This window comes from Pseudomonas sp. AGC41 (genome assembly GCF_057334555.1).
Genome location: NZ_JBHFJB010000022.1, coordinates 182,268 through 263,282 on the forward strand (window position 1 = coordinate 182,268; position 81,015 = coordinate 263,282).

The window sequence follows — 81,015 nt, forward strand, 5'->3', positions numbered from 1 at the left end:
ACGGTTTTGCAGATAGTTCTGTACATAGGGGTGATCGGTGGGGATCATTTTTTCGAAGGCCGCATTGAGCTTAAGACTGTCTATAGCTGAAACCCGCGGTGGGTATGATCCGAGAACGGGCCCTGGAGCTTTTCGTCAGCAAGGGATTCGGACAGGTCAGCATGCGTGAACTGGCTCGCCACGTGGGTATCGCCCCTGGCTCGCTGTACAACCATTTCCCCAGCAAACAAGCCCTGTTGTTCGACCTGATCGAAGAGTTCTACGAAGAACTCCTCATGCTGGTTCAGCCCGTGCGGCAACGAACGGCTGGCACCTGCCCACTGTCGGACCTGATTGCCGCCCACTTACACCTGCACCGTGAGCGGCCCCTGCATTTTCGACTGGCATTACAGGGTTTTGCCTACCTCGACACCGCTCAGAAGCAACGCATCACCCTCAAACGCGTCAGCTATGAACACGCGTTTCTGCGCGCGGTATTCAGCGATACCTTAAGTGCACAAGAAACAGCTTCAGCGTCGGGCATGTCATCACGCGTTTTCTCAACTGCCTGCCGGGTTGGCTCGAGGGACACCCGTTGGCTGATGAGGTTAATACCCACCTGATCGAGCGGCTGATCAAAGGGGCTGTGCAAGAGTGCTCGGCACAGCCTCAGATCAGCGCCCCGCCTGGCACTCATCCCAAACACCACGCATCAGTTCCTTCAGCATCAGCGCCTCGCCCCAGCGATCCGTTATATCGTGCCCATCATGCCCCGTGATCGCATAGGGTGACCGCCTTCAGGGCTCCTTTCGAATGGAACGGCCAAGAATTGATGATCATGAGCCGCGCCATCGACGAGACCGGATATGTTCAGCCGATGCTGGAACAGCTGATCGATGAACGCGGCAAGGTCTCCTTCTACCACAACAACTCGGTGCAACCGTGGCGCGTGTCCAGCAGTGGGGAGGTGACCAATGGACGGGCTTAAAGGTGGTTCGTTATTCATAGGTTTGCTTTGCGCCTGTGCGCTGACCCATGCCTCAGCACAATCCCAATACGGTTTGGGCACTCAGGCTACCGAAGCGCAGATCGCCAGTTGGAACATCGATGTGGCGCCCGACGGCAATGCTTTGCCTCCAGGGCGCGGGACGGTGGCGGACGGGGAAAAGGTCTACATGAACAGCTGCGTCAGTTGCCATGGCGTGAAGCTCGAAGGCGGCGTCGGTCCTGCGTTGGCGGGAGGCGAAGGAACCCTGACGACTGACAAACCGCTCAAGACAGTCGGCAGCTATTGGCCCTATGCAACGACACTTTTCGACTACATCCGCAGAGCCATGCCCTTCCAGGCGCCACAGTCATTGTCCAACGAACAAGTCTATGCAGTGACCGGACTGGCAAGTCGGGGCCGACGTCCGCTACGTATCGTCGGTCTACGCCAACACCGCCAATACCATGTGGGTGCCTTCGTACACCGTCTACGCCCTGTCCATGACCCACGACCTGGGACAAGCATGTGCAGCTCAGCGCGCGTCTACGTAACCTGACCGACGAGGTCTACGCCCGTTTCATCCACCAGAACAACACCCAATATTACCTGGGGGAGCCGCGCAGCCTGGAGGTCGCTATGCAGTGGAATTATTGACGAGCCAAGTGCCATAGCGCTGCAGCACTATGGTCGAATATGACCCAATTAGCTGGCCGTTCTACACGCGAACGGCCCGCTAGCAGCGCTTACATATCGCCGCTATATTTATACGGGACTACTTGTGGAATCAATCAGTCTTCCGACCAGCCATCACAACCGATAGCCTCGTTCTTTTTCAAGACGGTTGAGAATTTTGAGGTTCATCGCGACCGCGAAGCCGACCTGTTCCCGGCATCGCACGCTCTGGGCCTTGGTATTGTCACCTGGTCGCCCCTGGCGGCGGCATGCTGACGGGCAAGTACCGCCAAGGGAAGAAAGGTCGTGCCGAAGATTCGGGCGGCCGGGTGTTCCAGCCGGAGAATTCGGCCCAGCGTACGCAAATCCTCGACACCGTTATTGCCATCGCGGACGAGATCGGCACCAGTGCGGGTCAGGTCGCCATCGCCTGGGCAGCCACCCACGGGGCGGTGCCGATCATCGGGCCACGCTCAATGACCCAGCTCACCGACAACCTCGGCGCGCTGTCGCTCGATCTTTCCGCAGAGCACACCAGCCGCCTCGATGCAGCTAACCTCCTGACGCCCTCAGCGCCAGCGCGGACGGTCATCCCCCTGGGCCCTGATCGTGGCATAATCCGAGTCCCCAGGCTGGACGCTTGAGTCAGCAGCCAGGGCCGTCTGTCTGGCCCCGTAAAAAACTGATCCCGGTAACAAGCGCGCCCCTCCAAAACTGGAGCGGCGTATGGAACAGGCTGGACAACGGTCAGTTCTACAGCCTGAATCAAACCGAACCTGGGACGCGCCTTAGATGCTTTATCTGATGTAGCTACCGCCATTCACGTCCAACGTCGCACCATTGAGTGAAGCTTGAGAAGGCCGCAATGTGAACGCCACCAACTCGGCAATCTCAGATGGGTTGGCCATGCGCCCGACCGGTATATCAGATACCGCCGCCGCTTCACCATGTTGAGCTACAAATTGCTCCGCCATGTCTGTGCGTACCCAGCCCGGCGCAATCGCCACAGCGACAATGCCCTCGCCCGCCACGCTACGCGCCAGCGACTTGGTGAGGTTGATCAGCGCCGCTTTACTCGTACCGTATGGCAGTGCATCAGCGGCATAGCCGCGCTGAGCTGCCCGGCTCGCCATATTTATAATCCGCCCGCCACCGTTGGTACGAAAATGTATGACCGCCTCACGAGCCAGGTCGGCGGCAGCAAAAAAGTTCACCTGAAACTCTCGGCGCCATGCGACTCGCCACTCCGAGGAGGGCGCTTCAAGTGGAGTCTCAGTGCGAATGCCAGCGTTATTGATAAGGCCATGAATTCGGCCTCCGGCCAATTCCAAGGCAGCTTTCCACAGATCCTCTGGCCCGGTTTCCTTACTCAGATCTCCCTGAACGATCCAGCCTTTACCGCCGATAAGGCCCAACAGGCGCCGCGCTCCCTGCTCATCGCGGCTGTAATGGATTAGCGGACGAGCACCTTCCGAGGCAAGTCGCTCTACGATTGCTGCGCCAATACCGCCAGAGCCACCTGTAACCAGGATGGTTTGTCCGGCGAGGGGACGTGTAGCGTCACTCATCTGTGCTTACCTTCGCTCGAATTAAATCGGGACATGCCCTCTGACCGCAGAGACAGAAGGCATGCCTGGATGGGCTTTATTTCTTCTCAGCGTTGGCTTCGATCGAAGCTTTGTCCACCAGCTTCTGGATGTCGCCAGTTTCACGCCGCTGCGTCAGGTAAATATTCAGCACTTGCAGATCTGCCGGTGAGATATCTCTACGCACGCCGAATGAAACACCCTGCTTGGCCAATGCTGGTTTAGGCAAAATTTCCCGTGTCCAATCCGGGTTGGCCAGGGCGAAAAGGTGATTGGTATCGCTGGCGTCTACCAATACGTCAGCACGCTTGGACATCACAGCCAAACGGGCTTCATCCATGCCCGGTAGACGCATGATTTTGCCGTTACGCACAATTGAAGAAATAGCCTTGTCTTGCGCAGTACCAGACATCACGGCAAACGTCACTTCAGGCTTGTCGAGGGCACTGACATCGTCCTTGGCGTCAGCAAACTTGGGGTTGTCCTTGTTCACCAGCAGCGACACTTGATAGTCGGTAGCGGGTACTGTGAAAGCGACTGCCAATGCCCGCTCCGGAGTCTGATTGAGCGCCATGGCCAGATCCCATTTGTTGCTCTGCAACCCAGCGACCAGATTGTCCCAGTTGGTATCAACAAAGGTCACCTTGACCTTCAGGACCTTCTCGCCAAAGTCGCGACACAGATCGACGAAATAGCCGCTGTACTCTCCAGAACTGGCGTTGCGCATGACATAGGGGGCGGCCACGGCAGCACCACAGCGAAGCACTCCTGCCTTTTGCACATCTTGCCAGATGGAGCCTTCGGCCGCCTGTGCAGCGGACTGAGCCATCAAGGCGCCGCACAGACCGGCGCCAACAAACAGAGCTTTGACGGAACTAGGGATTAACCGAACCATTTTGACCTCACTGATAATCGTTGTTTTTGGCAGTAAAGGTGGGACGCTTAGCTGCATGCGACTTTGTGTGCATGTCTGTATTCAGAATAAAAATTAAGCGGAGGCCTGTCAACAACCCTCCCAATGATCTTTTGTAATCGACAAGATGTTCGTTACTTAATTTATCGCATAGAGGCTTTGATCCTTGGCTGGCAACGGATATTGCGTGAATAAAATAGAACCTTAAGGCCAGAAGAATCAAATTTAACTCACGCTATATTTCAGCTCATGGAACCCTGTGGGTCAGCGAAAGGTTGGGCTCTCGCCCTCGCCTCTGGTGCTGGTTAACGCTGATCCGCAGCAGTCCCGGCTCATCAAAACGTTGAGCCGGAACTGCCATTGAGCCTTAAGTGCGGAAACGCCGGACCAACGAATCCAGCTCACCGGACAGGCTCGCTAGGCTTTCAGAATCCAGACGTGCGGACTGAGCAAGTTCAGCAACCAATTGCGCATCCCCATGAATCTGGCTCATGTGCTGCTGGATTTCCTCTGCTACCTGATGCTGCTGTTCGGCAGCCGTGGCGATCTGGGTATTCATGTCGCGAATGATGTCTACCGACTCGCGAATAAGCCCAAAGCTGTCCCGCGCCCTACCGATTCGGCTGACCGATTGCACTGAGACTTCCAGGCTAGCGTGCATTTGCTCGGCCACTTGAGCCGTGCGACCGGCCAGGTTTCCTAGCAAGCCATCAATTTCTGAGGTGGAGTCAGCAGTACGTTTGGCTAGGGCACGGACTTCGTCGGCAACCACGGCAAACCCTCGACCTTGGTCACCAGCCCGTGCGGCTTCGATGGCAGCGTTCAGAGCAAGCAAGTTAGTCTGCTCGGCAATTGAGCGTATGGTTCCAAGAATCGATTGGATGGAATTGCTGTCACGCTCCAATTGCTGAATCGACAACGCCGATTGCTCGATCTCCTGACTGAGCAGACCGACACTCTGCACAGCGGCATCGATTTGCTGCTGGCCCTCACGAGCCTGCTGCTGACCGTTATCGGCCGATTGGGCAGCTAGCCCGCACGAACGGGCCACCTCGTTAGCGGTGGTGACCATTTCATGGAATGCGGTGGAAACCGTATCCACGGCTTGGCGCTGCCGGCTAGCTGCTTGCGCCATATCGCCTGACACACGAGTCGAGTTGGTCGAGGTGCTAAGAATTTTGCCTGCGGCCATGCCAATCTGCTGGATCAGGCTGCGGATCGTGCCGAGGAACTGGTTAAACCAACTGGCCAAATGCGCGGTTTCGTCACGCCCGCGTACTTCCAGGTCGCGAGTCAGGTCTCCTTCACCCTGGGCGATATCCTCCAGGCCGCTGGTGACACTGTTGATCGGGCGCACGATGAGTTTGGCAAAGCTGACGCCGACCGCGGCAAACACGAGGGCAAGAACGAGCGCTAGCGTACCAATCAGCCAGGTCAGGCGGGTGGTGGTCTGCATCACCTCACCCTGCTGGATCAGGCCGATGAACGTCCAACCCAGTCGCGCGTCGGGATAGACATTGGCCATGTAGCGTTCGCCATTGATCGAGACCTCGACCAATCCCTTACCGGCTCTGGCCAGTTCCGCAAAGCCCGCACCAAAGCTCTCTAGTTGTTTGAAGTTGTGGCTGGCATCGCGCGGATCGACCATCACGTTGCCGTTGTTTTCCATCAGAATCAAGTAACCACTTTCGCCGAGTTTGATTTGCTTGACGATCTCGGTGAGGCCTTTTAATGAAACATCAATATTGACCACTCCCCCCAAGTTGCCGAGCTGGTTGGCCACCGTGCGCACGGTGCTGACAAGCACCGCGTCGTCGCCGGCCCAGTAGTATGGAGCGGTGCGCTGGGTCTTTCCAGGATTGGCCATTGCCTCCTGATACCAGGGCCGTTGGCGCGGGTCGTAATTGGACAGTATTTGCCCTGCAGGCCAGGAGACATGGCCCCCATCGTTGACGCCATATGAGATGTATGCGTAATGGGGGTGGGTCTTACCCAGACGGTCGAACAACTCGGTCACACGCTGGTCCTGATCACCTAACTTCACGATTTGGGTATGGGTTTCCTGATACTTGTTCAGGTTGCTGCCGGTACCGGTCACCTCGGATTGCGTCGCCAGAAAGTCGACGTTCTGAGCGATCCCCTGGAAAAAAATGCTCATCGCATTACTGACCTGATGGATTTCCCGACTGCTGCTGTCCAGGAAATTTTCCCTGGCTTTGTCACGTAAATTGAAGATGACCAGAATAGCCACCAGGATAATGGGCAAGCTAGCAATCATAGCGAAGGCCCAAGTCAACTTTTGCTTGATATTCATTGATGCTCTCTGGGTTTTTATTCTTGCAGAACGATGCGATTACCTAAGGAATGCAAGCCCTAGCTCTCGAAGAGGCAGGCTTGATTCGCTAAAACCGGCGCAAAAAAAGGCCGCCAGTGTGGTAGCGGCCAGGTCTTAAGCCAAAGCTTTAGACGAAGGGTTCCTGGTGAGGAGCCCGCTAACAAAAAAGGCTAGCGGGTAAACCGTAGAACTCTACGGGTGCGAGCAACAGCGCCATCTCAAATCCCGTCTGACCAGTGATGACGTTGTCACTCGAACTAGGTGCCAGCCTTGCTATTGCTCGGGAAGGCGAAATGCGCAGCTTCATGGCCGGTGCGTTTCGGCCAGAGCGGGGTAACCGGATTAGCCAAGCACCGAACCGATCACTTCATCCAGAATGGCAATACCCGCTTCAACTTCTTCAGCACTGATGATGCATGGAGGGACCACATGAATGCGGTTCTCGACTACAAACGGCAACAGACCACGCTCCATCAACTTTACTTTGAGCACCTGCATCGTTTGTGCAGGCAGCGGTGCGCGACTTTCTTTATCGCTAACAAACTCCAGAGCCCAGAACACACCAGCACCACGTACCTCACCGATCGATGCATGACGTTGCTGTAGGTCACGCAGACGCGGCCCTAGGCAATTGGTGCCGATGTCCGAAGCGTTTTCTACAACCCCTTCCTTACGCATCGCATCAATCGCGGCGACAATCGAGGCCATGGCAAGCGGGTGCCCAGAGTAGGTCAGGCCCCCAGGGAAGTAGCGCGTTTCGAAATAAGCACACAGCGGCTCGGAGATAACTACGCCGCCGACTGGGACATACCCAGAGTTCACACCCTTGGCGAACGTGATGAGATCAGGCACAACACTATAATGCTCCAGGGCGAACCACTTGCCCGTCCTACCAAAACCGGACATTACTTCATCCAGGATGAGCAATATGCCGAATTCATTCGCTAGTTCGCGAACACCCTGCATATAGGAAGCGGATGGCATCAGAATACCGGCCGTGCCAGGCAGACTTTCGAGAAGGATTGCTGCGATTGAACTCGAACCTTCGCTCTCGATCACTCGGCGCAGATGCCGAAGCGCACGTTCTGTCTCTTCGACCTCAGTCTGCGCGTTGAACTCGCTGCGATAGAGATAAGGCGTGAAGAAGTGAACGTGGCCACGTGCGTACTCATTCGGCACGCGACGTGGGTCACCCGTAGCAACAATCGCGGAACCGGTATTGCCGTGATAGGAGCGGTAGGATGACAACACCTTATCGCGCCCGGTGAAGAGTCGGGCCATACGGATCGCGTTTTCATTGGCATCGGCACCACCGTTCGTGAAAAAAACTTTCTTAAAGCCTTCAGGTGCCTGCTCGATGATGCGCTTGGCGGCCTCGCCTCGCATAAGGTTTGCAGTCGATGGTGCAACGGTGGTCAGAGTGGCCGCTTGCTCCTGAATCGCCGCGATGACTGCCGGGTGCTGGTGACCGAGGTTGGTATTGACGAGCTGACTGGAGAAATCCAGGTAACGATTGCCTTCATAGTCCCATACCGTTGAGCCCTCGCCACCTGCGATAACTAAAGGGTTGAGTGCTCCCTGAATCGACCACGAGTGGAACACGAACTCGCGATCAAGAGCCTTCACAGATTGATTGGTAATCGGCATATTAATCAACGACCTCTTCAAAAAATAAACTAAAAAGAAAAGTACTGTTGCAGGCTCCCGATTTATTGCGGGAGCATTCGAGGCACTGGGATGGCCACAACGCCTCGCCGTACTGAGCGGTGAACTGCTCAGTCATGGCGGTACGCACCCAGCCAGGGCAATCGCCACCACGTGCCCCCTCTCCCGCCACACTAAGGGCCAAAAGCTCTTGAGTACGAACGTCTGCGCCATCTCAGCTTTCCGTCAGAACAGTTGATGACGCAGACATTCGAACAAGGTGCCCGCCTTAGCTATTGCTAGGGAAAGCAAACTGCGCAGCTTCGTGGCTTTTGCGTTGCGGCCAGCGCTGAGTGATGGCTTTCTTACGAGTGTAGAAACGCACACCGTCAGGACCGTAGGCGTGCAGATCACCGAACAGAGAACGCTTCCAGCCGCCGAAGCTGTGGTAGCTCACTGGTACCGGTAGCGGCACGTTGACACCGACCATGCCCACCTCGATCTCGTCACAGAACAGACGCGCCGACTCGCCATCACGGGTGAAGATGCAGGTGCCGTTGCCATACTCATGGTCGTTGATCAGTTGGATCGCTTCTTCCAGGCTGTTGACGCGGACAACGCACAGGACCGGGCCAAAAATCTCTTCCTTGTAGATGCGCATCTCTGGGGTGACGCGGTCGAACAAGGTACCGCCGACAAAGTAGCCATCTTCGTTACCCGCGACTTTGAAGCCACGGCCATCAACCACCACCGTGGCACCAGCAGCCACGCCGTCATCGATGTAACCCAACACCTTGTCGCGTGCCGCGGCGGTCACTAACGGACCCATGTCTAGGCCGCAGGTGGTACCGGCACCGATCTTCAGCGCCCTGATTTGCGGTTCCAGTTTCGAGATCAGCGCATCGGCAACCTGATCACCTACACAGACGGCGACGGAAATCGCCATGCAACGCTCGCCGCACGAGCCGTAGGCGGCCCCCATCAGTGCGCTAACAGCATTGTCCAGATCAGCATCTGGCATCAGCACGGCGTGGTTTTTCGCGCCGCCGAGAGCCTGAACGCGCTTCCCACGCTTAGTGCCTTCGGCATAGATGTACTCGGCGATCGGCGTAGAACCGACGAAGCTCAGTGCCTTGACCTCAGGCGCCTCGATCAATGCATCCACTGCCTCCTTGTCGCCGTGCACGACATTCAGCACGCCTTTGGGCAGGCCAGCTTCGTACAGCAATTCAGCAATCAGCAACGTGGAGCTAGGGTCGCGCTCGGACGGTTTGAGGATGAAGCAGTTACCGCAGGCAATGGCCAGTGGATACATCCACAGCGGCACCATCGCGGGGAAGTTGAAAGGGGTGATGCCGGCCACGACGCCAATCGGCTGAAGATCACTCCAGGCATCGATATTCGGGCCGACGTTGCGGCTGTATTCACCCTTGAGAATCTCTGGAGCAGCAGAGGCAAACTCAACGTTTTCGATACCACGCTTGAGTTCACCCACGGCGTCCTCGATGGTCTTGCCATGCTCTTCGCTGATCAACTGGGCGATGCGCTGCTCATTCGCTTCGAGCAACTGCTTGAAGCGGAACATCACCTGCGCGCGCTTTGCTGGCGGAGTGTTGCGCCATGCTGGGAACGCGGCTTTAGCTGCGTCGATGGCTTTTTGAACAGTGGCGCGGTTCGCCAAGCCCAACTTATTGGTCACTTGGCCAGTAGCTGGGTTAAATACGTCAGCGGTGCGGCCATCGTCAGCGAAGTGCTCACCATTGATCCAATGCTTAATAGTTACCATTTTCTTTCCTCTAGCTTGGTTACAAGCTGTCTATCTATTGAATGAAGGAGCTGCCCCCGTCGCACGGGGGAATGCTGATCAGTTGATTCCTTGCAAGGCTTCGCCGACTGCATCGAACATCCGATCCAGTTCCTGGGGTTTGGTATTAAACGTGGGCCCGAACTGGAGGGTGTCACCGCCGAAACGGACGTAGAAACCTGCTTTCCAGAGCGCCATACCCGCTTCGAAAGGGCGGATAATCGGATCCCCGTCACGCGGAGCGATCTGCAACGCACCAGCGAGCCCGCAATTGCGGATATCGACGATATGCTTCGCGCCCTTGAGGCCGTGAATGGCCTTCTCAAGATGTGGTGCCAGGTCCGCAGACTGCTGGATCAGGTTCTCCTTATCCAGCAGTTCCAATGTCGCTAGAGCGGCGGCGCAAGCCACCGGATGGGCGGAATAGGTATAACCATGAGTGAACTCGACAGCATGCTCAGGAGACGCCTGGTACATGAAGGTGTTATAGATCTCGCTCGTGGCAATCACGGCCCCCATCGGAATGGCACCGTTTGTAATCTGTTTGGCTACGTTCATCAGGTCCGGTGTAACACCGAAGTATTCGGCACCGGTCATGGTGCCCATGCGCCCAAAAGCGGTAATGACTTCATCGAAGATCAGCAGAATGTGGTGCTGGTCGCAGATTTCACGCAGGCGTTGCAAATAGCCTTGCGGTGGAACGATGACACCAGCCGAGCCGGACATCGGCTCAATAATGACCGCGGCGATATTCGAGGCGTCGTGCAGTTCGATGAGTTTCAATAGCTCGTCGGCCAGTGCCACCCCGCCGGTCTCGGCAGCGCCTTTGGTAAAGGCAAGTTCTGGCTGCAAGGTGTGCGGCAGGTGGTCGACGTCCATCAGTTGCCCGAACATCTTGCGATTGCCGCCGATCCCTCCCAATGCGGTGCCCGCGACGTTCACGCCGTGGTAGCCGCGGGCCCGACCGATCAGCTTGGTTTTCTGCGGTTGTCCTTTCAGGCGCCAGTAGGCACGCGCCATCTTGATGGAGGTGTCTGCGCTTTCAGAACCGGAGCCTGTGAAGAACACATGATTGAGATTGCCGGGGGTCAGGCTGGCAATCTTTTCCGACAACTTGAAGGACAGCGGGTGGCCATATTGGAAGGCTGGTGCATAGTCCAGGGTGACCAATTGCTTGGCCACGGCATCGGCGATTTCCTTGCGCGAATGGCCGGCGCCGCAGGTCCACAGACCGGAAAGGCCGTCGAAAACTTCGCGGCCGTGCTCATCCATCAAGCGATTGCCTTGGGCTGCGACAATGAACCGTGGATCTTTCTGGAAATTGCGGTTCGATGAAAACGGCATCCAGTGGGAGTCCAATTTGAGGCCACTGGCCAAAGAGGCTTTTGTTTGCAAGGCCTGGTTCATGACGCTGATCCTGGGAGGGTGGATGTCGCGTAGCTTGTGCTGGAAGGTCATATACGATAAATCTATATTTTCTCGTATTCAGTTATCGGAAAACTCACCAATGACGAAAAAAGTCCCCCTCCATCAAGTCAGTGATTTCGATCTGAGGTTGTTACGCGTGTTCAAGACCGTCACCGAATGCGGGAGCTTCTCTGCGGCAGAAAGTGCTCTAGGGATCACTCGATCCGCCATCAGCCTGCACATGGGGGATCTGGAGAAACGCCTTGGCATGCGTTTGTGCCAGCGCGGGCGCGCCGGATTCGCGCTGACGGATGAAGGCCGAGAGGTCTTGCGAGCAAGTGAGACCGTTCTAGCGGCCATTGAGGGGTTTCGCAGCGAGGTCAACCAGATGCACCAGAACCTACGCGGAGACCTCAACGTCGCCATCGTCAACAATTTGGTGACGCAACCGAAAATGCGCATCACCCACGCTCTCAAAGCAGTACGAGCCGAAGGCACCGGGGTCCGCATCAACCTCAGCATGAGCACTCCTGGCGAAATCGAGCGCGGACTACTGGACGGTCGGCTGCACGTAGGGGCAGTACCACTGATCACGCCGCTATCAGGCCTGGACTACAGTCTGCTCTACGAGGAACGATCAAATCTGTATTGCAGTCATGAACACCCCCTGTTCTCCAGTGCAGAACAGGTGAGTGATAAAGACCTTATGCTTGCTGACGCCGTCGTGCCCACCTACAGGATGACTGCGGAAGCCATCGGCCTACACCAACTGCTGAACGTAGCAGCGTCCGCGACCGACAGAGAGGGCATCGCATTCTTGATCCTGACGGGAAGCTACATAGGATTCCTTCCCGATCACTACGCCGCAACTTGGGTGGAGAAAGGGCTTATGGCAGCGCTTGATCCTGCCAGATTGTATTTTGACTCAAAGCTGGCTATCGCTACCCGCAAAGGGCGCCGACAGAACCTGATCCTTGAACGCTTTCTCAACGAACTACACATCAACAACACCGCAGCCTAGATCCCTCCTCCCCTCTGCTTCGCGCGCCTACTCTCCTGACCTCCACCCTGCTCCGCCCTCTGAATGTGCTGTTGATCACACAGGAGGGTGGGCGGACATCCGTTCGTAAAAAAAACTGTATGCAGTGTTGACAGAACTGCCAGGCTGGCAATAGCCTGAATACATTGCTGCACACAAGGCGGCACTCCTAAAAACATCATTGTTCTTCTTTGCTTGCTCTTCTGCCTACAACAACAAATTACGGAGAGATTCAAAATGGCTCGTTTACTTTCCCGCAACGCCTGTAGTGGTGTCGCCGGCCTCGCGGCAGCTATAGCCCTTTTCATGCAGCCCTGCGCTCAAGCGGAAACTCAAACCTGGCAAAACGTTCAGCAAGCCGGCGTATTACGCTGCGGCGCGGCAGTTGCCGCACCCTACGTGATGCGCGACCCATCAACTGGGCACTACAGTGGTTTCTTCGTTGATCTGTGCCGCGACTTCGCTGAAAACGTACTCAAGGTTAAGGCACAGTTCATCGACACCAGCTGGGATAACCAGGTAGCGGGCCTGCAGAGCGGGAAATGGGATATGGCCATGGCGTTGAACCAGACGCCGGAGAGAGCCAAGGCCGTAGCATTTTCGGTGCCGGCTACCGACTATCAGATTTCTTTGCTGACTAATCAGAAGAACCCGAAATTCAATGGGGCCGGCAGCAACCTCGCCGACTATGACAAGCCTGGCGTGACCATCGCCGTGATCTCCGGCACGGCTGCCGACAAAGCTGTTTCGGGCGCCATCAAGAACGCAACCCTCATGCGCTTGCCCGGCTCCGATGAAACCCGTATGGCCTTAATGTCGCGTCGAGCTGATGTGCTCGCTGACGCCAACGACACCAACCACTTGTTCGCACTGGCCAACGAATGGACCAAGGAAGTATTACCGGTCCCAGCGCTTGCCAAACAAGGTGTGTCCTTTGCCCTTGCGCGCGAAATACCCTTTGAAGATCTCGCACAACTGGATGCGTACCTGACTCAGCGCCGTGAGGCGGGTGAGATCGACAAGTTGGTGGATAAAGCTTCCGCCCAGATCATTGCGGGCAACAAAGCCCGGTAACTCCCGCTGACATGCAGGGGCTCCTACTCAGAGAGCCCTTGCGGAGACGATTGTCATGAATACTCCTTATTTGGTAGCAGCCCAGTCACAGGCTTCGCTTACCCCGAATTCCGCTGACAGCGGGGATTTCATCCAGCTGCGCGACGTGCGAAAGTCCTATGGTGAGCAACTGGTGGTAATGGACCAGATGAACCTGGACATGCGCGCCGACGACCGCCTAGTGATCATCGGCCCGTCCGGCAGCGGAAAAAGCTCGCTGCTGCGGGTCCTGATGGGACTGGAGAGCATTCAGGGTGGAACGATCCACTTTCAGGGCAAACCCTACATCGACGGAAGCCGCAAACAGGGTAAACCGCTGGACGAAACCCTGCACAAACAAATCGGCATGGTGTTCCAGCATTACACCTTGTTCCCGCACCTTTCAGTGCTGGGCAACCTGATCCTCGCCCCGGTCAAAGTGCATGGGCTGAGTAAAGCTGAGGCAACCGAAAAGGCCCGCGCCTATCTGGCACGACTTGGTCTGGAAAGCAAACTGCACGCCTATCCAAGCCAACTATCAGGGGGACAGAAGCAACGCGTTGCAATTGCCCGCGCCTTGATGCTGGAACCGCGACTGATGTTGTTTGATGAAGTCACCTCGGCCCTCGACCCTGAGATGGTCATCGAAGTGCAGAACGTGATGTTGAAGCTGGCAGAGCAAAAGATGGCGATGATCATCGTCACCCATGACATGCACTTCGCCCGCCACATCGCCACCCGAGTGGTGTTCTGTGCCAACGGCAAAGTGGTCGAACAAGGCCACCCCGATCAGCTCTTCACCAGCCCACGCGAACCGCGTACCCGCGAGTTCCTGGAAAAGGTCCTGCACCTGGATTGAGGGCTAGACAATGAACTACCAATTTGATTTTCACTTTCTAAGCGGCAGCTTTCCGGCCTTGTTAGACGGGCTCAAGGTCACACTTCAATTGGCCCTAGTGTCCAACCTTATCGGTCTGGTGCTCGGCTTCCTGTTGTGCCTTATGACCTTGAACCGTTGGTTCTTCATTCGCTGGCCAGCGCAGCTGTTCATCGAGTTCTTCCGCTGCACCCCGGCGCTGTTGCAGATCGTCTGGTTCTTCTACTGCGTGCCGATGCTGTTCGACGTGTTCATCGACCCAATTGCCATGGGCTTCTTGGCACTGGGTCTAAACCTCACCGCGTTCAACGCTGAAGCTTATCGCGCAGGTGTTCAAGCAGTGCCCCGCGAACACTTGGACGCTTGTGAGGCTCTAGGTCTGAGGTCATGGCAACGGACTTTGTACGTGATCTTGCCGCAGGCCGTACGAACTGCCCTTCCAGTATTGATTACCAACGGTATTGGCACTCTGCAGCAGAGCGCACTGGTGGCAATTGTCGCCGTCGCCGACCTGATGTACGTGGGCAAGAGCTTGGCCACTGAGGCTTACCGCCCCTTGGAAACTTACACCCTGATCGCCCTGATCTACTTCGCCATGTCCCTGCCGATCGGGCAGTTGGTGCAGTGGTTCGAACGGCGCCAGGAAATGGCCGGCCAGCGGTGAGGAGATAGTCATGCCACTCGATTTCTCAGTTGTTCTGAACTACTGGCCGGTATTGCTTAAAGGCTTGGCCCTGACTCTCGCGTTCACGTGTGTCTGCGCCCTGCTGGGCAGCCTGCTCGGTTTTGTAATCAGCATGTTGCGTCAAGTCAAAACCCCATTGGTGCGCCTGCCGCTGACCTTGTACGTGGAGTTCTTTCGCGGCACTCCACTGCTGATCCAACTGTTCTGGGTGTTCTTTTGCTTCCCAGTGGTGTTTGGACTGGACATCCCGCCGTATGCCTCGGTGCTGATCGCACTGACCCTTTACATGGGTGCGATCACTAGCGAGACCTTCCGCGGCGCGCTCAAATCCATCGCCAGCGAGCAACATGACGCCTGCACCGCTTTGGGTCTGACCTCTAAGGTCAAGGTGCTCTATGTGATCTTCCCCCAAGCCCTGCTGCGCGCAGTGCCACCGCTGCTTTCTAACGTAGTCAGTTTGTTCAAAGAGAGCGCACTGATCTCCTCGGTCGGAGTCGCGGACCTAATGTTCGTGGGCCAAAACATTTCCAACAGCACCGCCCGCCCTGTCGAGTTCCTCTCGGCGGTAGCGGTCATCTACTTCCTCGTAGCCTTCCCGCTGACACGATTGGTCGGTGTGGTCGAAGGGCGCCTACTGCGCCGCTACGCCTACTGACTTAACTGATCTCAAACCACCCCGGAGACTCATCATGAAACTGAACGGTATTCTGCCTGCCCTCGTCACCCCATTTGACGCCGCTGGCAAAGTCGATCACGACACCCTTGCCTCGATCCTGGAACATCAACTGGCCGCTGGCGTCAGCGGTTTCGTACCACTGGGTTCGACCGGTGAATACTACGCATTGGCTAACGATGAGCGCCGTCAGGTCCTGGCTACCGTCAAAGAAGTAGTCGGCGATCGCGGCACCCTGATTGCAGGCGCCAACGGCTCTTGCACCCGTGAAGTGTTGGAACAGATCAAGCAAACCGTCGACGCAGGCTACACCAACCTGTTGATCGCCCCACCTTATTACGCCCTGCCGTCTCAGGAAGAGCTGCTGGCCCACTACAACACTATTCTCGAAGCATTCCCCGAGATCAACGTGGTGCTCTACAACTACCCAATTCGCACTAACGTCGAAGTGGGCATGGATGTGATCGCCGCGCTCCATGAGCACCCACGCGTCATCGGCATCAAGGAAAGCAGCGGCAACCTGTTGCGAGCCATCGAAATCGCCGAGAAATACAAAGGCATCCAGCTTTCCTGCGGCTCCGACGACCAAGCTCTGGACTTCTACCTGTGGGGCGCCGATAGCTGGATCTGCGGTCCAGCCAACATCTTCCCGGAGAAGGTCGTAGCCTTCCACAAAGCCTTCACCAGCGGCGACATCCGCGGCGCCCAGCAGATTATGCGCAGCTTGTTCCCGGCCATGGCTAACCTGGAAAGCGGCAAGTTCGTGCAAAAGGTCAAGTACGGCGCTGAGCTGGCCGGCTTCAAGGTCGGCAACGCTCGTGCACCACTGCTGCCTCTGACCGTTGAAGAGAAGACCGAATTCCGTAAGGTATTTGAATCTTCGCAGGCCTAACTCGGTAGCTCTTCGGAGTACCTTGTAGTGGGAGGCACGACGCTATGACTCTGCCCTCCCACACCTGCTCCTAATCCCGCCGACCTATTTATTGAGCATTGCATCCATGAACAACCCGCAAGCGTCATCGCAACAGGCTGTAGTCATCGGCGGCGGTATCGTCGGCGTTTGCTGCGCGCTGTACCTGCAGCGCGACGGCCACCGGGTCACCCTCATCGACCCAGCCGCCCCCGGTGACAGTACCGCCAAGTGGAGCTGCGGCCAGATGGCAGTAAGCGAAGTAATCCCTCTCTCCAAGCCCGGCATCTTAATGAAGATCCCAGGCTGGTTGCTCGATCAGAAAGGCCCCTTGGCCCTGCGCCCTAGCGCGCTGCCGGGGATCCTGCCTTGGTTCATGCGCTTCCTCGCCTGTGCACGCCCTTCGAAGATCAATGAGATCGCGAAGGATATGGCCCGCCTGACCCAGCATGTGTATGAAGACTATGCTCCACTCCTCGACGCCTGCCCGGACAAAACCTTGCTCGGCGATCGGCCAGTCCTGGAGGTGTTCGACTCCTCTGCAGGACTGGCCCACGAGCGGCCGCATCTGGAGTTACGCAAGCAACTCGGTTTCCGCTCCGAAGAGTTGGACGGTGCAGCAATTGGCGATCTGGAGCCGGCCTTAGCCGGAAAATTCCAGCATGGCCTGATGTTCCCTGACTGGCGTGCGGTGAATGACACCGAAGGTTTCATCGCCGCTCTAACTGAAAGCTTTATTGCCCAAGGTGGTGTACGTCTGCGCCAGCTGGTGGTGAAGATCAATGAGAACCACGATCAAGCTACTGGCGTGACGCTGGACGATGGCAGCCGGATACCCGCCAGTGTGCTGGTAGTCGCAGCTGGCACCGGCGCCAGATCCTTCTTCGACACGCTCGGCGTGAACATCCCGCTCGCCGGCATTGCCGGTTACCAAGCGGTACTCCCGCAGCCTGGCGTAGAGATCCGCCACTCAGTGATCTATGCAGACGGTGGCTTTTGCTTCGCACCGATGACCCGTGGTCTACAGATTGGCGGCACCATCGAGTTCGCCGCGCCCAATTCCGAACCGAATTTCAAACGGGCCGAAATCATCATGGAAAAGGCCCGCCGCGTGTTGCCGCAACTGAATACCCAGGGCATGGAATTTGGGGTCGGTTATCGCCCGTTTCTGCCAGACACCAAACCTGTAATCGACCGCTCACCACGACTGAAGAACGCCATCCTGGCATTCGGTCATGGCCAACTTGGTCTCACCCTTGGCGCCACAACCGGCCGCTTGGTAAGTGACCTCGCTGCTCAACGCACCCCTACTCAGAATCTCTCTGCATTCAGTGCCCGACGCTTTGCCGTCCTTGGAGGAAACGCATGAACCGCTACGACCAGTTTTATATCAACGGCCAATGGGTCACCCCAGTCAATGGTGGTTCGTTTCAATCCTTCGACCCCAGTGACGAAAGCCTGATCGCCAACGTTGCATCCGGTTGCGCCGAAGATGTCGATCTGGCTGTCAAAGCAGCACGCGCAGCCTTCGATGAAGGTCCTTGGTCGCGTCTCAGCGGTGCCGAGCGTGGCGCCTACCTGCGCAAGATCGCAGACGGCATTCGGGCACGTCAAGAAGAGTTGGCGACCATTGAAGTACGCGATAACGGCAAGCCATTCCCGGAGGCAATGTGGGACATCGGCGACACTGCTGGTTGCTTCGATTTCTACGCCAATATGGCCGAGGAGCTGGATGCAAAGCGCGAGAAACCAGTAACGCTGTCCGACGATCGCTTCAGCTCGCTAGCACGCAAGGAGCCAATCGGAGTAGCTGGGGCCATCGTGCCTTGGAACTACCCGATGCTGATGGCCTCGTGGAAAATCGCGCCAGCCTTGGCGGCAGGCTGCTGCATTATCCTCAAGCCTGCCGAGCAGACATCGCTGACCGCGCTAGAGTTGGCACGCATTGCCGATGAGGCCGGCTTGCCAGCCGGTGTGTTGAACATCGTCACTGGCCCAGGCACTACGGTTGGCGCAGCTCTAACCGCGCATCCCGGTGTGGACAAACTGGCCTTCACCGGCAGCGTCCCGGTAGGCAGCCGCATCATGCAAGCGGCCGCTCAAGACATCAAGAACGTCACCCTGGAATTGGGCGGGAAGTCGCCTTTCGTCATCTTCGCCGACAGCGATCTCGAAGCAGCCGTCGAGTGGATCATGTTCGGGATTTTCTGGAACAAAGGCGAAGTCTGCTCTGCAACATCGCGAGTGTTGGTAGAGCGCTCGGCGTATGAACCTTTACTGGCTCGCCTGGCGGAAGAAGCAAGCAAGATCAAGATTGGCAACGGTATGGAAGAAGGCGTTCTGCTCGGCCCACTGGTCAACCGTAATCAATACGACGGAACTCTGCGAGCCATTTCCCGCGGCCTGGAAGAAGGCGCGCGCCTGGTATCGGGTGGTGAGCGCCCGGCACATCTGGACAAAGGTTTCTATCTGCAGCCGACTGTGTTCGCCGACGTACCGGAAGACAGCTGGATCTGGAATGAAGAAATCTTCGGCCCTGTGGTCTGTATCCGTCCCTTCGATACCGAAGAAGAAGCTGTAAAATCGGCTAATAACTCGCGCTTTGGCTTAGGTGCCGCAGTCATGTCCAAGGACCTGAAGCGATGCGAGCGCGTGGCGCGTCAGTTCCGAGCGGGAATTGTCTGGATCAACTGCTCCCAACCGACCTTCACCGAGGCCCCGTGGGGCGGTTACAAGCAAAGCGGTATCGGTCGTGAGCTGGGTGAATGGGGTCTGAACAACTACCTCGAAACCAAGCAGATCACCACCTATAACAGCGATCAGCCTTGGGGCTGGTACATTAAGTGAGGTAGCGCCATGCGTTGGAAACAGACCCTGCAACTGGCGGAAGTGCACTGCGAAGGCGAGATCGGCAAGGTCATAACCGGTGGCGTCCTTGGCATTCCAGGCACCACCATGCTAGACAAGATGAACTACATCAACGAGGTCGACGACAGTCTTCGTCGCTTGGTGACTTTGGAGCCCCGCGGCTGTCTGCAGATGTCGGTCAATTTGCTACTACCGCCCACCCGCCCCGAAGCTCATGCTGGTTTCATCGTGCTTCAAGCGGATAAAGCGCACCCCATGTCAGGCAGTAACTGCATCTGCGTCGTGACCGCTCTGCTTGAGCTGGGCATGGTGCAGATGCAGGAACCAGAGACCACCGTGGTGCTGGACACCCCGGCAGGTCTAGTCACCGCCCGGGCCAAGTGCGTGGACGGTCGTTGCCTGAGCGTATCACTCGACATGTTGCCGTCATTTGTCGAACACCTGGATCTGGTTATTGAGACTGAAGCTTTCGGTAAAATTAAGGTCGATGTGGCTTTTGGTGGTGTTTACTACGCGCTGATCGACGTGGATCAGACCGGGATAAGCATCGCCCCAGAAAACGCTCGGGCGTTGGCTGATGCAGGTGTAGCACTCAAGGATGTAATCAATCGCCAGTTGAATATCCAGCATCCGCTGCTGCCTTCTGTCAACGAAGTGGCATACGTGATGTTTCGTAACCGAATAGATGAGCGCACCTATCAGACGTGTACCACCCTGCCCCCAGGCCGAGTGGACCGTTCACCTTGCGGTACGGGTAGTTCGGCCAATCTCGCTACTTTGGCTGCACGTGGCCTTGTTCAGGCCGGTGATAGCTTGGTGTCGCGCTCGACCATTGGCGGACAATTCCAAGTCGAGTTACTCGGGACTACTGAGGTGGCTGGGCGAGCGGCGGTGCTGCCACGGGTCACCGGTCGAGCATGGCTGTATGGGCTTCAGCAGTTGGGAGTGGATCCGGATGACCCACTAGCCGCGGGCTTCATGCTGAGCGATACCTGGGGAGAAGGTCTAAAGCAGTGACCTTAAATGGGCCGCGCTCAGAAGTAATCTGAGCACGGCCCTTCTCCGGGCAGGTTTGAATTTAGGTTCTTCTATGCAAAAGAAAAAAACGCCAATTACCGTGACCTGTTACATCGAAAGGAATTTAAGACATGCGCTTTCGTTGACATCGGAACCTGGGGGTTACACCTCCTTTGAATGGGGGTTAAACACCAGGAAACGGCATCCAAGGAAGCGCCTCTAGTGTCTCGGTCTAATGGACACGTGGTCGGTAACGATTACGATATAAAAAAGTATTGTCCTGTATGATAGGGGCCAGACCAACCGAGACCTGATGATGGCAACTGATAATGAAATTGAAGGCGGCCCTCGTCGCCATGGCGGCCGCTACATCTACGAAGAGTTGCGCAAGCAGATTCTAACTCTCAAGCTCAAGCCAGGCGTGCAATTGGATGAAGTATCCCTTGCGGCGCAGTTCGGCCTTTCTCGCTCCCCTGTTCGCGACGCACTGGCACGGCTCATCACTGAAGGCCTGGTAGTCATCCTGCCCAATCGCACGACGCTGGTTACGCCTTTTGAGATCGAGGAGTTCCCCAACTATGTCGCTGCCTTGGACCTGATGCAGCGAGTCGTCACTCGTTTGGCAGCCACTCAGCATCGCCCAGAAGATCTCGAAGCTATCCGCCAGGCGGATGCGGCTTATTTAAACGCTGTCACTAGCGGAGACTTTCAAGTCATGTCCGAGCTCAACAAAGCTTTCCACATGGCCATCGCGCGGGCAGGACGTAATCCGTACTTCATCAACTATTATGAGCGTCTGCTGGGCGAAGGGCAGCGTTTGCTACATCTGCATTTTGACTATATCGTAAGTTCAGCGAGTGCTAATCGCTTAGGTCGCGATCACGACGATATTATTCAAGCCATCGCGGCCCGCGATGGCGATGCAGCCGAGGCAGCAGCGCATCAACATACCATGCTATTCCAACGCCGCTTTTTGGACTACATGCAGCAGAACCTCACCGCTCACATATCCGTAACCTAATTCAGCGGTGATCATCACAGCGTGGCTCAACATCGTAGCCTCTCTGGCATCGACGTAGCCACGCAGATAGCTGAGTATGACCCCAGCTTCATCGACACTCCTTTCCCTACCCTTCCTAACAAGCCTTAGAAATACACTAGCCCCGGCGAAAGCCGACTTTTGTAATTACGCGCAAACTGCCTTAGTAAGTGATAGGTACTGAACATTCTTCTGTTGCTTTAATCAAGGCGATCAAAATTCCATTGTTGACTCAGATTCTTGGGCTGATCTCTCGGCGCTCAGTTGCAGCGCGCTTGAACTCTCAAAATGGCCCGCCATTTAGGAGGGCCATTTGAGATTTTTTACTTGGAGGAGACTTCTGCAACGGTGGCTGCATTAATAGCCTTGTCAATTTCACCAGCTTCACGGAGTTGAGTAATAAAAATGTTCAGAACTTGAAGATCCGCAGGTGAAACATCTCGCCGCAACCCGAATGAAACGCCTTGTTTGGCTAAAGGTGGATCAAGCTTAATTTCTCTTGCCCAATCTTTGTTAGCGGCTGCAAACATGCGATTAGTGTCACTTGAGTCCGCGATAATATCCCCCCGTCGGGTTATGACCGCGAGCCTTGTTTCGTCAAGCCCTGGCAATCGCAAGATCGTGGCCTTCTTGACTACCGCGCTAATGGCCTTTTCTTGGGACGTCCCCGCCATCACGACGATATTAACACCCTCTTTATCGTAATCCTGAATCCTATTGCCCGCTGCAGCAAACTTCGGATTGTCTTTATTGATAAGTAATGTCGTTTGGTCATCTGCAGCGGGAGCGGAAAATGCAATGGCCATAGCTCTTTCTGGCGTTTCGTTGAGGCCCATTGCCAAATCCCACTTTTTGCTTTGCAGGCCGGCAATCAAGTTGTCCCAGTTTGTGTCCACAAACTCAACTTTTACTTTTAAGATTTTCTCACCGAAATTCCTGCACAAGTCTGAGAAAAAACCACTGTATTCCGAGGTCATAGGATCCCGCATCACATAGGGTGCAGCGACCGCAGCACCACATCTCAGGACACCAGCGCTTTGCACATTTTTCCATAGCTGTTCTTCAGCAGCGTTGCTGAAGGAATGAACCATAACCGCACTGCACGTTACTGAAAGCACAACCGCATTGCGAATAGAGCGAGCAAAATACCGAGCCATTTTTTTGTACCTTTTTAAAAGAGTTTATTGTAATAGGCAGAGCAATATTTTCTATCCATGTATAACACCTCTCTCAGGAGGCTACATAGTCCAATGCACAGCAGCACCACTACAGCGTAATAGCATTACAACAGCAAACTACTTATCAAGCTAAACACCACTCCTTCGAAGGGCATTGGCACGAAAGCACGAAGATACCCCTATGTAACGAAACCTCACTTCTGCGCTGGATCATTACACCCGCGCCACAGAAAGCCACCCATCAGACAATGGCTGGTTATAAGACAGGGCAAAGCAAAGCAGATGGTCGCGCTAGATCAAGCGCAGCGGCACTTGTACCGCTACGCTGATCAGTTAGCGCCTTGGTTTACTCAGCCCTTATTCTCAATATCGAATTTCAGGGTTACGTCAGCCCTTGGGCATTAGCCCAATTTGCGGCGTCATTTAGAGTTTCCGAGAATGCGTCAAAGATTAGATCGACGTCCTGCTCGCTGCTTATCAAAGGAGGGCAAAATGCAATCGTATCGTAGATCGCTCGGATTATTAAACCGTGCTGATGCGCTTGTTTGAAGATAAAAGCGCCCAACGTTCCAGTATTATCAAATGGTTTCTTGGTAGCCTTATTGGATACAAGTTCGATACCACCCATAAGTCCTACACCGCGTACGTCACCGACCAGCGGATGGTTAACGTATGAGCGCAGCCGTTGATGGAAATGGTTCGACAAGTCCTTTACGTGGGAAACGAGGTTTCGCTCTTCAATAATTCTTATGTTTTCTAGTGCGACAGCGGTAGCAACCGGATGCCCCGAAGTTGTCAACCCATGTACGAATGAGCCTAGCTTAGAGCTTTGAGACACCAAGACATCATTTATTTCGCTAGAAACAACAACAGCGGCCAATGGTTGATACGAGGAAGTTAACTGCTTGGAAAGCACCATGATATCAGGACTAATACCATAATAATCCGCACCAAACATAGTACCCAATCGCCCAAAGCCGGTGATAATCTCGTCAAGCACAAGAAAAATGTCGTATTGACGGCAAATTTTCTGAATAGCTGCCCAATAACCTTCTGGCGGCGGTATTACGCCCCCAGCGGCAATTACTGGCTCCGCAAAAAATGCGGCGATAGTGTCCGCACCCTCCGAAAGAATATACGCTTCGAACTCGTCGGCCATACGTGCGGAAAATTCGATTTCCGTCTCACCCAGTTTGCCGAATCGATAATAATTCGGACAGGTTAAATGATGAACGGGGATTGCCGGAAGGTCGAAATCTCGATGAATTGATGGAATGCCAGTAAGGCTTCCAGTCGCAACAGTAGCTCCATGATAAGCCTGGTGTCGAGAAACAAGTTTCTTTTTCCGAGGTTTTCCAAGTGCATTGTTGACATACCACAGAATTTTTATTGCAGTATCGTTGGCTTCGGATCCTGAATTAGTAAAGAATACATGATTCAGTTCGCCAGGTGCCAGCTCAGCCAGCCGAGAAGCAAGCTCCGCCGCCGGGGCGTGCGTTTTATGACTAAAACTATGGTAGTACGGTAGCAATTCAAACTGCTTGGCAGCTGCGTCTATCAGACGCTTTTCGCTGAAGCCTAATGCTACACTCCATAGTCCAGACATTGCTTCGATATAAGAGTTGCCTTTGTCGTCTATGACGCGAATACCGTCCCCCTTAGTGATTATCAAGGGGCCAGTTTCACGGTGCTGGGAGAGATTGGTATAGGGATGGATATACGCCCGATCTTTATCGGCGATAGAGGAGCTACTCATATGCTCATTTCCTGCCGACCTACGGGCGGCAACGGACGAGTACGTTCACCGGCGGTTCGTCAAACGGTTGTTGGCTTGAGGCCAACAGAGCATGAGAAGTCACCCGGCTGTGGGCGACGGAAGAATTGTACGCAGCACTGAACACATTATGCAATCTCGATTTTGATGATTATTCACTATCGATCGTAGATTGCGAAAACCTTGAAAAAGCACACAGGAGTGGGTGGCGAGAGTGTCTGCCCAGCATTTGGAGCCGCCGGCAAAAAAAGTGAGGTACGACGGAGATAATCACGCTCGTATCTCTGGGGGGCAGCCTGGACAGTGGTTGAACCACCTCGAAGGATTACGGCAGAGCCTGCACGATTGGGGCCGACGCGAGGTGCGACGCGGCCTATCTTTGACCGGCTAACACAGTACTGGGCAGGCCTGGGTGCATCGATGTTTTGGTCAATAACGCTGGGATAAACCGCCGATGAGGCATCGGTAACGGTGAATAGGTACATACGGCCCAAAAGCTCTGCGCTCAGGGGAAATCAATGATTCACCTGCGCCGAACCGTTCTGCGGATCAGACGATGGCTGGGACTGGAGTCTTCCGATGCCTAATCTAGTCAACGCCCAGATGCAGCCTCATTATTGTATTGAAGGGATACAATAATTGGACGATGAACGAGCGCATAGGCCTATCGCGGCGCTCATGCAGCTCCACGGTAGACCTCCTTCTTACGCTACTGCCTGCGCCCCAGTGATTTCGACAAGCGAACCGCACATGAACGCTGCCTCGTCCGAGGCAAGGAAGGCCACCACCGCTGCCACTTCCTCTGGCTTACCGATACGCCCGAACGGCACCATCTTATCCAAATCGGCAATGGTCCGGCCGGAGCGGAGCACGCCAGCTTCAAGCATTGGAGTATGGATTTCACCAGGGCACACAGCGTTGACCCGAATATTCTGCGGCGCGTAATCCCGTGCTAAGTTCTGGGTAAACGATGCTACTGCTGCCTTTGTGACGTTGTAGGCAATGTGGCCTGGTGCTGGGTAAAGTCCCCATTGCGATGCAGTGTTAACAATGGCGCCGGCCCCATTCTCGATCATGATCGGGAGAACTGCTCGGCACAGATGGAACATAGAATCTAGGTTGATGGCGAAGCTGGTATGCCAATCGTCCTCGCTCAATGCCAAAAGATTCCCGCGGCGGTTGATCCCTGCGTTGTTGACCAAAACATCGATACGCCCCAACTGCTTTACTACCGTATCTACCAGGCCACGGCATGCCTCACCTGAGCTAATGTCGGCAGCTATCGCAACTGCCTTACCCCCACTAGCGTTGATCCCCTCGACCACTACTTTCGCCGCTTCCAGATTGACGTCGCTGACTACTACCTTTGCGCCCTCGCTTGCCAAGCGCGCCGCGATCGCGGAGCCGATGCCGCCTGCGGCGCCAGTCACGATTGCAACTCTGTTTTCAAATCTGTTCATCATCGACTCCTGCTTATTGTATTGGTGTAGTCGCTCGAATTTTGGGTCGATCGCTTAAGCAAAACCCTGAGAGGAAGCCAGTTGTGGTTCACCAGCTCGGGAATCTGCACACGACGGTCGTTCGCGAGGGCGTGTCGGGAAAGGCTCCAAGCCGGCCGCGCTGGATGCTCTGCGATCAGCGAATTGCGCGTCTCCGGCGGCCAATAGTGGCTACCGTGACAGGGCGGCTGAAGGCTGATGGGAACCTGAACCATCTCATTACCCATGCTCATTTCACTGCGTCAAACGATCGGCCCTCCATGACAAATATGTTATGTGTGCAGCAATGCATACAATCTATCCACCGCAGTCCTGCGTGTCAACAGACCCGCACCAAACACGACAGCAGCGCACAGGCTGGGGGCCTTTTTGAGATGCAAAATGGTAAGTAATGGAGCGGTTTGGATGTGCAGAATCGTAAGCGTCGGCCCGACACCCTCTTGCTGATCAGGCCTTCACCTGCTCTTTAGCCATTGATTGACCCAATCGCAGTCAAACTGCTGTCGGATCAAATCCATCATCCCCATACCATTCCGACATTTCTTCATGTTCGGGATGATTCGGATCTGCCAGCGCCGCTAAAAACTCTTCATAACCAGGCACACCGCCAATATCTTCTGGCGGGCGTCTATTGGCCCCATCAATGCAACACGGCACCTGCGGGAAAATAATCGCGGGCAAGGTTTTCTCGACTTTGATGCGCAGTTCCCAGTTGTCGCCAAAGTCGTAGACATAACGAAACGTCTTCTTCCCGTACAGCACGTTGATCAGCTTTTTACGCTGCTCAAAAATCACCGGAGGGTCCCAGTCCGGGTCAGGCATGCCGTAACTTTCACCATCTATTTCAAACTCATGCAGATGCGTGTCGCTCCAGCCAAACACAGCCTGGATCACCTGATGCAACTTGCTCAAGGTAATGTTTTCAGGCACCGCAACTCGACGCCAGATCGAAGGTTTATTCATTTAAATTCGATGTGTAGCACCAGGACCTGGTCGGTTTTAACCATAGACGGAGGAGTCGTTTTGGGCATGAGTCAAGCAGCCTCGCTGTGTTCGAGGGGGTTAAGGGAAACGTTCCAGGGCAACAGCTCCTTTACCCCGTTGATCGGGTGGTCAGCGATCCGCTCCAGCACGTGGGTCAAATAGGCTTGCGGGTTAAGGTCGTTGAGTTTGGCAGAGCCCACTAGGCTATAAATCGCAGCAGCTCGCTCTCCACCGGCATCGGAGCCGACGAACAGCTAATTTTTTCTGCCTAGCGCGACAGGCGCGCAACGCTCGTTCGGCAGCGTTGTTGTCGATCTCAATCCGCCCGTCATCGCAGTAGCGCACCAGTGCCTGCCACCGATTCAGGGCATAGAAAACCGCACGGCGGGACGATCGCCGCGGACATACGTCTATAGGCTCGCCGTTTGGTTCTGCCGGTGCCGGGTGAGAGTGCGCGAATGGGTGTGTCGTCGGCGTGGACTTTATGGCCACTCAGGATGTGAGAACCGTATCCGCCAGCACGCCACGAATAGCAATGCTCGTGCTTTCTTCAAGCTGCTCACCGACCCAGAGCTACTGCAAGATGTCGAATCGTCTATACCCAAGCATCGTCAACGGCTATTCCCGCCGACCGAAACACTGTCCATGTTTCTGTCCCAGGCGATGAGCGCCGATCGCTCCTGCCAGAATGCCGTGAATGATTTTTCTATCAGACGCTCCTGCGAGGGGTTGAAGCCCAAGAGCATTCATACCGGTGCTTACTGCAAAGCCAGAGCGCGGTTGCCGGTGGAGATGGTTTCAACTTTGTTGCGCTCCACGGGGGCATCAATGAGCAACCGGGCTCCATCATCGTGGCGTTGGAGGGGGCGACCAGTACGTCTCGTGGATGGCACTACGGTCACCCTGCCGGATACGCCGGCGAACCAAGAGGCCTATCCGCAATCTCATGGGCTGAAGCCGGACTGGGCTTTCCCATCTGCCGCTTGGTGGGGATCGTTTGCCTCGCCGGCGGTGCTGTTTTGGATGCTTCGTTGGGACGTTTCCGCGGTAAAGGCGGTGATGAGCAGACGCTGCTCAGAACCATGCTCGACACCTTGGAACGAGGTGACATCGTGCTGGGCGATGCCTACTACGCAACCTACTTTTTGTTATTTGAATTGCAACATCGAGGCGTGGACGGGGTGTCTGAACAATACGGCGCTCGACGGCGTAGCACGGATTTTCAGCTGGGAAAGCCTTGGGGTCGGAAGATCATTTGGTTGAGTTGAAAAAGCCCAAGGCAGAGCCGTCCTGGATGGGCCAGGCCTATTACGACGAGGCACCTGAAACGCTGTCAGTACGCGAGTTGAAGACCGGAGGGAAAATCCTGGTCACTACTTTGAATTGTCCACAGCAGGTGCCCAAAGCCGCCCTCAAATCAATGTTCAGAGACCGATGGCATGTGGAGCTGGATCTGCGCAACCTCTAGACTACCCTGGGGCTTGAGGTACTGAGCTGCAAGACACCGGGCATGGCCGTCAAAGAGTTGTGGATCTACTTGCTGGCCCACAACCTGATACGGATGCTCATCGCGCAATCAGCGCTGCTCGCCGACTGTCTGCCTCGCGAACTGAGCTTCAAGCATAGCCTTCAGCTGTGCCTAGCGTTGGGGCAGTACGGGGCTCAGGAGCAAGAGGATCGCTGCTGAATCTGCTTGAGCTGATTGCCCAGAAACGGGTCGGTCAACGTCCTGGCAGGATTGAGCCGCGCGCCATAAAACGAAGATCCAAGCCTTATCCCATGCTGATGAAAACACGTCGATCAGCCAGGGCCGAGGTCAGAAAGAATGGTCACCCGAAGAAGGTTAAGTAAGTGCCATTCAGGGCTAAGCCTCTTTTTTGGTTTCTACATACTTCACTGGAAGTCTATAGAAAAATAATTGGAGCGGCAAACGAGACTCGTAGCTGGTGTCTGACTCATTGGAAATTAAGGGTTTCCTTTTATTCCTGAAGTAGGGATGGACTTGTTTTGAAGCTGTATCAAGAGCAGGAGCAGTCGCAATTCCAAGCCAGCAGTCGAGATATATTGACGGCCACTGAGGGGGCAGTCATTCAACCAACGGATTATATTCGCTGGATTGGCTCGGAGATACATACCGACGAAAAAAGGCGGCCCCTACACCCTCCGACCTTCACCGTGGATCGATTTCTTCTTCCTCACCTTAAGTCCTACCGACATGACGCCCCCTTTCGCAACGTTAGCAGCTTTCAGCAAAGGCTGAAGTTCCGCACGAAGACGATGGTACTGCGCAAAGGCAGACGAGATAGTTTGATCAACCAACGCCAATTTTTCTCCGTTTCCAAACGTTTCAAGCTTAGTTAAATCGACGTTACGGTCTTGGCATAATCGCTCTAGCAGCATCCAAAACGGCTCCCTGTGATCGAGGTGCAAATCTTTTCGCTGCGTGATGATCACTCCGCTCGCCGCACACGTTACAGGCAGACCAAGTGAATCGCGAAATGCGATCAATTGCGGACGACTGCAAACCTCAATGCCTCGCATGCCTTGCCATGGACTGATTGAACGACGCCAGTGATGCACCGTTTGTAGGAAAGGTATCTTCACTGCCATCCACGCGGACGAGCCAGATCCCCTTCCCGCCCCCAATGCATTTCTCTCGATCCTGAAGTGGTCAATTCCGACGCCAATTTTTCTGTCCGCGTCCGGATGCATCGCAAGCAACAGGTGTAGTTTTTTGACTGCAAACTTATTGTTGGTCATGCCTGCTGGCGCTTTTTGTAGATAAACTTTGAGCCTATCCAAAAGCTCTTTTTTTGATTTGTACTCGAATGGCCCCAACCAGAACATTCAGAAGCCTCCTTAACTCATCAGTAAACTCAAGCCACATCATCGGTGGCTTGGTTAGTCGAGCCGACTACCATTTTCTCGTGCGTGCTTGATATCTCTCGAGGGTGGCGCTCCGAAACGTCGGGCATATTCACGGCTGAACTGGGCGACGCTTTCATAGCCGACCCGCAACGCGGCGGTGTTCACGTCGACCCTATCGGTCAACATCAGGCTGCGCGCGGCTAGCAGCCTTAACGATTTTTGATATTGAACGGGGCTGGTGCCGGTGAGCTTGCGAAACTTGTGATGCAGCGTCGAGCTGGCCATGCCTGATCGTTCGGCGAGCTCGGCCACGTGCAGCGGCTTGTCATAGTGATGCTTCAACCACTCAATGGCTCTCACGATGCCCTTGTCTCGGTAACCATCGCGAGTGACGCTGCGCAGCCACTGGCCGGCTCCACTGAGCAACAGCCGAACGCAGATCTCCCGCTTGATAAGATCCGACATCAGGCCGGCTTCAAGCGGCCGTTCGATCAGCGTGGAGAGTCGAGCGAACGCGTCGAGCAACTCGCTTGACGCCGCGCCAGAGGCGAAACCTCGCGCCTCAGGGGTCACTTCTTGCCTAAGCGGAGGCTGGGTCTGGATCACCTCGTTGAGCATGGACAGATCGAGCTTCAACACGACGGACAGATAGGGGGTCTGCTCGCTCGCCGCGGTAACACGAGCCAGTGTCGGAATATCGACCGATGTGACGAAGAACGCCCCCGGCCCGAACTCACAAGCCTCCTCGCCGAACGTGATCTCCTTCGCGCCCTGCAGGATGATAGCCACGCAGGGCTCATAAACGCAGTAGGTGGGCGTACCCAGCCCGGCCATTCGATAAAAGGTCAGGTCTGGAATCGCCGTTTTGCAGACCTCGTTCAAACCAATCTGCGGGGTGACTTTTTCGATAAGCCGCTTGAGTGCCTGGACGCGCTCGTTGGGCTGGGCGGGTTCGCGCACGCTCGGGGAATGCGCAGGGCTGAAACGGAACTGCGAGAAGGAACCGCTCGTCATCACATGCACCTTGTTAACGGAATGTTCGAGTCTGCTGAGCGCGCGCGCCCAGTACAAGCGTATCGGCAGGATTGTGCAAAAGATAGGGCGTATTAGGGTCACCCGGCTAACTGGCGTTGTTCTAACGTCTCGTACGAATACCGGCTTCGATGAGGCCGTGAAGCCTCAACTCGCGAAAGGAACGTTGGATGGACAGAAGAGATTTCCTTACCTTTTCGGCGGCCGGTGCCGTTGCAGCCGCTTTGCTGCCAGCATCGAGTATCGCAAGTTCGATCGCAGCAGCCCCAGCGCCTGCTTCGCTGAGAGAGCGCGGAAGCGTAATGCCGACGCAAGGGCGGCTCGTGCGCGCAGACCTGCCCCTCAACTCACCCTCGCAGGCAATGCGATACATCACGCCTCAACGCTTTGGCATGGGCGGGACCCAGATCGGCAATATCTTTGCACCGATCAGCGACGAGCAGGCAGGCTTGGTCCTGCAGGCCGCTTGGGATGCGGGTGTAAGACTCTACGACACCTCGCCGTTCTACGGGTTTGGCTTGAGCGAATACCGTCTAGGCCGCTTCCTTCATGACAAAAATCCAGACGACTACGTGGTCTCCACCAAGGTCGGCCGTGTATTGACGGCCGCTGGTGGCCCGCGTGCGGACCATGCGATCTGGAAGTCGCCGGCGCCCTTCACCTATCGATATGACTACACCGCGGCAGGCGCGCGACGCTCCGTGGAAGACAGCCTGCAGCGCCTCGGGCTGCCACGTATCGATATCGTCTTTATCCATGACCTCTCGCCCGATAACACTGAGCTGGAAGGCGGATGGGAAGCGGCGTATCAAATCGCGCGCACAGGGGCGATGGTTGAGCTTGAAAAGATGCGTGATGAAGGGCTCATCAAGGCATGGGGCTTCGGCGTCAATACACCGAACGCCGTGATTCAGGCAATGACCCGTAATGACCCGACGCCTGACATCGTATTGCTTGCCTGCCAGTACTCCCTACTCGACCACGGCAATGCGTTGCGCAACACCTTCCCGGCGCTGAAAAGCAAGGGCACCAGTGTCGTGGTTGGCACACCCCTGAATGATGGATTCCTGGGAGGGCGCAGCCGTTATAACTTCAGCCTGGATCTACCGGCCGGAGCGGTAGAAAAGCGCGCGCGAATCATGGCAGTTGCCAGCCGGCATGGCATCGACATTCATACGGCCGCCTTGCAGTTCGCAGCGGCACATCCGCAAGTGTCCGCGATTATTCCGGGGGCGCGTTCACCGGGACAGATCCTTTCCAATGTCCAGGCGATGAAGGTCGGTATTCCGGCAGCCTTTTGGGATGAGCTGAAGAGCCTGGGCTTGATCGATGCTCAAGCACCGGTGCCTTCATGAGTAGCGTCCACGCCCCCGCCACCTGCTGATGTTAAGGCCGCAATAAATGAAAACACGAACGTCTCTCAGGACTTTCGGCGGCCTACTTGCGCTCTCCGGCAGTGGTCACTTACTTGCAGACACTTGCGCTTAGCGTTCCGTTGCCTGATCCCCTCCCACAGCTAAAGGTTCTTACACTCCTCGTAGGTATACACCTGCTCGGCATGTGCTTCGGTCTCGGCGGGGCAACGATGCTAGACCTGTGGATTTTGCGTTGGATGCGCAGGGGTAGCCTCCCCGTTGAAATCGGACGAACTTTCACTTCGTCAGCGACGCGGTCACTCTTGGGCTATGCCTCCTGTGGCTCTCGGACCTTGGCTTCCTTGCCCTTTACGCAATGGAGTCGCCGGAAAATTTGAAAACCCTAAACTTTGGGCGAAGGTCATTGTGGTGATCGTCCTGACCCTCAATGGCCTGATCATCCACGCGTTTTTGTTGCCAGAAGCACTCCGGGACTTGAGTCGCCCCCTGCTCTTTGGAATATCCCGTAGAAGAGCTACCTTATTTCTCGCATCAGGTGCAGTTTCGGGCGTGTCTTGGTACACGGCTTTTGCCTTCAGCATTTTTCGTGAGTTAAACAATAGCGTCCCGTTCACCCTGCTGGTCATCCTGTGGCTTACGTTGATAATCGCCGCCTCCCTCGCAGCAATTCTGCTCTGGTTGAACTCTGCAGCGGGAGTAAGAACTTCGCCTTCGCTTAGCCCTCTGGTTTAACGATAAGAACGTTGCGCAGCACAGGCTGGCGGCTCAACGAGAACACTGTGAGACGCACAATTATCACCGCCAGAATCGCCAGCCAAGTGAACGGCAAAGCGAATGCAATTGTGGCCGACTTGGGTATTGAAGCCGACGTGCTCGCCGCCATCGCCCAGTCAATCAGCTCAGCACACTCAACGCGGCGATCTTCAACGTGGACAATTCGGTGACCAAGCCGTCGCTTGTTGAACGCCGAGCTGTTCGAGTACTCGTTGCAATTGACGTCATCGGCAGCAGTGCCGGTGACCTGTGGTTTGTCGCCGGCTGCCTGATTTCAACAGCTTCCTGATCATCGCCTTGCCGGCGAAACTGGTGAGGCGCTACCCCCCTCGACCACTGCCCGCCTTGCGCGGGAACGGCATCAACCAGCTACGGAAAAGCCGCGTTGCAGGTCCTCGATCAACGTCGCCACGTCCTCCAAGCCGACATGCAAACGCACCATCGGGTTCAAAGCACGGTTCGCCGCACTGTTGCGGTCCTGGGTATCGGCCACGGTAACCAGGCTTTCATAGCCGCCCCATTATGCGCCCGAGACGGTCTTGGTCTCAACGCCTAGCGCCTGGCCGATGCCCTTGGCCAGTTCGACCTTGTAGCCCAGGTGTTCGCCGGTCTTGGAATCAATGGTGCCAAACGGCAGGCCACTGAGGATTACGCCGACGCTGATGACGCGGCGTTGTTAGATCTTGTCGGGGGTGGCGAATACGTACTCCACAACCTCATTTTCCAGGCATTGCACAACGACATCAGCGGCCTCGGCCATTTCTCTACCTCAATATCTGCGATCGCTTACGGGCGATTCCATCGTTTGATCCGCAACAAGAGCCGTTTCACACCGATGGTGCGACGGTCGCGTCAGCCTGACCGCTCTGGTCCAACGCCGCACGAACGAAGCCTTCTGCCTTTTTGCGCTCGACAAAATCCCTGACATAGGCCGCCCCCGAGTCATGACCGCGTGGAACCGCCATGGCTTGTCGAATGGAAGTAAATGCACCTTCGATCACTCGATACTTCCCGTTGTCCGCAACGACGGCGTCCAGAGGCTGGCGTACACCTGCCGCCGCATCCAAAGCCTGTTCAACGTACAGATCCACGGCGCCTGCCGACGTCTCTGCCCGCTCCAGTTGCGCATGTTTCAATGTGCGTGTCAGGTAGAGGTCGTAGGCTGCACCTTTGCCAACCGCCAGCCTCAGCCCAGGCTGATCAAGGTCCTCGACCGTCTGGAAGGGTGAGTCGGCGGCGACCAGGTAAGTCCCTTCGATGATCACGTAAGGTTCGCTGAACGCGATCTGCTGCTCTCGCACTGGCTCAATCGCCAGAAAAGCAATGCGCCATGCACCCTCCTCCAGCGCCGCGAAGACCTTGCCCGCCGCATCGAAGGTCACCATCTCTAGGTGTACGCCCAACTCTTCAGCCAAGGCTTTGGCCAGCGCAACAGACACGCCTTGCGGTTGGCCATCCGCGCCCTTTTGGGCCAGGACAGGATTGCCGAAGTTAATGGCGGCTCTCAGGACACCGTTTGGCGCCAGTTCATCGATTACCGCACGGTCGATAGCATTCATTTTTTGCTCCAAGAGTGAGGCCACTGAACGTCCTACCAAATCGGTAAGGTATAGGAAACTATTAAGCGATTTTCATCGGCACCACGTGCGAAGCTGGATCGATAACTTGCATTGCGCCACTTTACTGCAACGTTTTTCAACGCTCCGCTCTTGAAGATGTACTGAACATCGGTGTTGCGCTCCCACTCATTCCCGGCGCCAATGCTGTTTTTCGCATCGGCCTGATCACCACGGACATAGCGACTCATGAACGTCAGACCCGGCATGCCCAGCGCAGTAAAGTCGTAGTCGTAGCGCAACTGCCAGGAACGCTCGCCAGGTTCGGCAAAGTCGTTGATCTGGATGTAGTTGGCCAGGTAAGGGTCCGTACCGTTGATGTAGGGCATCGATGTCGAACCATTCATCTTTTGCAGCCCCAGGCCCAGGGAATGACCAGACAGGCTATAGATGAGCATGCCGCTAAGCGCACCACTGTCGATTTCGCCGCCGCGCGCGGCATCCGCATCATCGCTGAGCATGTAGCGCAGATCGCTTTTGAGCTTACCCGGGCCCAGGTTCAACGTGTGGTTCAGGCCAAAGAAATGCTGGTGATAAACATCTTGGAGCTCAGCGTACTGATAGGTGACCGTCAGGTCTTTACTGAACGCATATTCAGCGCCCCCCATCAGGTAGTGATCACTTTCGACCGTTCCGGAAAAACGCAGATTCTTGTTGTTCAACGTCAGTGTATTGGCATCGGTTGAATCACGATCCGTCATGCGGTTGAAGCGCGCACCGCTGAAGCTGAGTGCATCGAACTCCTTCACCGTGATAAGGCCGCCCTCGAATGTCTGAGGCAGGATACGCCCGGTATTGGCCTGCAAGGTCGGCAGCTTGGGTATAAAGGTGCCGTATTTGAGTTCGGACTTGGAGAATTTCATTTTCGCGGTCAGTCCGAGCCGGCTGAATTCGTCGGCGGCGCGTCCATCGGAATGAGTGGGCAACAGACCGGAACCACTGCGGTCGGGACTGGAGTCGAGTTTCAAGCCCAGCATGCCCAATGCATCCAAGCCAAAACCGACGACGCCTGACGTATAGCCGGAACGCACATCGATGATAAAGCCCTGGGCCCACTCCTCGCGTTTTGATTGCCCTGCTCCATCACGAAAATCGCGATTGAAGTAATAGTTGCTCATTTGCAGGTTGGCTTTACTGTCCTGAACAAAACCTTCCGCCTGCGCCATGCCTGTGAAGATGCACGGGGAAACAGCCAGCCAGGTGCCGATTACTTTTTTATTTTTATACATGCCACGCTCCAAAACAGCGCCCTGAAAATGCCCTGCCGGCTTGAAAACGGCATAAGCGAAATGATTGAAGATCCGGAAAGCAGAGCGACTAAAAAACGAGTGTATCGCGTGAAACATCAGCTCACATCGACCCTGCCATTATCGCTCTGCATTGACCGGGGGCACCGTTTGCAGGGCCGCCAGCCCGATCGACTGTCACCGCGCTTCATGGCTGACAGCGGTGGTAGCTTGCGCGGCGTCCTTGTTAGAAACCCGCATGAACACGGTCATCAGAAAACCCAGGAGCAACAATGCACTGAGGAACAGCAGACCATTGGCGGCACTTTGGCTCTCGCCCTTGACGATGCCAATCAGCGAAGGTCCGGCAAAGCCGCCGAGGTTGCCGATGGAGTTGATCACTGCAATGGATACGGCAGCTGTTGCCCGATCAAGGAACAACGTTGGCAGGGCCCAAAACGGTGATTTGAAGCTGTAGAGCCCGGACAGTGCGACGCAAATCATCGCCATCGCTACAAATGCATTACCAACCAAACCAGCGCCAACCAGGCCTAGTGCGGCGATCAGCAACGGGATTGCAGAATGCAGCTTGCGCTCGTTGCGTTTGTCGGAACTGCGCGACCAGATGATCATCGCTGCCGTGGCCACGATGTAAGGCAACATGGCAATCAAACCGATCTGCGTATGGGTCAGTGACTCGGAAAAGCTTTTGATGATCTGCGGCATCCAGTAGCCAACACCGAGACTGCCGCACTGGTACACGAAGTAGATGAACGACAAGTACAAGACCTTTGGGTTGGTCATTGTCTGGTAGACGCTCAGACTCTTCACGTTTTTGCGACTCTGACGATCACGCTCGAGCTCGCCAATCAGCCATTCTTTCTCTTCAGGCTTGAGCCATTTCGCCTGTTCCGGTTTATCCGTCAGGAAGAAGTAGCAGGCAACACCAAGGAAAACGGCCGGGATGCCCTCCAGAAACAGCATCCAACGCCAGCCGCTCCAGTTGAACCAGCTGATGTTATCCATAATCCAGGTGCTCATCGGTGCACCGATGATGTAGCTCACCGGGATTGCGGCGGTGAACAGTGCAACGGTGGTCGCCAACTCCTTGGAGCGGAACCAGAACGTCAGATAGACGATAATTCCCGGAAAGAAACCTGCTTCGGCAACCCCCAGGAAAAATCGCAGGATGTAAAGTTGATTGGCCGTCTGGGCAAACGCTGTCAGGGCTGCAATGGCCCCCCACGTGACCAGGATGCGGGCGATCCACACCCGGGCGCCAAACTTATTGAGCATTACGTTGCTGGGTACTTCAAACAGGAAGTAACCGATGAAAAAGATCCCTGAGATAAAGCCAAAGGCCTCGCTGGACAACGCGAGCTCCTTGTTCATTTGCAAGGCGGCATAACCAATGTTGGCACGATCAAGATAGGAAACGATGTAGAGCAGGAACACAAAAGGGATAATACGCAAGGTGACCTTGCGAACAATCGCGGCTTCATCAGGCTTATTGTTATTCATAGCGATCCTCACTCGAATCAGACCGGAGCCTGCTTCTGTCATTGCATTATTGTAAGTCAGCACATTGTCAAGCGGAAAAGACCATGCATACAGGACTGCCGGTGGAAACCGAAAATCCCGTTTTGCTCAATCCGCCGGTTTCTGGATCTATTGCCATCGAAACGATGCTGTCGCTGTCTTCGTTGAGTGCGAACAGGAACCGTTCATTCGGCGTTAGCATGAAGAAGCGTGGAGTTTTGCCGTCAGTGAGCATGAACTCCACCGGAGTCAACAAACCCGTGTTGTGGTCAATGTTAAAGACAGCCACACTGTCATAGCCACGATTGGAGGCATAAACAAAACGACCACTGCGATCGACTTCGATCTCGGAGGCGCGACTGTTGCCAGTGAACGTGGATGGCAAAGAAGTCAGCACTTGCAAAGGCTTCAACGAACCATCCTGAGCATCTAAATGGTAGGTCGTCACCGTCGAATCCAACTCGTTGATCACGTAGGCGTAAGGCGCTGTCGGGTGCAAGGCCAGATGCCGGGGGCCCGCGCCTTCACGTGAAACCACGAACGGCTGCTCGGCAGGAATCAATTGACCTCTGTCAAAGCGAAAACTGAACACCCGATCCAGACCTTTGTCCGGGACCAGCACGAACTTGCCGCTGTGATCGAACGGGTTGAAGTGCGGCTTGGAAAAAGGTTGCTCGATCCGGTGCGGTCCCATCGGACCTTCCAGCTTCACCAACTGATTCAGCGTCCCCAGCGAACCGTCCTCGGCCACATGCATGACCGCCAATGACCCGCTGATGTGGTTGGAGACCACCAAGAAGCGCTCGGTCGGATCCAGTGCCAGATGCACCGGGTTCTTGCCTTCACAGCTTTGCTGGTTGATAAACTCCAACCTTCCGCTGGATTCGTCGATGCTGAAGGCACTGATCTCGCTCTTGTCGCCGTGCACGGTGTACAAGCGATCGCCCGCCTTGTTCAACGCAAGAAACGACGGGTTAACCAGGTCCCTGACCACTTGGATCAAGGCCAGAGTCCCGTCCTCCTGGTCGACTTGGTAGACACTGATACCCTCGCCGCGGGCATTGCGTTCGCGAGTAGTCCGTGACCCGACATAGGCGTACATAGGAATGATCTCCAAGTAACAGGTTTGTTTTTCAGAAGGTCGGCAGCCTGGGCGAAACCAGCGGGCAACAGCGAGCCAAGCACAGAGATCCCTGCGCCCATGGCCATGTGTTTAAGTCCCGTGCGGCGGGTTTTATCGCCGCTTGAAAGAACCGAAGATCGGGTATACCTGCGCTGCTTTTATCGCCGTGCATAACTGCTGTTCCTTATTGTTGTAATCGCAATACTGGCCTGCGCGCAGGCCATATACTCAAATCACTGACGTGTGCGCTTGACCACTTTGCGAATCACGAAGGGCAGCACCCCTCCGTTGACCAGGTAGCGAATTTCCTGGAGGGAATCGATACGTACCCCGAGATCGACCTGTTGCTGATCGCCATTCGCGCGATGCATGACGAGCGTCACGTGGTTCTCACCGACGCTAAGATCATCAAGCCCCAGGAAGTCGAAACGCTCATCACCCTGGAGTGTCAGATCGTCGACAGACTGACCTGACTTGAACTGCAACGGAATCACGCCCATGCCGATCAGATTGCTGCGATGGATACGCTCGATGCTTTGCGCCACGACTGCTTTGACACCCAATAAGGCCTGGGCCTTTGCCGCCCAGTCACGGCTGGAACCGGCGCCATAATTGATACCTGCAAACACCACCATCGGTGTGTGCTGGGCGGCATAGCTTTTGGCCGCCTCGTACAGAGGCAGGCATTGGCTGTGATCAGCGTTCCACGCCCAAGCACCGAGCCCGGGTTGCATGTCGCCAAGAAGCCGATTTTTCACTGCTTTGTTTGTGAAGGCGCCACGCAACATCACTTCGTGGTTGCTTCGACGGGTGGAATATTGATTGAGGTCTTGGGGATTTTCACCGCGCTCCAGCAACCATTGTCCGGCCAAGCTATCGGCAGGAATGGAATAAGCTGGCGAAATATGGTCCGTTGTCACGTTGTCACCCAAGACCATCAGCGTGCGCGCACCATTTATGGCCAAGGTGGATTTTGGCTCAGCCGCGATATCGGCCAAGTATTGTGGGCGGCGCAGATAAGTTGAATCAGGGCTCCATGGGAACCGCACACTGCCTTCAGCCGACAGCGATTGCCAGTGGTGTGTACCCTCCCAGACCTTGGCGAGGCGCTGCCGGAAAAACTCTGGCTTGACGACCTTGGCTACCTGGGCAGCGATTTCAGCGTCGGATGGCATCAGATCGCAAAGGTAAACAGGGTTACCCTCATGATCATTGGCCAAGGCGTGCGACTCGAGATCAATATCGATGGTCCCGGCGATGGCATAAGCCACACACAGGGCTGGGGATGCCAGGTAGCCAGCGGGCACCTTGGGATTGACTCGCCCTTCGAAATTTCGGTTACCGGACAGTACCACTACACCCTTCAGACCTTGATCCGCAAACAGCTCCACATGCTCTTCAAGCGAGCCCGAGTTACCGATGCAGGTCATGCAACCAAAACCGGCAAGGTCGAAACCCAACGCAGAAAAATCCTCCAGCAGATCAGCTTCTGCCAGGTAATCGGCTACCACGCGAGACCCTGGAGACAGCGACGTCTTGACCCACGGCTTGCGAGTCACCCCGAGCTGACGAGCTTTACGTGCCAGCAGTCCGGCCTGAATCATCTGCGATGGATTGGCTGTGTTGGTGCAACTGGTGATCGCCGACATGACGACCGCACCGTGGGTGATCGGCTCATTGAAGGACGGCTCGAAAAACGTCGCTTGCGCAGGTCCGGCAATCAAATTGCTCCCCCCCATCACCTCATTTCGGAACGAGGCTGCGGCGTTGGACAACTTCTGACGCTGGTGCGGCTGGTGTGGGCCAGCGACGCTGACTTCGATGCTGTTCAGGTCCAACTCAATCAATTCATCGAACTGCGGTTCAGCCAACTCATCGCGTCGCCACAGTGGCTGGGCGCTCATGTAGCTGACGACCTTGCTGCACAGGGACTCTGATCGACCACTGAGCTTCAAGTAGGACAGGGTCTCGTCGTCAAAGGGGAAGAACACCACAGTGGCGCCGTACTCAGGCGCCATGTTGGACACGGTTCCTCGGGCGGCCCAGCTCAGGGCAGATAGGCCGGGACCGGTGAACTCGACAAACTTGCCGACGACCGAACGCTTGCGCAAGATTTCGGCCACATGCAACGACAGGTCGGTCGCGGTGACACCGGGACGCAGGGCATTCGTTACACGAATGCCCACCACTTTCGGGAAGCTGATCGGTACCGGTTCACCGACCATGGCGGCCTGCCCTTCAAGCCCACCCACCCCCCAACCCAAGACCCCGATGGCATTGATCATTGGCGTATGGCTGTCGGTGGCAACCATGTCGTCCGGGTGTAGCAAGCGTTGACCCTCTTCGGTTCGACTTTCCCAAACGACTTGCGCCAACGCTTCCATGTTCATCTGGTGAATAATGCCGGTGCCAGGCGGGATCACCCTGAAGTTGTCCAGGCTCTCTTGCGCCCACTTGATAAAGCGGTAGCGCTCGCTGTTGCGACGAAAATCGATGTCCAGGTTCTGCTCTACGGCATCGGCCTCGGCATAATGCTCAACGATCACTGAGTGGTCGATGGTCAGTACCGCCGGAATCAGTGGATTCATCGCTTTCGGATCACCACCCAGCTCAGCCACCACATCACGCATCCCGGCGAAATCGGCCAATGCCGGCAAGCAGGTCGTGTCATGGAACATCAATCGATTAGGCTGGAAAGGCACTTCGCAATCCGGGCCATTTCCGATGGCGCGAGCCAGCACCGATGGCAGTGATTCGGGCGAGCAACGCGCAACATTTTCCAACAGGATGCGAATCGAATAAGGAAGCTTGGACACCTGTACAGGCGACAGCATCTTGTTCAAATCGATGTAAGCAAACGGCTCGTCATCAATCACAAGATGGTTGTTGAGGTCGCAGGCAGTCTTGGTCATGCTCATATCGCTCAGGCTTTTTTATAATGGTCGCGGGACCGGGCTTAACCCATCGATGCCGCTGATAGGTCGATATTAGAAGCAGCCCCCGCTATTGAAAATTGATCAATCGCCACACCAGCGTTCTCCGATAGAGAACACTCAATCATCTTTACGATGATTCAGATGATCGATCAGCGTTTTCAAAGTAGGTGAGGCGGTGTCATATTTTTTGCAGACAAGCAGCAATGAACGACGGGCCCATGGCTCGTCCAATGTCACGGCCTTCAGTTTGTGGCTACGCAGATACTGGTTAATCACACTACGTGGTAGCACCGCCAGCCCAAGGCCTGTCGACACCATGCGGCACATACAATCGAAGCTGCTGATGCGAATCCGCAGCTTGAGATTCATGCCGAGTTTTTCGGCCTCGCTTGTCAGCAATGTGTGCATCGAGCTTTCCAGATGCGGTCCGACAAACTCGTGCTCCAGCACTTCTTTGAATCGAACCGATGTGTGACGTGCCAACGGGTGCCCGCCAGGAACAACCAACGTCAATTCATCACTGCGATAAGGTAATGTCTCCAGACCCTGGGCAGAGGTCTGTGCGGCTATGATGCCCAAGTCAGCGCGCCCATCGGCGACGGCGCGAATCACTGCTGACCCCACACGCTCCTCGATATCAAACTTGATCTGCGGGTAGAGCGACACGAACCGCGAGACATCGTCCGGCAAGAACTGAGACAAGGCGGAAGTGATGGCATGGATGCGCACATGTCCCTTGACCCCGGCGGCATAGTCCCCCAGTTCATGGTCCAGTTGTTCGATCGTCTGCTTCACCTGACGCGCATAAAACAATAACGACTGCCCTGCGGGTGTGAGATCAACCCCTCTGGCATTGCGGATCAGCAAGGCTGAACCAACCTGCGCTTCAAGCTCGGTAATACGCTTACTGACGGCTGACACTGCGAGATGCTTGATTCGAGCCGCTCGGGTCAAATTGCGCTCCTCTGCCACGGAAATGAACAGGTCCAGGCTGGTAATGTCGTATCGCACCCACTCACTCCTAACTGACATCTGGCCCAACGCTTTTCACCGAAAAACGTTAATCGTCTTCATGCAACTTGATGCCACGTGCGTGAAGCAGCGGTGGAATCACCAGCACCAACAGCGTCAGCGCAAGAATCGAGGCAGCTATAGGTTGCGTCACGAACACCATCCAGTCGCCCTGACTGATGGATAACGCGTTACGCAGTTGTTTTTCGGCCATCGGCCCTAGCAGCATGCCGACAATCACGGGCGCGACGGGAAAATCGAATCGTCGCATGACCACTCCTACCCAGCCGATGGCGAGCATGAGCAGCAGATCAAATGACGAGTGGCGCATCCCGTACACCCCGATAGTCGCGAATACCAGAATGCCGGCGTTGAGGTACGGACGGGGAATTTGCAGCAGCTTCACCCAAAGCCCCACCAACGGAAGATTCAAGACCAGCAGTATGACGTTACCTATGTAGAGCGACGCCACGAGGGTCCAGACCAGATCACCCGAGGTCTGGAAAAGCATCGGCCCCGGCTGCAAGTTGTAGTTCTGGAACGCCGCCAACAATATGGCCGCGGTGGCGGAGGTCGGGATGCCGAGCGTCAGCAGCGGCACCAGCGAACCCGTTGCACTGGCATTGTTGGCGGCCTCGGGACCGGCAACCCCTTCGATGGCCCCCTCACCCTTGCTGGCAGCAAAGTCTTGCGGGTGCTTACTCAATTTGCGCTCGGTGGAGTATGAAAGGAAGGTCGGGATCTCCGCACCACCGGCGGGGATTGAGCCAAATGGAAATCCGATCATCGTTCCCCTGAGCCAGGCCGGAACCGATCGCTTCCAGTCATCACGTGTCATCCACAACGAGGTCAAACGATGCCGACGTACCGCTTCTTCCTTTTGATAGAGCAGGCTGTACAACGCCTCCCCCACCGCGAACAATCCCACCGCCACCAACACGACTTCGATACCGTCGACTAACTCGGGAACTTCCCAGGTATAGCGGGCGATCCCCGAAGTGGAATCCAGACCGATCAAGCCGATGACCAGCCCAACGCCCAGCGATGCAAAACCTCGCAGCATCGACGCTCCCAACACCGCGGAAACGGTGGTGAACGACAGCACCAGAATCGCAAAATATTCCGCAGGTCCGAATTTCAACGCCAGGGTGGCAACGACAGGAGCGAACAGCGTCAGAAGCAGCGTCGCAATGGTTCCGGCCACACATGACCCTATCGCAGCCGTAGCCAGGGCCGGTCCTGCCCGCCCGTTGCGAGCCATGAGATTGCCCTCCAGGGCCGTGACCATCGAGGACGATTCTCCGGGAGTATTGAGCAGGATGGAGGTCGTGGAACCACCAAACTGAGCGCCGTAGTAGATACCGGCGAACATGATCAAGGCGCCCGTAGGATCGACCTTGGCGGTGATGGGCAGCAACAGAGCCACCGTCAGCGCTGGCCCGATGCCCGGCAAAACGCCAATTGCAGTGCCGAGCAGACAGCCGATAAACCCCCACAGGAGATTGATCGGTTGCAGCGCAGCAGCAAAACCTACCGCCAGGCTTGAGAGAATTTCCACCTTGTTAACTCCTTCAAACGGGTCAGATCCACACGTTGATCAGGTGTGGAAGGGAAACCCCTAGACCGGCGTTGAACAACCAGTAGATGGGCAAGGTCAGCGCGATACCGATGGCGAGGTCGCGCACTGGACGACGGCTGCCGAAACCTCGCGCCGAAAAAGCGAACAACAACCCGGCCGCCAGCACGAACCCGATGACTTCAATCAGCAAGGCCACGCCCAAGAGTCCAACAGTCACCCAGGCCGCGCCGGCTTTCCCGCCGGGAATGGTCGTGGCAGCCTCGTCGTCATGGTCAGGTAGGTTTCGCAAACCACCGGTGATCGCTTGATAACTCAGCAACAGGCCTACGCAGCCCACAAATGCAGCTACCGCATAGGGATAGACGTAGGCACTGAGAATCACAAAGCCCATCTCCGGTGGAAATCGAAAGGCCCCGTAAGCCAACACGCCACTGATAAGAATCAGGCTCGTGCCGACGGCAAGCTGCGTCAGCACCACCTTGGAAGGCCGGGGCATTTAAAGCAGCCCGACCTTGACCAGCATGGCGCGCAATCGCACATGATCCTCTTCAACAAACTTGCCGAACTCGTCGCCGGTCAGGATGCTCGGAGACCACGCGTTCACCTTGACGTTTTCTTGCCATACCTTGCTGTTGGTCCCTGAAAGAACGGCATCCACCACTTGTTTGCGCTGCTCCGGAGACAGATTTGCCGCACCGTAAACGCCGCGCCAGTTGTTGATTATGACGTCGTACCCCTTCTCCTTGAGCGTCGGTGCTTCAATGCCAGCGACCCGCTCCGGTGCACCGATACCCAGCAACCGGAACTGCTTGGACTGAACATACTTGGCCAGTTCAGCGTAGCCGCCGGTAATAACGGTGATATGGCCACCCAACGTCGCGGCAACGACCTCGCCACCGCCGGCATAGGCGATGTAATTCACCTTGTTGATCGGAACTTCCATCTTGCCGGCCAGCTCTGCGATTCCAATGTGATCGATCGACCCTTTGGAACCGCCACCCCACTTGATACTGGAGGGATCAGCCTTGAAGGCCGTCAGCAAGTCTTCCAGCGTTTTGTAGGATGACTCCTCACGCACCGCAAGCACGTTGTATTCCGTGAAAAGCCTGGCGATGGGAGTGACATCCTTCATGGTGATTTGCGGTTTGTTCTGCTCCTCGGATGTGACCATGTTGGCACCGACCACAATCAGCGCATTCGGATCGCCTTTCGTGCTGTTGGCAAATTGTGCCAACCCCAGCGTTCCACCTGCACCGCCCTTGTTTTCGAACGTGATGGATTTGACCGCATCAGCTTCGATCAAGGCCTTGCCGAGAATTCTGGCAGTCTGGTCATATCCCCCACCTACCGAACCGGGGGCCATGAATTTAACCGCATCCAATGCCTGGACGGCGGTCGAGAGCGTGATCGCTGACACGGCGGTTGCAATGAACATGCAACGGCTGAATCGACGGTTTGAAATGAGCATGCGTATTCTCCCGAGACTATTGTTTTTGTTGGTACCGGTTGAGTGTCGAGCGGAGCTGAATCTGTGATGCCTACGTACAAGCGTTGATCATGGGGTCGTTGGCAAGCCGTCCCTCAAGCCCGGATCGGAATGGGTTTGAAAGCCCAAACGCACGCCAATTTCGAACGCCGAGCCCCTAATAGACGCTACCGGAAATTGATTTGCAAGACGATAAAATACAATAAACGAAAAATAGCGTATTTTGTGCGAGCAGGCGGATGGTAGGGTACGTGTCCGGAAGGCAGATCCCTTATTTACGCGTAAAAATGCAATACGAGCCCTCCACTTTCCGATCCGGAATGCATGCACTCACTAAAACCTCATGTGTGAATCAAGTATGGCTTCAAGCGCCCTGGTGCAAACAATTGCGGTGCAGATCCGCCAAAAAATTCAAACCGGTGTGTGGTCTCCTGGCGATCACCTTAGCGCGCAGAAGGTGGCGGACGGCTTCAACGTATCGCGTTCTCCGGCGCGTGAGGCATTGGTGCTGCTCGCGGAACAGTCGATCCTCGAACAACTGCCCAATCGCGGCTTTTTTGTGCTCGAACCGCTCCAGGAAACCCGGGATTTACCCGACGATTCCGTCCCGTTTGAGGAACCGGACGCGTATTACCGGCTCTCCGAAGACTGGTTGAACAATGCCATTCCTGCCGAAGTCACCGAGCAGTTCCTACGCACGCGCTATGACCTGACAAAAGCCCAGCTCATCGATGTCCTCAATCGTGCAAGCAAGGTCGGCTGGGTAACACCGAAGCCGGGTTATGGCTGGCGGTTTCTGGATGTCGCAAAGACTCCGGAAAGCCTCGCACAGATTTATAGGGTGCGCTCGCTGATAGAACCTGCGGCTTTGCTGGAGCCGACTTATCGGCACGACGCTGCCAAGCTGCAACGGTTGAAGAAAGAACAGCAAAAGCTGCTCGAGGGAGGAATTGAAACCTTGCCAGCGGACGTTCTGCTCAAAAGCGGCATCCGCTTCCATGAAGAGTTCATCCAACTCTCAGGCAACCCGCTCTATCACATGATTCTGGTGCAAATGAACAACATGCGGCGGCTGATTGAATACCGCTCGATGATCGACCGAAACCGCTTTTACAAACAGTGCGCCGAACACATCCGCATGATTGAGCTGGTCGAACAGGACAACAACGCTGAAGCGGCGCAATTGATGAAACAGCATCTGAGTGGCTCGTTCGCCGATAAATCGCCAATCCTGCATTTGCGTTCGTTGGCTTCCGACATCAGCCCTTCCGCGCCTGAGCGTGGCGCTCCAGTGCTTACTGAGGAAAGCGATCGTTGAATATCGAACAGTTGTTGCGTGAAGAAATCTGCACGGTTGGAGCAAGCTTGTTCGCCCGGGGTTATACCGTTGGCAGCGCCGGCAATATCAGTGCGCGCCTGGAAGATGGCTGGCTTATTACCCCCACAGATGCTTGCCTTGGAAGGCTGAAACCCGAGGAGATTGCCAAGGTCAGCAAGGACGGCACTTGGGTTTCAGGAAATAAACCCTCAAAAACCCTGGAGCTGCATCGCCAGGTCTATGACCGCAATCCATCGGTGAACGGAGTGGTGCACACACACTCCACTGCATTGGTGGCGTTGACATTGAACGGGGTCTGGAGCAATGACGATATCCTGCCACCGTTGACGCCTTATCAAGTGATGAAGGTTGGGCATATCCCTTTGATCGCCTATCAACGTCCAGGCTCACCTGATGTCGCTGCTCAAGTTGCGCAATGGGCACTCCGGGTTCGTGGAGTGATGCTTGAGCGTCTTGGTCCAGTGGTTTGGGAAAGCTCGGTATCAAAAGCTAGCTTCGCGCTGGAAGAGCTCGAGGAAACAGCGAAGCTCTGGATGATTAGCAACCCCAAACCTGCCCCCCTTCATGAGCACGCAATTGAAGAGCTTCGGAACGCGTTTTCTGCCAAGTGGTAACGCCGGAGCCGCAGGAATCAAGGTCAATTCGGCGCGACCTGAGGCCACGCCGAGCAGCAATTTACTTTTGGGAACGACGCAAGCGCTTCAACCACAAACCATGAACAGGCTCGGCACAGACCATCACCACGACCAATCGCATGATCTGCATCGCAGTCACGATCCCGACGGCCAGATTCAATGCTTCTGCGGTGAGATACATCTCAGTACTGCTGCCCGGCATCATCCCCAAGGCCAGCGTCAAAGACGGGACCTGCAGCCATAGCCCCATTCCAGCTGCCAATATCACCGTGCAAACAATCATGGCCAAGGTGAACAGCGAAACCTTGAGAAGGTATGTTGGGGACGAGCGAAAAAAATGCCGGTCGAAATAGCCACCGAGCGCACAACCAATCATCAGTTGCCCGTAGTGGCTCAACTCCACAGGTAATGCGGTTTGCAGGTTGAACGTGGCCGTGACCACCGCACACAAGGCCATCGGCCCAAACATCCAAGGATTAGGCAACCGGCAGCGCTTCCAGATGACGGCCGTCAGCGCCCCACCTGCCAACATCGGCAACAGCCAGTGCCAGTCACTCGGGAAGCGGTCATGCACCACTGAAGGCGAGACCTGAGCTGTAAAAAACATCGCAGGGGGCACACATAAGACGATGAGTACCAACCGCATGCTGTGTGCAGCGGCGATCTGACTGACATTGGCCTTGTGCCTGATACCTGCCTGAATCATTTCGGAGAAGTTCGCCGGCATGAATGCAAAGAACGCGGTGGTGAGATCCATTCCCTTGCGCCGCATGAACTCTATGCCCAGTAGAGCCAGTAGCAACGTCAGGATTGCTGCGCAGAACATCAACACGAAATGCCCGAGGATTTGCTCTAACACAACGGGGGTGAAATGCAGGCCGATCGACGTCGCGATCATCCACTGGCCCGACAGACGCCCATAAGGTATCTCTGCAACTCGCCAACCCAGACAGCGCACGACAGTAACCGCCAACAACGAGCCAATGATCCAGGGCAGCGGCCAATTGAAGTAACTGGCGAGCAATGCGTCAACGATGCCGATCACAGGCGTCGCCCACCATAGCCTCATGGATTGGAAAAACGCTTTCATGCTGTCAGTCCAAAACACAGCTTGTTGACTGGCCCATCAGAACTCATGGCGCTGGCCCGACACAGGCCTACAGGCAGGTCATGGTGCATTGGCCAACGCTTTTTCGAAGAAATCAACGGAACCGAAATTTCCGGATTTCAGTGCCAAGGCCACCGGATCGTCGCGTAAGCCGAGAGTCCAAGGCACACCAGCGTCGATCATCGCGCCGATTCTCAACGCCTTGATCCCAAGGGCCTTGACCACCGCCCCAGAAGTTTCCCCCCCGGCCACCACCAATTTACGTACGCCCATGTGGTACAGCCCTACAGCAACGGCGGACAATGCGGCCTCAACGATTTGAGCGGCGGCTTCAATGCCAAGCTTCTGTTGTGCTTGTTTAACCGAATCCGGTTCGGCGCTGGCGTAGATCAGGACCGGACCGGCATGGATCAGGTCTTGCGCCCATGCAATAGCTTCACGTACCTGGTTCCGCCCGTTGGCAAGGAGTATTGGGTCAAGGGCAAAGCTCGGTCGTTTCTTTCGCCAGTGCTCGACCTGACCGTTGGTTGCCACCGAACAGCTGCCCGACACTACGGCAGCGAGGCCATCAACGAACGGCAACGCGGCTGCGTTCCGAGCGTCACCAAGCAACTCCAGACGAAGAAAATTGTCAGGCAGACCCAGGGCAACACCGGAACCGCCGATCACTAATGAATGACCAGCGACAGCCTGGCCGATCGCGTACAGATGCTCATCATTGAGGGCATCGACAACCGCGTAACGGTAGCCCTGCGCCTCGAGGTCGCGAAACGCTGCTGAAATGGCTTCTGATCCTCGGTTGACAACCTCGTGTGAGACCAGACCGACCGGTTTGGGTGTTTGCTGTTGAAGCACCCGGACCAGATTGGCATCGGTCATGGGCGTCAATGGATGATGGCGCATTCCGGACTCACTCAGCAGCAAATCACCGACAAATAGATGACCTTGAAAAATCGTGCGTTTGTTTTCCGGGAATGCCGGGCAAGCGACAGCGAACGAGGCCCCCAACGCGTCCGCCAGAGCGTCAGCGACCGGACCGATATTGCCGAGTGGCGTGGAGTCGAACTTCGAGCAGTATTTGAAGAAAAATTGCTGGCACCCCGCAGCACGTAACCATTGCAAGGCTTGCAATGAATCGTTGACGGCCGCTTCAGGGCTGATCGTACGGCTTTTCAAAGCGATCACCACCGCATCGATATCGTCCGGCACGGGTCCATCCGGTACACCGATCACTTGCAATGTTCGCATTCCGCCGCGCACCAACGTATTGGCCAAATCGGTGCCACCGGTGAAATCGTCGGCGATACAACCCAGTAGTAATTGACTCATTGTGCGCTCCTCGCGCCTGCTCCTCCGATGATGCGAAAGGAAGAACAGGCTTTTCTTGTTATTGATCCGGCAAACAATGAGCAGCCGGCATGGCACCCTGATCGATCAGCCGAGAAGAACCTTGGCAACCGCGTCACCAAACGCCTGGGTACCGAAACTGCCACCAAGGTCCGGGGTACGCTGTTGAGGGTTTTTCAGAACGACATCGACGGCCTTGTCTATCATCACCCCTGCATCAATCAGAACCGGGCGCCCATGGTGTTCACCCATCCACTGCAACAACATGCCAACGGAGAGAATCATCGAGACCGGATTGGCCTTGTCCTGCCCGGCAATGTCCGGCGCAGAGCCATGTTGCGCTTGGGCACAACAGTGGCTGTCGCTGGCCATCATCGAGCCCGCGAGCCCCAGGCTGCCGGATAATTCACTCGCCAGATCACTGATGATGTCGCCGTAGAAGTTCGTCGCGACCAATACGTCAAAACGCTCAGGATTGCGCACCAAGTGGGCCGTTGATGCATCGACCAACAGATCGTCGAGAACAACTTCCGGAAAATCCCTGGCCACGTTACGCACACACTCCAGGAACAGCCCATCGGTCATGTGAAAGCTGTTGGCCTTGTGGATAGCAGTGACTTTTTTCCCTCGTTTCATGGCCAGCTCAAATGCCCGGCGTGCGATCCGCTCGCTGCAATGGCGGGTAATCTTGCGCGTGGACAACGCCATGTCCGGCGTTGGCATCACTTCGCCCCAGCCGCGGCTCATGTTGCGATCCGGATAAAAACCTTCAGTCGCTTCGCGCATGATGACCAGGTCCATTGTCTTGCCTTCCTTCATGTTCGAAGTCAGGAACGGACGAGTACGCGCTGGACGCACATTGGCATACAAATCCAAACCAATACGAAAGCCAGCCGAAACGTTGCGACCGCCCTTTTCGGGAGTCGGATAGTCCGCATGGGACTGAGTACCCAGGATGATGCCGTCGTAGCCTTTGGCCTTTTCCAATACCTCTTCACGCAGCGTGGTGCCGTACTTCTCCAGGCTGGCGAAACCCACATCGTCGTAATCGAACGCGAGGCCAAGACCCAGTTTTTTGTTGGCGGCCTGCAGGACAGCCACGGAAGACTCAATGATTTCCGGACCAATACCGTCACCAGGAAGCACCAGAATACGCATCGCTAACCCCTTATTTTTATTGGGCGAATTTGCTGAGCCGGTATCCAGAAACCGTCTTTATGTACATCGTAACCACAACGTACAATTTCGGCGAGAGGTTGTCCTGACCATTTGCCTTCTGACAGTGCTGAGGAAACCGGCGTTATGTCGTTTCGATGTCGACATTGCATTTTATTGCACTAATATACAATTTGTGCAACCTTGCACTCAGCCTCAGGGAGGACCAGTACCTCGCCCCGATCATGGACGAATTGGGGCGCTGGATGGCGGCACTGACCGCTAGGCGCTCTTCAACGGGCGTGGCCGCGGGTTTGATGAAAGGCGGACAAGCGGTCGATGCGGACGGGGCGGTAGCGCTGAAGGAGATGCTGCTTAGCTGACGATCGAAACCTCAAGACTGCGCTGGTATTCCAGCTCGTCCCTGGCTTCTTTTTCAGTTTTTTGTCGCCCGACCACATCGAGGTGGGTGCGTAGAAAATCCGCGGCCTCTTCGCGCTGTCCACTTTCGATGAGATCCAGGAGACGGATGTGTTCTTTACACTGATTGATCAATCGCGGCCGATCCACGTTGGCCTTGTAAGCCATGAATCGACGCAACTGGTTTTGTCTACGGATGGCTTCGAGAAAAAAAGCATTGCCCGAGCAACGGACAATCAGCTCATGCAATTGTGCGCCGATTTGGAACAGCTGCGATCGCGACAACTTGAAAATGTCACCATCAAGCAATTGTTGCTGTGCCTTGCGCGCCTTGGCAAACGCGGCCTTATCCACCTCATAACCGGGTTCAAGCACTGCGGCGGGCTCAATCGCCATTCGAAACCGATAACTCTGGATGTGGGCCTTGGAGTCATGCAGAAAGCTGTTGATCTCCCAACCCTGCCCAGGCTTGCGCTCAACCATTGCTTCGTTGGCCAAGCGACTCAAGACCTTGAGAAGTTGTCCGCGAGGCACTTCGTACTTGCGGATCAACTCTGCTTCGAAAAATGTCGTCGGAATGTCCCCGCGAAGTACGTCATCGACCACACGCAGGTAAAAATCTTCAAAGGGATCAACTTCCAACGGCAGCTTTCCGCTGTCGATGCCGCGCGCGTCAGCGGTCAGGAAATACCCGCGATTGGGTTCCTTGATGGCCAGGCCAAGCTCGGCGAGCAAGGCAAACCCACGCCGTATCGGCGAGCGGGAGACGCCCAGTTCCTTGGCGAAGGCCTCTTCACGCAGCGGATCGCCGGCGCGCATGGATCTGGCTCGGGCCATATCAATGATCTTGGGCGCCAACTGCTCCGCCAGGTCTTTTTTGATCTTGGGCTTCATTTTGGACAGATCGCCCGTCAATGGTGGTTCAAGGATCGGTTCAGCTGAATTCATGGAAACCAGTATTGATAAAGGATGGAGTCAATGGCGAGAGAATGAACAGGGACGCCACATTGCGCAGCCTTGCAGAAAAATAACACACCTGATGCACATCAACACGTCAGGCGATGCAGTGCCAACTACCGCCCATTACAAACGCAATACTCGCCCAGGGGAATTCCATGTCCGTACCGCTTATTTATCTGATTCATGCCACACCGGTTTCCATAGCGCCGATCAACGAGGCATTCGAGCGGCTTTGGCCTGAGGCCAGGCTAGCGAATCTGATGGAGGATTCGCTGTCCCGCGATCTGGCAGACGCCGGTGAACTCACTCCGGCACTGACCGAACGCTTCCTGAAACTTGCCACCTACGCATCAGAGTCAGGTGCCGACGCGATTTTGTTCACCTGCTCGGCCTTTGGAGACGCCATTGATCGGTGCAAACGCACCCTGAGTATTCCGGTGCTCAAGCCTAACGAAGCGATGATTGAGGAAGCGCTGCAAAACAATGGCAAGCTCGCCCTGCTAGCAACTTTCCAACCCGCCATTGCATCGATGGTCGAGGAGTTCGAACAACATGCATTTGAACAGGGTCGGCCGCTCAAACTGACGACCCATATCTGCGACAGCGCTTTCGAGGCCCTGCGAAACGGCGATCAGGAGCGCCACGATCATCTGATCGTCGAGCGGGCTAGCCTCATAACGGACAGCGATCTGCTGTGCTTCGCGCAATTCTCCATGGCCCACGCAGCTGAAAAGGCAAGCAGGACCAGCGGCCTCAAGGCATTGACGACACCTGACAGTGCGGTACTGAAACTTCGCCGTCTCTTGCAAGCTCAAGGCCGGCCAAAAGGCTGAAAAAGGCGACGTACTCACGTGCTCCGGCAAGGTGACCGTTCGTAAGGATGCGGCGAATCCTGCATAAATTGTATCGCGTTCGCTTGCAAAACAATTTTCAGTGAGGTCTATTAGGCGCCAGTGGCTCCCGCAAGCCGCCCGCAATGCTCCCCACAAGAAAACACAACAGGAGTTAACGCATGACCAACAAAATCGCCTTTGTCACGGCAGGCATGGGAACGCTAGGCACCGCTGTCTGCCAGCGACTGGCAAAGGATGGCTTTACCGTAGTCGCGGGCTGTGGTCCGAACTCTCCCGTAAAGAACGCTTGGCTAGCGCAGCAAAAAGAGCTCGGTTTCACCTTCATCGCCTCCGAGGGCAATGTTGCTGATTGGGATTCTTGCTGCCAGGCCTTCGAGGAGATCCGAAGGAACGTCGGGCCTATCGACGTATTGATCAATAACGCCGGCACCGCCAGGAACGTGGTTTTCCACGATATGCAACCTAACGACTGGACCGCCGTCATCGATACCAATCTCAACTCACTGTTCAACGTGACCAAGCAGGTCATCGATGGCATGGCTGAACGAGGCTGGGGCCGCGTGATCAACATCTCTTCGGTCAATGCCCAGTTGGGCCAGGTGGGTCAGGTCAACTATTCGACCGCCAAGTCCGCAATCCGCGGCTTTACCCGAGCCTTGGCGCGCGAAGTTGGCCCACGTGGGGTCACTGTAAATACCGTATCGCCTGGCTACGTTGCCACGGCCAAACTCAAATCCATCACCACGGCCGATGTCATGGATCGCATCATCCAGGACATCCCTTCTCGCCGTCTGGGTACTCCCGAAGAGATTGCTTCCATGTGCGCCTGGCTCGCTTCCGATGAGTCCGGATACGCCAATGGCGCCGACTTTTCGCTGAATGGCGGCCTGCACATGAGTTGATGCCAGAACACTTGGCATGACTCACTGGCTCTCTCCCGACGAATTTCTGCGAAACCTTGATGCGCTTTAATGCGCAGCATCCATAAAAACAATTGTACTTTACGTCAAGGTGATACAAATGCTCTCATTTCTCGGCTACGGCATGATCGTGACCTTTATGGCGCTGATCATGACCAAGCGGTTGTCACCCTTGGTTGCCATGACGACAGTCCCGATCATATTCGCGCTTCTCGCGGGCTTCGGTCCGGATATGGGCAACATGATGATCGACGGGCTGCGCAAGGTAGCGCCAACCGCGATCATGGTGATGTTCGCGATCCTCTACTTCGGCGTGATGTTCGATACCGGCCTATTCGATCCGATCATTCAAAAATTCATCAAGTTGATCAACGGCGACCCGATGAAGGCCGTCATCTTCGCCACTTTACTCGCGGGGATGGTGTCGCTGGATGGTGATGGCTCGACGACTTACATGATTACCATCACGGCGATGCTGCCTTTGTTCAAGCGGCTGCGCATCGACCCGTTGTGCCTGACCTGTGTAGTGATCCTGGCGGCGAGCGTGACCAATCTGCTGCCATGGGGCGGTCCTTTGGCTCGCGCTGCGGCTTCTTTGCAGGTCGATACCGCTGATCTCTTCCTGCCACTGATTCCAGTGATGGTAGTTGCCTTCCTGGGGGTCATGGGACTGGCCTACTTCATCGGCATTCGGGAGCGTCAGCGTCTGGGCACCCTCCGCCTGTCGGTAGGTGCGGCGGCAACAGTCTTCGACGACGAAAATGATGAAGGCTTACCCTCGATGTCCGACGAGAACGCCGAGTTGCGTCGTCCAAAGCTATTCTGGCTCAACGCCGGCCTGACGATAGCTTTGATGACTGGCCTGGTAATGGAAGTGCTGCCACTTTCCATTCTGTTCATGGTCGCCTTCTCCATCGCGCTGGTGATCAACTACCCGCACATGAATGACCAGCGTCGCCGGATTTCCGCTCACGCCCCAACAGCCTTGAACCAGATCGCGATCTTCCTCGCTGCTGGCATCCTGGCGGGCATCCTTTCCGGTACCGGCATGGTCAATGCAATGTCAGCCAGCTTCCTGGCCATGCTGCCTGAAACATGGGGGCCTTACATGGCTCCGATCACGGCGCTGGCGAGTATCCCTGGCACATTCTTCATGTCCAATGATGCCTTCTACTACGGCGTGCTTCCGGTGCTTGCCAAGGCTGCGGCGGCTTATGGTATCTCCGCGGCGGAAATCGGGCGGGCCTCGCTGGTCGGTCAGCCTGTCCACCTTCTTAGTCCTCTCGTGGCCTCTACGTACCTGCTCTGTGGCTTGGCGGGTGTGGAGTTCAGTGACCATCAGAAATACACCCTTAAATGGGCATTTGCGCTGAGTTTCTTGCTGCTAGCGGTGTGCTTGTTGCTGGGCTTGTTTCCTTTGCATGCTGGAGGATGATCCTCGCAAACCCTACGTAAGGACTGAGTAGTACTGAATATCCCGGCCGCAGCAATGTGTCCGGGACTTTTTCTGAGGTGGGTGCAGCCTACCTCCTCTCCCATTGCAGTTGCCCTGGATCACCCCGCGGCAATTTTGCCCCGTTCGCAGGACTGAAAAATGTTCTTAAGAAAGATTCGGATCGCCCCCCGGGCTTTTTTGGGTTTTGCCGTCATTGCCTTTCTCGGGGTATTCCTGGGTTTTTTTGCTTTACAACAAATCAACGACGTCCAGTCTGAAGCGATTGATATCAAAGACAACTGGATGCAACGCGTGAAGGCACTGGGAGCTGCCAACGCTTCCCTGAACCGCTACCGAATGGGTTCGATGCAACATATCCTGTCGACGACTGACACGGATATGCAGTCCTACGAAGAAAAAACAGCGGGAAGATTGAAGCAGGTAAACGAGCAGATGAAGCTGTATGGAGCGCTTCTGACGAACGAGCAAGATAAGGTCCGCCTCGAAACATTCAACAAAAGCCTGAATGTCTATGCTGCTCATCATTTGGAGCTTCTTCGAATTTCCAGGGAAGGTAAAAAATCGGATGCTCGATCTTATTTACTGACCATCCGTGACTCCTACGACCAGTTGACGAAAAATTTCGACGATTTGATCGACCAGTCCAATCAGGGTGCGGAGCTCGCCGCAACGCGGTCCGCCGAGGCCTATAACAGTGCCACCAACGGCATCAATGCAGCCATTGCGCTTGTCGCGATCGGCACCCTGCTCATTGCCTTCATGCTAACTCGTAGTATCACCGTCCCGATTTTCGAGGCGGTCAAGCTGGCCGAGACCATTGCTGGAGGCGATCTGACGCAACCGATCAAGCCTCAAGGCAATGACGAAGCAACTCGTCTGCTTCAAGCCCTGTCCGTCATGCAGCAAAGCCTTTTAATGACCCTGAAACAGATCACCAGCTCATCAAACCAACTGGCCTCATCCGCGGAACAATTGAATGCCATCACCGCCGAAGGGGACCGCGATATCCAACAGCAGCACAGTGAAATCGAACAAGCCGTCACTGCAGTCACCGAAATGACCACGGCGATAGAAGAGATTGCGAGAAATGCCGCCTCGAACTCAGAGCGCTCAGATGCATCACGAATCATTGCTTTGAACGGTCAAAAACGCATGATCGAAACCGTAGACGCCATACAGACCCTCACCGGTGACGTAAAAACGAGTTCGCAGCAAATAGGCGCATTGGCCGATCAAACGCAAGGCATCGGCCAAGTGCTCGACGTGATCCGTGCGATCGCTGAACAGACCAATTTGTTAGCCCTTAACGCGGCCATTGAGGCTGCACGGGCGGGTGAGGCAGGAAGAGGTTTTGCGGTTGTCGCGGACGAAGTCAGGGCACTTGCTCACCGCACGGCGCAATCTACCAGCGAGATCGAGCAGATGATCGACCGCATTCAAGCCGGTACGGCACTGGCCGTCACCACCATGCAGAACAGCAACACGATGACGCAAAGGACGCTAGCCCTGGCTGACGCAGCAAACCATGCATTGGCTGAAATAGTCGCTGCAAATGACGATATCAACGGACGCAATCTAGTCATCACCAGTGCGACTGAAGAACAAGCCCATGTGGCTCGTTTGGTGGATAGAAACCTGCTCAATATTCGCGAGCTCTCTATTCAGTCATCCGAAGGTGCGCAGCAAACAACCGCAGCTTCACAAGCTTTGGCGCATCTGGCGGTCGAATTGAGTGCTGTCGTTAAGCATTTCAGGGTCTGAGGTCGCAGCCTCAGCAGCCAAGCATCCCCTTCCCTTCATTAAAGGCAGCGAGCGGCGCGGTTCAAACGCCCCTCGCTGCCTCTTTGCCTGTTGAGCAATCTTGGTCACTCGACGCTTCCACTCGTAACCACAGTGAACTTGCGGCTGAACTCCAAGACTTCGCACACACCGGTGTGCCCTGCCGGGATCGACACAGCATCGCCTGCCGTCATCTCGAATCGCTCGCCAGTGTCCATGGTGATTGCGATACGACCTTCAAGCAGTACGAAGGCTTCATCGTTTTCAAGCGCCAGTCGATCTTCGAAGGTTGAGAACTAAAAACGCGACGGTTTGTACGGTGGCTCGTTGATCGAAGCCTTCGTAGCGGTCGCGCGACGACTGCGGACATGCCAAGAAGTCGGGTTTCATTCAGAACTTTGCAGCTTTGGCTGCTATCGCAAGAGCCGCAAGCCGATGCGCCGCGCACGCCCACCTGCGGCCTAAGCCGAGCAATGCGCTGGGCGGAATTGAGCGCAGAGCCATCGCTCCTGTGCAACAACCCGACGTATCCCAAATGAATTGGTTCCGACAACAATCAGCGAATTCAGACCGACTTCTGACTTTCCACGAATTCAGCCAACCCGAGCGTCACGCCTGCAGCGCCCTTGTTGCCTTTGGTGAAGGATTTCTCCGATTAGCATGGGCCATTATGTGTGGTTTGATAGACCTCATAAAGCCGCTTCACCGCCGTTCCGATGTCATCTTGGCTCAGCGCGCCGTAGCCAAGTACGAACCCATCCTCAAAGGGACCTACATCATGATTGAATGCGCTCAACCGCCTCAGCAATACATCACGCTTGGCGGCTTGAGCTTGTAGGGCATCGAGGTCAACAGCCTGACGAAATCGCAAGGTCAAGTGCAAGCCAGCAAAGCCGCTACTGAGGCTGATCGCGTCACCAAAGGTTTCAGCCAGGCATTTTCGCAGCTCTGCCTGACGCGCCGCATACAACGGTCGAACATTGATCAGATGGCGCGTCAAATGGCCGTCACTTATGAAGTCTGCTAGTGCCGCCTGCAGGGGTAAGTGGCCAGGCCGGTAAAGGCTCAGCAAGCCCCTCACCATGGAGCTAACCAGGGAGGATGGGACGACCATATAGCTCATTCGAATTCCGGGGTACATCACCTTACTAAAGGTCCCCAAATAAATAACTCTGCCGGAACTATCCTCCCCCTGGAGCGACGGAGAAGGTGCTTGGTCGTACCTTAGCTCACTGTCGTAGTCATCCTCCACTATCCAGAAATTGCGTTGCGCAGCCTCGCGAAGCAAGCGTTCACGGCGGCTGCTGGACAATATACTGCCAAGCGGAAACTGATGAGAAGGCGTGACAAATACAAGCTTGGGATTCATCGCGTAGTGTTGGTCACGCATATCAATACCCTCGCGATCAACATTCACAGGGACTGAACGTACCCCTAATGATTTGAGCATCAGCGCACCGGCCCAATGTGACGGGTTTTCGATGCAGACCTGATCATTAGCGTCGGTCAAAAGCCTGACAATCAGATCCAGTGACTGCTGAGTTCCCATAGTGACAAGCACCTGCTCCGGGTTGCATCGAACCCCCCTCGCTACACGCAAGTAATCAGCCAATGATCTGCGCAGCGGCAAATACCCTCCTCCATTGGCGTATCCACTCAGTTGGGCCAGATGTTGTCCAAGGTATCGGTTCTGAAGTTTCTGCCATACAGCGTAAGGGAACGCAGCGACATCGGGCACGCCAGGCAAAAACGCACCCTCACGCTGCTGCAAGCCAGACGCACCCGAGAGTATCAATTGTCCCCTCAGCGAGATTGCGTCAGGAGGAACTGCTCGCGTAGCGACGGTATGAGAGCGAATGGGAGGCCGATCGACAACGAAAGTACCGCTTCCTATACTGCCGACCAGATAGCCATCAGCGGTCAACATGTCAAATGCCGCAACGATGGTGATTCTCGAAACCCCTAGCTGGGTGGCCAGGCTTCGAGTGGATGGTAAGCGCGATGACGGACGCAGCGTTCCATCCTCAATCATTTCCCTGAAGTGGCGGTAGAGTTGCTGCTGTAGTGAAACGGCAGACCTCCGGTCCAGAAGATCCTGAATCCGCTCACCAATTAACGAAGCTGTCATTTAACCTCCAACCTTAGGCAGCCAAATTATTATAGATTACAACGCTTTCCGACGAGTGTACGAGTGGAAGTCTCACGTAGCAGAATATCACCTCGCGAGCGCGAGACTTTTTGACCAGGTCAGTACCGGGGTTACTAAAAATTTTTGGGGAGAGCCTCTTCAATGATCTCGCCGTTTTCAAGAAAAGCCACCTGATCTGATACCGCTCTAGCGAACTCCATTTCATGAATTACCACGATGGTAAAGCCTTCGGTAGAGAGATTCTTCATGGCCTGAAGAACCTCTCCTACTTGCTCTGGATCCAGGGCCGAGGTCGGCTCATCAAATAAAATGACTTGCGGCCTCATCGCAAAGCGCTCGCGCGATTGCGCCCCCTGCTTTTGACATCCGACAGGGTAATGGAAAAGCGTATGCTTTATCGGCCATACCGACCTTGGCCAACAAATATTCAGCGTGAGCCAGGCTTCTGCTCGCAGGGTGTTTTAACTCGGATTGGTACTTCCATTACATTCTGGATTACTGTGAGGTGAGACCATAAACCGAAATTTTGGAAAACCATCGCAGTGCGAGCTCTAATGGTAGCCAACTCGCGCAAGCTCATAGGCTTATCCGAATCAGTAACCCCGATGCGCTGTCCTCCAATTCCGATGGTTCCGCTGTCGGGCACCTCAAGCCAGTTGATACACCGCAACATCGTCGATTTTCCTGACCCAGAGGTTCCTAGAACGCTCACCACCCGCGTTTTCGCGCACCAGGTCTCATTCTTCAGGACCTCAATACCATCGAAAGCTTTCGAGAGCCCGTTGATACTCACTTCAGGATACCCACGCATGCTCGAAACCTCGCTGAATTCCACATTTTCTTATCCCTCCCATACAGCGTTTCATGGACATACTTAGCGCGATATAGAAAGTGATTGTGACGACGAATGCCTTGGTGGGGACAAAATATCCCGCCTGGACTGTTTTGGCTGGAGCAGTAAGTTCCCTGAACTGTAATGATGGACGAAAATGCTGTGTCCTTGAGCGCGTAAATCATCTGATTACCGATCAAAGGTCGCGAGGCTAGCAACAACTCTGGCTATATTATGTATCCGTACATTTTTCAGGGCGGAAAGCCATAGGCAAGTGCTGCGTCTAGTTGCCCCTGTGGCACAATCAACCTGGGGCCGCGCAGAATCTCTGCGAAATACGCCCCATGGTATATAGCCAACCCGACCACCCCAGATAACCAAGCAACTACACGTAAACCTAGTTGCGGCAAACCGTAATAGATGAGACAGACCAACACCAGAAACGGAACTGTGCGCATCGTGTTCATGTAGCTTTTTACCAACAAACGAGGCAGGGAACCTCGTTCGAGCCAGTAATTCGCTATGCACCCGATCACGAAAGCAGACGAAAACGAGAATAGGAACAGCACTATGGTATTCAGTAGCCCTTTTAGAAAAATATCACGGGACTGCCAAAGGATCTCCCATTCGCTCATGACGGCACCTCACATTGCCAATCGATTGGCTTTACGCTCAGCAGTTGACTGCAGTTTCAGCAAGCGGCCGATTAACAACATATAGAACAGAGCCGCTGATAAAATTGGGGGTAGCGGTTCATAGGTCACAGAACTGATTCGGTTAATAAATCGCCTTCAACAACAGCCACCAAGCCCGAACGTTCATCTCTCTTCGTGGAAGCTGATTCCTGAACCCCACTTTAGGCCAACCAATTGGTGGATTGTCACTACGTCAGTGATGGACTGTAGGGGCAAACCCTTGAAGGCTTCACCAAGCCACTTGACCTGCAACTCGGCCAGGCGGCGGTTGTTTCGCACCGTCTCCATGAATTCCGTGAAAAATTTCTGGGTTTTCTAAGGTATTGGCCGGGCGTTGAACCCACCTCCCGTGACTGCAAACCCATTTTCGAAAAGCTGTCCACGTAGCCGGATGAGGTCATTCACGCCTATCAATGAGTTGATCACATATTCGACGCGGCCATTACTAATGGTCAGCATACACTTCTGGATATGCCTGATACTTTATGACTTCTCCCAACTCGCAACCTGACGCGTTTAGCATCTTCATCAAGTCCGGCAGGCGAGCCTCAAACGAACCGCCGCCCTGCACTCCCACGGCCCTGCCGCACAGGCTCTGCATACCCTGAGTATCTGGGCGTCGGACTTGAGCTTCACGAAGAAATGTTGGGCGGTAGCGAACGATGGAGCGAAGTCGAACACACGCAGCCAATCATCCGTAATGATCGCCCACGTAAAGGAAACATCATATTGCTCAGAAGAGCCGGCGGCTAACAAACCAGTCCAAGGTAGGATTTTCTGACGCACCACGAAACCTTTCTGCTTGCTGAATAACCTGAGGTCATTCAGCAAGTCATTATGGAAGCCCTCCGGCTTGCCATCCATGACGAAACTATAGGGAGCGTATCATCCTCGGTCGCCACCGTCATGTAGCCTCGAGATCTGATCTGAACCAGATCGGAAGCGGCGTCAAACGAGCTATTGCTTACTATCAGAGCAAATGTAGCGCCGAGCAAACGCCCTGCGATGGGAAGCTTAATTTCCTTTATATTCTCCGAGCCATCTGACACTACACATTGCATGCATGCATGCGATTCGATTCGATTCGATTCGATTCGATTCGATTCGATTCCAAAATACGGTCGTCACCCTTCGGCAACAACACCGGGTTTAATACTACGACAGGAGGCATCGGCCCCACGCACTAGCACCACTTTTTATACTTATTTATGACCATTTGCTTTCGCCTTGCCCCCGCCCATCACGATACCGAAAACACCGAGCCAGATGGACTTAGTTACTCACAATAAGTGGCCCTATCCACCTTCCGCTTTGTGTTTTAGTGTCCAATCTTTATACAGTCGATCCATTACATGGAGCCTCCAAATGGATAATGATAAGCAGCTCGACTCCTACTTCATCGGATTTACACCTAACGCACTGTTTAAACAAAAGCCCAGGATGATCACCCATGCGCAGGGTAGCTACCTTTACACGCGCGAGGGGGCCAAAGTCTTCGACGGCTTCTCCGGGCTGTGGTGCTCAGGCATGGGGCACTCGCACCCTAAGATTGTCGAAGCTGTACAGAAGCAGGTGGCCAAGCTGGATTATGTCTCGGCGTTTTACATGAGCCACCCAGACGCGTTCGTCCTGACTGAAAAAATCGCAGAAATGGCGCCCGAGCCGCTGAACCACGTGTTCTACACGACCGGCGGCTCCGACGCTGTTGATACGGCTCTCAAGATCGCATTGGGTTTCCACCGCCTGACAGGCGATGCTGGCCGTACGCGGATGATCGGCCGCGAGCGTGGTTATCACGGGGTGGGTTTTGGCGGCATCTCTGTAGGGGGAATGGTTGCAAATCGCAAGATGTTCTCGACTCTGACTCTTCATGGAGTGGATCATCTGCCACATACGTATTCACCTGAACATATGGCATTCTCGAAAGGCCAGCCCACCTGGGGCGCCCATTTGGCGGACGACCTAGAACGCCTTGTCGCGCTGCATGACTCTTCAAACATCGCTGCTGTTATAGTCGAGCCCATGGCGGGCTCCACTGGCGTGTTGGTACCGCCACAAGGCTATCTCAAGCGACTGCGTGAAATCTGTACTAAGTACGGCATTCTGCTGATCTTTGATGAAGTAATCTGTGGTTTTGGGCGCATGGGCACCGCTTTCGCAGCCCAGCGATTTGATGTCGTACCAGACATGATCACATTTGCCAAAACCGTGACTAACGGCACACAGCCCTTGGGCGGCGTTATCATGACAAGCGAAATCTACAAGACCTTCATGGCTCAGCCGGAATACACCAATAGCATCTTCCATGGTTACACTTATTCCGCTCACCCCATTGCTGTGGCTGCGGGCCTAGCTGCAGTTGATGTGTTCCATAATGAAGGCGTCGCAGACAAAGTGCACGAGAAAGAAAACCTTTTCCAAGAGCTGATTCACTCGCTCAAAGGCGAGCCTAATGTCGTGGACATTCGAAACGTAGGTTTTGCAGGCAGCGTAGAGTTTGCTCCTTTGCCTGGCCAACCCGGCATTAGAGGTCATCGAATCACTGAGGCGCTATATGATGCAGGTTACTACCTGCGCTGGTCAGGCGACCAAGCAGTGTTTGCACCGCCTTTCGATGCCACAGCCGACGAACTGGAAGCACTTGTCGAAGCGCTGCGCACCTGTATACGCGCGAACGCGTAGCGCATAGAAACAGAGCGCCTCTTCCTGCTCCGTTGCTACTCCAACGGAAAAATCGGCTAAAGAGCTTGACTAATGCGCTTGCGCTAAATTGCCAGGCTCGCTCTGCTGAACAGCAAGCTGCGCTCTGCCCTGCCCACACTTGAGAAGTCCCGCATCTAGGAGCAGATCGTGCCCATCGTCTTTGTTGCCGCCTCCAAACTCCCCACCCCTTTCGCAATCTTCAACATGCACGGCTTTCTCGACGAAGACACGGGCCGCGAACATGTAGCGCTCAGTTTGGGTGAGATTGCCAACGGGGAGCCGGTGTTGGGGCGCTTGCATTCCGAATGCCTGACAGGCGATGCCCTGTTCAGCGTGCGCTGTGATTGTGGCTCCCAACTGGAAGCGGCGCTGCAGGCCATTGCTAGCGAAGGACGCGGCGCGCTGCTTTATCTACGCCAGGAAGGCCGCGGCATCGGCCTGCTTAACAAAATTCGCGCCTATAAACTGCAAGATGGCGGCGCCGATACTGTCGAGGCAAACGAGCGCCTGGGATTTGACGCCGATCAGCGCGAGTACGCAATATGTCCACCTATGCTAGAGCACCTGGGGATCAAAGCACTACGCCTGATGACCAATAATCCGCGCAAGGTCATAGCTCTAGTCGATATGGACATCAAGGTCTCGGAGCGAGTCCCACTGCACACTGGTCATAACGCTCACAATCATATGTATCTAGCGACCAAGGCAAACAAACTAGGTCACATGATAGGCAATATGCATCAGGGCGAACTGGCGTGATACGACGAGTTCAAGCGCCGCCTTTCGCTGACTTCTTGTTGTACCCGGCGATGGGCCGGCGCCCTTGCCGTGGCCTGGGCATTTGGTGGGGCAGTCGTTGACACAGTATTGGCCACGCCGCTGCTCGCCGCTGGTGCCGCGACTAATCCCTCAGCGCACCGAACTCCAGAGCGCTCAAGCAGATACTGATCGGCAATGGCATACCCCAAAAAGGAAAACGGGCTCCCAGCAGAGCACACTGAAGCAAATGGACGCAGGGCAATGTTGGTTACCGGTCTCTTCATCCTGAATAGCCACTTTGGCGGGTGGAATTAGAGGCAGCGACGCAGATCCCCCTGGCATCGTCGACCGCGGCGGTGCTTTAACGTACCGCAGTTCGGGGCTGAGCCTAAAAGGTAGGCGGTTGCCCTCCCGCGGGCTGTGCTATCCCCCAGTCAGGTAGCAATTAGCGCCGGACGGAACAAGGTCATGGCAAGTGATTTTCACCATCTTGATCTTTGCCCATGCGGCAGCTGCCGTTGACGTGAGTTAACCCTCTTTCGGCCAAAGATATTTCTGAACAAAAACAGTTATTTACAGATTTTCTCAGGCGCAGACGCAGCAGGAACGAAACAAATATAAGAAAAATGGAACTCAGCAGCTCCATTTAGAATGCTTCCACCCCAAATGGGATTTTATTTGCCAAACGGATTTCTTGATGTTAAATAGGTGTGAAAGCGCTCCACGAATAGGGGACAAGATATGGGGGAGGCGTTCCTGCAGTCATTCATTAGACTTCCTCCCGAGGGCGCGTTCGCAACGTCGCAAGTCCTCGGTAAGCGCGGCAAGTGAGCCCTTTTTCGAATGTAAAAATGGAGAAGAGAAATGAAGAATAAAAAGCTTGCGGTAGTTACCGGAGCCGCCAACGGGATTGGTGCAGCCACCGCTCAGATGCTGGTCAAGGACGGTTATGAAGTAATCGGCCTAGATAGAGAACCGGGGAAAATTAACCAGGTCACATTTTACCAGGTCGACATCACCAAAATTGATCGGCACAACTTGATTTTGGACGAAATCGAAAGCCTACACGGTCCTATCAGCGCCTTTGTGAATGCCGCGGGCGCATATACCTATACGACAGTAGCAGACATCACACATGCTGAGTTTTATAAGCAGCTAAGTGTATTTCTTGACGGCGCTGTATTCTTATCCCGCTCTGTGGGTTTGCGAATGGTCAAGCGTGGCGGCGGCCGCATCGTGAACGTAAGCTCGACTGCCTCTTTTTCCGCAATGCCAAATTCCTTTGCTTACAATACTGCGAAAGGAGGACTGGACGCAGCCACACGATCCTTAGCTCTCGAGTTTGCAGCACACAACGTGCTCATCAACATTGTCGCGCCTGGATTTGTTCGAACCCGCATGTCAACTGACCCAGTAACAGGCATCAACGAAGCCGATGTCGATTCATTCAGGGCACTGTTTGTAGAAAGCGGACGGCTGCCTATCGGGAGGACAGCCGAGCCCGAAGAAATAGCCGGACCGATTGTGTTCTTACTTTCGGAGCGAAACACCTACATAAGCGGCGAGACATTGGTAGTCGACGGTGGGTTGACTTCTACCATATAAACAACAAAGGCAGACCGTCGAAGGTGCCCCCCCGGGCGCTGTCACTGACTCAAAAGCAAACGTGTGGACGTGATACACCAGGGACTGACTGCATAGGCGGTAGTGCGGATTAGTACTTCAGGTGGGCGAAGCGCCACTCTTATTGGGGTATCATCAAACCTGGGTGGGAGTCAATGTGGAGTGAGCGTTTTGACAGTGCTAGTTCGAAGAGGTGACAACAGAAGCTTAATGGCCGCTTTGGCACTCAGCTTGGTCGACCGACCCCGCTCGTCGCTGCAGGACTTAGCGAAAGCGGTCGGAGTGGGTAAAACCACCTTGCATCGTTTCTGCCGTACGCGTGGAGAGCTCATAGACAAACTCATGGAGCACGCAGCTCAAGTACTCGGGGAAGTGGTTAGCAACGCACAGCTCGACACACTACCGCCGCTTGAGGCGTTGAGCAGGCTGAATAGCTATACCCTTGAGCACAAAGAACTCAATGCTTTCTTGCTTTTTCACTGGCGCGAATCTGAAAACACTGCGTCAATTGATGAATCGTATGAGGCAGCTATTGACGCTTTTTTCCAGCGCGGCCAGCGGGAGGGGGTATTCCGTATTGACGTCAGCGCTCCAGCGCTCACAGAAATTTGGTTCTCATCATTGACCGGCTTGATCTATGCAGAGCGGCGAGGCCGGATAGCGAGGATGGGTTTAGCCTCGATACTTGAGAGCGTGCTGTTCGAGGGCATCCGCCCCGCTCAATAGGACTATCGTGTCTATCCTATAAGGGAAGCGTCTGTTTTAGGCACAATCGTGAGTTACCCCTGATAAACACTGTCACTCAAATGGTCTTAGTGCCTTTCGCAAAGTGGATATACATATTGCAAGGGCCGTAGCCATACGATGGTAGAGAACGTGGACCATCATCAATAGCTTTCGATGACGCCCCCCCTGAAACCAACTTGCCGAATCAAAGATTGGAAACGTTTTTATACTTTTTGATTCAGGGCTCACAAGCACTATGTTACCGGTAACAACCGCACCGCCAAGTGGCGAGTGATAATTACTAGTATGACGAACGGAATCGCAGTGGAGGTACCATCGCTTAGCTGGCGCATAACCGTGGAATCAATAAACCTAATCATAGCGATATAAAATAATGAAAACACAAAAAAATATTGATGAATGGCGAGCTTACATTACTGGCTGTCTAGACTTCCAACCTGAAGCTGGCGTGTTTCGGGTTGCACGTGACATGTTCACCGAACCTGAACTCTTTGACCTGGAAATGGAATACATATTCGAAAAGCAATGGATCTATGCATGCCATGAAAGCGAGATTGCTAATAACAATGATTTCGTAACGATGCGCGCCGGGCGCCAACCCATGATCATTACCCGAGACTCTTCCGGGAAACTCAATGCACTGATAAATGCATGCCAACATCGTGGCACCACATTGACACGCGTCAATAAGGGAAATCAGTCTACATTCACCTGCCCTTTTCACGCCTGGTGTTACAAAAGTGATGGCCGCTTGGTCAAGGTCAAAGCTCCTGGTGAGTACCCGGAAGGCTTTGACAAGGCTACTCGCGGCCTTAAAAAGGCACGAATCGAAAGTTACAAAGGATTCGTATTCATCAGCCTTAACGTCGACGGCACTGACTCACTCGAAACGTTCCTGGGAGACGCGAAGGTATTCTTCGATATGATGGTTGCCCAGTCACCTGTCGGAGAGCTTGAAGTACTGCCTGGAAAATCTGCGTACACCTACGATGGCAACTGGAAGCTACAGAATGAGAATGGCTTGGATGGTTACCATGTAAGTACAGTTCACTATAACTACGTCGCTACTGTACAACATCGCCAACAAGTGAACAAAGAAAAAGGAATGACGAGCTCGGACTCCCTTGATTACAGTAAGCTGGGTGCCGGCGACAAAGAAACAGATGACGGTTGGTTCGCCTTTAACAACGGCCATAGCCTTCTGTTCAGCGACATGCCTAACCCCACCGTAAGGCCAGGTTACGCCACGATCATGCCTCGTCTATTGGAGGAGCACGGCCAAGGTAAAGCTGAGTGGATGATGCACCGGCTAAGAAACTTAAACATTTATCCGAGCATGTTCTTGCTAGATCAAATTAGTTCTCAGCTTAGAATCATACGGCCAGTCAGTTGGAATAAAACTGAGATTCATAGTTTTTGCCTAGGAGTCGTTGGAGAGTCCGATAAAGACCGCGAAAATCGTATCCGTCAATTCGAAGATTTCTTCAACGTTTCAGGCATGGGAACCCCCGATGACCTTGTGGAATTCCGTGAAGCCCAGCGCGGCTTTCAAGCCCGACTCGAACGCTGGAGCGATATATCTCGAGGACACGAGCATTGGGTTAAAGGCACAACACCAAACAGTGAAAATATTGGCATCCACCCGGCTCTTACAGGCACTGAATTCACGCATGAGGGGCTCTACGTGAATCAGCATAGTGCTTGGCAGCGTTTCTTACTCGAAGGGCTTAATAACGAGGACGCGAAAATTTCGCCTACAAAACTGGTTGGAGAATAAGATGAACCCACAATTACAATATGAAGTAGAGCAATTCTTATATCGGCATGCTGAAGCCTGTGATGCAAGAAACTGGGATCTGTATCTTGATATGTTCAGTGAGGACAGCGAATTTCATTTACCCCAGTGGGAATCTGAGCACGAATACACCAAAGATCCTAAGCGAAGCATGTCCCTTATTTATTACGCAAATCGCGGCGGGCTTGAAGATCGGGTGTTCAGAATACGTACCGGAAAGGCGGCATCTACGGTGCCCATGCCTAGGACTTTACATTCTATATCGAACGTCCGTATATCAGAGGCGCCTGACGGCAAACTTTCTGTCAAGGTCAACTGGCAGACTCTCTATTATCGACTTCAGCAAGCAGACTGCTTTTTCGGTACCGCCACCTATGATCTGATTCGAAGCGGAGAAAGCTGGAAAATCACACGAAAGCACGTGCTACTTCTAAATGACACGATCAATTCGGTGCTGGACTTTTACCACCTGTGACTGATAGGCCAGAATCATGAATCATAAAGTCGCCTTTACATTCAGTGACGGAAAGACAAAATTCTTTTTAGTGCCAGGGACTGAAATTGTCCTTGATGCGGCTATTCGAAATGGCATCAATATCCCGATCGACTGTCGTGAAGGCGTTTGTGCAACCTGCGTTGGCCAGTGCGAATCAGGTATTTACACCATGGACTATGTTGATGAGGACGCCCTCTCAAGCCAAGATATAGAGGATGGAAAAATTCTGACTTGCCAAACGAGGGTACAATCAGATGCTACGTTTTATTTCGATTATGACTCGACCTTATGCACTCAGGCGACAACCGAACCACTCCAAGGGGTTGTAAAAAGCGTTGAAAGAGTTTCCCCATCTACTGCAGTGATAGTGATAAAAACATCTGATACAGTAAAAAGAATCGATTTTCTGCCAGGTCAATATGCACGGATCAATGTACCAGGAACGGATGCCTGGCGAGCGTATTCATTTGCTTCGCTACCGAACGAACGCAACGAATTAAGATTCATTGTGCGACTGCTTTCTAGCGGAGTGATGAGTGACTATGTGAGAGACCAATGCTCTGTCGGTGATGAGATCCGCTTTGAAGCACCGTTTGGTGCCTTCTACCTGAGGCAGGTAAAACGCCCCATTGTTATGGTTGCGGGGGGTACCGGACTATCTGCGTTCATGGGGATGCTGGACCACCTAGTACATGAGAAGAATTATTCTAGCGTCCCTGCAGTTCACCTGTACCACGGAGTACGAATACCCGAAGATTTATGTGAACTTGACCGTATAGAAAACTATGTAAACCAATTACCTGGTTTTCGTTTTTTTCCAGTTGTTAGCCGGTCTAGTGAGGATTGGGATGGTAGACGTGGGTATGTCACGGAGCACTTCGCAGATAACCACTCAACAGACGAAGAAGCAGACGTTTACGTTTGCGGCGCTCCCAGCATGGTCGAGTCTGTGAAAGAATGGTTCTCACTGAACCAATTAAGCGCAAAAAATATTTATTACGAGAAATTTACAAAGAGTGCTAATTGAATGAGTTTTTATAACTCGTGCAGCGTACCTAACCGATATTAAAACTATGTATTCATATTGCGCGCAATTGAACTTAATGTTAGGATCGAAGTTGTAGAAGCACATTTTAACGAGCCAAAAAATCTTGTTAATATGTTTTCCGGGCCAAAAAATCTCGGTTGAAACTTTTGAACCTTATTTAAAGGCTCAGAATATTTTGACTAAGAGGAAGTCAGGTTGAGCATAAGCAAGATAAAATACACCTCAGCCGTGTAAAAAGTTCTCGCCATGCCTATCTGACTTATCTCATCTCTGCAATGGAGTCGAGATTTATGAAGACGCTTAAAATTGCAATAGTTGTGGGCAATCCTAAGCCACAATCCAGAACGCTTAAACTCTCGGAGGTTTTTGTTGAAAAGCTCATGGGCCATACAAGCTACGAACTAGAGGTTATCGACCTTGCAGACTGCATCAGCGATATTCTCACTTGGCCTAGCGAAAGAATGGACAGGTATAATTCCTTAGTTGCTGCAAGCGACTTGGCCATTTTTGCAACACCTACTTATAAAGCGTCATTCACAGGCTTGCTTAAAGCTTTTCTGGACCGATACCCCGCTAACGGATTATCTGGGTTAACTGCGATCCCACTTTTTACAGGCGGCGACTTAACTCACGCGATGGCACCTACTACGACCCTGTCACCATTATTAGCGGAGCTGGGCGCGGTTGTTCCTGGTCGCGGGATCTACTTTGTAATGAGTCAAATGGACCGTGCTGACGAAATCATGCAGTCACTAGCTGATGAATACGCCAGTAACTTCAACAAGCTTGCTCGTATCGGTAATGACCTCACCAAACGCGCTTGAGTTGACCTTCACTTCCGCCTGTACTAGAGGATAAAAACAATGTCTAATGGGCTCGAAATTCGCAAAAACGCTGAGGATAATGTATTTGACCCTCGGGTTTTTCGTAATACACTCGGTCTTTACGCTTCCGGCATCGTTGTAATCTCCGCGTTCGACGGCATAAATGATGCCATGGGGTTCACTTGCCAGTCTTTTTATAGTGTCTCCATCGATCCACCTTTGGTTTCGTTTAGCGTAATGCGCAATTCATCCACATATCCTCGTATCCGAGACCTTGGTAAATTTTCAATCAATGTTTTAGCAGACTCTCAGACATCCATATCCAATCAGTTTGCAAGCAAATGCCCCGACCGGTGGGCTGGTATCGACTGGAGTTTGACTCAAAATGATAACCCCGTCATTGCCGGCACATTGATGTGGCTCGATTGTGAGCTCTATGCTGAGCATGAGGCAGGCGACCATTATATCGTGGTGGGTAGAGTCACTCAGATTAGTCCACCTGACTGGAGTGAAAACGAACCGCTCCTGTACTACAAGGGCAAATACCGACACCTGTCAGAACAATTATCACTGTAAAATAATCTCGTCTCACTGCAGGGGTATTTGATGAATAACTGTCTTGTATATCGCAATCTACGGTATGCAGCGGCGAAGCGCTTTGCCCCTGCAGAACAGCTCAATGTGGTTCCCTCTGACATCTATAATGGAAGAGAACGTGGATCTCTTGCTCCTCAACATGCATCGCGCTTCGATGCGCTGTTAGGTCCTCCAGCACCGCTCACACAAAGCGAAGATTGCCAAACACTGTCCATTTTTACGACATCGAATATAGGTAGCCGCCCCGTAATGATATGGTTTCATGGCGGTGCCAATATAACCGGAGGCGGAGAACTTCCTTGGTATGATGGTAATAAACTAGCCACCGAACACGAGTTAGTTGTGGTAACTGTAACAGCAAGGCTAGGAGTCTTTGGTTATTTTTACAACAATGCTTTGTTCTCATCAAACTCTCCAAGCCCCGCTATGACAGATCAATTAGTAGCAATAAAATGGGTTAATCAGAATATTGCTATGTTTGGGGGCAACCCAAACAATATCACATTATTTGGTCAATCGGCGGGCGCATTCTCAATCGAGGTCATGCTGCGATGGGGATTGGGGAGTTATGTTAAGAGAGCAATAATCCAAAGCGGTTTCCTTGGCCAAAAGGATATTATTTATGATCAAAAAAAAGCATTAAAGCAATCACATTACTTCAACAATTTCATCGGCTGCGACCCAAAAATATTGTCCACCGCTGAGCTCCTGGATGCGCAGTTAAAATTTTCAAAACTTCTAGGTAGGTCTGAGCTCTGGGCCCCTGTGCGGCCACACATTGAAAAGCCAATAACGATTCCCGTGCTTTCAGGTTGGACCAGCGACGACACGCTGCCTTTCATTTATATGAGCGAAAATGTTATACAACCAACTAACGAGACGTTTATCGCAGTAAAAGATAGAGTGCTATCTGATAATAAACAATATTTAATTGACAGCACAAAGACTCTACTTCGCGAAGTGGCCATCAATGGCCAGCGTGGCTGGGCTTACGAATTAACCTGGCAGGCGCCACAATCAGGATGGAAAGCTTCTCACTGTATTGAGCTGCCATTTTTACTTGGTTCTCATGAGTCATGGAAAATGGCACCAATGCTGTCGGGCCTGAACGAGGATGATTTCGAGATAAAAGGCCGTCAACTTCGTGCGATGTGGGCAAACTTTGTATTAGATCTGCCACCAGCTCCAACGTGGATACCCTCCACCATAACTGAATGTGCAGTTAATCCGATATGAATATGCTTCGCCACCATGCTATGGCCTGCAAAGCTTGATTGTTTAGTATTTATTTTTAATTGAGGAGACTGCGCATGAGTGGCGTTGACTTTATAAAATTGAGCTGGTAGCTACTTAAGCTAATGCAATTGGCGACTCGCTCCTTAAAATTTCATCCTAAAACCACACGCTCCAATAATAAAACCGTTGAGGTAAATAGTATGGCACAGTTGATTGATATCGGCGTTTTTCTTCCCGTTGGTAACCATGGTTGGATCCATTCCGTTAACTCACCTGCGGTTGAAGATGGAAGTTTTGCTCGACAGCTCGAAATTATAAAATTGGCCGAGGCGTACAATTTTGATTTTGCTCTAAGTCCCGCCATCTGGCGCGGTCGAAAAGGCCCTTCTCGGCATTGGATGGATTCGCTTGAATCCCTTACGGTAACAGCAGCACTTCTCCAAGCAACGAAACGAATTCAGATCTTCAGCACCATTCACATGACCGTATACCCGCCAGCAATTATAGCCAAGATGATGGGGACGCTGGACCAGATCGCACCCGGCCGGGTCGGACTAAATCTGGTCACGGGGTCAAGTTACCTGGATCTGGCACACGTCGGATTGTGGAATGATAAATTGGACCACGATACCCGATACGACCTAGGCGATGAATGGGTGACCGTGTCTAAACGTTTGTGGACTGAACAGGTGGTTAGTCACAAAGGTGATTTTTTCGAACTAAATGAAGCTACTATGGGACCCAAACCGTCGCGTATACCCCCATTGGTAAATGCCGGAGCTTCAGGACGGGGTTACAAGTTCGCTGCTGATAATTGCGATATTGCATTTATTGTTGCAAGCGACGACCCAAAATCCATCTCATCAGCACTCAATGCCAAAAAGATGTCTAAAGAACTCAACAAGCCCAACCTTAAGACCTACGGACTCGTTACAGTTATTCCTGGGGAAACAGATAAAGAAGCCGAAGACTTAATGGCTTTCTTTAATGAGGGTGCAGATATTGAATGTCTCGACGATATTGCCGCTGGCTATAGCCAGAATAGCAGCTCTAAGTCAGCAAGTGATGCAAGCCTTGCATTGACGGGCGGAGCTAAAAAGAGCTGCGTAATGCCGGGTGAAATTGTAGGGTCTTATGAAACTGTAGCGCGCAGACTCGCAAGAACGGTCACTGAAGGGCAGCTTGATGGCCTGATGCTTATCGTTCCTGATTACGTAAAGGATCTGAAAGCGTTGTCCGAACGTATGCTACCGCTAATGGAGCAGTTTGGCGTTATTACAAACGTTCGCCCCCTGTAACTCAGCCGCAATATGCCAGCGCATCTTCCAGGGATGAGCTGGCATATAACATCAGCAAGTACCACGCAAGCAACTTACCAACCCGCATATTCCTATAGTTATACTTGATAATACCAGCCAAACGATTGATCATATATCAAATTAAGTTTCAATTTTTGTTCATGTTTTTTACAACAATAATAGCGAATGCTGCCATAGTTCTTTTATTGTAGCAGATCGCTTCTCGCGCGAGGGCCGCATGAAAAGCCATAATAATCAACGCATGACAGCTCACTCTGCCTCCATCCATCAAGATCCCCTGTTATTTTTCATGCAACGCACGTGCAGGGGTTTTTTAAAACAATATTTTCTTATTCGCCATGTAATAACCCTCGTCGGTTTATGTAGCCTGACTCTACCCGCTCACTCCTCAAACCTTATATGGCAGTCGAATACTTTCACTTATATAAGCGGACAAAATTTTAGAGTCAATCCATCCAATCAACACACTTATACACTCGAGCATTCAAGTAGCTGGAGCTGGGGAGATTTATTCACTGTCATTGATTCGGTAAATTTTGACAAGGAGTCAGACAGCTCGCTTGGCTCGTCCACTTATTACGGGGAATTCAGCCCACGCCTATCAGTGAACAAACTGACCAATAGTAACTACAGGCTTGGTCTGATTACCGACTTATTGCTTGCCGCGACCTACGAACGCGGCGAGAACCGTTTCCAAAATTATCTAATAGGTCCTGGATTTGACCTGGACATTTCAGGAGCGGATTTTTTTCAGCTTAATTTTTATTATAGACAGGCTGATGGAATTAGCAATAAGGCATCTGGGCTGTGGCAAGTCACACCTATATGGAGTTTTACAGCACCTATTTTCAATACTCATGTAACATTCGACGGTTACATTGACTGGATTCTAAATTCCAAAGGCAGCGTAAACCGAGGCGATAGAATAGAGAAAAATCTCCATTTCAACCCACAGTTGAAATTTGACTTAGGCGAAGCACTCGGCCAGCAAAAAAAGCGGGTCTATATCGGACTGGAGTACGATTACTGGTCTAACAAATATGGGATTGAAGATGGTGGGGTCGTCAGTCATTATATTGTCGGACGCACGAAGCAAAGCGCGATAAGTCTCTTGGTAAAACTAAATTTTTAGGGCTAATTCAAAGACGGGGACGCAGATCACAAAACATGCCTAAACACATTGAATATTGAAGTAAACCTTACACCCCTGGGCCTAATTAGCACTGCGGCATACTGCAAGTCTTAGCCATGATCACACTTACCTCTGATCCGGCTCTCGTATATGCGGCAGAAGTGATTAATTATGTTTGTGGCATGCTCTCAAGAATTCCTGATTCATCAGAGATGGATACAGCACCTTCTGCGCCAAGGATATTTCCAATCGATTATACTAACCTCCGTGGCCGCTTAACGGAACGCAACGTGTTTTAAAAAGCAACCTCAAAAGCACGCATTCTCCAACGCCTATCGCTAACGATTGTCAACGGAGCGTGCGTGGCCAGACGACCAAGCTGTGCGTCAGCTCCGCCCCACGCAGTGCCAGCAACAAAGCACAGTGCCGAAGCATTCAGGCCGATGGCACAGGGTTTACGGTCAGAGAGTACGGCCGGTGACCAGACAGAGACGACGTTGCGAATCTAGCAACCATAATGGGCCCGCCATTCATGAAAGCGAGGCTTTAGGTGCAACTTTTTTTTCCGACTGGCTACATTTGTTTAAGAGTGAGCATGTCCGATTGCGGGATTCGTCTTCGCCGGGCTTTCGATGTTGGCTCCTTGGCTGACCTTGAAACTGGCGGTACGTTCGAGGGTGGCGCTCATAGTGTCGAAACTGGCTCGGGCACCCTTGATATTGTGAAAAGGCACATGCTTTTCGATATTCACGCGGTCGCCTGTTTCCACTTCGTCGAGGAGTTTTTCGGAGAACCTTTTGAACTGGTTTTGGCCCGGCAGGCGATCATGCCAAGCAGAAGAGGCGACGGCCTTGACAGTGCCGATGCGCCTAGCGTTTTGTTCTGGGACTCCCGAGCGCTAAGCGTATGCGGCCTGAGGGGCTAGCTGGCAGCCCTGCTTTCGCGCGATGGGACTCAAAAATCCGAAGTTCGTTGCCCGGCCACAACCTGATCGAGGCCAGTATTTGCCATATGTCGCCTACAGCCCAAGCCACTTGTGCTAATCGCTGACTGGTCCTGAACAGGCCGGAGGGTATTAGTCCATAGGCTTGGACGTTAGCAGCTTGTGGGCGCCCTGCGTAGCTGGCACCTGGTCCAACAGAGGTTAATAAATCCCCCCCTTTCACCCGTTAAAAACGCAGGCTTCACCCTTTGGCCTCGACCCGAGCAAGGTCAAAGCATGGTGTAGAGCTATTGCGTCAGGAGACATGCCTCCGGCGCTGTGCAGAGATGGTTGGCGCCTCCAGAATCCCAGACGTTTGCGGCGGTTACCTCAGATTTGCGGCCTCTTGTAAAGAGCGAAGCCCTCTTCCGTCCACGCGGGTGGAAGCGACGTCCTTAGCTTTTTTAACTTTTTAACTAATCATAGAATATTATAATTCAACGTTTATCTCTCGCTATTGGCTTAGGCAGTAGAGGGGCATGGGCTAAACTCAAGCTCTCGCACCAATAGATTTCTCTAACTCATTGATATGTAAATGATGTGCGAATGAATCATACGCAGTGGTCTTAGCCACAAACCAAAAATGGATATATGCAACGAGTGGCACATCCGTATATTGCGTCCTACGTTGAAGTGTGGTGGTAGCAGCCATACATAGCAACTTGACGGTCATGCAGCTCGATGCTAAAAATTTTAGATTGGGCTAGCTATACTACGTCGCATGACATCAAAACCCGCTCAATACAATAGACGGTAAAATAATTATTTTATGAACAATGCTGAATTCGTCAGGTCCGACCGTGAATGAGAAATGCCTCATTTTCCAGAATGTCAAATGCGATGAGTTTCCATTCCTGACGCGACAAGTCGCGTTTGACTTGAATGGCGATATCGTAGGCCGAAATGGTATGAAAGCCCAGGCACGCCAGATATTTTCGAACATGCAGCACGTGTTAAGCCGGGTGGGCTGCGATCTTACTTCGATTGACTAACTATTTCGCTACCCCAATGACACAAATTAATGTCACTAAGCAGTACTCGGAGGTCATAGGAGAATTTTTGGCTATCAAACACCCGCGAGCACTGAGGTGCAGCCTTGATGATTCCAGACATATTGTTAAAGTTAGATACTATAAGCAAGCTCTTCCATGCTTTTTAACTAATCAACTAATTGCTACTATGCAGATAAAAGGGTTATTTTATCTGCTAAGGAGGTTTCATTTTATAGAAAAATTAGGCGACCGTCTCAATAGATGTGCTTTCGTTACGGACAACGAGATTTTAGCATCGCAATCAAGGAAAAATGTAAGGGCATAGAACCTTCATGAATAGGTTTTAAATCAGGCCAACCCAGTCAATATTGACTTAACGCCTTGATTATAAAAAAATTGCTGTTTGAACTGCCAATTAAATAATCCAGCTTGACTAAAGCCGGACCTACAATAACAAAATGTCTATTGGTGGGCATATGACAACGTTAAAGCGCAATTTGAGTAGTGCGGAAGCATTCGCTGTACAAGCAATAGCATCTCTTTCCTGGCTGTGTTTCTTAGGACTGCCCTATGACGTGATCAGCTTGCGTGAACGGCTCTCAGTCACGGAAGCAGCAGCAGGCTGGATTACATCGTGGGAGCTAATGGCACTCGCATTTGCCGCGATGGCGTGTGTGCCTTTTGTGGCTTCTGCCGATAAGCGGAAGATGTGTATGATAGGTCTCGTAATAGCCGCAATAGGCATGTTTTTGTCGGCCGTCTCTACATCCCTCACACCGGTGCTTATCGGGCGCACTTTCTTCGGGATAGGTCTAGGCATTGTCACTGCCGCCGTAACTGCGGTCCCTGCTATGTTCCTACAGCCCGAAAAAATTTATGCCCGGATAATCTGTATGGTCGCAGCTCTAGCGGCGATTCTTATGTACGTTTTGCCCGCCGTGATGGAGTCTGTAGGAAGCGTCGGACTTGACTACACTGAACTTGCCATTACCCTGGTACTTGGTGTGTCCGTTGCTTGGTTGCCTGCAGCACGAGGTAGAGCAACTTCAGGCCATAATGTTTCATTGAGCGCCGGGCGACGCGCCTGGTTGAAACCTGGCGTGCCGAGCGCGGTTTTATCAATTGGAGCACTCGTCGCATCACAGGGCGTGGGTTGGGCCTTTGCAGGAACTGTCGCTGAAGCACTAAACGCCACTACTCAACAAACTTCATTAGCATTTTCCGCTTGTGGCTTCATGCAAGTTCCCGCAACTCTGTTGGCATTGTATCTTGGCAATCGATTTGGTTACAGGTCGCCGATCCTCGTTTCGTGCTTCTGCCTTGTTCTTGTTTCGATAGGAATGTATAGCAGCGATAGCATCCAGATATTCATGATCTCCACCGCACTTCTCGGAGCTTTCGGCTGTTTTGCGATACCTTACCAACAAGCTTTGCTTGCAGAGCTCGACGATTCGGGTGAGGGGGCTGCAGCAGGTGGCGCATGCCTCAATGTTGGCACCGCAATCGGGCCTGCGATTGGCGGGGCTTCGTTTAGCCTAGGGGGGTTCGATAGTGTCGCCCTCGCTTCGATAATTCTAATTTTCTTCAGTCTAGCATTTGCTTATCATGGTGTGAAAAAACTCAAGCCCACTCAACCGCCCAAGCTCGCCACACTCTGACCTTGAGCTCATTTAAACTCGCCACATCGCTATGGACCCGAGATTACTGATCCAGTTCGGGGTGGCGGTATACCGCCCCGAAGCAGGTGAATAGATCTGGAAAAGCAATTATAGTTAAAGCATTACTTGCAACCGATTAAGTCACACCTCTAATCCCCGCGCCTCACCCAATCCAAAAAAACGTAACTGAACGCAGTACGGACTGAGCAGCACACCAATTATCTATTATTTAACTGATAATTACCGCTCGCATGCGCCTGCCATGTCAAGCTAGATTTCTGCTAATAGTCATTTTCACAACCTCTCCAGAATATTGTCTCACTATAACTACGCCCACCACAGAATAAGGCACTGACGAAAATCGCCCTCACCTTTTACACTCGGTCGGTAATTAGGTTAACACTTGAATATTTGCAATGATTTAAGAATGGCATCTAGAATTGATTAGTCAGCGGCTATTTAGTGACCAACTGACGTTATTAGCTCCTATCTTATCTAGCCGAATCGAAGCGACTTGAATTCCATCAAGTACTCGACATGCTATAATCGCCGATTAACTAGGACGTGACGCTCAGATACATTGAACATCTGTCTTTCAACGACCTTAACACCATAAAATTTTGGATTCTAAAGGGGGGCGCAGCAGTTTCAACAGATGAGTGCCATGAACGGCCCCAAAAAACATTCACATGCTAACTAACCTACATTCCCCAAATGCCCTTGCCGCGGCAAAGCTTGTTTTCTGCAACATAACATCGACGAAATGTGCTTGACCGCTTGGAAGAACTGTATATTTCTGCTTACCACCCACACCTTTACTGCATGCTGAAGTTTATTGATCCGGGCACAACTGTAGTCGCCTGGACACACCAAACTGACGGTAGCTGTCAAGTATGTCCTAGACGCCTCAAGACTCTCGAAGGAATCGGGGATTGGCCGTAATGATTGGCTTTCTTACAAGATGATCCAAGAAGGGCGTTATTTCACAATAGTAGTGAGCGCTCACTTTCATGAGCGACTTCATTGCTCTCAACTGTCACTGGGGCTGGTTCACGGTTGCAACAGGACCAATATCCCATGCTCCGTACAGCCCAGGTCATTGTGACTGCTAAGAAATTCCAGCTCCGCCCAGCCTGAACGCTTGCAATGCCCTGATGCAGTGTTGCTTGCCGAATCGAGTTACCGCCTTGCTGATGGATGCCTTGGGCTTCTGAGCAAGGGGAGATACCAGTTTGACTGCAGACAATCACTGCTAGGACCTTTGCGGTAGCATCGATTAGCTCCCACGGTCGGCGCCTCGGCACCGATCAACTCCCATCTGATTGTCTGGCTATGACTCAGTGCCAAGGATCATTACCAGGATGATCACTTCATTAGCGATGATCAGAAGAAGTCGCTAGTGGTCAGTGTTTTGTAGGAAATAGCTAACCACTCTAGCGCACTGCGCGATAATGGACCTGGGCATGTGGCAGGTCAAAAACTGAGATCTACTGAACGGGGCTGGGGTGGCTCTAGCGTTCTATCGAAAAATCGTAAGCGCTCCATGAACCCCACATTCAAAGCGCTTAGCTGATCCCGGATGCTGTGCTCCCGATTCTTTCTGGAGCTCGTTCGCCATGATGCGACCCGATGCAAAAGTCGAAAAAGTGTATCTGTATCCCAAACCCGTCGACTTCCGAAAGTCCATCGACGGCCTGGCTGCGCTGGTCGAGTTGGACATTAAGGTCGCGGTTTTTGACCCCGTGCTTTTCGTCTTCCTCAACAAGCCCCGCAACCGAGTGAAGATTTTATATTGGGAGCGCAATGGCTTCTGCCTATGGCTCAAGCGCCTCGAATCCGAGCGCTTTAAAACATCGCCCGATGCCAGCGACGAGGCGATAGTCCTGACCGTCCAGGAACTCAACTGGATGCTCGACGGTTTTGACC

Annotated in this window: 65 protein-coding genes and 11 pseudogenes (1 of these 76 cut by a window edge); 37 read left to right on the plus strand and 39 right to left on the minus strand. The window is 53.7% G+C overall.

The window, feature by feature from the left end; translation table 11 throughout:
• Positions 1-75, minus strand: a pseudogene (locus tag ACE04F_RS03630) (efflux RND transporter permease subunit) (its annotated part extends 2,154 nt beyond the left edge of the window); the annotation flags it as partial.
• A gap of 86 nt (positions 76-161) precedes the next feature.
• Between ACE04F_RS03630 and ACE04F_RS03635 the strand changes: the two are divergent.
• Entirely contained in the window at positions 162-602 is a 441-nt protein-coding gene (locus tag ACE04F_RS03635) for a TetR/AcrR family transcriptional regulator (protein ID WP_434694762.1), read from the plus strand.
• Between the two features lie 51 nt (positions 603-653).
• On the opposite strand, the pseudogene ACE04F_RS03640 reads toward ACE04F_RS03635, so the two are convergent.
• Positions 654-767 (minus strand): annotated as a pseudogene (locus tag ACE04F_RS03640) (sugar phosphate isomerase/epimerase); the annotation flags it as partial.
• Positions 768-817: 50 nt separating this feature from the next.
• On the opposite strand from ACE04F_RS03640, the gene ACE04F_RS03645 reads away from it, so the two are divergent.
• The 4 genes and pseudogenes from ACE04F_RS03645 to ACE04F_RS03660 all read left to right on the plus strand — a co-directional run.
• Positions 818-967: a hypothetical protein gene (locus ACE04F_RS03645; protein WP_434694763.1), complete on the plus strand. Its 150-nt coding sequence runs from the start codon at positions 818-820 to the stop codon at positions 965-967.
• Positions 954-1,352: pseudogene (locus ACE04F_RS03650) on the plus strand (c-type cytochrome); the annotation flags it as partial. The gene ACE04F_RS03645 and the pseudogene ACE04F_RS03650, both read left to right, overlap by 14 nt.
• Before the next feature lie 13 nt (positions 1,353-1,365).
• Positions 1,366-1,621 (plus strand): annotated as a pseudogene (locus tag ACE04F_RS03655) (TonB-dependent receptor domain-containing protein); the annotation flags it as partial.
• A gap of 159 nt (positions 1,622-1,780) precedes the next feature.
• Positions 1,781-2,283 (plus strand): annotated as a pseudogene (locus tag ACE04F_RS03660) (aldo/keto reductase); the annotation flags it as partial.
• A 153-nt stretch (positions 2,284-2,436) separates the two neighbouring features.
• Here ACE04F_RS03660 and ACE04F_RS03665 read toward each other — a convergent pair.
• From ACE04F_RS03665 to aptA (ACE04F_RS03695), 7 genes and pseudogenes are all read right to left on the minus strand, one after another.
• The gene (locus ACE04F_RS03665; RefSeq protein ID WP_434694764.1) at positions 2,437-3,207 is read right to left on the minus strand and encodes an SDR family NAD(P)-dependent oxidoreductase; all 771 of its coding nucleotides are present in this window, start codon (positions 3,205-3,207) and stop codon (positions 2,437-2,439) included.
• Positions 3,208-3,283: 76 nt separating this feature from the next.
• Positions 3,284-4,177 carry a transporter substrate-binding domain-containing protein gene (locus ACE04F_RS03670; protein WP_486104922.1) on the minus strand — a complete coding sequence of 298 codons (894 nt, stop codon included), beginning with the start codon at positions 4,175-4,177 and terminating at the stop codon, positions 3,284-3,286.
• Between the two features lie 328 nt (positions 4,178-4,505).
• Positions 4,506-5,330 (minus strand): methyl-accepting chemotaxis protein, encoded by an 825-nt coding sequence (locus ACE04F_RS03675; RefSeq protein ID WP_434698000.1) that lies wholly within the window; start codon positions 5,328-5,330, stop codon positions 4,506-4,508.
• 33 nt (positions 5,331-5,363) lie between these two features.
• A pseudogene (locus tag ACE04F_RS03680) lies at positions 5,364-6,452 on the minus strand (cache domain-containing protein); the annotation flags it as partial.
• 363 nt (positions 6,453-6,815) lie between these two features.
• Complete coding sequence (locus ACE04F_RS03685) at positions 6,816-8,120, minus strand: aspartate aminotransferase family protein (protein ID WP_434694767.1); 1,305 nt, start codon at positions 8,118-8,120, stop codon at positions 6,816-6,818.
• Positions 8,121-8,406: 286 nt separating this feature from the next.
• Positions 8,407-9,903 (minus strand): CoA-acylating methylmalonate-semialdehyde dehydrogenase, encoded by a 1,497-nt coding sequence (locus ACE04F_RS03690; RefSeq protein WP_434694768.1) that lies wholly within the window; start codon positions 9,901-9,903, stop codon positions 8,407-8,409.
• A gap of 78 nt (positions 9,904-9,981) precedes the next feature.
• The gene (gene aptA / locus ACE04F_RS03695) at positions 9,982-11,328 is read right to left on the minus strand and encodes an omega-aminotransferase AptA (RefSeq protein WP_434694769.1); all 1,347 of its coding nucleotides are present in this window, start codon (positions 11,326-11,328) and stop codon (positions 9,982-9,984) included.
• Positions 11,329-11,428: 100 nt separating this feature from the next.
• Between aptA (ACE04F_RS03695) and ACE04F_RS03700 the strand changes: the two genes are divergently transcribed.
• The 10 genes from ACE04F_RS03700 (at position 11,429) to ACE04F_RS03745 (ending at position 21,510) form a co-directional block, all read left to right on the plus strand.
• Complete coding sequence (locus tag ACE04F_RS03700) at positions 11,429-12,349, plus strand: LysR family transcriptional regulator (RefSeq protein WP_434698001.1); 921 nt, start codon at positions 11,429-11,431, stop codon at positions 12,347-12,349.
• A gap of 255 nt (positions 12,350-12,604) precedes the next feature.
• The gene (locus ACE04F_RS03705; protein ID WP_434694770.1) at positions 12,605-13,441 is read left to right on the plus strand and encodes a transporter substrate-binding domain-containing protein; all 837 of its coding nucleotides are present in this window, start codon (positions 12,605-12,607) and stop codon (positions 13,439-13,441) included.
• A gap of 55 nt (positions 13,442-13,496) precedes the next feature.
• On the plus strand, positions 13,497-14,318 hold the full coding sequence (locus ACE04F_RS03710) for an amino acid ABC transporter ATP-binding protein (protein WP_434694771.1): 822 nt from the start codon (positions 13,497-13,499) through the stop codon (positions 14,316-14,318).
• 10 nt (positions 14,319-14,328) lie between these two features.
• A complete protein-coding gene (locus tag ACE04F_RS03715) occupies positions 14,329-15,000 on the plus strand; it encodes an amino acid ABC transporter permease (protein ID WP_434694772.1) in 672 nt (223 codons plus the stop codon).
• Positions 15,001-15,010: 10 nt separating this feature from the next.
• A complete protein-coding gene (locus ACE04F_RS03720; protein ID WP_434694773.1) occupies positions 15,011-15,676 on the plus strand; it encodes an amino acid ABC transporter permease in 666 nt (221 codons plus the stop codon).
• 34 nt (positions 15,677-15,710) lie between these two features.
• Positions 15,711-16,586, plus strand: coding sequence for a 4-hydroxy-tetrahydrodipicolinate synthase (dapA, locus tag ACE04F_RS03725; RefSeq protein ID WP_434694774.1), 876 nt, complete (start codon positions 15,711-15,713; stop codon positions 16,584-16,586).
• 106 nt (positions 16,587-16,692) lie between these two features.
• Positions 16,693-17,973 carry an NAD(P)/FAD-dependent oxidoreductase gene (locus tag ACE04F_RS03730; protein WP_434694775.1) on the plus strand — a complete coding sequence of 427 codons (1,281 nt, stop codon included), beginning with the start codon at positions 16,693-16,695 and terminating at the stop codon, positions 17,971-17,973.
• Positions 17,970-19,451, plus strand: a complete 1,482-nt coding sequence (locus tag ACE04F_RS03735) for an aldehyde dehydrogenase family protein (protein WP_434694776.1) — start codon at positions 17,970-17,972, stop codon at positions 19,449-19,451. The genes ACE04F_RS03730 and ACE04F_RS03735 overlap by 4 nt, the downstream gene beginning before the upstream one ends.
• Before the next feature lie 9 nt (positions 19,452-19,460).
• On the plus strand, positions 19,461-20,489 hold the full coding sequence (locus ACE04F_RS03740; RefSeq protein ID WP_486104928.1) for a proline racemase family protein: 1,029 nt from the start codon (positions 19,461-19,463) through the stop codon (positions 20,487-20,489).
• Between the two features lie 313 nt (positions 20,490-20,802).
• Positions 20,803-21,510: a GntR family transcriptional regulator gene (locus ACE04F_RS03745; RefSeq protein ID WP_434694778.1), complete on the plus strand. Its 708-nt coding sequence runs from the start codon at positions 20,803-20,805 to the stop codon at positions 21,508-21,510.
• Between the two features lie 341 nt (positions 21,511-21,851).
• Here the strand turns inward: ACE04F_RS03745 and ACE04F_RS03750 are convergent, their stop codons facing one another.
• From ACE04F_RS03750 to ACE04F_RS03770, 5 genes and pseudogenes are all read right to left on the minus strand, one after another.
• On the minus strand, positions 21,852-22,685 hold the full coding sequence (locus tag ACE04F_RS03750) for a substrate-binding periplasmic protein (protein ID WP_434694779.1): 834 nt from the start codon (positions 22,683-22,685) through the stop codon (positions 21,852-21,854).
• A 403-nt stretch (positions 22,686-23,088) separates the two neighbouring features.
• Complete coding sequence (locus ACE04F_RS03755) at positions 23,089-24,462, minus strand: aspartate aminotransferase family protein (RefSeq protein ID WP_434694780.1); 1,374 nt, start codon at positions 24,460-24,462, stop codon at positions 23,089-23,091.
• A 722-nt stretch (positions 24,463-25,184) separates the two neighbouring features.
• The gene (locus ACE04F_RS03760; RefSeq protein ID WP_434694781.1) at positions 25,185-25,940 is read right to left on the minus strand and encodes an SDR family NAD(P)-dependent oxidoreductase; all 756 of its coding nucleotides are present in this window, start codon (positions 25,938-25,940) and stop codon (positions 25,185-25,187) included.
• A 494-nt stretch (positions 25,941-26,434) separates the two neighbouring features.
• Positions 26,435-27,010: pseudogene (locus ACE04F_RS03765) on the minus strand (plasmid pRiA4b ORF-3 family protein).
• Between the two features lie 3 nt (positions 27,011-27,013).
• Positions 27,014-27,344: pseudogene (locus ACE04F_RS03770) on the minus strand (IS66 family transposase); the annotation flags it as partial.
• Between the two features lie 81 nt (positions 27,345-27,425).
• Here ACE04F_RS03770 and ACE04F_RS03775 point away from each other — a divergent pair.
• A pseudogene (locus tag ACE04F_RS03775) lies at positions 27,426-28,814 on the plus strand (IS4 family transposase).
• A gap of 303 nt (positions 28,815-29,117) precedes the next feature.
• Here the strand turns inward: ACE04F_RS03775 and ACE04F_RS03780 are convergent.
• Both ACE04F_RS03780 and ACE04F_RS03785 read right to left on the minus strand, forming a co-directional pair.
• Positions 29,118-29,810, minus strand: coding sequence for a DUF3223 domain-containing protein (locus ACE04F_RS03780; RefSeq protein ID WP_486104931.1), 693 nt, complete (start codon positions 29,808-29,810; stop codon positions 29,118-29,120).
• Between the two features lie 54 nt (positions 29,811-29,864).
• On the minus strand, positions 29,865-30,845 hold the full coding sequence (locus ACE04F_RS03785; protein ID WP_486104933.1) for an AraC family transcriptional regulator: 981 nt from the start codon (positions 30,843-30,845) through the stop codon (positions 29,865-29,867).
• Between the two features lie 188 nt (positions 30,846-31,033).
• On the opposite strand from ACE04F_RS03785, the gene ACE04F_RS03790 reads away from it, so the two are divergent.
• Entirely contained in the window at positions 31,034-32,218 is a 1,185-nt protein-coding gene (locus ACE04F_RS03790; RefSeq protein ID WP_486104935.1) for an aldo/keto reductase, read from the plus strand.
• A 1,156-nt stretch (positions 32,219-33,374) separates the two neighbouring features.
• Here ACE04F_RS03790 and ACE04F_RS03795 read toward each other — a convergent pair.
• The 11 genes and pseudogenes from ACE04F_RS03795 to ACE04F_RS03845 form a co-directional block, all read right to left on the minus strand.
• Positions 33,375-33,533, minus strand: a pseudogene (locus ACE04F_RS03795) (PLP-dependent transferase); the annotation flags it as partial.
• Positions 33,534-33,542: 9 nt separating this feature from the next.
• A pseudogene (locus tag ACE04F_RS03800) lies at positions 33,543-33,689 on the minus strand (transporter substrate-binding domain-containing protein); the annotation flags it as partial.
• 151 nt (positions 33,690-33,840) lie between these two features.
• Complete coding sequence (locus tag ACE04F_RS03805) at positions 33,841-34,572, minus strand: transporter substrate-binding domain-containing protein (protein WP_434694785.1); 732 nt, start codon at positions 34,570-34,572, stop codon at positions 33,841-33,843.
• Between the two features lie 32 nt (positions 34,573-34,604).
• The gene (locus tag ACE04F_RS03810) at positions 34,605-35,858 is read right to left on the minus strand and encodes an OprD family porin (protein WP_434694787.1); all 1,254 of its coding nucleotides are present in this window, start codon (positions 35,856-35,858) and stop codon (positions 34,605-34,607) included.
• A gap of 195 nt (positions 35,859-36,053) precedes the next feature.
• Entirely contained in the window at positions 36,054-37,376 is a 1,323-nt protein-coding gene (locus tag ACE04F_RS03815) for an MFS transporter (protein ID WP_434694789.1), read from the minus strand.
• Between the two features lie 67 nt (positions 37,377-37,443).
• The gene (locus ACE04F_RS03820) at positions 37,444-38,496 is read right to left on the minus strand and encodes a lactonase family protein (RefSeq protein ID WP_434694791.1); all 1,053 of its coding nucleotides are present in this window, start codon (positions 38,494-38,496) and stop codon (positions 37,444-37,446) included.
• 254 nt (positions 38,497-38,750) lie between these two features.
• Positions 38,751-41,429 (minus strand): aconitate hydratase AcnA, encoded by a 2,679-nt coding sequence (acnA, locus tag ACE04F_RS03825; protein ID WP_486104938.1) that lies wholly within the window; start codon positions 41,427-41,429, stop codon positions 38,751-38,753.
• A gap of 141 nt (positions 41,430-41,570) precedes the next feature.
• Complete coding sequence (locus ACE04F_RS03830) at positions 41,571-42,485, minus strand: LysR substrate-binding domain-containing protein (protein WP_486104993.1); 915 nt, start codon at positions 42,483-42,485, stop codon at positions 41,571-41,573.
• A 28-nt stretch (positions 42,486-42,513) separates the two neighbouring features.
• Positions 42,514-44,022 (minus strand): tripartite tricarboxylate transporter permease, encoded by a 1,509-nt coding sequence (locus tag ACE04F_RS03835; protein WP_434575657.1) that lies wholly within the window; start codon positions 44,020-44,022, stop codon positions 42,514-42,516.
• A 22-nt stretch (positions 44,023-44,044) separates the two neighbouring features.
• Positions 44,045-44,539, minus strand: a complete 495-nt coding sequence (locus tag ACE04F_RS03840; protein WP_030141434.1) for a tripartite tricarboxylate transporter TctB family protein — start codon at positions 44,537-44,539, stop codon at positions 44,045-44,047.
• Entirely contained in the window at positions 44,540-45,511 is a 972-nt protein-coding gene (locus tag ACE04F_RS03845) for a Bug family tripartite tricarboxylate transporter substrate binding protein (protein ID WP_486104941.1), read from the minus strand.
• Between the two features lie 376 nt (positions 45,512-45,887).
• Between ACE04F_RS03845 and ACE04F_RS03850 the strand changes: the two genes are divergently transcribed.
• Together ACE04F_RS03850 and otnC are read left to right on the plus strand one after the other, a co-directional pair.
• Positions 45,888-46,847: a GntR family transcriptional regulator gene (locus tag ACE04F_RS03850; RefSeq protein WP_486104943.1), complete on the plus strand. Its 960-nt coding sequence runs from the start codon at positions 45,888-45,890 to the stop codon at positions 46,845-46,847.
• Positions 46,844-47,482 carry a 3-oxo-tetronate 4-phosphate decarboxylase gene (gene otnC / locus ACE04F_RS03855; RefSeq protein WP_095962572.1) on the plus strand — a complete coding sequence of 213 codons (639 nt, stop codon included), beginning with the start codon at positions 46,844-46,846 and terminating at the stop codon, positions 47,480-47,482. The genes ACE04F_RS03850 and otnC overlap by 4 nt, the downstream gene beginning before the upstream one ends.
• A gap of 61 nt (positions 47,483-47,543) precedes the next feature.
• Here the strand turns inward: otnC and ACE04F_RS03860 are convergent, their stop codons facing one another.
• The 4 genes from ACE04F_RS03860 to ACE04F_RS03875 form a co-directional block, all read right to left on the minus strand.
• On the minus strand, positions 47,544-48,593 hold the full coding sequence (locus ACE04F_RS03860; protein WP_486104945.1) for an AbrB family transcriptional regulator: 1,050 nt from the start codon (positions 48,591-48,593) through the stop codon (positions 47,544-47,546).
• Between the two features lie 78 nt (positions 48,594-48,671).
• Positions 48,672-49,940, minus strand: a complete 1,269-nt coding sequence (otnK, locus tag ACE04F_RS03865; RefSeq protein ID WP_486104947.1) for a 3-oxo-tetronate kinase — start codon at positions 49,938-49,940, stop codon at positions 48,672-48,674.
• A 105-nt stretch (positions 49,941-50,045) separates the two neighbouring features.
• Positions 50,046-51,116, minus strand: a complete 1,071-nt coding sequence (locus tag ACE04F_RS03870) for an isocitrate/isopropylmalate dehydrogenase family protein (protein WP_486104949.1) — start codon at positions 51,114-51,116, stop codon at positions 50,046-50,048.
• 372 nt (positions 51,117-51,488) lie between these two features.
• Positions 51,489-52,427, minus strand: a complete 939-nt coding sequence (locus tag ACE04F_RS03875; protein WP_486104951.1) for a GntR family transcriptional regulator — start codon at positions 52,425-52,427, stop codon at positions 51,489-51,491.
• A gap of 221 nt (positions 52,428-52,648) precedes the next feature.
• Here ACE04F_RS03875 and ACE04F_RS03880 point away from each other — a divergent pair, with 221 nt between their 5' ends.
• The 4 genes from ACE04F_RS03880 to ACE04F_RS03895 all read left to right on the plus strand — a co-directional run bounded on the left by ACE04F_RS03880 (position 52,649) and on the right by ACE04F_RS03895 (position 57,484).
• The gene (locus ACE04F_RS03880; protein ID WP_486104953.1) at positions 52,649-53,326 is read left to right on the plus strand and encodes an aspartate/glutamate racemase family protein; all 678 of its coding nucleotides are present in this window, start codon (positions 52,649-52,651) and stop codon (positions 53,324-53,326) included.
• Positions 53,327-53,505: 179 nt separating this feature from the next.
• A complete protein-coding gene (gene phbB / locus ACE04F_RS03885) occupies positions 53,506-54,249 on the plus strand; it encodes an acetoacetyl-CoA reductase (RefSeq protein ID WP_030141425.1) in 744 nt (247 codons plus the stop codon).
• A gap of 118 nt (positions 54,250-54,367) precedes the next feature.
• Positions 54,368-55,702 carry a CitMHS family transporter gene (locus ACE04F_RS03890; protein WP_030141424.1) on the plus strand — a complete coding sequence of 445 codons (1,335 nt, stop codon included), beginning with the start codon at positions 54,368-54,370 and terminating at the stop codon, positions 55,700-55,702.
• Between the two features lie 159 nt (positions 55,703-55,861).
• The gene (locus ACE04F_RS03895) at positions 55,862-57,484 is read left to right on the plus strand and encodes a methyl-accepting chemotaxis protein (protein ID WP_486104956.1); all 1,623 of its coding nucleotides are present in this window, start codon (positions 55,862-55,864) and stop codon (positions 57,482-57,484) included.
• Between the two features lie 104 nt (positions 57,485-57,588).
• Here ACE04F_RS03895 and ACE04F_RS03900 read toward each other — a convergent pair whose 3' ends face one another.
• The 6 genes from ACE04F_RS03900 to ACE04F_RS03925 all read right to left on the minus strand — a co-directional run bounded on the left by ACE04F_RS03900 (position 57,589) and on the right by ACE04F_RS03925 (position 62,042).
• Positions 57,589-57,720: a cupin domain-containing protein gene (locus tag ACE04F_RS03900; RefSeq protein WP_434694811.1), complete on the minus strand. Its 132-nt coding sequence runs from the start codon at positions 57,718-57,720 to the stop codon at positions 57,589-57,591.
• A gap of 437 nt (positions 57,721-58,157) precedes the next feature.
• A complete protein-coding gene (gene pdxR, locus ACE04F_RS03905; protein ID WP_434694813.1) occupies positions 58,158-59,630 on the minus strand; it encodes a MocR-like pyridoxine biosynthesis transcription factor PdxR in 1,473 nt (490 codons plus the stop codon).
• Positions 59,631-59,764: 134 nt separating this feature from the next.
• The gene (locus ACE04F_RS03910) at positions 59,765-59,977 is read right to left on the minus strand and encodes a hypothetical protein (protein WP_486104959.1); all 213 of its coding nucleotides are present in this window, start codon (positions 59,975-59,977) and stop codon (positions 59,765-59,767) included.
• Positions 59,978-60,078: 101 nt separating this feature from the next.
• Positions 60,079-60,462: an ATP-binding cassette domain-containing protein gene (locus tag ACE04F_RS03915; RefSeq protein WP_486104995.1), complete on the minus strand. Its 384-nt coding sequence runs from the start codon at positions 60,460-60,462 to the stop codon at positions 60,079-60,081.
• Positions 60,463-60,734: 272 nt separating this feature from the next.
• Positions 60,735-61,118: an ABC transporter permease subunit gene (locus ACE04F_RS03920; protein WP_434694815.1), complete on the minus strand. Its 384-nt coding sequence runs from the start codon at positions 61,116-61,118 to the stop codon at positions 60,735-60,737.
• A gap of 588 nt (positions 61,119-61,706) precedes the next feature.
• Positions 61,707-62,042 carry a transporter substrate-binding domain-containing protein gene (locus ACE04F_RS03925; RefSeq protein WP_434694816.1) on the minus strand — a complete coding sequence of 112 codons (336 nt, stop codon included), beginning with the start codon at positions 62,040-62,042 and terminating at the stop codon, positions 61,707-61,709.
• Positions 62,043-62,543: 501 nt separating this feature from the next.
• On the opposite strand from ACE04F_RS03925, the gene aptA (ACE04F_RS03930) reads away from it, so the two are divergent.
• Together aptA (ACE04F_RS03930) and ribA are read left to right on the plus strand one after the other, a co-directional pair.
• Positions 62,544-63,860 carry an omega-aminotransferase AptA gene (gene aptA / locus ACE04F_RS03930; RefSeq protein WP_434694817.1) on the plus strand — a complete coding sequence of 439 codons (1,317 nt, stop codon included), beginning with the start codon at positions 62,544-62,546 and terminating at the stop codon, positions 63,858-63,860.
• 168 nt (positions 63,861-64,028) lie between these two features.
• Positions 64,029-64,640, plus strand: coding sequence for a GTP cyclohydrolase II (ribA, locus tag ACE04F_RS03935; RefSeq protein WP_486104962.1), 612 nt, complete (start codon positions 64,029-64,031; stop codon positions 64,638-64,640).
• Between the two features lie 466 nt (positions 64,641-65,106).
• On the opposite strand, the gene ACE04F_RS03940 is transcribed toward ribA, so the two are convergent.
• A complete protein-coding gene (locus tag ACE04F_RS03940; RefSeq protein ID WP_434694819.1) occupies positions 65,107-65,286 on the minus strand; it encodes a hypothetical protein in 180 nt (59 codons plus the stop codon).
• A 218-nt stretch (positions 65,287-65,504) separates the two neighbouring features.
• On the opposite strand from ACE04F_RS03940, the gene ACE04F_RS03945 reads away from it, so the two are divergent.
• The 10 genes from ACE04F_RS03945 (at position 65,505) to ACE04F_RS03990 (ending at position 75,457) form a co-directional block, all read left to right on the plus strand.
• Positions 65,505-66,245 carry an SDR family NAD(P)-dependent oxidoreductase gene (locus tag ACE04F_RS03945; RefSeq protein ID WP_434694820.1) on the plus strand — a complete coding sequence of 247 codons (741 nt, stop codon included), beginning with the start codon at positions 65,505-65,507 and terminating at the stop codon, positions 66,243-66,245.
• Positions 66,246-66,473: 228 nt separating this feature from the next.
• Positions 66,474-66,989, plus strand: a complete 516-nt coding sequence (locus ACE04F_RS03950; RefSeq protein ID WP_434694821.1) for a TetR/AcrR family transcriptional regulator — start codon at positions 66,474-66,476, stop codon at positions 66,987-66,989.
• A 394-nt stretch (positions 66,990-67,383) separates the two neighbouring features.
• Positions 67,384-68,787 (plus strand): anthranilate 1,2-dioxygenase large subunit, encoded by a 1,404-nt coding sequence (antA, locus tag ACE04F_RS03955; protein WP_486104965.1) that lies wholly within the window; start codon positions 67,384-67,386, stop codon positions 68,785-68,787.
• A 1-nt stretch (position 68,788) separates the two neighbouring features.
• Positions 68,789-69,280 carry an anthranilate 1,2-dioxygenase small subunit gene (gene antB, locus ACE04F_RS03960; RefSeq protein WP_434694823.1) on the plus strand — a complete coding sequence of 164 codons (492 nt, stop codon included), beginning with the start codon at positions 68,789-68,791 and terminating at the stop codon, positions 69,278-69,280.
• Between the two features lie 16 nt (positions 69,281-69,296).
• On the plus strand, positions 69,297-70,328 hold the full coding sequence (gene antC, locus ACE04F_RS03965) for an anthranilate 1,2-dioxygenase electron transfer component AntC (protein WP_434694824.1): 1,032 nt from the start codon (positions 69,297-69,299) through the stop codon (positions 70,326-70,328).
• Between the two features lie 311 nt (positions 70,329-70,639).
• On the plus strand, positions 70,640-71,173 hold the full coding sequence (locus ACE04F_RS03970; protein ID WP_434694825.1) for an NAD(P)H-dependent oxidoreductase: 534 nt from the start codon (positions 70,640-70,642) through the stop codon (positions 71,171-71,173).
• Between the two features lie 39 nt (positions 71,174-71,212).
• Positions 71,213-71,749 carry a flavin reductase family protein gene (locus ACE04F_RS03975; RefSeq protein WP_434694826.1) on the plus strand — a complete coding sequence of 179 codons (537 nt, stop codon included), beginning with the start codon at positions 71,213-71,215 and terminating at the stop codon, positions 71,747-71,749.
• A 30-nt stretch (positions 71,750-71,779) separates the two neighbouring features.
• Positions 71,780-73,006, plus strand: coding sequence for a carboxylesterase family protein (locus ACE04F_RS03980; protein ID WP_486104969.1), 1,227 nt, complete (start codon positions 71,780-71,782; stop codon positions 73,004-73,006).
• Positions 73,007-73,206: 200 nt separating this feature from the next.
• Positions 73,207-74,304 (plus strand): LLM class flavin-dependent oxidoreductase, encoded by a 1,098-nt coding sequence (locus ACE04F_RS03985; RefSeq protein ID WP_434694829.1) that lies wholly within the window; start codon positions 73,207-73,209, stop codon positions 74,302-74,304.
• A gap of 238 nt (positions 74,305-74,542) precedes the next feature.
• Positions 74,543-75,457: an outer membrane protein OmpK gene (locus tag ACE04F_RS03990; RefSeq protein ID WP_486104971.1), complete on the plus strand. Its 915-nt coding sequence runs from the start codon at positions 74,543-74,545 to the stop codon at positions 75,455-75,457.
• Between the two features lie 583 nt (positions 75,458-76,040).
• Here ACE04F_RS03990 and ACE04F_RS03995 read toward each other — a convergent pair.
• On the minus strand, positions 76,041-76,208 hold the full coding sequence (locus ACE04F_RS03995; protein WP_434694831.1) for a hypothetical protein: 168 nt from the start codon (positions 76,206-76,208) through the stop codon (positions 76,041-76,043).
• Between the two features lie 1,699 nt (positions 76,209-77,907).
• Between ACE04F_RS03995 and ACE04F_RS04000 the strand changes: the two genes are divergently transcribed.
• Positions 77,908-79,089: an MFS transporter gene (locus ACE04F_RS04000; RefSeq protein ID WP_434694832.1), complete on the plus strand. Its 1,182-nt coding sequence runs from the start codon at positions 77,908-77,910 to the stop codon at positions 79,087-79,089.
• A 1,616-nt stretch (positions 79,090-80,705) separates the two neighbouring features.
• Positions 80,706-81,015, plus strand: a 310-nt coding sequence (gene tnpB, locus ACE04F_RS04005; RefSeq protein WP_486104974.1) for an IS66 family insertion sequence element accessory protein TnpB, incomplete at its 3' end; no start/stop codon positions are given.

What these genes read in the sequence shown, in the direction of transcription:
- ACE04F_RS03700 (WP_434698001.1), top strand. Translation starts at nt 11,429, where the DNA reads ATGACGAAAAAAGTCCCCCTCCATCAAGTCAGTGATTTCGATCTGAGG.
- ACE04F_RS03685 (WP_434694767.1), bottom strand. Translation starts at nt 8,120, where the DNA reads ATGCCGATTACCAATCAATCTGTGAAGGCTCTTGATCGCGAGTTCGTG.
- ACE04F_RS03750 (WP_434694779.1), bottom strand. Translation starts at nt 22,685, where the DNA reads ATGGCTCGGTATTTTGCTCGCTCTATTCGCAATGCGGTTGTGCTTTCA.
- ACE04F_RS03985 (WP_434694829.1), top strand. Translation starts at nt 73,207, where the DNA reads ATGGCACAGTTGATTGATATCGGCGTTTTTCTTCCCGTTGGTAACCAT.
- ACE04F_RS03910 (WP_486104959.1), bottom strand. Translation starts at nt 59,977, where the DNA reads ATGAGGCCGCAAGTCATTTTATTTGATGAGCCGACCTCGGCCCTGGAT.
- ACE04F_RS03920 (WP_434694815.1), bottom strand. Translation starts at nt 61,118, where the DNA reads ATGAGCGAATGGGAGATCCTTTGGCAGTCCCGTGATATTTTTCTAAAA.
- ACE04F_RS03875 (WP_486104951.1), bottom strand. Translation starts at nt 52,427, where the DNA reads ATGAAGCCCAAGATCAAAAAAGACCTGGCGGAGCAGTTGGCGCCCAAG.
- ACE04F_RS03760 (WP_434694781.1), bottom strand. Translation starts at nt 25,940, where the DNA reads ATGAACAGATTTGAAAACAGAGTTGCAATCGTGACTGGCGCCGCAGGC.
- ACE04F_RS03850 (WP_486104943.1), top strand. Translation starts at nt 45,888, where the DNA reads ATGGCTTCAAGCGCCCTGGTGCAAACAATTGCGGTGCAGATCCGCCAA.
- ACE04F_RS03945 (WP_434694820.1), top strand. Translation starts at nt 65,505, where the DNA reads ATGAAGAATAAAAAGCTTGCGGTAGTTACCGGAGCCGCCAACGGGATT.
- ACE04F_RS03735 (WP_434694776.1), top strand. Translation starts at nt 17,970, where the DNA reads ATGAACCGCTACGACCAGTTTTATATCAACGGCCAATGGGTCACCCCA.
- ACE04F_RS03690 (WP_434694768.1), bottom strand. Translation starts at nt 9,903, where the DNA reads ATGGTAACTATTAAGCATTGGATCAATGGTGAGCACTTCGCTGACGAT.
- ACE04F_RS03720 (WP_434694773.1), top strand. Translation starts at nt 15,011, where the DNA reads ATGCCACTCGATTTCTCAGTTGTTCTGAACTACTGGCCGGTATTGCTT.
- ACE04F_RS03950 (WP_434694821.1), top strand. Translation starts at nt 66,474, where the DNA reads ATGGCCGCTTTGGCACTCAGCTTGGTCGACCGACCCCGCTCGTCGCTG.
- ACE04F_RS03890 (WP_030141424.1), top strand. Translation starts at nt 54,368, where the DNA reads ATGCTCTCATTTCTCGGCTACGGCATGATCGTGACCTTTATGGCGCTG.
- ACE04F_RS03635 (WP_434694762.1), top strand. Translation starts at nt 162, where the DNA reads ATGCGTGAACTGGCTCGCCACGTGGGTATCGCCCCTGGCTCGCTGTAC.
- ACE04F_RS03670 (WP_486104922.1), bottom strand. Translation starts at nt 4,177, where the DNA reads ATGCAGCTAAGCGTCCCACCTTTACTGCCAAAAACAACGATTATCAGT.
- ACE04F_RS03900 (WP_434694811.1), bottom strand. Translation starts at nt 57,720, where the DNA reads ATGGACACTGGCGAGCGATTCGAGATGACGGCAGGCGATGCTGTGTCG.
- ACE04F_RS03990 (WP_486104971.1), top strand. Translation starts at nt 74,543, where the DNA reads ATGAAAAGCCATAATAATCAACGCATGACAGCTCACTCTGCCTCCATC.
- ACE04F_RS03915 (WP_486104995.1), bottom strand. Translation starts at nt 60,462, where the DNA reads ATGCGTGGGTATCCTGAAGTGAGTATCAACGGGCTCTCGAAAGCTTTC.
- ACE04F_RS03815 (WP_434694789.1), bottom strand. Translation starts at nt 37,376, where the DNA reads ATGAATAACAATAAGCCTGATGAAGCCGCGATTGTTCGCAAGGTCACC.
- aptA (WP_434694817.1), top strand. Translation starts at nt 62,544, where the DNA reads ATGGATAATGATAAGCAGCTCGACTCCTACTTCATCGGATTTACACCT.
- ACE04F_RS03645 (WP_434694763.1), top strand. Translation starts at nt 818, where the DNA reads ATGAGCCGCGCCATCGACGAGACCGGATATGTTCAGCCGATGCTGGAA.
- ACE04F_RS03805 (WP_434694785.1), bottom strand. Translation starts at nt 34,572, where the DNA reads ATGAATGCTATCGACCGTGCGGTAATCGATGAACTGGCGCCAAACGGT.
- antA (WP_486104965.1), top strand. Translation starts at nt 67,384, where the DNA reads ATGAAAACACAAAAAAATATTGATGAATGGCGAGCTTACATTACTGGC.
- pdxR (WP_434694813.1), bottom strand. Translation starts at nt 59,630, where the DNA reads ATGACAGCTTCGTTAATTGGTGAGCGGATTCAGGATCTTCTGGACCGG.
- ACE04F_RS03845 (WP_486104941.1), bottom strand. Translation starts at nt 45,511, where the DNA reads ATGCTCATTTCAAACCGTCGATTCAGCCGTTGCATGTTCATTGCAACC.
- acnA (WP_486104938.1), bottom strand. Translation starts at nt 41,429, where the DNA reads ATGACCAAGACTGCCTGCGACCTCAACAACCATCTTGTGATTGATGAC.
- ACE04F_RS03840 (WP_030141434.1), bottom strand. Translation starts at nt 44,539, where the DNA reads ATGCCCCGGCCTTCCAAGGTGGTGCTGACGCAGCTTGCCGTCGGCACG.
- ACE04F_RS03745 (WP_434694778.1), top strand. Translation starts at nt 20,803, where the DNA reads ATGATGGCAACTGATAATGAAATTGAAGGCGGCCCTCGTCGCCATGGC.
- ACE04F_RS03880 (WP_486104953.1), top strand. Translation starts at nt 52,649, where the DNA reads ATGTCCGTACCGCTTATTTATCTGATTCATGCCACACCGGTTTCCATA.
- ACE04F_RS03975 (WP_434694826.1), top strand. Translation starts at nt 71,213, where the DNA reads ATGTCTAATGGGCTCGAAATTCGCAAAAACGCTGAGGATAATGTATTT.
- ACE04F_RS03895 (WP_486104956.1), top strand. Translation starts at nt 55,862, where the DNA reads ATGTTCTTAAGAAAGATTCGGATCGCCCCCCGGGCTTTTTTGGGTTTT.
- phbB (WP_030141425.1), top strand. Translation starts at nt 53,506, where the DNA reads ATGACCAACAAAATCGCCTTTGTCACGGCAGGCATGGGAACGCTAGGC.
- ACE04F_RS03730 (WP_434694775.1), top strand. Translation starts at nt 16,693, where the DNA reads ATGAACAACCCGCAAGCGTCATCGCAACAGGCTGTAGTCATCGGCGGC.
- ACE04F_RS03715 (WP_434694772.1), top strand. Translation starts at nt 14,329, where the DNA reads ATGAACTACCAATTTGATTTTCACTTTCTAAGCGGCAGCTTTCCGGCC.
- ACE04F_RS04000 (WP_434694832.1), top strand. Translation starts at nt 77,908, where the DNA reads ATGACAACGTTAAAGCGCAATTTGAGTAGTGCGGAAGCATTCGCTGTA.
- ACE04F_RS03860 (WP_486104945.1), bottom strand. Translation starts at nt 48,593, where the DNA reads ATGAAAGCGTTTTTCCAATCCATGAGGCTATGGTGGGCGACGCCTGTG.
- ACE04F_RS03830 (WP_486104993.1), bottom strand. Translation starts at nt 42,485, where the DNA reads ATGTCAGTTAGGAGTGAGTGGGTGCGATACGACATTACCAGCCTGGAC.
- ACE04F_RS03665 (WP_434694764.1), bottom strand. Translation starts at nt 3,207, where the DNA reads ATGAGTGACGCTACACGTCCCCTCGCCGGACAAACCATCCTGGTTACA.
- ACE04F_RS03870 (WP_486104949.1), bottom strand. Translation starts at nt 51,116, where the DNA reads ATGCGTATTCTGGTGCTTCCTGGTGACGGTATTGGTCCGGAAATCATT.
- ACE04F_RS03705 (WP_434694770.1), top strand. Translation starts at nt 12,605, where the DNA reads ATGGCTCGTTTACTTTCCCGCAACGCCTGTAGTGGTGTCGCCGGCCTC.
- ACE04F_RS03790 (WP_486104935.1), top strand. Translation starts at nt 31,034, where the DNA reads ATGGACAGAAGAGATTTCCTTACCTTTTCGGCGGCCGGTGCCGTTGCA.
- ACE04F_RS03675 (WP_434698000.1), bottom strand. Translation starts at nt 5,330, where the DNA reads ATGGCCGCAGGCAAAATTCTTAGCACCTCGACCAACTCGACTCGTGTG.
- ACE04F_RS03785 (WP_486104933.1), bottom strand. Translation starts at nt 30,845, where the DNA reads ATGACGAGCGGTTCCTTCTCGCAGTTCCGTTTCAGCCCTGCGCATTCC.
- ACE04F_RS03810 (WP_434694787.1), bottom strand. Translation starts at nt 35,858, where the DNA reads ATGTATAAAAATAAAAAAGTAATCGGCACCTGGCTGGCTGTTTCCCCG.
- ACE04F_RS03755 (WP_434694780.1), bottom strand. Translation starts at nt 24,462, where the DNA reads ATGAGTAGCTCCTCTATCGCCGATAAAGATCGGGCGTATATCCATCCC.
- antB (WP_434694823.1), top strand. Translation starts at nt 68,789, where the DNA reads ATGAACCCACAATTACAATATGAAGTAGAGCAATTCTTATATCGGCAT.
- ACE04F_RS03980 (WP_486104969.1), top strand. Translation starts at nt 71,780, where the DNA reads ATGAATAACTGTCTTGTATATCGCAATCTACGGTATGCAGCGGCGAAG.
- dapA (WP_434694774.1), top strand. Translation starts at nt 15,711, where the DNA reads ATGAAACTGAACGGTATTCTGCCTGCCCTCGTCACCCCATTTGACGCC.
- aptA (WP_434694769.1), bottom strand. Translation starts at nt 11,328, where the DNA reads ATGAACCAGGCCTTGCAAACAAAAGCCTCTTTGGCCAGTGGCCTCAAA.
- antC (WP_434694824.1), top strand. Translation starts at nt 69,297, where the DNA reads ATGAATCATAAAGTCGCCTTTACATTCAGTGACGGAAAGACAAAATTC.
- ACE04F_RS03940 (WP_434694819.1), bottom strand. Translation starts at nt 65,286, where the DNA reads ATGGAGCTGCTGAGTTCCATTTTTCTTATATTTGTTTCGTTCCTGCTG.
- ACE04F_RS03925 (WP_434694816.1), bottom strand. Translation starts at nt 62,042, where the DNA reads ATGGATGGCAAGCCGGAGGGCTTCCATAATGACTTGCTGAATGACCTC.
- ACE04F_RS03740 (WP_486104928.1), top strand. Translation starts at nt 19,461, where the DNA reads ATGCGTTGGAAACAGACCCTGCAACTGGCGGAAGTGCACTGCGAAGGC.
- ACE04F_RS03780 (WP_486104931.1), bottom strand. Translation starts at nt 29,810, where the DNA reads ATGTTCTGGTTGGGGCCATTCGAGTACAAATCAAAAAAAGAGCTTTTG.
- ACE04F_RS03820 (WP_434694791.1), bottom strand. Translation starts at nt 38,496, where the DNA reads ATGTACGCCTATGTCGGGTCACGGACTACTCGCGAACGCAATGCCCGC.
- otnK (WP_486104947.1), bottom strand. Translation starts at nt 49,940, where the DNA reads ATGAGTCAATTACTACTGGGTTGTATCGCCGACGATTTCACCGGTGGC.
- ACE04F_RS03970 (WP_434694825.1), top strand. Translation starts at nt 70,640, where the DNA reads ATGAAGACGCTTAAAATTGCAATAGTTGTGGGCAATCCTAAGCCACAA.
- ACE04F_RS03710 (WP_434694771.1), top strand. Translation starts at nt 13,497, where the DNA reads ATGAATACTCCTTATTTGGTAGCAGCCCAGTCACAGGCTTCGCTTACC.